Annotated in this window: 74 protein-coding genes (2 of these 74 running past the window's edge); 27 read left to right on the plus strand and 47 right to left on the minus strand. The window is 54.9% G+C overall.

Annotation, left to right across the window (positions count from 1 at the left end; translation table 11 throughout):
• The 9 genes from QA596_00735 to QA596_00775 all read left to right on the plus strand — a co-directional run.
• Positions 1-376 carry the 3' portion of a DUF3341 domain-containing protein gene (locus QA596_00735; protein ID MDG5765970.1) on the plus strand. It extends 167 nt beyond the left edge of the window, so only the last 376 of its 543 coding nucleotides appear in the window; the start codon falls outside the window, past its left edge; the stop codon is at positions 374-376.
• Between the two features lie 27 nt (positions 377-403).
• Positions 404-1027, plus strand: coding sequence for a cytochrome c (locus QA596_00740; GenBank protein MDG5765971.1), 624 nt, complete (start codon positions 404-406; stop codon positions 1025-1027).
• 118 nt (positions 1028-1145) lie between these two features.
• Entirely contained in the window at positions 1146-2342 is a 1197-nt protein-coding gene (locus QA596_00745) for a hypothetical protein (GenBank protein MDG5765972.1), read from the plus strand.
• A 114-nt stretch (positions 2343-2456) separates the two neighbouring features.
• Entirely contained in the window at positions 2457-2807 is a 351-nt protein-coding gene (locus QA596_00750; protein ID MDG5765973.1) for a hypothetical protein, read from the plus strand.
• Positions 2808-2826: 19 nt separating this feature from the next.
• Entirely contained in the window at positions 2827-3636 is an 810-nt protein-coding gene (locus tag QA596_00755) for an SCO family protein (protein MDG5765974.1), read from the plus strand.
• A gap of 48 nt (positions 3637-3684) precedes the next feature.
• Entirely contained in the window at positions 3685-4608 is a 924-nt protein-coding gene (coxB, locus tag QA596_00760; protein ID MDG5765975.1) for a cytochrome c oxidase subunit II, read from the plus strand.
• A gap of 7 nt (positions 4609-4615) precedes the next feature.
• Positions 4616-6325 carry a cytochrome c oxidase subunit I gene (ctaD, locus tag QA596_00765; GenBank protein ID MDG5765976.1) on the plus strand — a complete coding sequence of 570 codons (1710 nt, stop codon included), beginning with the start codon at positions 4616-4618 and terminating at the stop codon, positions 6323-6325.
• 31 nt (positions 6326-6356) lie between these two features.
• Positions 6357-7013 carry a cytochrome c oxidase subunit 3 family protein gene (locus tag QA596_00770; GenBank protein ID MDG5765977.1) on the plus strand — a complete coding sequence of 219 codons (657 nt, stop codon included), beginning with the start codon at positions 6357-6359 and terminating at the stop codon, positions 7011-7013.
• 96 nt (positions 7014-7109) lie between these two features.
• Entirely contained in the window at positions 7110-7412 is a 303-nt protein-coding gene (locus tag QA596_00775) for a cytochrome C oxidase subunit IV family protein (GenBank protein MDG5765978.1), read from the plus strand.
• Positions 7413-7639: 227 nt separating this feature from the next.
• On the opposite strand, the gene QA596_00780 is transcribed toward QA596_00775, so the two are convergent.
• Entirely contained in the window at positions 7640-8467 is an 828-nt protein-coding gene (locus tag QA596_00780) for a hypothetical protein (GenBank protein ID MDG5765979.1), read from the minus strand.
• Between the two features lie 404 nt (positions 8468-8871).
• On the opposite strand from QA596_00780, the gene QA596_00785 reads away from it, so the two are divergent.
• Positions 8872-9894 (plus strand): LacI family DNA-binding transcriptional regulator, encoded by a 1023-nt coding sequence (locus QA596_00785; protein ID MDG5765980.1) that lies wholly within the window; start codon positions 8872-8874, stop codon positions 9892-9894.
• A 172-nt stretch (positions 9895-10066) separates the two neighbouring features.
• Entirely contained in the window at positions 10067-11386 is a 1320-nt protein-coding gene (locus QA596_00790; protein ID MDG5765981.1) for a glycoside hydrolase family 2 TIM barrel-domain containing protein, read from the plus strand.
• Positions 11387-11566: 180 nt separating this feature from the next.
• Here the strand turns inward: QA596_00790 and QA596_00795 are convergent, their stop codons facing one another.
• Complete coding sequence (locus QA596_00795) at positions 11567-12424, minus strand: T9SS type A sorting domain-containing protein (protein MDG5765982.1); 858 nt, start codon at positions 12422-12424, stop codon at positions 11567-11569.
• 482 nt (positions 12425-12906) lie between these two features.
• Between QA596_00795 and QA596_00800 the strand changes: the two genes are divergently transcribed.
• Together QA596_00800 and QA596_00805 are read left to right on the plus strand one after the other, a co-directional pair.
• A complete protein-coding gene (locus QA596_00800) occupies positions 12907-14031 on the plus strand; it encodes a family 16 glycosylhydrolase (GenBank protein ID MDG5765983.1) in 1125 nt (374 codons plus the stop codon).
• A 156-nt stretch (positions 14032-14187) separates the two neighbouring features.
• Positions 14188-16743 (plus strand): CotH kinase family protein, encoded by a 2556-nt coding sequence (locus QA596_00805; GenBank protein ID MDG5765984.1) that lies wholly within the window; start codon positions 14188-14190, stop codon positions 16741-16743.
• Positions 16744-16915: 172 nt separating this feature from the next.
• Here the strand turns inward: QA596_00805 and QA596_00810 are convergent, their stop codons facing one another.
• The 4 genes from QA596_00810 to QA596_00825 form a co-directional block, all read right to left on the minus strand.
• Complete coding sequence (locus tag QA596_00810; protein MDG5765985.1) at positions 16916-19030, minus strand: family 16 glycosylhydrolase; 2115 nt, start codon at positions 19028-19030, stop codon at positions 16916-16918.
• 243 nt (positions 19031-19273) lie between these two features.
• Complete coding sequence (locus QA596_00815; protein MDG5765986.1) at positions 19274-21343, minus strand: T9SS type A sorting domain-containing protein; 2070 nt, start codon at positions 21341-21343, stop codon at positions 19274-19276.
• Positions 21344-21517: 174 nt separating this feature from the next.
• Complete coding sequence (locus tag QA596_00820; GenBank protein ID MDG5765987.1) at positions 21518-23065, minus strand: RagB/SusD family nutrient uptake outer membrane protein; 1548 nt, start codon at positions 23063-23065, stop codon at positions 21518-21520.
• A gap of 18 nt (positions 23066-23083) precedes the next feature.
• A complete protein-coding gene (locus QA596_00825; GenBank protein ID MDG5765988.1) occupies positions 23084-26137 on the minus strand; it encodes a TonB-dependent receptor in 3054 nt (1017 codons plus the stop codon).
• 724 nt (positions 26138-26861) lie between these two features.
• Between QA596_00825 and QA596_00830 the strand changes: the two genes are divergently transcribed.
• A complete protein-coding gene (locus tag QA596_00830) occupies positions 26862-28433 on the plus strand; it encodes a sugar porter family MFS transporter (GenBank protein ID MDG5765989.1) in 1572 nt (523 codons plus the stop codon).
• Positions 28434-28651: 218 nt separating this feature from the next.
• Here the strand turns inward: QA596_00830 and QA596_00835 are convergent, their stop codons facing one another.
• The 4 genes from QA596_00835 to QA596_00850 are packed head-to-tail and all read right to left on the minus strand — an operon-like array spanning position 28652 to position 36153.
• Positions 28652-30082, minus strand: a complete 1431-nt coding sequence (locus QA596_00835) for an MFS transporter (protein MDG5765990.1) — start codon at positions 30080-30082, stop codon at positions 28652-28654.
• An 18-nt stretch (positions 30083-30100) separates the two neighbouring features.
• Positions 30101-31402, minus strand: a complete 1302-nt coding sequence (locus QA596_00840; GenBank protein ID MDG5765991.1) for a glycosyl hydrolase family 17 protein — start codon at positions 31400-31402, stop codon at positions 30101-30103.
• Positions 31403-31410: 8 nt separating this feature from the next.
• The gene (locus QA596_00845) at positions 31411-34833 is read right to left on the minus strand and encodes a hypothetical protein (protein ID MDG5765992.1); all 3423 of its coding nucleotides are present in this window, start codon (positions 34831-34833) and stop codon (positions 31411-31413) included.
• A 27-nt stretch (positions 34834-34860) separates the two neighbouring features.
• A complete protein-coding gene (locus tag QA596_00850) occupies positions 34861-36153 on the minus strand; it encodes a glycoside hydrolase family 2 TIM barrel-domain containing protein (GenBank protein MDG5765993.1) in 1293 nt (430 codons plus the stop codon).
• A 639-nt stretch (positions 36154-36792) separates the two neighbouring features.
• Between QA596_00850 and QA596_00855 the strand changes: the two genes are divergently transcribed.
• Both QA596_00855 and QA596_00860 read left to right on the plus strand, forming a co-directional pair.
• Positions 36793-39078 (plus strand): glycoside hydrolase family 3 N-terminal domain-containing protein, encoded by a 2286-nt coding sequence (locus tag QA596_00855; protein MDG5765994.1) that lies wholly within the window; start codon positions 36793-36795, stop codon positions 39076-39078.
• Positions 39079-39102: 24 nt separating this feature from the next.
• Positions 39103-41451 carry a glycoside hydrolase family 3 N-terminal domain-containing protein gene (locus QA596_00860; GenBank protein ID MDG5765995.1) on the plus strand — a complete coding sequence of 783 codons (2349 nt, stop codon included), beginning with the start codon at positions 39103-39105 and terminating at the stop codon, positions 41449-41451.
• A 441-nt stretch (positions 41452-41892) separates the two neighbouring features.
• Here QA596_00860 and QA596_00865 read toward each other — a convergent pair whose 3' ends face one another.
• Together QA596_00865 and QA596_00870 are read right to left on the minus strand one after the other, a co-directional pair.
• Entirely contained in the window at positions 41893-43452 is a 1560-nt protein-coding gene (locus QA596_00865) for a tagaturonate epimerase family protein (protein ID MDG5765996.1), read from the minus strand.
• A 41-nt stretch (positions 43453-43493) separates the two neighbouring features.
• Complete coding sequence (locus QA596_00870) at positions 43494-44450, minus strand: COX15/CtaA family protein (protein ID MDG5765997.1); 957 nt, start codon at positions 44448-44450, stop codon at positions 43494-43496.
• Positions 44451-44661: 211 nt separating this feature from the next.
• Between QA596_00870 and cyoE the strand changes: the two genes are divergently transcribed.
• A complete protein-coding gene (gene cyoE, locus QA596_00875; GenBank protein MDG5765998.1) occupies positions 44662-45570 on the plus strand; it encodes a heme o synthase in 909 nt (302 codons plus the stop codon).
• Between the two features lie 318 nt (positions 45571-45888).
• Here the strand turns inward: cyoE and QA596_00880 are convergent, their stop codons facing one another.
• The 5 genes from QA596_00880 to QA596_00900 form a co-directional block, all read right to left on the minus strand.
• A complete protein-coding gene (locus tag QA596_00880; GenBank protein ID MDG5765999.1) occupies positions 45889-47286 on the minus strand; it encodes a class II fumarate hydratase in 1398 nt (465 codons plus the stop codon).
• Between the two features lie 72 nt (positions 47287-47358).
• Positions 47359-49431, minus strand: a complete 2073-nt coding sequence (locus tag QA596_00885) for a dehydrogenase E1 component subunit alpha/beta (GenBank protein ID MDG5766000.1) — start codon at positions 49429-49431, stop codon at positions 47359-47361.
• Between the two features lie 208 nt (positions 49432-49639).
• Positions 49640-50800, minus strand: coding sequence for a hypothetical protein (locus QA596_00890; protein MDG5766001.1), 1161 nt, complete (start codon positions 50798-50800; stop codon positions 49640-49642).
• A gap of 3 nt (positions 50801-50803) precedes the next feature.
• Complete coding sequence (locus QA596_00895) at positions 50804-52045, minus strand: pyridoxal phosphate-dependent aminotransferase family protein (protein ID MDG5766002.1); 1242 nt, start codon at positions 52043-52045, stop codon at positions 50804-50806.
• A gap of 301 nt (positions 52046-52346) precedes the next feature.
• Positions 52347-53474, minus strand: coding sequence for a glycosyltransferase family 1 protein (locus QA596_00900; protein ID MDG5766003.1), 1128 nt, complete (start codon positions 53472-53474; stop codon positions 52347-52349).
• A 175-nt stretch (positions 53475-53649) separates the two neighbouring features.
• Here QA596_00900 and QA596_00905 point away from each other — a divergent pair, with 175 nt between their 5' ends.
• From QA596_00905 to QA596_00920, 4 genes are all read left to right on the plus strand, one after another.
• A complete protein-coding gene (locus tag QA596_00905; GenBank protein ID MDG5766004.1) occupies positions 53650-54621 on the plus strand; it encodes an NAD-dependent epimerase/dehydratase family protein in 972 nt (323 codons plus the stop codon).
• Positions 54622-54752: 131 nt separating this feature from the next.
• Complete coding sequence (locus QA596_00910; protein ID MDG5766005.1) at positions 54753-56216, plus strand: putative Ig domain-containing protein; 1464 nt, start codon at positions 54753-54755, stop codon at positions 56214-56216.
• The gene (mutY, locus tag QA596_00915) at positions 56213-57295 is read left to right on the plus strand and encodes an A/G-specific adenine glycosylase (GenBank protein MDG5766006.1); all 1083 of its coding nucleotides are present in this window, start codon (positions 56213-56215) and stop codon (positions 57293-57295) included. The genes QA596_00910 and mutY overlap by 4 nt, the downstream gene beginning before the upstream one ends.
• Positions 57292-58140 (plus strand): TIGR02757 family protein, encoded by an 849-nt coding sequence (locus tag QA596_00920; protein ID MDG5766007.1) that lies wholly within the window; start codon positions 57292-57294, stop codon positions 58138-58140. The genes mutY and QA596_00920 overlap by 4 nt, the downstream gene beginning before the upstream one ends.
• Before the next feature lie 9 nt (positions 58141-58149).
• On the opposite strand, the gene QA596_00925 is transcribed toward QA596_00920, so the two are convergent.
• On the minus strand, positions 58150-60258 hold the full coding sequence (locus QA596_00925; protein MDG5766008.1) for an ABC-F family ATP-binding cassette domain-containing protein: 2109 nt from the start codon (positions 60256-60258) through the stop codon (positions 58150-58152).
• A gap of 108 nt (positions 60259-60366) precedes the next feature.
• On the opposite strand from QA596_00925, the gene rpsU reads away from it, so the two are divergent.
• Positions 60367-60564: a 30S ribosomal protein S21 gene (gene rpsU, locus QA596_00930; protein ID MDG5766009.1), complete on the plus strand. Its 198-nt coding sequence runs from the start codon at positions 60367-60369 to the stop codon at positions 60562-60564.
• Positions 60565-60678: 114 nt separating this feature from the next.
• On the opposite strand, the gene radA is transcribed toward rpsU, so the two are convergent.
• From radA to QA596_00945, 3 genes are all read right to left on the minus strand, one after another.
• Positions 60679-62052 carry a DNA repair protein RadA gene (gene radA / locus QA596_00935; protein MDG5766010.1) on the minus strand — a complete coding sequence of 458 codons (1374 nt, stop codon included), beginning with the start codon at positions 62050-62052 and terminating at the stop codon, positions 60679-60681.
• Between the two features lie 107 nt (positions 62053-62159).
• On the minus strand, positions 62160-63317 hold the full coding sequence (locus tag QA596_00940) for a lysylphosphatidylglycerol synthase transmembrane domain-containing protein (protein MDG5766011.1): 1158 nt from the start codon (positions 63315-63317) through the stop codon (positions 62160-62162).
• A 126-nt stretch (positions 63318-63443) separates the two neighbouring features.
• Positions 63444-64523 (minus strand): class I fructose-bisphosphate aldolase, encoded by a 1080-nt coding sequence (locus QA596_00945; protein ID MDG5766012.1) that lies wholly within the window; start codon positions 64521-64523, stop codon positions 63444-63446.
• Between the two features lie 394 nt (positions 64524-64917).
• Here QA596_00945 and dusB point away from each other — a divergent pair, with 394 nt between their 5' ends.
• Positions 64918-65958, plus strand: a complete 1041-nt coding sequence (gene dusB / locus QA596_00950; GenBank protein MDG5766013.1) for a tRNA dihydrouridine synthase DusB — start codon at positions 64918-64920, stop codon at positions 65956-65958.
• Positions 65959-66134: 176 nt separating this feature from the next.
• Here the strand turns inward: dusB and serS are convergent, their stop codons facing one another.
• On the minus strand, positions 66135-67436 hold the full coding sequence (gene serS / locus QA596_00955; protein ID MDG5766014.1) for a serine--tRNA ligase: 1302 nt from the start codon (positions 67434-67436) through the stop codon (positions 66135-66137).
• Positions 67437-67681: 245 nt separating this feature from the next.
• On the opposite strand from serS, the gene QA596_00960 reads away from it, so the two are divergent.
• Together QA596_00960 and QA596_00965 are read left to right on the plus strand one after the other, a co-directional pair.
• Positions 67682-68146, plus strand: coding sequence for an Lrp/AsnC family transcriptional regulator (locus QA596_00960; protein MDG5766015.1), 465 nt, complete (start codon positions 67682-67684; stop codon positions 68144-68146).
• Between the two features lie 22 nt (positions 68147-68168).
• Positions 68169-69683 carry a hypothetical protein gene (locus QA596_00965; protein ID MDG5766016.1) on the plus strand — a complete coding sequence of 505 codons (1515 nt, stop codon included), beginning with the start codon at positions 68169-68171 and terminating at the stop codon, positions 69681-69683.
• Positions 69684-69690: 7 nt separating this feature from the next.
• Here the strand turns inward: QA596_00965 and QA596_00970 are convergent, their stop codons facing one another.
• The 15 genes from QA596_00970 to QA596_01040 all read right to left on the minus strand — a co-directional run bounded on the left by QA596_00970 (position 69691) and on the right by QA596_01040 (position 97591).
• Positions 69691-71400, minus strand: coding sequence for an RNA polymerase sigma-54 factor (locus QA596_00970; GenBank protein MDG5766017.1), 1710 nt, complete (start codon positions 71398-71400; stop codon positions 69691-69693).
• Positions 71397-71984, minus strand: a complete 588-nt coding sequence (locus QA596_00975; protein MDG5766018.1) for a DUF3109 family protein — start codon at positions 71982-71984, stop codon at positions 71397-71399. Before QA596_00975 ends, QA596_00970 begins: the two co-directional genes overlap by 4 nt.
• A gap of 72 nt (positions 71985-72056) precedes the next feature.
• Positions 72057-73256: a DNA-processing protein DprA gene (gene dprA / locus QA596_00980; protein ID MDG5766019.1), complete on the minus strand. Its 1200-nt coding sequence runs from the start codon at positions 73254-73256 to the stop codon at positions 72057-72059.
• The gene (gene obgE / locus QA596_00985) at positions 73237-74220 is read right to left on the minus strand and encodes a GTPase ObgE (GenBank protein ID MDG5766020.1); all 984 of its coding nucleotides are present in this window, start codon (positions 74218-74220) and stop codon (positions 73237-73239) included. The genes dprA and obgE overlap by 20 nt, the downstream gene beginning before the upstream one ends.
• A 96-nt stretch (positions 74221-74316) precedes the next feature.
• Positions 74317-74880 (minus strand): hypothetical protein, encoded by a 564-nt coding sequence (locus QA596_00990; GenBank protein ID MDG5766021.1) that lies wholly within the window; start codon positions 74878-74880, stop codon positions 74317-74319.
• Positions 74877-76373, minus strand: a complete 1497-nt coding sequence (locus QA596_00995; protein ID MDG5766022.1) for a hypothetical protein — start codon at positions 76371-76373, stop codon at positions 74877-74879. Before QA596_00995 ends, QA596_00990 begins: the two co-directional genes overlap by 4 nt.
• A 154-nt stretch (positions 76374-76527) precedes the next feature.
• Positions 76528-79554 carry a hypothetical protein gene (locus tag QA596_01000; GenBank protein ID MDG5766023.1) on the minus strand — a complete coding sequence of 1009 codons (3027 nt, stop codon included), beginning with the start codon at positions 79552-79554 and terminating at the stop codon, positions 76528-76530.
• Between the two features lie 586 nt (positions 79555-80140).
• Positions 80141-80980: a hypothetical protein gene (locus tag QA596_01005; GenBank protein ID MDG5766024.1), complete on the minus strand. Its 840-nt coding sequence runs from the start codon at positions 80978-80980 to the stop codon at positions 80141-80143.
• A gap of 480 nt (positions 80981-81460) precedes the next feature.
• Positions 81461-81988: a DUF4402 domain-containing protein gene (locus tag QA596_01010; GenBank protein MDG5766025.1), complete on the minus strand. Its 528-nt coding sequence runs from the start codon at positions 81986-81988 to the stop codon at positions 81461-81463.
• Positions 81989-82432: 444 nt separating this feature from the next.
• Positions 82433-82990 (minus strand): hypothetical protein, encoded by a 558-nt coding sequence (locus QA596_01015; GenBank protein ID MDG5766026.1) that lies wholly within the window; start codon positions 82988-82990, stop codon positions 82433-82435.
• A complete protein-coding gene (locus QA596_01020; protein MDG5766027.1) occupies positions 82990-83604 on the minus strand; it encodes a hypothetical protein in 615 nt (204 codons plus the stop codon). The genes QA596_01015 and QA596_01020 overlap by 1 nt, the downstream gene beginning before the upstream one ends.
• Before the next feature lie 88 nt (positions 83605-83692).
• A complete protein-coding gene (locus tag QA596_01025; GenBank protein MDG5766028.1) occupies positions 83693-84313 on the minus strand; it encodes a hypothetical protein in 621 nt (206 codons plus the stop codon).
• A gap of 178 nt (positions 84314-84491) precedes the next feature.
• Positions 84492-90947 (minus strand): T9SS type A sorting domain-containing protein, encoded by a 6456-nt coding sequence (locus QA596_01030; protein ID MDG5766029.1) that lies wholly within the window; start codon positions 90945-90947, stop codon positions 84492-84494.
• Positions 90948-91187: 240 nt separating this feature from the next.
• Positions 91188-94676, minus strand: a complete 3489-nt coding sequence (locus QA596_01035) for a T9SS type A sorting domain-containing protein (protein MDG5766030.1) — start codon at positions 94674-94676, stop codon at positions 91188-91190.
• Positions 94677-95179: 503 nt separating this feature from the next.
• Positions 95180-97591: a T9SS type A sorting domain-containing protein gene (locus QA596_01040; GenBank protein MDG5766031.1), complete on the minus strand. Its 2412-nt coding sequence runs from the start codon at positions 97589-97591 to the stop codon at positions 95180-95182.
• A 182-nt stretch (positions 97592-97773) separates the two neighbouring features.
• Here QA596_01040 and QA596_01045 point away from each other — a divergent pair, with 182 nt between their 5' ends.
• Together QA596_01045 and QA596_01050 are read left to right on the plus strand one after the other, a co-directional pair.
• Positions 97774-99297 carry a DASH family cryptochrome gene (locus QA596_01045; protein MDG5766032.1) on the plus strand — a complete coding sequence of 508 codons (1524 nt, stop codon included), beginning with the start codon at positions 97774-97776 and terminating at the stop codon, positions 99295-99297.
• 220 nt (positions 99298-99517) lie between these two features.
• Complete coding sequence (locus QA596_01050) at positions 99518-100351, plus strand: class I SAM-dependent methyltransferase (GenBank protein ID MDG5766033.1); 834 nt, start codon at positions 99518-99520, stop codon at positions 100349-100351.
• 32 nt (positions 100352-100383) lie between these two features.
• Here QA596_01050 and QA596_01055 read toward each other — a convergent pair whose 3' ends face one another.
• From QA596_01055 to QA596_01100, 10 genes are all read right to left on the minus strand, one after another.
• The gene (locus tag QA596_01055; protein ID MDG5766034.1) at positions 100384-101379 is read right to left on the minus strand and encodes an NAD(P)-dependent oxidoreductase; all 996 of its coding nucleotides are present in this window, start codon (positions 101377-101379) and stop codon (positions 100384-100386) included.
• An 11-nt stretch (positions 101380-101390) separates the two neighbouring features.
• A complete protein-coding gene (locus QA596_01060) occupies positions 101391-103418 on the minus strand; it encodes a glycosyltransferase family 1 protein (protein MDG5766035.1) in 2028 nt (675 codons plus the stop codon).
• A 216-nt stretch (positions 103419-103634) separates the two neighbouring features.
• On the minus strand, positions 103635-104825 hold the full coding sequence (locus tag QA596_01065; protein MDG5766036.1) for a PmoA family protein: 1191 nt from the start codon (positions 104823-104825) through the stop codon (positions 103635-103637).
• A gap of 41 nt (positions 104826-104866) precedes the next feature.
• Positions 104867-106201, minus strand: a complete 1335-nt coding sequence (locus QA596_01070) for a Gfo/Idh/MocA family oxidoreductase (protein MDG5766037.1) — start codon at positions 106199-106201, stop codon at positions 104867-104869.
• A 73-nt stretch (positions 106202-106274) separates the two neighbouring features.
• Positions 106275-107681 (minus strand): sulfatase, encoded by a 1407-nt coding sequence (locus QA596_01075; GenBank protein MDG5766038.1) that lies wholly within the window; start codon positions 107679-107681, stop codon positions 106275-106277.
• 50 nt (positions 107682-107731) lie between these two features.
• Entirely contained in the window at positions 107732-109411 is a 1680-nt protein-coding gene (locus tag QA596_01080) for a sulfatase (GenBank protein ID MDG5766039.1), read from the minus strand.
• Positions 109412-109626: 215 nt separating this feature from the next.
• Positions 109627-111180 carry a sulfatase gene (locus QA596_01085; GenBank protein MDG5766040.1) on the minus strand — a complete coding sequence of 518 codons (1554 nt, stop codon included), beginning with the start codon at positions 111178-111180 and terminating at the stop codon, positions 109627-109629.
• A 351-nt stretch (positions 111181-111531) separates the two neighbouring features.
• Positions 111532-113241, minus strand: a complete 1710-nt coding sequence (locus QA596_01090; protein ID MDG5766041.1) for a sulfatase-like hydrolase/transferase — start codon at positions 113239-113241, stop codon at positions 111532-111534.
• 2 nt (positions 113242-113243) lie between these two features.
• On the minus strand, positions 113244-114410 hold the full coding sequence (locus QA596_01095; protein ID MDG5766042.1) for an anaerobic sulfatase maturase: 1167 nt from the start codon (positions 114408-114410) through the stop codon (positions 113244-113246).
• A gap of 133 nt (positions 114411-114543) precedes the next feature.
• Positions 114544-115343: the final stretch of a hypothetical protein gene (locus QA596_01100; protein ID MDG5766043.1), read on the minus strand. Its footprint extends 1111 nt past the window's final position; 800 of the gene's 1911 nt are visible here — the last part of the coding sequence; its start codon lies off the right edge, out of view; the stop codon is at positions 114544-114546.

Consider the following 115343-nt stretch of genomic DNA (forward strand, 5'->3'; position numbering starts at 1 on the left):
ACTCGGCTGGATCGTGCTGGCTCACGGCATCATCGGCCTGCTCGGAGGGATCGCGCTGCAGATCTGGTCGATGGATATCGCCTATCCCCTTATCATCAGCGGCAAGCCGACCCTCAACTTTCCCGCGTTCGTGCCGGTCACTTTTGCGCTGGTGATTCTGCTATCGGCATTCGGCACCTTCCTAGGAATGTTTACACTTAACAAACTGCCGAAATTTTACAACCCCCTGTTCAACTCGGAACGGTTTTCCAAAGCCTCCGACGACGGTTTCTTTCTCTGTGTGGAAGCGTCCGATCCCCTGTATTCGGAAACCAAAACCACCGAGCTTCTGAAACATTCCGGAGCCACCTACACCGAGATTATTCCCGACGCCTAATTACGGATGCTTACGACCCTGACAAAAATGAAGATATCTCTGCCACACCTGTTGTCCATACTACTGCTCGCCGTTCTTTTGGGTGCGTGCCGGGGCCAGCCGTCCGACAAGCCCCCCATCCACACCCAGTATAATATGTATTGGCAGGACCGGTTCAACGCACAACAGGAAAATCCGTTCTTCGCCGACGGTCGCTCCATGCGCAGTCCGGTGGAAGGCACGGTCGCCAGAGGATTGCTGGAGGATGATCCGGCCTACTTCCATGGCCTCAACGATGACGGAAGCTACGTGCAAACCATTCCGGTCGACATCACCCGTTCGTTCATTAAACGGGGCCAGGGCCAGTACAACGTCTTTTGCACCCCCTGCCATGGCGGAGCCGGGGACGGCAACGGACCGGTTTCGGATTTCGGTTACATCGCCGCTTCCCTCCACACCGACAACGCCCGGGAAATGCCCGACGGCGAGATTTACAGCGCCATCTATAACGGCGTGCGCACCATGAACTCCTACCGCCATCTGATCAAGGTCGAAGACCGGTGGGCGATCGTCGCCTATGTGAGGGCCCTGCAACTGAGCCAGGATGCCGGAGAGGAGGATCTGGAGCGGCTCAACCTGGATCCCGAAATATTCGCCGCCGGTGAGAACTGATGGAGCACAGGAATCAGGCCGGTGATTCCGAACATGTTCCTGCCGGCCGTTTATCTGAATCAACTGTACGCATTTTCCTACACATATCTGAAGTAACGATATTTTAAACTCGCAAAACATGAGCATGGATACCCATCACACCACGCTTTCCGACAGGCTGACCTTCCCCGAGGAGAACCGTATCTCCGTCGGCTTCCTTGCTGCCGGTATCATTGGAGTTATTCTGAGCCTCATCGGACTTGTTGTCAATACCGAGCAGTTCTTCTACTCCTACCTCACCAGCTTCGCTTTCATCGCCAGTCTGGTACTTGGAGCCCTCTTTTTCGTGATGGTGCAACATGTCACCCGCTCCAGCTGGAGTGTTGTCATACGGCGCATACCGGAAACCATCTCCTATCAGCTTGTGTGGCTGGGCATTCTCTTTATTCCGATTCTGTTCGGCATGGAAATTCTCTACGAATGGACACGACCGGAACGCATCGCCACCGACGCGCTCACCCAGCACAAGCTTCCCTATCTCAACCTTCCGTTCTTTATCATTCGGAACATCATCTACTTTGCCGTCTGGGCCTATCTGGGTTACAAGCTATACCGCAACTCCATTGCCATGGACCGAAACCCGGATCCGGCACTCGACCGGCAGCAACGCGTACTCAGCGCTCCCGGCCTGCTGATATTCGCGTTTACGGTAGCTTTCGCCTCATTCGACTGGCTGATGTCCATGGACTCCCACTGGTTCTCCACCATGTTCGGCGTCTACTACTTCGCTATGAGTTTCCAGACCATACTTGCCGTGGTCATCGCATTGGTGCTCTATCTGTTCCGCAAGGGGCTGCTCACGAATACCATCAACAAGGCGCATATTCACGACCTCGGAGCGTTTCTGTTCGGGTTCAGCGTATTCTACGCCTACATCGCCTTCAGCCAGTTCCTGCTCATCTACTACGCCAACATCCCTGAAGCGACCCTATGGTTTTACTACCGCTTCGAGGGGAACTGGATTGTGCTGGCCTGGCTGTTTCTGATCGGCCGGTTTGTCATTCCGTTTGTTTTGCTGCTGAAGAGAAAGGCCAAAACCAACTACAAACTGCTCATGGGCGTATCGCTCTGGATTATCGCCCTGCAATTCCTGGAGATGTTCTGGATCGTGATGCCGATCCTACACCAGGGCGCCTTCTCCATCCACTGGCTTGATATCGCCCTGCTTCTGGCCTTTTTCGGCATTTCGGCCGGCCTGTTTTTCCGCCAGTTCGGCAAACACAGCATGATCCCGAAAAACGATCCGCTGCTCACCGAATCCCTGAACAAACACTGACATCCAGGTACAGCCGCTATGCATCACTGCTGATTCGACAGGTAAGAGCCGTCCGAAAACAGGAACTGTAACTTACCTCCAATTGTATAATTAACAACTATCTGTTGTAGCATTATGGAAAAAGAACCAAAATCCGGTTACCAGGCCGACCTGGAACACTCTCTCGGTGATGGTGTCTCACCGGACAACATCAATCTGCGTACCGTCTCCTTCTGGATCATTCTCGGAATTGTGATTGTCGTCATCACCCTGTTCGGAGTATATAATATGTTTTCTTATAATCAGTTTCTATCTTCCCAGCAAGCTGCCATTGACGCCGACTATCACGAACTGAACGAACGCCGCGCGGCGGATCACCGGATGCTGAACTCCTTCGAGGTGGTGGATGAGGAGGCACGGCGCTACCGCATCCCGATCGACAGTGCGATGACACTGATGGTAGCCGGACGGGACAATGCACCCTGAAACAACCGCACAACCCTTTATGAAACTGCAACTCCTCTTAATGATGGCCTGCCTGCTTCCGCTGCTTTACGCGGCTCCTGCGGCCTCTCAGCACAACATCCCCCCCCGGGAGCTGGAAAATGTGGGGATTACCGAAAAGCTCGGGGAATACATCAGTGGCGATATCACGCTGTTCAACGAGCACGGCGAGGAGGTTACGCTGGACAGCTATCTGAACAACGGCCGGCCGATTATCCTCGCCATGGTTTACTACGAATGTCCGATGCTCTGCAACCTGATTCTTCAGGGGATGATGCGCGGTGTGCGTGACCTCTCCTGGCAGCCTGGTGAGGAGTATGACATTCTGGCCGTGAGTATCAGTCCCACCGAGACCCCCGAGCTGGCCAGGGAAAGCAAGCAGATCTATGTTGAGATGCTGAACAATCCCGAAGCCGCAGACGGTATCCATTTCATGACCGGCAGCGAAGCGGAGGTCCGGCGCCTGGGTGACGAAGTCGGCTTCTACTATCAGTGGAACGAGCAGACCCAGGAGTACATGCACGGCTCCGCGCTCATATTTCTCTCGGAGAACGGCCGGATTTCCCGTTACCTGAATGGGATCGACTATCCTGAGCTGATGCTTCGCAACGCCTTGTCCGACGCCGCTGACGGCCGCATCGGCACGGCCCTGGATCGTGTAGTGCTCTACTGTTTTCAATTTGACGCGTCATCGGGGTCCTATGTGCCGGTGGCCGTCAACATCATGAAACTCGGTGGTGCGGCCACACTGCTGCTGCTCGGCCTGTTTCTCGGCTTCTTTTACTACCGCGAACGGAAGACCCATAAATAACAGAACCGCTAGGACTTCTCCGAACTTATGAACAGAATCATCGAATACATGCTTCCTCCACAACGCTCGACTGTTGCCGGCGATGTGGACAGCCTTTTCACCTTCATCAATGTTGCGGGTTTCATACTCTTCGCAGGGATCATGATCACCATCCTGATTTTCGTGATCAAATACCGGAGAAAGTCGGAGGACGATGTCACCCCGGTCATCACACACAACAGCATCCTTGAGGTCACCTGGACCGTCATTCCCATCATCCTCATTTTGATTGTATTCAGCTGGGGATTTCGTGGATTTCTGACGCTGTCGAGTCCGCCGCCCAACGCCTACGAAATCAATGTTACGGCGGCGTCCTGGCTTTGGGAGTTCCGGTATCCCGGCGGAGGCACCACTGTCAACGAAGTGTTTGTGCCTGTAGATCGACCCGTCAAATTTATCATGCGGTCCGACGATGTGCTGCACTCCCTCTACGTGCCCGACTTCCGGATTAAGATGGACGTACTGCCGAATCGCTACACAACCACCTGGTTTCAGGCAACCGAAACCGGTCAGTCGATCCTCTACTGTACCGAGTATTGCGGTACCGCCCACTCCGACATGCTTGCTACGGTTCATGTGCTTTCGCAGGATGAGTTTGAAGAATGGCTGGAAACCGGCCTTGAGATCGATGAAGACATGCCGCTGGCCGAACTCGGTGAGGCCACCTACACCAGTGCCGGGTGCAACGCCTGTCACTCACTGGACGGGACCAGCCGTATCGGTCCCTCGTTCCTGAATCTGTTCGGTTCCGACCGGGAGCTGCAGGACGGATCGGTCGTGGTCGCTGACGAAGATTACATCCGGCGCTCCATCCTCGACCCCCAGGCCGAGGTAACGGCGGGCTATCCGAACAACATGCCCTCCTATGCCGGGCGGCTCAATGAACGGCAAATCGACGGACTGATCGCTTTTATCAAAGAACTGCAAGACTGATTATACCATGGCCGAACGCTCTGCAAATACGCTCCGGATTCGTGAGTTCCCCATCGACGAGAACCCGAAGCACACCTATCTGAATCACGAGAAAGGAATCCTGTCGTGGCTTTTCACTCTCGATCACAAGCGCATAGGGTTGCTTTACCTGGGTTCGATTACTTTTTTCTTCTTTGTTGGAGGCGTACTAGCCCTCCTGCTGCGCACCGAGCTCCTCACCCCCGCGCAAAGCATCATCGACGCCGATACGTATAATCAGATCTTCACCCTGCACGGGGCGATCATGATCTTCCTGTTCATCATCCCCTCGATCCCGGCAGCGCTGGGCAACTTCTTCCTACCGATGATGATCGGCGCCAAGGATGTCGCCTTTCCCCGGCTGAACCTGGCCAGCTGGTGGATCTACATCTTCGGCGCGCTGTTTGCGCTCTTTTCTATTGTCAACGGAGCGGTTGATACCGGATGGACCTTCTACACCCCGTACAGCGTCCAGACCGGCACAGCGGTGGTTTCCATGACTCTTGCGGTGTTCATTCTCGGCTTTTCATCCATTCTTACCGGTATCAACTTCATCGTCACCCTCCACAAACTGAGAAGTCCCGGTCTTTCGTGGAGCAAAATGCCGCTGTTTCTGTGGTCCCTGTATGCGACGGCCGTCATCCAGATTCTTGCGACACCGGTGCTGGCCATCACCGTGCTACTGCTGGCGATGGAGCGGATTCTCGGGATCGGGATATTCGACCCGGCTATGGGAGGCGACCCGGTGCTCTACCAGCACTTCTTCTGGTTCTACTCGCATCCGGCCGTCTATATCATGATCGTCCCTGCCTTTGGTATCATTTCGGAACTGATCTCCACTTTCTCCCGAAAAACCATCTTCGGCTACTGGGCCATCGCCCTTTCGAGCCTCGCCATCGCGTTTATCGGGTTTCTTGTCTGGGGCCATCACATGTTCGTCTCCGGACAGTCCGAACTCTCATCGGTGGTATTCTCGTTTCTGACATTCTTTGTGGGTGTGCCGACCGGCATCAAGATTTTCAACTGGGTGGCCACCATGTACCGGGGATCCATCGATCTCAAAACCCCGATGCTCTACGCCCTGGCGTTTCTTTTTCTGTTTACTATCGGCGGACTGACCGGCATCATGATCGGCGCGCTCTCCATCAACGTCCATTTGCACGATACCTATTATATCGTTGCCCATTTCCACTATGTAATGATGGGCGGGACGGTGATCGCGCTGCTCGGCGGCATCCACTACTGGTGGCCCAAGATGACGGGCAGAATGTATAACGAGATGTGGGGACGCATCACCTGCGGCATTATCTTCGTCTCCTTCAACATGACCTTCCTTCCCCAGTTCATCATGGGCAGCCAGGGAATGCCGAGGCGGTATTTCAACTACGTGGACCAGTTTCAGGGGCTGCACCAGTTTTCCACTATCGGCTCCTATCTGCTTGGGCTGGGTTTTGTGATCATGGCGGTTTACCTGGCCTGGTCGCTTTTCAAGGGGCCCAGGGCGACATCCAACCCCTGGAAGGCACGGTCACTGGACTGGATGACCTCCTCGCCTCCGACACATCACAACTTTGAATACACCCCGGTGATCCTCCACGGTCCGTATGACCATCACAAACCGATGAAGGAGTTCCGAATGGGCGTAGCTGAATCAGAAGAGGAGCGGGAATCCGCCAAACAGAAACCACTGAAATCCTAATCGCACGGCGTTAAACCAATTTCATAATCGTATGGGGAATCAGAGTGCAGCGGCAGGCAGAAAGTCGCATTTACAACATCACTTTGTCAACGAAGACCAGCAGTTCGAGTCTTCGAAAATGGGTATGTGGATTTTTCTTGTCACCGAGGTGCTGATGTTCGGGGGCCTTTTTGTGGCATACATTATATACCGGGCATGGCACCCGGACCTGTTCTACATGGCCGCCCAGGAACTGGATGTGGCCCTTGGGGCGACCAACACGGTCGTTCTCATCGCCAGCAGCCTGACCATCGCCCTTGCGATCCGCGCGGTCCAGCTCGACAAGATCAAGGCCGCTATCAACTACCTGTCGGCCACCCTGCTACTTGCGGGCACCTTTCTGGTGATCAAGTACTTCGAATATATGGACAAGTTCGGCAAGGGGATCTATCCCGGCCAGGCCTACTCGTACGAGGGGATCCATCATGAGATGGCCGTGAACTTTTTCAGTATTTACTACATGATGACCGGCCTGCACGGTATTCACGTGCTTGTCGGTATGGCCCTGATCGGCTGGATGATCATTAAGGCCAAAAAGGGTGCTGTGCACAGCGGCTACTATACGCCTGTGGAAAACACCGGCCTGTTCTGGCACCTGGTGGACATCATCTGGATTTTCCTGTTTCCGCTGCTCTACCTGATCGACTGATATGCCACCGGGCGCGACTCGCTGCCAACGAACTACCAACGAATTCCGGCTCACTCCGAAATAACAAGATCCCGACCAAGATCACAGACCAAGAACATGAGTACTCATCACATTTCAACCCTTCCCACGCTGCTTTCCGTAGCCGGCGCCCTGCTGGTACTCACTTTCCTCACCGTGGCCGTCACCTGGATAAACATTCCCGAACCGTTCAATGTAATTGTGGCCATTGCCATAGCCATTGTTAAAGCGGCCATAGTCGCCATGTTTTTCATGAATCTCTACTGGGACAGCAAATTCAATACGATCGTCTTTCTGCTGTCCATCCTATTCCTGACGATTTTTGTGAGTATCACACTGCTGGACACCCTGTTCCGTGACGCGGGGCTTCCGATTTACTGATAGCAGGAGATTCAGCTTCCCTTGCAGCATCCACGTTGGCTCTCCCTTCACTCCTTGTCGGGACGGGGAAAACGCGCGACATACGGTTTTTCAATCCGCAACGTGTACAGGAAAGGTTTGAAAGTCGTCTGGCTGGTTAGATAACCGCGCATCATTATTATTCAAACAGAAGCCTGGAAGCCTGTTCAGAAAGAGATTGCACTGATTGATTCCGTTGGCCGATGAGATTACCGATGAGAAGTTTCATCGGCAGTGACCGGGTCGGTCTGCAGATCGGCAATTTCCTTTGGGAGCATCGGGTTTTCGAGCCGGATGATCTTGCGCCGGCTCAGCCCGATTTTTTCCATGACGCCCTTGTTGTGATCCGCAAACAGCCGGTCCATTGTGCGGTCGGCGGAAATTATCCTCATCCCCCTTGCAATTCTGGCGGCCAGTTCCGGTTCATCCGGATTCACATAAAAAAGGAGTGGCAGCGGGTAATGGATCAGCAGGTGGCCCACGGTAGTCACATTTGCCAATTCATCCTCTCTTTCGGCAAACACACCATCCACTTCGTTGATGCCAAGGGTCGTAAATGCAAACTCTCCATTGCGGAGGTTGGCAAACAGCTCGTCAAACCCGCCCTTTTCGATAACAGTAAACCCGTTATGTCTCAGAAGATCAGCGTCGGTCCACAGTTCCGGTATACCCACCTTGAATCTTTTCAATGCATCCGAACTATCGATTTGGGCAAAGTGGTCTTGATCCTCTTCCCTGATGATGATCACCCGATATCCCAGCAGATTGTTAAGAATCGGATGGTAGATCACGGTTTTGTCTTCCTTCGACATTTTCCGGTTTCCTGCCGTGGTAACAAACAGGTCATGGCCGTACTTTCTGAATGCGCTGGACTCCATGTTTCCGGGGTAATCATCCATACGTTCAACAAGCTTCCAGGCACCATACTCTTGTCTGGTGGCATGCAATGCGGCCGTCAACACATCTCTCTCGTAATCCCTCCTGACGGAAGACCTGTTTCCGCTCCAAAAATCAATTACCTGTATTCGGTCTCTCATAGCCTGGAAACAGTGATCGCTGCAAAAGTCCTGTACCCAACAAACATTAATGCAAATATTTTCATCATCATGCATAAAACTACTCATTATTAATGCAAACATCAATTCCGGTTACATATAGAAATCGGCAGGATCCAGATGTGATGGCCGGCAAACAGATGCTATTTGATATAGGCCCAATAACTAGTCGTTTTTTTCATGAGAATTCCAGAATGCATCAACGCGTAAGTATTTGGCAGTACACCTGAACCACCCGGATAAACCCTGGTTCTCCAGTAACAGCCTACAGCGTTAATTTCGCGTTAAATAAATGTCCATGGGTTTGTTGTTTCCTCTGTTTTTATTATTATTACCACAGATATGCAAAATTTTTACTTTCCTTTCCCACCGGAGAACTCTCGCTGATGAAAGTAACACTGAAAGATATTGCAAAGGAAACCGGCTATTCGATTTCGACCATATCCCGCGTATTGAGCAATGTGGGAAAAATCAGCAGCAAGGCGCGTGAAGAAATTCTTCAGGCAGCCCAGAGGTTGAACTACCCCACTTCCCGAATTGCAGGGTACGAAGTCAGGAAAAAGAACCTCAACATCGCACTGATAACCGATTTCCACGAGGGTGAGTTTTACGCATCCTACTACTACGGGGTGGAGCGAGCGGCTTCGGAGGACCATGTTCGGTTGGCATTGCTGAATGTAACGGATCCGAGAAAAAACGTTAAAAAGTTTATGACCGAGCTCCTGTCGGACAAGTACTATGATTGTGCCATCATTTACATTCCGGAGCTTTTAAGAAAGGATTACGAGGAGTTGCTGGAGGTTATCCCGGACAGTTTTCCGGTTGTTTCAAACGCCCTGATTGAGAACTCCATTTTGTCTACCATCACCTTTGACGGCTACAGTGGCGGGCATCAGGCGGCACGGCTTTTCTATAAACGCGGTTACAGGAGGGTCGGCATTGTAAAAGGTCCCGCGAACAAAGCGGAGAGCAGATTCAGGTATAATGGTTTCAAAGATTACGTCGACGGAAAACCTGATATGGATCTGGTGTGGGAGTATCAGGGGGATTTCGAGTTCAACTCCGGAGTACAGAGTTTTTACGCCATGAGAGAGAGTGACTCCGAACCTGATGCCGTTTTCATCAGCAATGATTTCATGGCAACGGCCTTTGTCGATACCGCCGTAGCCAATAATGTGATGGTGCCGGATGATATCGCCGTACTTGGATATGACGACCTGCCGATGTGCCGGAACAACAATCCCACCATATCATCCGTGCGGACCGATTTTCGTCAGCTTGGCTTTACGACTATCCAGACTTTGAAAAACCGGCTTTCCGGAAACGGCCAGCAAAGCGGGATGCTCAGCCTCATCCCGGTCAGTATCAATGAAAGAGAGTCGATTGCGGTCAAGCCGGTCCGGGCTTAGATCCGACACAAAGCCTGTTCCTTGCCACCGTCGATGCGCGCGCTCATCCACAGAGCCTTCGGAATAGCGTATCGGATCGATATTTATCTGCCTGGCAATATGTTGCCGGTGCGGGAGCAGAGCACCTGATCCCATGGAATTACAGTAACCGTCACCAACCCATCACAAGCAGATGAAACCATCGAATGTTCGCACAACAGCTGTTTGGGCTCTATTTATCGTATTTATTCTGACCGGCTTTGCCTGTTCGGGGACAACGGAGCACTCCGGACAGAGTGTCCCGGTAACACTGGAGCAGGACGGGGACGGGAATTACACCATCTATCGTGACGGGGAACCCTATTTCATCAAGGGAGCAGGCGGAAGCTCCCGTCTTGACATGCTGGTGGAGACCGGAGGAAACTCCATCAGGACCTGGTCAACCGATGACGCCGGGCGCATTCTCGACGAGGCGCATGAACGCGGCCTTTCCGTCATGCTCGGAATCTGGCTGCAGCACGAGCGGCACGGGTTCAATTATGATGATGAGGAGGCCGTAGCGCGCCAAAAAAACGAAGCTCGGGAGAAGATTCTGCGCTACCGGGATCATCCCGCACTCCTGGCATGGGGACTCGGAAATGAAGTCAATCTTCAGTATAGTAACACCCGTGTATGGCACGCTGTCGAGGATATTGCGCAGATGGCAAGGGAGCTCGCTCCGAACCAACTCGTAACGACCGTCATTGCCGGTATCGATCAGGAAATCGCCCGTCTTGTCACAGAGAAAGTACCCTCCATTGACTTTCTGAGCATCAACACCTACGGTGGCCTTGACGATTTGCCGCAGAGAATCCGGGAGACCGCCTGGGACGGGCCTTATGCCGTTACAGAATGGGGGCCTACCGGACACTGGCAGGTGGATCGTACCGGCTGGGATGTTCCCATTGAGCCCACAAGTACCGAAAAAGCTGCGCAGTATCTTTCCCGGTATCAGAACAGCATTCTGGGGGATCCGGATCGATGCCTCGGATCATACACCTTTCTCTGGGGACAAAAGCAGGAGACAACTCCCACCTGGTACGGGGTGTTTCTTGAGACCGGGGAGATAACCGAAGTGGTCGATGTCATGCACTACAACTGGACCGGTGAATGGCCTGAACTGCGGGCTCCATCCATCCACAGCATCACTATAGACGGACTTTCAGCCCGCGACGACATCTACCTGAGCCCCGGCGGCACATACATGGCATCGGTTGAGGGTTCCCACCCGAACAACAGCTCCTTCGAAATCCGCTGGGAGTTTCTTCCCGAAAGCACAGACGTTCAGGTTGGCGGAGATCATGAAGAACGTCCCGAAACCATCTTCGGTCTTGAAGTTGAGAATAAGGGAGAAACACTGGTCTTTCGCGCTCCTGAACAGCCGGGCCCCTACCGCCTGTTTGTCTATCTGGTGACCGAAGACAACCGTGCCGCTACCGCGAACATTCCGTTCTTTGCAGGCGAGCAACAGTGACCTTTACCGCTTGTCCATGTCGGACCGACACGCTCGGCTTTGCCTGATACCACAGGATGATGCCCCTCCGCCGATAGCTTGCGACGCCATTTGCGAGCAAAAAAAGGGTTGTTCGCGGTACAAGCGCAAACAACCCTGAAAATATCCGGCTGACAAGTAAGTGTCAGCTGAAATCACACATTACTTGACAAGCGTCAGTGTGCGTGTGAGTACCTGGTTTCCTGCCTGGAGACGGTACAGATAGACACCGCTGGAAAACCCGGCTGCGTCAAAAGTAACCGAATGCTGTCCGGCTGAGAGGTGTCCTTCTTCCAGAACTGCGACTTGCTGACCCAGCATGTTATACACGCTCAGTGTCACCTGGGAAGATTCCGGAAGCGCAAAATCGATACTGGTTGTCGGGTTGAACGGATTCGGGTAGTTCTGGCTCAGTTGCAAGGTCCGGGGAACATCGGAGACTGCCGGCTCGCTGCTGGTCGGCTCTCCCGATACAAACTCGAAGTGATCCATGAACCAGGTGTCGTTAGCACCGCCTGATGCAGGATCTCCGCTCAGATCTGCGATAACAACAACCCTGTCCCAGGGAGCCTCACCGGCCAGCTCCTGAATATCCCACTCCAGTTCCACCCACTCTTCCTCGGCAGTCACTTCTGCAAACATTTCAGGGGATTCCGGCCCTACCTGCATCTCAAGCTTCATCATAACTTCGATTCCGCCACGTGGTGACCAGACTCTCATGCGGAAGCTCGTCTGCTCATTAATATCGATGGGTTCGGGGAGGTTGTAGAAGAAACCGGCCCAGCCCTGTGCTCCAGCCGATTTTTCATACCGTAATACATAGTCGGTCTCATTCAGCCCGGATTTATCCGGGTTTTCAATTCTTTCCAGAACTGCACCCTCAAACGGGAACATTACAGGGTCTTCTTCCCAGTTGATCTCCTCGTCATCAAAATTGAACGTCCAGGGAAGAGGTACGAGATCAGCGTCATCCTCTGAGGGGGGCGGATCCAGAACCTGTCCAGCGGCGGTGCTGAACATAAACATTGGCAAAAATAAGCCAAGAACCATGTATTTCATCGTTGCTGTAAGCTTGTTATTCATAGCATCCTCAATATTATTAATTCTTGTTACTCCAGCTTCGGCGCAACACGGGCTGATAGCGCTTTCCGTACGCACCGGTTTTGTCGATCTGACTTACCTTATGTTACTATAGTTACAATAAAAATGCAAATATTTCCCACAATCAATACAACTATATTGCGCTTTTTTCATTCCCCGCCAGATGCAAAATACCGGTGTATCGTGCTGAAAGCGGGCCTATGGGATTGCAAAAACAGGATTAGTCACTATCATATTACATACTTGGCGCGTGAATCAGCCACATGAACCCAACGGGAAACATATTGCAAAATATTTCATTTTTTGCAATATTGATATAAAACAAGAATATACCCAACAGGCTGCAGTCGTTTTTCCGGTACAGAAATCAGCCGGAAACTGTCGATAAAACCGGAGAACCCATGACACTTAACAGAATTACATCCATCTCTTTTTTGCTTTTTGCGATACATCTGCTTGTCTCACAGCCGGCTGTATCACAGGACTGGCAGCTGGTCTGGTCCGATGAATTTGGTACAGAAACCCTGGATACCACCAATTGGGAATACATGATCGGTACCGGTTCTCAGTATGGTGTTCCGGCAGGCTGGGGCAACAGTGAGCTTCAGTACTACACCGACCGCGAAGAAAACATCTTCGTCCAGGATGGCAAGCTGCATATTGTTGCCAGGGAAGAATCCTACAGAACCAGGAACTACACCTCGGCCCGCATCCGCTCTCTTGGCAAAGCCGATTTCCGGTACGGCAAATTTGAAGTACGCGCCAGGATGCCAAAAGGCCAGGGCCTGTGGCCTGCTATATGGATGCTCCCGACGGATAATGTCTATGGCGGATGGCCCCGAAGCGGGGAAATCGACATTCTTGAAATCGTGGGGCATGAGCCACATATCGCCCATGGAACCATTCACTATGGTGAGTCGGCAGGTGCCGGACATTCACTTACCGGGGGACGATACATCCTCAGAGATGGCAGTACCTTCAATGATGATTTCCACATTTTCTCAATAATATGGGAGCCTGAAAGAATCGAATGGTATGTGAACGGTAATTTATATCACTTTGCAACTCCGGGTCATACCAATCCCTACCCCTGGGTTTTTGATCAGAAATTCCATCTTTTGCTTAATGTTGCCGTGGGTGGCAACTGGCCGGGCAATCCCGACAACACCACCGAATTTCCACAGGAGATGGTCGTTGACTGGATCCGTGTATATCAGGATGCGACGCTCACCTCCGCGGGCGATGAAACAGAGGAAAGGCCCGGTTCTTTTACCCTCTCCCAAAACTACCCCAACCCGTTCAACCCAACCACCAATATTTCGTTTGAAATCGCAGAAGCCGGACACGTATCCATCAAGGTGTATGACATGCTAGGCCGTTTGGTCGCCCGGCCGGTCAACGGTGACTTCCACACCGGAAGCCACACCATCAGCTTCGATGCAAGCAACCTGAGCTCCGGCACATACATCTACCGTCTGGAGTCCGGTGGCTACGAACAGGCGCGAACCATGCAGCTGATGAAATAGGCATTAGCTCCTTATCAGGCGGGCCGGGCACGATCCGGCCTGCATTCTTTGGTTTTTTTTCCCGGATCAACAAATTCCATCTTCCGGCTATCCTCCTGAAGCCGGACAGATGGGGCAACTTTTTTATTTCCTTTCTCAACCGACTTCTCCGTAAAGATGTTTCGATTCTTTGGTACACCCTACCTGCTATTTTTAACCCTCTTTCCCCTGTCAGCACCTGGCAATAACGCAGTCTCCCCACCCGGCTTCTCCCTTCCGGCAGGAACCTACACCGAGCCATTCGGTTTAACTTTTACCGTACCTGAGGGATCAACAGTCCGATACACCACCAATGGCGAAAAGCCATCGGAATCCTCAAGGGCCTATGAGAATGGCGCATCCGTTGACATATCGGGATCGGTCATGGTGCGGGCACGTGCATTCCGTGACGGATACGAGCCCAGTGATTCAAAAACCAAAACGTTTATTCAGTTGCACCCCAATGTGGCCGACTTTGATTCAAATCTGCCGCTGGTCATTGTAAATCAGTTCGACAATGTCATGCATCCGGAGGGACATCACCGCAGCACCGTCCATTTTTCCGTTATCGACCTTGATAGCGACGGGCGCGCACATCTTCTCACCGATGATCTGCACCTTCACAGCCGGTCGGAGTCCAACTACCGGGGCTCCAGCTCACTTGCGTTTCCGAAAAAACAATTCGGGGTTCGATTGATCGACGAGGCAGGCGATAACCGGAATGAATCCATCCTGGGATTGCCCTCCGAAAATAACTGGATCATGCACGCGCCATGGGATGACCGAACGCTGATCCGGAACGCTGTCGCCTATCAGCTGAGCAGCGACATGGGTCGATATGCCCCGCGTACCCGGTTTGTGGAATTGTTCCTGCACGAGGGTGACGGCCCGGTTACCGCAGGTCATTATCACGGTGTCTATATGCTGGTCGAGCGAATCAAGTGGGATAACAATCGCGTGAACATTGAAAAAATCACTCCGGACGACAACTCAGAGCCGGAAATCACCGGCGGTTACATCATCAATTTCGACCGTGATGTCCATATTCGAAGCAGAAACCGCAACACCGGCTTTGCCCTTGTGCGTCCACAGGACCATGACATCACCCCGCAGCAGCGCAACTGGATTGAACATTTCCTTGGTGACCTGGAGGCTGCTTTATTCGGCCCGCAGTTTCATGACCCGGACGAAGGGTACGCGGCCTGGCTCGATCCCGAATCATTCATTGACCACCATCTCATAACAGAAACCCTGAAAGAGATGGACGGATACCGGCTCAGTACGTATCTGTACAAGGACCGCGGCGGACGGGTGATTATGGGTCCGGTATGGGACTACAACCTGAGCCTGGGCAACTATATCACTACCGAGGGCTGGAACGGTCATGATCCCACAGGATGGTACTACACCCATGTCCCTGAGGAGATGTATCTGAATGGTTGGTACACCCGACTATTCCAGGATCCGGATTTTGCGCAGCGCTATCAGGATCGCTGGTGGGAGTTGCGGCAAGGGCCTTTTTCAAGCGGCCATATTGTAAATATGATTCATGATTATGTGGACAAGCTCGGGGAGGCCATTGACCGTAATTTTGAACGCTGGGACATCCTGGGGGAAGATGTCTGGCACTGGAGCCGCGACGGTTTTGATACCTATGAGGAGGAAATCGACTATATGGTCAACTGGATTGAGACCAGGCTTGACTGGATCGATTCGCAGATGGGGGATCCGCCCGCTGATCTTCCCGAGTCCAACCTCCGCTATTATTGGTATTTCAGCGATAATATGCCCAACAACACCCCACTTGAAACCGTAGATGCGACATATGCGCTGATGCATGACGCCAAAATCCGTTATCACTCCGCTCTGGACGGCTACCCCTTCGATGAGGATCACGCTCATTGGCGCAAAGCGTCCATGGAGCGTCGTAATCGTCCAACCGATATTAACTACCTGCCGGATGGCAACGAGGGACGTCCGTTCGACCAGGGCAACATGCGCGGACTGCAGGTACGTCAGCCTTTCCGGGGAGATGCCGGAGAAAATACGCTGATATTCGAAATGCCCACCACTAACATGGAAAAAATCGTATTCCGTTTTGCCGCTATGGACGAAGGAGCAGCTGACGAGCTCGTCATCGACTATGCTACGGAACCGGATGCTCCGAATCATGATGCAAGCTGGACGGCAGACGGGATCGCTCAGTCACGTTTTCCGTTGTCGGTTGAGTACCGGGAAGTTACCATTGATTTCCGGAATATCGGGGATGTGCAAGACAACCCTGATTTCAGGGTTCGTATCCGTTTTGACGGGGACGATATGTCCAGGGATGAAGGTAACCGCGTAACATTCAATAATATCAGCTTGGAAGAGTACACAGGGGATGGGTCAAGCGTGGATTCACCGAGAGAGGCAGACCCGGAAGGCGCCGAACATTTCCAACTTGATCAGAATTATCCCAATCCGTTCAATCCTGCTACCGTGATCAGTTACCAAATCCCTCAAAGCGGCCATGTATCGCTGGAAGTCTATGACATCCTCGGGCAGCGCGTGGCAACGCTGGTTAACGAGCACGTTCCGGCGGGGCGCCATGATGCTGTATTTGACGCATCCGATCTCTCAAGCGGAGTATACATTTATCGGCTGGAAACCGGCCGGAAAAGCTTTTCACGCACCATGATGCTGGTGAGATAGCATCCCGGATAACCGCCATGCCCTCAAAGGGCACGGCGGCATGTTTCCGGAACGCCTCATCCAAGCAGCCCGTCACCTCCTGATGCAGAGACATGCTACAGGGCCGAACCTGTTCAAACTGTGTTGCACATCATGACCAGGAGAGGCATAATTCTCAGATGGCCTTATGCCATCATTTTACAAGCGTAAGACTTCTTGTTAGCTGCATGTCTCCGGCCTGAAGCCGGTAGATATAGGTTCCGCTCGAAAGTCCGGAGGCATCAAACGTTACCGAATACTGTCCCGATGCCAGGTGTTCGTCTTTCAGCAGAGCCACGCGCTGTCCAAGCAGATTGTACACGGCAAGGGACGCATGAGCCGATTCAGGCAGTGAGAATGATATGGTTGTGGCCGGGTTGAACGGGTTGGGATAGTTCTGGGCGAGTGTCAACTGGTCCGGTGTCTGTGTTAATGGATCTCCGACCGAGGTTGGCACTTCAACACCCGAGACATGCAGGTCATCAAAATACCAGGTAAAGTCGGCACTACCGTCTCCAATTTGCCCGTCCTGCAAGTCGAAAATCAGAGTGATCAGGTCCCATTCGATTGTGGCATCTGCTCCGCTCATATCCCAGGTTAATTCCTCCCACTCTTCACTGGTCGTGGTTGAAACCGCAACCTCGTATTCCTCGTCACCGTTTTGCTGCTCCACCTTAAACAGGACGGGAACATCCTCCCGCGGTGACCATACTTTCATGGTTACGGTGTGATTATCGCTGTCAAATGAAAACGCCTGATCAATATGCATGAAGGCGCCGGCCCAGAATGCTCCACCATCCTTGACCATCATACCGACCCAGTCGCTGTCGTTTACATTGTCGGGATGGGGATTCTCAACAACACCGGCGTTGCCACCGTCAAATCCGAAGAATGCCATATCCCAGTTGAAATCGCGGTCCTCAAAATCCAAAGGCAGTGTAACGGGATGCAGGTCACTTGGTGAGTCGGGTCCATCCGGCAGCGGGTCATCCTCCCGGGCTTGCGTGATCTCCAGATCATCGAAATACCAGGTAAAGGTATCACTTCCATCCCCCGTCTGACCTTCCTCAAGGTCGAAAATGAGCGTTATCATATCCCAGGTCTCATTGAAACCGGCTCCGCTCATATCCCATTCCATCACTTCCCACTCACCGCCGGCAGAAGTCGATACAACCACTTCATGCTCTTCGTCGCCATCAGACTGTTCCACTTTAACCGCAACAGGAACATCTTCCCGGGGGGACCACACCTTCATCGATATTCCATTGTTATCGGAATCAAAGCTAAACGGGCGGTCCACTTTAAACCATGCCCCACCCCAAAACTCTCCGCCATCCTTGACCATTTTTCCGACGCGATCGCTGCTGTTGACCTGATCCGGTGCGGGATTCTCGACAACGGATACCGAACCGCCATCGAAGTTGGTGAACGCCTCCTCCCAGTTGAAGAACTCATCCTCAAACGTCATCGGCAGTGCCACACGTGCTTCCGCATCGGTATCCTGATACACGCGTACATAGTCGACAATCATCTCCTGGGGAAACTCGGTGGTGTGATCCGGGTAGCCCGGCCAGTTTCCTCCCACGGCCACATTCAAAATCATATGGAATCGCTGATCGAACGGAGCCGGGAAGTCATGTCCCTGCGTGTACCAGTTGTTCTGGGTCTGATAAAGCTCTCCATCAACATACCACCGCATCTCGCCGTGCTCCCATTCCAGTGCAAAAGTGTAAAAGTCATCGGAAAACCGGCCTTCGTCGAGTTGGTAGTAATCACCGGTGTGGACATTATCCGGCCAGCCACCCCCATAGTGAAGGGTTCCGTGGACGATATCGGGCTCGTGTCCCAGGTATTCCATGATGTCGATTTCGCCGCTTGCCGCCCATCCGCCATACACATCATCGGTCGGCATCATCCAGATAGCCGGCCAGAGGCCCTGGCCGATCGGCATTTTTGCCCTGATTTCAAACCGGCCATACCGCCAGTCGCCATTATTGATGGAGCGGATTCTGGCGGAAGTGTAATTTTGACCGCCGTAGGATTCTTCCCTGGCAACGATGTGGAGATTGCCATCCCGTACAAAGATGTTTTCCTCCCGATCGGTGTAGTACTGTGACTCGTTATTGCCCCAGCCGACCAGCCCTTCCGATGCTCCGGTACCGTATTGGTAGGACCATTTTGACTCATCCAGCTCTTCTCCTTCAAACTCATCCGACCAGACCAGTTCCCAGTTCTGAGCGTGTGCATTGCCGATCAGAAAAGCGGCCATAAACACACACAGCATTGATTGAAGTACAGATTTTGTATAACTCATTGTGACATATTTTGACGGTTTGCTGCAGATTCCAGTCGATGTTTTGAATCCATCGCCCTGGGCGGTTAGTGTTGCTTCATCAGTCCATATAGATTTTCTGTCCGTAAGCAAGGTTAAAACGCACAAAGGGCGCCGGCATAAAACCTGCCGGCTACCCTCTGTGATGTGCTTTTAAGACAATTCTGGTGTCAGATGGTACTATTTCACCAGCATCATTTTTTTGGTTTGCGTGAACGAGCCGGCCTGCAGACGGTAGATATAAATACCGCTAGCCATCTCCGACGCGTCAAATTCGACCACATGCTGACCCGCCTGATACACTCCACCGGCAAGAACGGCGACACGCTGTCCCATGACGTTGAACACTTCAAGGGTTACGTCCGCCTGCTCCGGCAAGCTGAACTGGATGTTGGTCGTCGGGTTGAACGGGTTCGGATAGTTCTGGCTCAATTCATAAGCAGCCGGCATATTTCGGATGTCGTCATCGGTCGAAGTCGGCAGATCCGACTCATCAGCGTTGACTTCAAGGCGATCAAAGTACCAGGTAAAATCTTCGCTTGCGTCACCTTCTGCGCCCTCCTGGAAATCGAAGATCAGTACAACGACATCCCATTGCGTGTCCAGGTCGACTCCGCTCATATCCCACTGCATGACTTCCCATTCAACGCTGGTGCTGGTATTGCTGCTGATTTCATACTCGGCGCCACTATCCTGCTGTTCAACCTTCATCAGAACCGGCACATCGGCGCGCGGCGACCACACTTTCATGGAAACATGGGGGTCGTCGGGATCAAACGAAAAGGGCTCTTCAAGATGCATGAACGCGCCGGCCCAGAAGGGTCCGGAGCCTTTGACCATGCGTCCGACCCATTCGCTGTCGTTACCGTCACCCTGGTCGGGGTTTTCTACTCGTGAGGCATGGCCGCCATCAAATCCGAAGAAGGCGAAATCCCAGTTGAATTCCTCATCGTCAAAATCGAGGGGGAGAGAAACCGGGTGAAGGTCTGCGGGGGTAGCGGGACCTTCTGGACGGTCACTGTCCGGATCCGCGTGATTCACCTGGATATTATCGAAATACCAGGTCCAGTCGGGTCCACCGTCGCCATCCTGTCCCACATGAAAATCAAAGATCATGGTCAATTGATCCCAATCGATAAGAGGGCTGGCACCGCTATAGTCCCAGGTCATGGTCTCCCATTCACCCTCCGTAGAAGTAACGGCGAACGAATCATGTTCTCCCTCACCGTCAGACTGTTCAAGCTTGAGGTTGATGCCGACATTTCTTCGCGGGGACCAGACATCCATGGTGATGGTGTTGTTCTCTTCATCGAACCAGAACGTTTCTTCGGTCCAGAAGAACGCGCCGGCCCAGTAGATGGACGCGTCTTTAACCATGCGTCCGACCCAGTCGCTGTCATTATCATCATCCTTGTGCGGGTTTTCGATGACATCAACATGGGCGCCTTCAAATCCAAGGAACACATTGGCCCAGTCGATGGATTGGTCTTCGAAGTCAACCGGCAGGGGAACCCGGACCAGATCGGGTGCTTCATCGCCATTATCGCCATTATCGTCGGAATCACCGGGATCGCTCGGCTCGCCAGCATCAACTACCCCGGCCAGTTCAAAATCATCCATGTACCAGGTATCACGGGCACCTCCCTGTGGGGGATTATCAAAATCCATATCCATAATAACCACAACACGGTCCCAGGCTACATCCTGGTTGATGCCGCTCAAATCCCATTCCAGCGTATTCCACTCTTCTGCAAGAGTTACCTCCTTAAACAGGTCACCGGTTGAGTTTTGCTCATCGCGGGTCTCCAGTTTCATCTGGGCATCGATACCGTCCCGGGGCGACCAGATATTCAGGCGGAAGACCGCGTCATCCGTTCCAGAGACTGCTCTTTCGAGGTGATAAACAAAGCCCGCCCAGGGTTCAGCACTCTCCTGCTTGCTGTACTCCAGGACATGGTCGGAATCATTGCCGGCCGATTTGTCCGGGTTTTCTACGACCCGGAGAGCGGCTCCGTCGAATCCATAAAAGGTGTAGCCATCCCAGTCCACATCCACATCATCAATACTAAAGGCCGTCGGGAATCCCTGCATATCGGATCGATTCTCCGGGTTTTCGATCGTGACCGGGGCTGAGATGCCACCGTTTTCATCATTCCCGGCAACAACGGCAGTTACTTCGGAAGATTGAGCAAATAGCGAGGAAGCAGGCAGCAAAACCGCCATCAACATAATTACAGAATACTTGTACATATCAGAGCTTTTTGTGTGTTACTGTTTTTTTTTTGGGGGGGGATCAGGTGCAGTTCAGAGCCGTACGGATAGCACCCATGCTCTTTGATGAACCTGAAAGTGAAGGCAAAAAAAGCCCCGCAACCCGTACAGAGAGGAGAGGTTTACGGGTCGCAGGGCTAAATTGGTTAAGGATCAGTTATATCCGGGATTTTGCACCAGCGTGCGGTCCGAGAGGTTGATTTCGGATTGTGGGATGGGCAACAGACCCAGACGTTCCGTGCGGAAGTTAATCCGGATTTCCGCGGTGGCCTGGGCGTTGATTTTCTCGGCGGCTGTATCCAGGCCCATGCGAAGCAGGTCCCAGTAGCGAATGCCTTCACCGGCAAACTCCAGCCTGCGCTCTTCCATAATGTTTTCGCGTGTTGCTGGAATCTCTTCAAAATCGTCGCCGTATGCCCGCATCCTTACCCTGTTGAAATAGTCCTGGGCATTGGGAGAGTTCAGTTCGGCTGCCATAAGCAATACATCGGCAAAACGGATTACCGGGCGGTTGTAGGGCCAGTTGAACTCAGTATTGACCGATGGGTAGTCCGGGAAGCGGGGGTAGAATTTTTTGAAGGCGTACCCCTGCCACTGGTGCATTTCATCGGCCCTGTGATTGACCCCTTCATCCACCGGATCCAGAATACTGTAGAAATAGCGGGCGTCTGCATTCTGGTCAAATGACTCCACAAGATTTGTTGTCACCGGCTGGAACGACCATCCCGAAGCATACTCGGCATGAAATCCCACACCTCGCAGACCGGTCATCTGGGATGCCCAGTTGCCGATGGATCCGTTCAGAAAACCCCAGTCTCCGAAACTTGTCTCGATATGCTGGACCGAGAAAATCGCCTCGTTGTTGTTGTTTCCGTCAACGCCCCATTGAGCGCCGAAATCATCGAGCAGATCATGACCGCTGTTGCTGATCACATCTTCCAGGTGTGCGAGCACTTCGCTCTCGGTAACCGACAGGCTTCCAGCGCCGAAGACGGGCTGTACATAATCGCGGTGATAAAGGTAAACACGTCCGAGCAACGCCTGGGCGGCCCATGAGGTGGCTCTGCCGGCCTGATTTGCGGGCACTACATCGCGCAAATCGGGGATAATATCCACCAGCTCGGTCACCAGGAATTCATACACATCTCCCGGGTCGGCCTGGGACACCCTGATGTTTTCGGCAACCAGCGGCTCTTCGAACAGCGGTACGTTTCCGAACAGACGCACCAGGTCGAAGTAGAACAGTGCCCGGAGAAAACGGGCTTCCGCACCAATCACCACCCGGTCATGTTCGTTTTCAAATCTGATATTGTCAAGATTTTCAATGAGCAGGTTGGAACGGTAAATACCGGTAAACCGATCCGACCACAGGCCAAGAGCCTTGCTGTTATTCACCGAAATACTATGATCGTTAAACTCCAGGATTTCGGGCTGGTCACCGGGGCCTGACCCACCGCCATAGGCGTCGTCCGACAGCACATTGGAGACCAGGTCAAACGGATGGAAACCGGTATTATCACGTCCGTGTGAGAACGAGAGCACTTCATAAGTGGCGAACAGGGCCTGCTCGGCATCGGATTTAGACTGAAAGAAGTTGTCTTCGGTCCGTTGCACCGGCGGTTTGTGGTCCAGGAAATCATCCACACAGCCGGAGAGCATCAAAAGGCCAAGGAAGGAGATTACTATGGTTAATCGTTTCATAACAGATCAATTATGGAATTAAAAATCAAGATTGATACCCATGGTAAATGTGCGGGCTTGCGGATAGATATTTCGGTCGATGCCCACATTCAGCGCTCCGTAGGAGCCGATTTCAGGATCATGACCGGAGTATCCGGTGAACGTCAGCAGGTTCTGGGCAGAAACATAGAGTCTCAGGCGGGAGGCTCCGGCCAGGCTGGAGATGTTCGGTGGCAGCGTATATCCCAGGCTGATGTTTCTGAGTCTGACATAGCTTCCGTCTTCGACAAAGAAGTCGGACGGTCTGGTATAATTCCCGTTGGGGTCGTCGATGGTTACGCGAGGATGGCTTGTTGAGGGGTTCTCTTCGGTCCATCGGTCGAGTACATCATCCTTCCAGTTGGGCATGGGCAGATCGTGGCGCCGGGTGCCGCCTGTGAAAATATCCTGCCCGAATGCGCCGTACCAGAACATGTTCAGATCCCAGTTCTGGTAGCTGAGGTCGATATTGAACCCCATGGTAAAATCGGGATAGGGATTTCCGATTTTGACACGGTCTTCATCGGTGATCTGTCCGTCATCATTCTGATCGACAAAGATAAGGTCACCGGGACGTGCATTCGGCTGGATCAGTTCACCTTCGGAATTGACATGCGCCTGGATCTCGGCTTCGTTCTGGAAAATTCCTGCCGTCTCGTATCCCCAGAAGAAAGCGATGGGTTTGCCCACCATGGCCATGGCCACATGATCCATCGAAGTTGAAACGCCGGCGCCAAACAGGCGGCCCTCCTCGTTCTCGATTTTGGTCATTTCATTGCTGTTGTAGGTACCGGTCAGGTTGAGGTTGACGCGCCAGTCACCGAACGTTTGACGGAACCCGGACTCAACTTCAAATCCCCTGTTGCGTACCGTTCCTCCATTAACCGTAGGCGGTGCGTTGCCAATGAAAGCCGGGATCGGAGCTGCCAGCAGCAGGCCCTTGGTCTCCTTGTTGTAGACATCGAAATTAAAGTAGAGACGGTGGTCCAGGAATGCCGTTTCCAATCCGATGCTGATCTGCTCGGAAGTTTCCCATCGGAGGTTCGGGTTGGCAATCTGTGCGGGATAAGCCCCGGTTACCACGGAAGGATCCATGCCGAAACCGTACCCGGCGTGGGTGGTGATGAGCGGGGTGTAGCTAAACTGACCGATATTGTCGCTGCCATTCTGGCCCCAGCCCGCGCGCAGTTTCAGGTAGCTGATGTAGTCGTTGTCCCGCAGAAAATCCTCCCGTGAAATGACCCAGCCCACTGACACGGCCGGGAACATCCCCCAGCGGTCGTCGGGACCAAATTTGGAGGATCCGTCAAATCGAAGGACACCTTCCAGCATATACCGGTTGTTGTAGTCGTAATTAACGCGGCCGAAGTAAGATGCCAGCGACTCCAGCCCGAGGCCGCCCCAGTTTGCCTGGTTTTCCTCGTCCGTACCCACGGAAAGCCATGAATGGTCAAAGGACTCCATGGTCAGGTCGTATGCAACACCACCGAGGTACTCGTTGCGGTAGTCCAGCAGCTCAAATCCGGCCAGTACACTGAAGTTGTGATCCGATATCTGATCCTGGAATCTCAGCACGTGGCTGGTTTGCCAGGTGATCCACTTGTTCTGTTCCTGGGTGGCTGAGGTTGTTGAGTTGGAAACATTCCCGCCAAGGTTATAGATGGGATTGAATGAGCGGGTATTACCATAGGCAAGATCCAGATCCAGAGTGGATCTGAGGCTCAATCTGTCAGAGAAATTGAAGTTCCCGAAAAGCCCGCCGACAAATTTGTCCTCTTTCCATTCGGAGTTGATGATTTCGATAGCTGCCACCGGGTTCACCACCTCCTGGGAAGCGAAGGGAGAACCGGCGAAGTTGCCATCTTCATCATAGACCGGTGTGACCGGATCGATGTTGGCGACACGGGACATGATCCCGCCGAACTCCTCGTTGGGGTCAATTCCACGGGTTGTCTTGTTTGTATAGGTAAGGCGTGTTCCGTATTCAAGCCGTCCCCTCTTGTGGTTGGAGTTCACACGAAAAGACATCCGCTCAAATTTCGATTTTCCTTGCGCCACGATACCGTCCTGATGGCGGTATGACATGGAGGCCATGTAGGTTGAGGTCTCAGTACCGCCCGAAAGCCTGAGAGTGTGATCTGTGACCGGCGCATTGTAGTAGAACACCTCGTCCTGCCAGTTTGTGCCCGATCCGATTTCCGCCACGCGGTCGTCGATATCAGGAAAAGGAATGGCCCGTCCGTCGTTGGCATAACTTTCGTTCATGATCTTCATGTAGTCCGGGGCATCCAGCAGATTGGTTTCCCGCCACGGGTTCTGGAAACCGACATAACCCGTGTAGTTTACCTGCAGGGGTCCGGGAGAGCCCTGCTGCGTGGTGATCATGACCACCCCGTTGGCTCCACGCGCACCGTAAATGGCTGTGGCGGAAGCATCCTTTAGAACTTCAATAGATGCAATATCGGCGGGATTAAGGTAATCAATACCGCCGACCGGCATTCCGTCAACCACATAGAGCGGTTCGGCATCGCCCGTTGTTCCAATACCGCGGATCCTGACCGTGGCGCCGGATCCGGGCTGACCGGAGTTCTGCATCACCGTCACTCCCGCCGTGCGGCCCTGAAGCGCCTGTTCAACCCGCAACGGAGCCGCCTGCTCGATATCGCTCGCCTCAATGCGGGATATGGCTCCCGTCACAAGGCTCCGCTGTTGCAGGCCATATCCAACTACGATCAGCTCGTCACCGTAGATCACGTCAGGTTCCAGATCAATATCGATCCGCTCCCGTCCGTCTATACTGACCCGCTGTGTCACAAAGCCAACGTAACGGAACACCAGGGTTCCCTCAAGATCAGGGACATTGAGAGTAAAATCACCCTCCATACCGGTTGTCGTTCCAATATTGGTTCCGTGAAGCATTATGTTGACACCAATCAGGGATTCGCCCGTCTCGGCATCAACTACCGTTCCTCTGACGGTCTGTGCATCGGCATTAACCGCACCGAAAAACACTGCCGCCACTAAAAAAAGTAGTATCGATTTGTAATTGTTCATGCCTGGTTAGCTTTGGGTTTATGGAAACGCTTTTTTCCTGTTGTATACTATTTCACTAAAAAATGTGACTGTGCCCCTCACACCGGGGGCGTAAATGCTTTGAATTTTGTTGAAGTGCCAGGTTATCTGATGTCGCACTATCCTTGTTCACAGATCATGCATCATTTGATTACGCATCCCCGCCAGCAAATAATGATCGACACTGGTATATACAAAATATTTGCTCTTAGTGCAACTTTAGTAAAATTTATTTCACCGATTTCTTGGGGGATAAAAAAACTTCACCAGGGCTCGTATCTCACCTCTGAAGCTCCGGACCAGGCGGCTCCGCTGATGCTGCATCACCTGTCCATACCGCTGCTATTTATTACAATTCGACGATTTAACATGCCTTTGAGGCAGTCGAAGCGTTGCATCCGCAAAACCTCCTCCCAAAAACGAACACCGGAATGGCACGGTTTCCGGAGCTTGCGGATCCCTCTCAAACAGGGTGATATCGATGACAGCACCGGGGGTACCATCAGTGCAACTTTTTTTATTTAGGGAATATTTTGCATTATATTGCATCAACAGAAAGCCAAAGCGCGCTAATTCGCATCATATTCATGGCGTTTTTTTGCCTTCCTGCTTATGAGTGCGGCTTAACGCGGTTCTTTCGGACTTTTTTAATCCCCTTTGATCTATTACATTTGCAAAATATTTGCTTTTCACCAACCCCGATTCCATGAACAGCAAACAGTTCCTGATTGTACGTATCACTGCCATTGTTGCCCTGGGCGGCTTTCTGATGGGCTTCGACGCTTCTGTCATTTCGGGTGTCGTAAGATTTATTGAGCCCGAGTTTGGCCTCTCCAAGCTGCAACTGGGTTGGGCGGTCGGTTCATTGACGCTTACATCCACTCTGGCTATGCTGCTGGCAGGCCCGCTGAGTGACCGTTTCGGGAGACTTGCCATTCTCAAGGCAGCAGCTGTTCTCTTCGGCGTCTCCGCCATTGCATCGGCCCTCGCGCCCACTTTTACCATTCTCGTGATCGCCCGGATGATCGGCGGATTGGGAGTCGGGGCATCATTGATCGTCGCCCCCATGTTTATTGCCGAGATATCCCCTCCCAAAATGAGGGGAAAAATGGTGAGTGTGAATCAGCTCAATATCGTGATCGGTATTTCCGCCGCCTTTTTCACCAATTATCTGATCCTGCGCTGGGGACAGTCCGAAGCCTTTTTGGCTCAGACGCTGATGTTCGCGGAGTACAACTGGAGATGGATGCTCGGACTGGAAACCCTGCCTGCCATCATTTACTTCATAGGCCTGTTTTTTGTACCGCAAAGTCCCCGCTGGCAGATCAGAGCAGGTAAAATCGACGAAGCCAGGCAAACCATGAACCGTCTGTACGGGGAGGAAGATGCGGACAAGCAAATCACCGATGTTATCAACAGCCTGGAAGCGGACAAACACAAGGAGAACGTTTCCGTCACCGAACTTCTCCAGCCGGCGTTGCGCTTTGTCCTGATCATAGGCATTTCCCTCGCCATTTTGCAGCAAATTACCGGAATCAACGCGGTTTTCTTCTATGCCCCCATGATCTTCGAGCAATCCGGAATCGGCACGGATGCTTCCTTCATGCAGGCTGTTCTGGTTGGACTGACCAATCTCGTATTTACCATCCTGGCCATCATGTTCATTGACAGGTTCGGGAGAAAACCGCTGCTTTTGTTCGGCATGACCGGAATTGCCCTCATGATGATTCTGCTCTCCTACGGGTTCCACTCTGCCTCCTATGAACTCACACCAGAAAGCATCGAAACCCTCGATGAGACCATCGACAGGACCGCTTTGGTGCAAAACATGAGCGGAACCACATTTCCGAACGATGTCGTTTTCAAACAGGCCCTGGCTGAAACCATCGGCCAGGAGGCGGCGATCGAACATGAATCCGCAATCATCACCGCGGCGATCGATATCAATCCGACACTGATCCTGTTGGGGATACTGGGCTTTGTGGCCTCATTTGCCATCTCTATCGGACCGGTGATGTGGGTCATGTTCTCGGAGCTGTTCCCGCTGCGGGTACGGGGGCTGGCGATCTCCCTTGCCGGATTTATAAACTCCGGAGTGAGTTTTCTGGTGCAGCTTGTATTTCCATGGGAGCTGGCTACCCTTGGTAACAGCATGACATTCCTTATCTACGGACTTTTTGCCATTGTCGGCCTGCTGCTAGTTTGGAAAGTCGTTCCTGAAACCAAAAACAAGTCGCTCGAAGAACTCGAGGAGCAGTTGGTCAGAGTGCGGGAATAAATTGCAAACGAAACTCCGGTTCCCGAACGTGAATCTGGATCCGGGCCTGTTTTCATCTCCGGGCCCGGGTCCATATCCTGCTGGGGTCTCTGTGTCCGGCCCGGGTCCATATCCGGCCGGAGATCATATCAGAACCTTGATCCATCTGCGGGTCTGTCCCCTCCCCGGGTCCAAACCTGACCCGAAGAATATCACATCACCCAACAGGTACTACATCTCTACAGCTCCCCTCTGCGTCGCACCAGCTCTTCTTTAATTTCGTTGGCCTTTTTCTCTGACAGGTCGTACCCCCACATGACCCAGATGGCCAGTGCGGCGGTGAAGGCGGGTATCAGAATATCGGCAATTCTCAGGTGGGTCATTGTTTCCGCGGTCTGAACGGCTGCGTTCTGGTCAAACCCTACCAGCTTCAGCACAAGGCCACTCAGTACAAGCGATACGCCATGACCCAGCTTCACCATCCACCAGTAAATAGCACCAAATGTTCCCTCCTTGCGTGGCATTCCGTTATAATACTCATCCAGATCACACACATCCGCCGTCATACTCATCATCAATGTGAACAGGCCACCAATTCCAAACGACATCAGCGGGATCGGCATGAACATCAGCCACGGGTTATCCGGCGAAAAGCCCCACCACTTCAGCATGTACCCGGCAATTGATATCAATGTCGAAATCACAAAGGCATTGCGCTTTCCGACTTTGTTCGCGATCCACGTGATGATCGGAATCACAAGAAATGCCGTAGTAGCGGCACTGACGGTTGAAAACCAGGCAGGCCAGGATCCGGCGTCGCCGTAATCCCCATTGAAAATGTAGAACAGAATGATGAAATAGCTGAACGATGCCACCATCTGGAAGCCGTTGAACACCAGAAACGTTGCGCCGCAAAGGCGTACAAAGGGCCTGTTTTTTGCAACCTCGACAATCTTCGACAACAGGTCTTTAAAATTCTTCGCGATCGATTTTACATTGAGCTCAGCCCTGTTTGTGATCCGGGACTGATCGACCTCCTTGCAGAACAGACCGGGCAGTATCCCGATCAGCATACAACCGGCACCCACAATGACAGCCAGCTGATGCACGCCTTCTGCCTGGGTGTCAAACAGATCCGGATTGGCGATAATAACCCAGAACCAGGGCACAATCATCCAGGCGAACTGCCCAATCGTTTGCGCAAAACCCATGAGCCGGGTCCGCTCTTTATAGTCAGGGGTCATCTCATACCCGAGACCGATCAATGGGGTGGAAAAAATAGTATTTGCTGTAATGAAGAGAATCGAAAAGAACAGAAAATACCAGAAATTATACGCCTGTGTCCCATCGGGATCGAGCTGCCAAAGCAAAATAAACATAATACCGGCCAGGATAGCGCCCACGAAAATATACGGCTTCCTTCGTCCGAACCGGGATTGCGTGTTATCGGTGATATATCCCATGATCGGATCCGTGATGGCATCCCACAGCCTGGGCAAGCCGCCAAGCAAACCGGCCAGAAACGGGTCAATACCAAACGCCGTAAGCAGAAAGAATTGAAAAACACCAAGAGCCCCCGGCAACAAGTTATTGACGAGATGGCCTGCACCAAATGCAGCCTTTTCGAGGATAGGTATTTTATACTTTTGGGGAGTCGTTTGGTCTGACATAATTCTCTGTTTTAATAATTATTCGGAATCACCTGCTTCCATAATTTCGGCCATGGTTGGTGGTACCAGCACATCCTGCATCAACGAGTCCAGATCGCCACCATACGTTTTTGTGATGGGCATACCGTCACGGGTCAATCCGTCAAAAACACCCTGATCCACCAGATCCCAAATCGGGTATTTGGCCTCTGCATCCAGATTGATCAGCCCGAAATGATTTTCGGAGCCGAGCGGGTTTCCGGCATCTTTCCATGGCTCATCGAATGCTTCGAAATAGAATACCGAGATCCCTTCGCGATTGGACCAGTCTCTGATATGGTGATAATAGAGCCCGGACTTGTACTCATCCGCAGCGCGGGACCCATCCACTCCGTATCCGTCTGTTGAAACCGTTGCCCATCCGGTCTCACCGACATGCACCGGCTTGTCCACACCAAGCCCTTCCATATAGTCGACAACACTCTCATATTGCGAGATGGCATATTCCCGGGATCGCTCCATTGCCGCGTGAATCTTTTCCAAATCGCCCAGGTGCTCTTCCTCTTCGGGAACCCCCCAGAACTCCGGGTTATAATGTGTATCGTGCATCGGGTAGGTGTGCATGGAGATGAAATCCACAGCACGAATCAGCTCGTTCAGGTCCTCGTTGTGATATTCCTCACCCCCGCCGCCCCAGGAGGCGAAATTATCGGAGCTGGTGATCCAGAGTGTTTCGGGTAACTCCCCCTGCCGCTTCAAATCCTGCAGATAATTAACCCATCGCAGGATGATCGCCGGTTCTACATAATACTCCCATGCCCAGTGCACCATGGCCTCATTTCCTACGGCAATGATCTTGACGATTTCCGGATATTGCTGCGCCAGCTCAACGGCACGGGCGATTTCTTCAGCGTTTCGCTCACTCTCTTCATCCCGGATGCGGTCGGGCTCATCCGTCCAGGCATTTTTGCAGTCGATCCAGGCGCCCAGCATCAGGTACATTTCAAACTCCGGATCCTCATCCATCAACTCACGAATCACTTTCAGCAGATTCTCCGCTTCATCATAATGCACATTGTACGTTCGGAGCAGCCGTACGCCCATGGCATGCAGCAGCTTCACATCCTCCCTCAACTGAGGAAGCGTAGGCTGGACGTCCCGCGTGGTGTCGCGGTAGGCGCCGAAGGATATGGCCTGATACTCAGGGTCGCCGAGGATATCCTCAGCCGTAACCTGGATAGAAGAGAAGTCGTGAACATCCTGCCGGGTACAGGAGAACACAAGCACGGCTGCCAGAAAAGGGATCAGCAGCAAATATGGTTTCTTGTTGATGGGAGTCATAGCGTATATCAATCCTGGTTAATAAAAATCGAATCCGGCAGCGAGACTCTGATTTCGCTGATTTCACCCGATCTTCGGAAAACGTGCCTGCTCGTCTCATCGTCAAGCTGACTTCCGCTGACCTTCCCGGGTTCCTTGTCAAAGTACCGCACCTCTACCGCTTCCTCTTCACCGATATGATATATCACCGGAACCTGGCAGTATGAGAAGCAGAGTGCATTTTCCGGCAGATCAATTTGCTGCGTTTCCTGTTTGACATTCACGAATTCCAGGCTGCCGCCATCGGTTAGAAACTCGCTCTTTTTCAGCAGTCCGGGGCGGAAGGCAAGTCTGCCGTGGTTGATGGAAACGCCAAGCTCACCGATACTTACCAGAATATCCTCCTTCACCTGTCCGGTCATACCCGGTTGCTGCGCTCCCCGGTGGCTGGGTGTGTGGGAGTAGGGATCCGTCGGGAACGCCCCGTACTCATCCGGAGATTTGTGAATTCCGATACCTTCGCCGATCTCATGGAAATGGGAAATCAGGCCACTAATAACAGGCTCCTGTTCATTTTCCTGGTAGGCCTTCTCAAAAATCTCCTGAACGGCAAGATGGAGTTTTGATACCATGTGCCAGTAGATGGATCCGAGGCCTTCATAGGCGAAAAATGTGCCGGACCGTCCCGTGAAGGCTTTGTGGTTGAACACTTCCTCGAAAATGGAAAGCACCAGCTCCGTTTCCTGCTCTACCAGCTGTCCAAAGCCCTTCTCCTTCAACTGCATCAGTGCTGTCCGCACATCACCGGAATTCCGGAAATTCCCGTTGAAATGGTATCCTCCGGTTACATCCCGGTTGATCAGACTGGTATCTCCTTTTTCCAGGAGCAATTGCAGCAGCCGGGACTTGTTTACCGAGCTCTCCGAAATATTGTTTTTCTCAAGAAAGCGCGGCAGCTCTTTTTCGGGATAGAGTATGTAGCTGTTTTGATCTTCCCGGTACAGAGCGCTGTTCCTCAGTGCATCCAGTATTTGCACCGCTTCCTCGGGCCCGGGATAACCCGAGCTCAGTACCGCAACCTGGCCCTCCAGCATCTCACTTAAGTATTCGATGGATATGCCGTCTTTGTTCATACTCATGATGTTATAAGCATGATACAGGTGATCCGGCCGGCGGTTGACTTCAATGGTGTGTTCAAGGTGTTTCAGAGCCGAGTCGATGAAACCGGCCAGTTGGTCCATCTTCAGACTTGCCTTGTCACCACTGAATCCGTGATCATAAATTTTGGTGCGATACGCGCCACCGGCCTGACCAAGCGCATCGGTTATCCGTTTCCGGTCCGGATCGTCGATACGGCCGCCAAGTACATCCTCATACCTTTCAAATACACCGGCCAATTGGTCAAAAAGCTCTACAAGCTCTATCGATGCCTGAATTTCATCAACCTTTGTATTCCGGATCAGATCTTTGAAGAATGTGAGTAAACGCCTGAGATAGTACAGGGTGACCATCGAGACACCATTGCCCACCAGCGCGTTGTTAGCATCATTCCATTCCGGCCGCTGGGTATTCATCCATATTCCGCCTTCCGGAATATAATTGGATAGCTTGGAAAGCATCGTTGCAAGGATTTTTTCCATGAAGTTGACATGGTGAATATCACTTGCCTGGCTGCCGATCAATGAGGCGTCAGCGCCTTTTGCGGCAACATTCTCGCGGATCGCCTTGTCCAGTGCGGCGTCAAAATCAATCGTGTTTTTCGGATCCCTGGCGATATCTTCATAGGGCTTGATGCGATAGGGCACGTTTGCGTACACGAAGTATTCGCTGTCAAACAGCTTTTCAAGTGCCTCCGGTTGATACCTGTTGTAAAACTCCAGAAACTTGAGCAGATAAATAATCTGATGATCCCCCCAGTAGCCGATGTAGGACCAGGGATTGTCCGGCTCGATGGTCTCCCAGTCGAAGCCCCCTTTTGTGACACGGTAGGGATTGTATCCATCGAATGTAGTGGCATTCAAAAACTTGAAAATCATCCCTTCGATGAAATCCGGGTAGGATTGGACGAGTGCTTCCCAGTTCTGGAACAGGTCCCGCCAGTTGCCCTGATAATCCAGTATCTTCGAGCCATCCAGTTCACTGTGGGTGTTGATGGAGAACTGATTCCAGGGACGGCTGGGATCTCCATGCCGCCGGCTGAACTTTAATGGCAGGTACTCTTTGCAAAGCCGGTACAGATCAGCATCATCGGATCCGGCCAGACGGCTATAGAGCTCCTGTGCATCAAATATCTCCGGTAAATCATCCAGGAAACTCCGGCTTCTTTCGACAACCTCCCGGCTTGCATTGGAGAGATAAGAAACCAGATCCTGTTTTTCGATCCGGTAGTTCCGGTCCGGGGTACCACCGCGCATGATATTGAACAGCACATTTGAGTAGTGGCGGGCGTCTTTTGCCGGATCTGCGGTCAGTCGTGCAGCATCGGCGCCGGATGTAAGCTCGGTCAGTTTTACGGTACCTCTTTCGATATCCTGCTCGACTAGCCGGTCGAGATCATCGTTCTCTTTGATGGCCTGGATCAGCTCAACGACGCCGGCATGGTTCTGGTTCACATTGGCAATGATTTTCCAGCTCTGTGACTCGTTGTTGCCCAATTTAATATCCGTGTGTACGAAATAGGCTCCCTTTTCACCTTTGATATCGTTTTCATTGTGCACTGACTCCCCTTTCCGAAAGCTGTCCAGCTGCAGCGACGAGACCAAACGACCGGGGCGGTCAAAACCGAGTGACCAGGCGACATTGGCTTTCAACGCTTCGCTGGGCTCCGCCTTGTCAACTATGATCGCGCTAAGCGCATAAATACCCAGTCCGGCTTCCTCAATCAATTCATTTCTTTTATAGGCGTCGACCAGGTTGCTGTAGGCATTTTGCATGTCCGGTCCGATCCCGTACGGTAAAAGGTTCTGAATACCATCCAGCAAAGTAATGTCGTACTCTTTTCCGGAAACATTCTCAAGTTCCGCTTTGCGGACAAAACCATACATGTTACTCGAATTCCACTGGTAACGGAACACCAGCCCCAGGTCCCGGTTGACCTCTTCAAACAGGACCTTGTTCCCATGGAAGTTCTTGTAAAGGTTCCGCTGGATGTCATATGCGTCCCTGTTTCGATCGGAAAAAGGTTCCCAGACATGAACCTGATCGTCTGAGCGAACCTGAAAAACCGTCTTGCTGCCTGTTATATCCGCAGATTCCGTGATTTTGTCATCCGTATAATACGGAAAGAGGGCATACTCACTGTTTTTCCGTCCGGCGGATAGTCCGCCATTGCTTGAGATGAACATCCAGTGGTTGGATTCGCTGACCACGTTCATGAAAAACGGACGCATCGCGTCACTGTTGGTGATCTTGAACCAGGTCTCTTTATCGAGGTTAATCGTTTTGATATCCAAGTCGACTCGGGATTAATGTATTATGATTTAATTTCTTGTCTGTTTGGCTCTTCGCCAGGCGTCCTTCAGGGAGATGTTATCAAAATGCTCTTCGAGCATTTCCGGTGTTGCATCCGGCGCATAGGGGTCGAATAAGTGGGCCTCTTTGAGCACATAATAGGCGGCTCTGGGGTAAAGTGGATAGTGCCCCAGGGAGTCTGTCGGGCCTTTGGCCATGACTCCGAACCACTCTTCGTTCATATTGTTCTCGCCTTCCACATAGTCACATTCATAGGCGGCGTTGGCCCATGTCGCTTCGGTGTTGTGCACGTCCAGATCGTAGGTCTGGCCATGCTTCCACCAGCCGTCACTGAACTGAAAGGTGAACCCACCGACAGAGTTGCCGGTTTTCCCCATTCCAGCGGCATATTCATAGACCTCCTGCCAGTTACCGTGTACATAGTAGGCCTGGCAAAGTTGGTCTTCCTCCTCTGTTTTCGCGTTGTACGCATCGGCGCCGAATTCCGTAAGCAGCACCGGTTTATCATATTTTTCTTTCACACGGTCGTACAAATAGGTAAAGGAGACTCCGCGGTAAACATTGGCCCCGAAGATATCCATGTCCGGGACTTCCTCCGCGATGATATCCAGAAACAGCAGATCCCCGTTTGCCATGGCGACCGGCCGGTTTGGATCGATCTCCTTCATGGCAACGGCTGCCTTGTTAAACAGGCGGTACATATGCCGGGCCCTCTCCCGCGCCACGGGATCTTCCTCCGGAATATCCTCCGTTTCGGCACCACTCCAGAAGAGTCCATAGTTATTCTCGTTGCCAAGCAGGTACAGCAGCAGGCCGCGTGTTCCCCTGAACTCCTCAGCCAGATCGGCCACTTCCTGCATCAGCATGTCTATAACTCGTTGATCCGAGTAGTCCGTGTCTGCAACCCACTCGTCTTCAATGGTTAACCCGTACCGGCCAAAGGAGTGGTTCAGCATGGTGTAGATACCGAAGTTGTCGTATATATAGGTAATCCATCGGGGCGGGATACCCTTGTAAACACGAATGGCGTTCACACCAATGTCTTGCAGCAATCCCATCTCATGATCGAGGGCTTTTTTGATGAAGTCATCGGACTCGTCCCACACCACATACTCATAGTTGGTGCCAATCGGGAAGTAGTCCCAGTTCATGCCGTTTACCATCAGGGGCTTGTTGTCCACCAGCAAAACCCATCCATCCGGACCTTCGGAAACCTCCACGACCTGCCCGGCAAATCCCGGGGAAGCCGGAAGCACACACATGAAACAGAATATCAAAACTTTGGCTACTCTTTTCATCATATCTGTATTTCACTCATATTCGCGGGATTACACCACCCGGAAGCAGATCCGGGCAGATCGCGACAACGGGTACTCCCCGGATCCATAGTGCCTGGGTATTCGATGAATCATGAAATGCCTCATCACCAGCCAATAATTGTGTACCGCCCCCACCCTGCTGCCGGCTGAAAATATGAGATATGGAGGCATATGAAAGGTATATCCCGCCCGCAAACAATGCAAATAATTTTTACTAATAATGAAAATTTATTGTTGATTTTTCTCTCCGCGCTCCCTAAGGCGTATGGCTGAATGATCATGCCGGCGTGCCGCTCCCCTCTCTCTGCAGGAACCCCCGGAGTTCTTCATTCGGTACAACTTAGCCGTTATAAACCGAAAAAAGCACTGTACTCAATTCACACAGGCCTCCACACCGTTTCTCTTTCATCCTTCAGACCACACAATAGAGGAAGCAATACCTCGGCCGGAAAAGCGTACAAATTCAGTGGAATAAAAGCAAAATATTTTCCATTTTTGCAGAAGCGAAAAACATGAAGCCGGAATAATACGAAAACAAACCTGTTGCCTGCATGTCCTGCTCTCCCCGATCCGGCGGAGGAAGGATGCCCGGGGCTTCACATTATTATATCAACAGCAGACATGAGACATTCGGAGTCAAAAACGGATCCCGGAACGAAGCGGGACGGGGAGCATCACAAAACCGTACCCTACAGAAATGCGTCTCTGCCGGTCAGTGAGCGGGTTGAAGACCTCCTGTCACGAATGACGCTGTACGAGAAGATCGGTCAGATGACTCAGCTTGACATCACCCTGATCAACACCACCGGGGAACAGAGGGATGTGGAGCTTGATCCTGAGAAAGCTCGGGACTTTATCCTGAACCATCACATCGGCTCGTTCTTAAATGGGGAAGCGGTTTCGGCCGGGGCCTGGTATGAGTTCATGAAGGAGCTTGCCCGTATCGCTGTGGAGGAAAGCCGCCTGGGCATACCCATTATTTACGGCATTGACCATATACATGGGGCAAGTTATCTGGAAGGAGCCACATATTTTCCTCAGAGCCTTAATCTTGCAGCAACATTCAACCCCGAGCATGCCCAGAACACCGGCAAGATCACCGCGCTGGAATCAGCCGATCTGGGACATCACTGGATATTCGCACCTGTGCTTGACCTTGGTGTAAATCCGCTCTGGCCGCGTCTGTGGGAAACGTTTGGAGAAGATCCGTATTTGGCCGGTGTGATGGGCGCCGCATATGTCACCGGACTGCAAGACAACGACGACACCGCTCCCTTCAAACAGGCTGCCACCGGCAAGCATTTTCTCGGTTATTCCGACCCGCGGTCGGGATGGGATCGCACTCCTGCTCATCTGCCCATGCAGCAGATACATGAATTTCACCGCCCGGCCTTCCAGAAAGCTGTTGATGCCGGACTAAAAACCATAATGACCAACAGCGGCGAGGTGAATGGTATCCCGGTTCCGGCATCGCACGAGCTGCTGACCGTGCTTCTTCGCGAAAAAATGGGTTTTGACGGCGTAATCGTAACAGACTGGGACGATATCGGCAAGCTGACAGACTTCCATTACACGGCCGATAGTTTCAAGGAAGCAACCCGCCAGTCGGTCATGGCAGGCATCGACATGAGTATGACCCCGCTTCACCTCGATTTCAACACATCCCTGCTGGAACTTGTGGAGGAAGGGCAAATTCCGGAAGAGCGGATCGACGAATCCGTGCGAAGAATCCTCAGGCTGAAGTTTGAACTGGGCCTTTTTGAGCACCCCTTACCGCGCAACGACCGTTTCGACCGAATCGGTCATGCGGATAACCGGCAAAAAGCGCTTGATGCCGCCCGGGAGTCCATCATCCTGCTGAAAAACGATAATGAACTGCTGCCGTTGTGCCGCCCGGCAAAAATCGGTGTCATGGGACCATCCGCCGACAGCAAAAGAAACCTGTCCGGTGGCTGGACCATAGCCTGGCAGGGAGGCCATGAATCACAGTATCCGGAAGAGATGCGCACCGTGTACAGCGCTTTGAAAGATTCGTACCCGGATGCCGAAATCGTGCTGTTTGGGCGGGATGACATCCCTGATGCCGGGAATGCATCGGATTCGGACCGCAAGTCTTTCCTCGACAAAGTGGACGGGCTGGACGCGGTAATCTACGCAGGTGGCGAAAAACCGTACTGTGAGTTCGCAGGCAATATCAACGACATCAATCTCCCACAGAAACAGATTGATGAGCTGGGGATGCTGGCACAGTCTGAGACACCGGTCATCCTGGTACTGATCCAGGGCCGGCCGCGCCGAATCAGTGACATTCTGGAGAGTACAGACGCCATCCTCTACGCCGGGTTACCCGGATTTGAGGGAGCCCGTGCCATCGCCGATGTCATCAGCGGGAAGGTCAACCCGAGTGGCAAAATGCCGGTCACCTATCCAATGGAACCGAATCACTTTCTGCCATACAATCATAAAAAAAGCAATCTCTACTTTTTTGATCCGGCCCGGGCAAATCAGATCATCCAGGGAGAACTTACGACTTCCACGTTCCCGTTCGGATTCGGCCTTAGCTATACCACGTTCGAATATTCCGACCTGAAACTCAGTGCGGATTCCATGGACGAAAACGGCAGTATAGAGGCCACCGTAACCGTCACCAATACCGGACGGGCGGAAGGCAAAGAGACGGTTCTCTGGTTCATTTCTACCCATACGGGGCGTATTACCCGCCCTGTAAAAGAGTTGAAACACTTCGAGCGGACTACTCTGAAGCCGGGCGCATCGGCTGCACTCACATTTGTCATTACCCCGGATCAGTTATCCTATCCAGATGAAAACGGAGAGATGATACTCGAAAAAGGTTCGTACAGTGTCCGGGTCGCCGAACTGAAGAAAGATTTCAAAATCATAGCCTAAACCAACCTGTCTACCACCAATATCATGAAAAATCATCCCCTCGAAATATCCCTGAAAAACGTCCTCGCGATCTTTGTTTTGATACCACTGATTGCCCTCGCTTCCGCCTGCTCATCGGCAGTCGAGGATGAACCCGACTACCTGAATCCGGATGTACCCGTTGAACAAAGAGTGGAGGATCTGCTCTCCCGAATGACCCTCGAGGAGAAAATCGGGCAGATGACCCAGATTAATATCTCGGAAATTAACACGGATGAACAGCACAAAGTGGAGCTTGATCCGGACAGAGCAAGGCATGTGGCATCCACCTATCAAATCGGTTCATTTCTCAACGGTTTCGCCTATCCGGCGGAGGACTGGCACGCTTTCATCCACGAGTTGCAGACCATCATCATCGAAGAATCCCGTCTGGGGATACCGATGATCTACGGCATCGACCACATGCACGGGGCAAGTTACCTGCTCGGTAGCACCATCTTTCCGCACAACATCAATATGGCCAACAGTTTTAATGTGGATATGGCCAGAGCCATGGGCGAAATTACAACCATTGAATCGGCACCTCTGGGCCATCACTGGAATTTCGCGCCGGTCATGGACATCGGCAGGGACCCGCGCTGGGCCCGGTTCTACGAAACGTTCGGAGAGGACCCCTACCTGGCATCCGTGCTCGGCCGCGCCTATACGGAAGGGCTGGAAGGTGAAACATCAGTTATGCCTTACAAAATGGCGGGAACGGCCAAACACTTTATCGGATACTCGACGCCCCATTCGGGCTGGGACCGGTCCCCCGCCGAAATCTCGCAGCAAGCGCTTCAGGAGATTCACCGTCCGCCGTTCCAGGCTGTCGTTGACGCGGGAATCAAAACGGTCATGATCAACAGCGGTGAAGTCAACGGTGTTCCGGTGCACGCCTCCAAGCCCCTGCTCACCGACCTGTTGCGTGGACAAATGGGCTTCGAAGGCGTTATTCTGACCGACTGGGCCGACATCATCAAACTGACCACCTACGATGTGATCGGATACCAGCAGCAGCACTATCACCATATCGCCGAGACCGAGAAGGAGGCCACCAGGATGGCCATCTCCGCCGGTATCGACATGAGCATGACTCCACAGTCGTTCGATTTTGTGTACTATATGAAAGAACTGGTTGAGGAAGGACTTCTGACCGAAAGCCGCATCGACGAGTCGGTTCGACGGATACTTCGGCTCAAGTTTGATCTGGGCCTGTTTGAACACCCCTACCCCACAACCGAGTTTATCGATTTGATCGGTGCCGAGGAGCACAAGGAAAAAGCATTGCAGGCCGCCAGGGAGTCGCTGGTTCTGCTTGAAAACCGGGATAACCTGCTTCCGCTCGATCCCGCCGAGACCGGAAACATTCTGGTAGTCGGACCTAGAGCCGATTCAAAACGGGATTTGAGTGGCGGATGGACTCTGGAGTGGCAGGGCGGTCCCGAGGAGATGTATCCGGATGATATCCACACCATCTTTTCCGGCCTTCAGGAGCAGTTCAACAGCTCTGAGGTCACGTTGATGGAGCAAATCGGCAGGCCGGGTGAATCGCAGCATGACCGGTTCCTGGCTTCCGCCGAGAGAGCGGATGTGATTGTGATGGCACTCGGCGAAGAGCCCTATACCGAGTATGTTGGTGATCTGGAAGACCTTACCCTCTACCGTGACCAGCTCGAGATGGCGGAGCTTGTGGCTGAAACCGGCACGCCTGTTGTCCTTGTGATTGTTGGCGGAAGGCCGCGTGTCCTTTCAGATACCGCACGTGACAGCGAAACGGTTATATTTGCGGGTCTGCCAGGATTCAAAGGAGGAGAAGCGTTTGCCGATGTCATTTCAGGCAACTTCAACCCAAGCGGAAGGCTTTCATTTACCTATCCGGCCGAGCCGAGTCATTTTGCCACCTATGATCACAAGCCGACCAACCGCACAACCGCCGCATGGGAGTTCGGCCACGGGTTAAGCTATTCAGAATTCTCCGTAGATAATCTGCGGATCGACTCCGACAAGATCAACGAGAACGAGACTATCACGGCAACGATTGATGTCACCAACCAGGGACCGGTTGCCGGACAAAAGAACTTACTCTGGTTTCTCAGAAATGAAGTCAGCCTGATAACGCGTCCGGTTAAACAGCTGAAACATTTCGAAAAAGTGGAATTGGAGCCCGGAGAAACCGTAACGCTCTCCTTCCGCATCTACCCCGAAAAGCATCTTTTTTATCCGGATCACACCGGAGAGATGGTTGCGGAAAGCGGATACTACACGATTATGGCGGGAGAACACTCGGATCGCTTCTATCTAACTGTCTCCGAAAACCGTCATAGAAGTCCGGCTGCGGGGCCATCTTTCAGATAATTTCTGGCAATACCGCCGCCCTTCAAGTTTTTTAGATAAAACAGCTATTGTCACGCAATTCGTTAGGCCGTTGCGTCATATGTAAAAAATAAAGAAACAAGCACATTTTCAGTAACCGTTGCAAACGACATCCGTATGTACTCTGGAAGGGCATTTTGCCCAACCGGTTCAAAACGGCAATGCAATGGCTGAACTGCAACGGTTATTGCTACACAGCGTTTGGATGAAGTCCGGGAGTTTTCACAGTCTGTACCGGTTGTACCCGCCGGCACATTTTTCTCACGGAGCCATCCATTGATCCGATTGGATCCCAATTATACATGTCCCTGTAACATAGCAAGCCTGAATCTCTTTGACCGGAGTTCAGGCTTTTTTTTTAAAAAAAGCCTGGTTCAATATATGAATATCACCGAAAAGAAAAACTCTCCCGCGGTCTGCGAACTATTCCTCCTCCCGGCCTTCTCCGGTCCAGAGCCGATAGGTCTCAAGCAATGCTTCGGTATACAGCATCTCATGAGCCTGCAGAAAGGCCATCAGCTTCTGTCTGAGGTACCGGTTTCCGGTCTCATCGCGGTCCGTCATAACCACCAGAAGGGAGACTTTCAAAAAGTCATCGGTGTTTGGAGTCTCCAGAATTTCCGCCAGGTTATGGTCCGAATAATCCTTAACCGAAGGGATGTGGTGAATTTTCAGTGAGGTAAGCGATTCACCTCCGACATCCTGAAACCTGTTTCGCGAGGTCTCCCAGATCTTCCGAAACAAGTCCGGTTTTTTTTGCACAATACAATGCAGAGCTGTCCGGTAACTGATATCCGGGTAGATGCCATGCATGGTAAGTGGAAACTCCTCATGTATGGTATCAAGGACCTGGCCGGCTTCTCCGGTCAGTCCATACCCTTTGTTGAGCCAGGCTACCAGCTGATGTTCGAGCGTTATCTCGCCGGGAGCAAAATAGTCGGGGTGCACATCCCGGCGGAACAGTTCATTGATCACAAAAAAGTGCTCAAAGGGAGTCAGATTGCCGCCGGCTCGTGAAAAGGATACCTCCAGGGTTACTTTGCTGCGGCATTTGCGGCGCACCAGAACCTGCTCCATGGCCGTAACCTGACATATGGTCTCTGCATAAATCCCCATTGCCGCCAGTACTTCCTTTTCGGATGGGATGATAACCAGCGGATCCCGTTCCGTTTCATCCCCCGGCCAGGCGGCCTTTTCCGGCTCAGGCAAATCGATTCGCCTGTTGATATAGCGGTTGAACATGAGCTCAAATTTGTCGCGCAGCTCAATCCAGGGTAGCTGAAACATCCGCTCAAGCAAATTGCGCTTGGACTCTTCTCTCAGCGAAAAAAGGCACGGATTTGCGGGTTCGACCGAGAACCGGGTGAAGCCGGCATCCAGCATCTTCTCAAGATCTTCCGGGGTGGTAACCTGACACGCCTCGGCGGCATATCCGCCATCGTATCCCTCCTGAAAAACCGACCAGGTGACCGCATCAAGCGCGTCTTCCGGGTCGAGTTCCAGCCGGGACAGCTGATGCACGCACTGCCTGGAAAAGATCAGATCGGCGGTTCCTGAAAAAGCGAGCATCTGCGCCTTTCCGGCCATACCAAGCACATCCCCAAACGCGATGCTGAGATTGCCATTTTGCCTGCCTGTGGGAGCGCAGTGTGGAAAATCCTCACGGAGCTGCCGCATAATGTTCCTGGTAAGCCTGCATTTTTTTATGATGGCATCCGGAATTCTGGCAATCTTTCGGCCGGCATAACGCTCCATCACCTTGAGACCGGCATCGCCCACGATAAAGAGGGCATTCCTGCGGTTGTAGTTGCCCGCGACAAATAGCCCTCCCCTGGCCGATTTCCTGATGGATTTTGGGTAAACCTCCCACTCACCCTGCCCGTCAGGCAGTATTACAGTCAACGGCTTGTTGGCCTTGCCCTTTGCCGCCTTCTCCAGACGGTTGAAGAGATCGCGCCGATTGCTGAATTCTGATATCGTCATAGTGTCAAATTATTGTGCAGCGGCCGGCCGGGTGCCCTTGCTTAAACGGTTTTGCGTTTGGAAGCATCTGCAACCAGTAAAAGTGCAACAAACAGCACAACGGTTGAAAACGCGGCTATCCACAGGTGCAGTACCTGAAATGCCGGTGGGATGGCAAGATAAACAAGACCTGCGCCGACAGCAATCTGAAGTACAACCGATGCGGTTGTGAGCAGTGCAAGCAGCCGAAGATACGGTTCGGCGTTAAATCTGCGAACCAGCAGCTGGAACAGGAATGCCAATATCAGGACGACCCACGAAAAGCTGCGGTGCACATCATCCACCCATCCGACCCGGTCGATCCAGCTGCCCCTTTCCAGTCCGGGATAGGCCGCTTTGACGGCCTCCAGTCCCTCTCTGACCTGTGTTCCCAATACAATCTGAATGAACATGACCAGAAGAAACAGTACCAGCACCACGGTCAGTTTTCTGCGTACCGGCGCTTCAAGTGTAAACGTAATCCTGTCGCGGACAGAGCGGTAGTAGGTCCATACCAGCACATTTAAAATCACCAGCGCGGTCACCATGTGCAAAGTAATCATGTAGCCTTCGAGTCCGCTGAGCACGACCCTGCCGCCAAGCCATCCCTGGAACAGAACCAGCACGAACGCGAGCAGTGCGCCGAGGAAAACCGGGGTACTGCGGGATAGGTACCGAAATGAAAACAGAAACGTGAGCAGTATCAGAAAACCGACCACCACCCCAACAAGGCGATTGACATACTCCATCCAGGTTTTAAACACATTGAACTCGGCCGGGTCGTAGGGAGCCGGGAGGTCGGCGGCCGAAAGCGGAGGAATCCACAGGCCGAAGCATTTGGGCCAGTCGGGACAACCCAGGCCCGCCCCCGTGGCACGCACCAGTCCACCGATAAAAATCAGCAGAAACGTTACGGCTATGGTTATCAGTGCGGTTTTTTGAAATACATTCAGCCTGCTGAACAGTGTGCTCCAGGTCATGTTATCATGTGTTTAAGTTTTTTTTTCATAATGTCACATGCAGCATCCATGGATATGATCATTCGCCTGTGTGTCCTGATTCCAGCCCGGTCATGATCATTTCATGTATTATCATGGTTAATTGAGACCAAAAAATAGCGCATTTTTTTGTATAATATGAACCAGTTTTGATTGCTGCACGTAGAACCCTGTCCATACCCTCTATAACACGTTGGCTACCATCTCCCCGCTCGATCTGCAGAACATCCGAAGCACCTTTTCCGATTATCTTACCCTTACCAAGCCCGGTATCACATTGCTGGTACTGGTGAGCATGAGTGTCGGTTTTTTTCTCGCATCGGGAAGCGAACCCTCTCTCGTGTTGTTTCTCCATGCGTTTTTCGGCACCATGCTGATAGCCGGGGGCACCGCCGCGCATAACCAGTACATCGAGCGGGACCTCGACAAACAGATGGTGCGAACGGTGAAACGCCCCCTTCCGGCCCGCAAGATCCCGCCGGGAAATGCACTCGTGTTCTCTCTATCTCTGATGGGGATAGGCTTTCTGTACCTGCTCTTGCTGGTCAATCCGCTCACCGGACTCATCTCGGCGCTCACTTCGGTACTTTACCTCGCTTTTTACACCCCCCTGAAACGGCTCAGCTTCGTAAATGTGATGGTCGGAGCCGTTCCCGGCGCCCTGCCCCCGGTCGGTGGCTGGGTGGCCGCTTCCGGAGCACTTGCCGATCCTGTCCCGTGGATTCTCTTTGCCATCGTTTTCCTGTGGCAGGTTCCCCACGTGGTCGCCATCGCCTGGCTTTGCAACGACGACTATGTGGCGGCCGGTTTCTACATGCTCCCCAAAAGCGACAGCTCCGGGTTGATTTCGGCCCTGACCATCACCCTGTGCCTGATCCTTATCCTGCCCGTGAGCTTTATGCTTTACACCTTTGACATGACCGGCATCACCTATCTTGCAGGAGCTCTCGCATCCGGACTCTTTTTCCTCTATACCGGCCTGCGCTTTCAGTGGAGCCGATCGATCGGCAACGCCCGAAAAGTGCTGTACGGGTCCCTTATTTACCTGCCGGTCGTCTGGGTGTTCATTTTTGCAGACCTGCTGATCGTCCGCTTTTTCTGAGCCTGCAGCAGGGCACCCTTCACGCACACATCCTGCCCTGCCTGCGAACTCTTCTTGTGCATCTTTCGCATGGATCCTACCAATGCATCCTGCCAGTACTTTCTTCGCACGCATCCTTCCCGTGCAACAACGGCACGCTTGCTCGTGCAACGTGGCGATTACCCTGGTGCTTTTTTCAACCTGAGACCCTCTCCGAGCGGCAGCAGCGCGCCTGCGCCATCCCGCATTCCGAAATAAAAAAGCCTCTCCCCAGCCGAACGGCCGGGTAAGAGGCTTTCTGTTGATATCCGTTTATCCGCGTACTGCGGCGGTATCGGTTTATTCGGTAAACCCGCCTTTGGTCATCTTCATCGGGTCAAGTGCCTTGTCGAGTTCCTCTTCGCTGAGGTCGGTCATCTCGAGGGCCACCTCTTTCAGCGGACGATCGTCTGCGAAGGCGGTTTTGGCGATTTTGGCGGCCAGGTCGTACCCGATAATCGGGTTGAGCGCCGTCACCAGAATCGGATTCTTTCCGATTTTATCTGCGATCGCCTCTTTCTTGACAATAATGCCGGATACCGACTGATCTGCGAAGTTGCGGGCCGCATTGGCCAGCAGCACGATGCTTTGATTCAGGTTGTATCCGACCACCGGCAGCATCACATTCAATTCGAAGTTACCCGACTGCCCGCCGATGGTGATGGTTGTGTCGTTGCCGATAACCTGTGCGCAGACCATGGCCACCGACTCTTCAATCACCGGGTTCACCTTGCCGGGCATGATGGAGGATCCGGGCTGAAGCGCCTTCAGCTGCACCTCGCCGAGGCCGCTGTTCGGGCCGGAATTCATCCACCGCAGGTCATTGGCGATCTTGATCATGCTCACGGCAATGGTCTTCAGCTGGCCGCTGGTCTCCACAGGAGCATCGATCATGGCCTGTGCCTCAAAATGGTCCACGGCCTCCACAAAAGAGGCGCCGGTGAGTTCCGAGATCTTTTCGGCGAAACGCTTGCCGAACTCCTCATGCGTATTGATGCCGGTTCCGATGGCCGTGCCTCCCTGGGGAAGCTCCGCAAGCCGCGCGAGTGCGGATTCCAGTCGCTTCACACCCAGCTCAAGCTGCCTCTCGTAACCGCCGAACTGCTGGGCGATGGTCAGAGGCATCGCGTCCATCAGGTGGGTACGACCGGTTTTAACCACATCGGCATACTCCTGTCCTTTCTCGTGAAACGCCTTGCGGAGGTAATCCAGTGCCGGAATAAGCTGATTCTGAGCGGCGAGCAGCGCAGAAACACGGATGGCGGTCGGAAACACGTCGTTGGAGCTCTGACCAAAATTGACATGGTCGTTGGGATGGATCTTCACCTCAACACCGTCCTGGGCGGCCAGCCAGTTGGCCCGGTTGGCGATAACCTCGTTGGCATTCATGTTGGTGGAGGTACCGGAACCGGTCTGGAATACATCGACGACAAAGTGCTCGTCCAGTCCACCGTCCACTACCATCTGAGAGGCCTTGACGACATATTTTGCTACATTTTCGGGAAGCAGCCCGAGGTCCTGGTTGACCAGTGCGCAGGCCTGCTTGACATAGCCGACCGCCTGGATAAAGGCGCGATCGAAGCGCATTTCACTGATGGGGAAGTTCTCTTTGGCTCGCTGTGTCTGGGCGGCGTAGAAGGCGCTTTCCGGCACCTTCACCTCGCCCATGGAATCCTTTTCAATACGGAATTTTGTCATGGTAGAAATACGTAATTGTATTGGGGTTACTAACTTTTTTTACTACGCCTGAATATGGCAAAAATTGATGAATTAATAATGAATCAGCTCATCAAGAGCCTGCCGTATATCACTGTCGTTGGGCAGGACGACATCCTCCAGCTGAGAGGCGTAGGGAATGGGTGAGAATTTGGCGGCCACCCTTCGTATAGGTGCGTCAAGCGCTTCAAACACATCCGAAGAGATGCGGGCGGCAATTTCGGCTCCCAGTCCCATGAACTCATAATCTTCGTGCAAAATAAGCACGCGTCCGGTTTTGGCAGCCGAGGCCAGTATGGTTTCGGTATCCAGCGGCTGAATGGTTCGGATATCCAGCACCTCCAGTTCGACCCCTTTGGCCGCATACTCCTTGGCGGCATTCAACGCTTTCTGCACCATGGCACCGTAGGTGACGATGGTCGCGTCGCGCCCTTCCCGCACCACCGCCGCCTTTCCGATGGGCAGCAGGTAATCGGGACCGGGCTCGGGGCGCCGGGCGAATCCCTGGCGATAGAGAGCCTTGTGCTCCAGAAACAGAATCGGATCATCGCTCCGGATCGCGGACTTCAGCAGGCCTTTGGCATCGGCGGCATTGGACGGCATTACCACCTTCAGGCCGGGGAAATGGGCAAAGGTCGATTCGATATTCTGGCTGTGGCAAAGTCCGCCGTTGATGTAGCCCCCTACCGGCACCCGGATCACCATGGGCGCGCTGAACTCGTTGTTCGAACGGTAGCGGAGTGAGTCAATCTGGTTCTTGACCATCTCCATGGCAGGCCAGATATAATCACCGAACTGGATCTCGGGCACGGGCTTCATCCCACGGATAGCAAGGCCACAGGCGGTTCCCAGGATAGAGGCCTCGGAAAGCGGACTGTTATAGCATCGCTCCTGACCAAACTTTTCGGTAAGCCCCCGGGTCGCGGTAAACACCCCGCCTTTGTTTCCGGCGACATCCTGCCCAAATACCAGCACCTTGTCGTTGCGCTCCATCTCCTCGCTAAGCGCATGGTTGATGGCATCCACCATCACCGTGAGTTCCCCGTCCGGCTTGCCATTTTCATAATTCAGCTCGGCGGGCTTATCGGAGACCACATGCAGCAACGCTTCCTCCGGTTTGGGGGAATCCTGCCTGTTGCACCATTCCGTGTCCTTTTCAACATGGTTGAAGACATCTTCTTTCAGTGATTCCAGCTCTTCCTCTTCTGCTATTCCGGCTTCAAGCAGACGCTGTTTGAGCTTGAGCAAGGGGTCATGCATCCATTCCCGCTCCATTTCTCCGCTGTCACGATATTTTGTCGGGTCATCAGACGAGGAGTGCGGAACCAGCCGAACCACATGCGCATGAACCAGTACAGGCCCCTCTCCGCTGCGTGCCCTATCAACCGCCTTCTTCATTGCGGCGAGTGAATTAAAATAGTCGGTTCCATCGGCCTCATAGATGGCCAGGTTTTCAAACCCCCTGACGGTTTTTGATATACTCTGGTTGCTGGTTTGTTCGGCCAAAGGCACACTGATGGCGTATTTGTTGTCCTGCACCACCAGGACCACCGGGGCCTTGCACAGGGAAGCCCAGTTCAGCAGTTCGTAAAACACTCCCTGCGAGGTTCCGCCTTCGCCGGTAGAGATATACACGACATCATCCTTGCCCTCCTTTACGGCCGCTTGCGCCACGCCGAGGCCGGGAAGGAACTGGGCGCCGATAGAGCTGGAAACGGAGACAATGTGGTGCTTTCTGCTGTTAAAATGGGACGGCATCTGCCGCCCGCCCGAGGGGTCGGTCACCTTGCTGAGGTGGGCCGAGAGGATATCACGTGACGTCAGGCCGAATCCGACCGAAAAAGCCAGGTCGCGGTAATAGGGCATCGCCCAGTCCTGCTTCTTTCTCAGCGCGTGCGCGGAAGCCAGCTGAATCGCCTCGTGTCCGGAGCATCCGACATGAAAATGGCCCCTTCCCTGCTTAAGCAGGATCAGCATCTTTTCGTCGAGCCTTCTGACCAGAAGCATCTCCCTGTAAACAGCCAGCAGCTCCTCTTTCGACAGTGATGAAATCGGTGTTGAGCGAACCTTGAACTCGGAATCCTGCTCTACCAGGGAAGATAGCTTTGAGGGGGTTTTAACAGTCATAATGCTCTGATTTATCGGTGTGACGCCGTTCCTCCGTCATTCCATCGAACGTCTAAATAAGGCAAAACAGCACTCTTTTACAAGTGACACGGTGGTATTTCTGCGAGTCTCCGGCTCTGCCTGCGGTATCGGCACGCAGAGAATCCTGCAGAGGCACTCCACTACACGAACGGAAATATAGGGCATTTTTTTGAAATCAACGCAAGAATCAGCCAAGCGGCTGGCTGTACATGCGATAGGCCTTTTCGCGAACCGCGCCGACCTTTTCTACGACTCGCAGGATGCCGGTGTTGTTCTCGAGCAGCCACCCCACTTCGGACGACCGTATCCCCCGGCGGAGTCCGTTAATTATGGATTCGCGAATTAAGACGGCATCAATCCCGCGTCCCTGGAACTCGGGGGCGACGCCGGTCAGCGCCGTGCGTATGGCATTGATTTTTCTACGCTTCCAGAGAAGCTTGAATATACCGGTTGGAAACAGGGTTCCGTCCATATCCTTGAACACCTGGTTGTAATCGGGCAGGGCGATTGAAAAACCTGCCGGTTTGCCGCCTACCTCGGCCACATGGGCTAAATCGGTATCGACGATCATGCGCAGGCCTTTGGCCATATGCTCGATCACTTCGCGGTTGATCTCATAGAACCCCCAGTTATCCTTCCAGGTCTCATTGAAAAGCCGGTGGATGATATCCACTTCGCTTTTGAACTTTCGCAGATTTACAGGGCGGATGGTCAGATCGGGTGTCCGTTTTCTGACGATGTCTACGGCCCGGTTCATGCGATTAAGAGCCAGGTTTTCGTCGGTCACCCTGTAGGCCAGCAGGTCCATCTCCTTGACGAGGCCCGCTTTGCGGATCATCGGGTCGTACCACGGTTTGGAGTGCGGCATCATGATGGAGGGGCGATGATCAAAACCTTCGATCTGGATCCCGATTTCATCCAGCAAACCCGGGCTCATGGGTCCGAGCAGCCGGGTGCATCCGCGGTCACGGAGCCAGTCGCGCACCACGCGAAACAGCAGGTCAACCACCATCTGGTTGTCCACCGATTCAAAAAAACCGAAAAAGCCGGCTGTATCGTTATTGTGCCGGTTATAGGCATGGTTGTGGATGGCGGCGATGCGGCCGGCGACCTCCCCATTGCGGTAGGCCAGGAACAACGCTATCTCTGCATCGTTATAAAACGGATTTTTGCGTGTATCGATGAGCTCCTTTTGCAGCATCCTGAGCGGGGGCACCCAGTTCGGATCATCTGCGTAATGCCGGTAGGGAAGTTCCAGAAACTGTCTGCGCTCATCATCGGTGGTCACCAGGGTAACGCCCAGAAGGTCTTTACCACGAACCTGTTCACTGCCCGCCACCTTTTCCACCGGCTAAACCTCGATCAGGGAATGGCCGTTGGTGTCGATAATGCCGCGTTTTATCCCCACCTTTCTGAAGGCGGCCAGGATGGCGTCCAGCTGTTCATCGGTGTGTGTGGCCATGTAGCTGGTGCGTATCAGGGATTGTCCTTTCGGGACGGCCGGCGGCACCACCGCATTGGCATAAACCCCTGTTTCAAACAAATCTCTCCAGAAGCCGAGACAGTCCATGATCTCGCCGATGACTACCGGGATAATCGGTGACTGGCTTGTCCAGATGTTGAAGCCCAGCTCTTTGAGCCCCCTGCGCATGTAATTGGAGATCTCCTCGAGGCGCTGCAGCCGCCACTGCTCCTCCTGAAGCACTTCCAGCGCCTTGAGTACGGTGGCCACGTTGGCGGGCGGCATGGATGCGCTGAAGATGTGGGCCGGGGAGTGATGTCGGATATATTCGATGACAGCGCGATCACCCACCAGAAACCCGCCGAGGGAGGCGAATGACTTGGAAAACGTGCCGCTGATCAGGTCTACATCATCCAGAAGCCCGAACGAGGAAGCCGATCCCCTTCCGCCCTCGCCGAGCACGCCGATCGCGTGGGCGTCATCCAGATAAATACGGGCGTTAAATTCCTTGCCGAGTGCCACCAGTTCAGGCACCTTTGCCAGCGTCCCGGACATGGAGAAAACGCCGTCACTTACGATTATTTTTCCGGTGGATTCGTCCTCGCGCTCCAGAAGCTTTCGAAGATGACCCATATCATTGTGATGATAACGGACGGTACGGGCGTTGGAGATGATGGTTCCGATGACGATACACGCGTGGTTGTCCTTGTCGGAGAAGATCACGTCGTTACGACCGGCGATGGTCTGGATGGATCCCTCGTTGGTCTGATAGCCGGTGCTGAAAAGGACACAGTTTTCCTTATTCATAAATGCGGCGAGCTTGTCCTCAAGCTCAAGGTGCAGATCAAGCGTACCATTCAGATACCGCGAACCCGTACAGCCGGTGCCATACTTTGAGATAGCCCCCTGTGCCGCTTCCATCAGCCGCCGGTCGTTGGTAAGTCCCAGGTAGTTGTTGGAGCCGGCCATAATAACCTCATGCCCCTCGATAACAACCACATTTCCGTCGGTGTCGGTAAGCGGTTTGAAATAGGGATACAGGCCCTGGGCCTTGACCTCATCAGCAGCAGTAAACTGATGGACTTTGTCAAAGATGTCGGCTTTTTGAATACTTTGGTCGCTGTTCGCCATTTAGCAAGGTGTCCTTTGGGCTCAATAAAACTTTAAAAATAATCAAAAAAACAGTTCACCTGCAATTAAAACTCATTTCTTACCCGGAGAGTCGTCAACAGGCCCCGTTTCATTAATTTGCCGGAATGAGTGGTTCACAGAATTGATAGCTGGTTCACGGAATCCGGGTTCCATAGCCATTATCGGTGGAATTTACCTTCCGGCTTAAAATGACCTTCCCGCTCCTCCAGAGTACAATAACACAAAAAATGTGGTTAAACAACAGGTAAAGCTCAGAAGATTTCCCCTTCCCGGCAGAAGACTAAATCACCTCGTTATAACAGGCGACAAGAGAGTCCATGATCCGTTCCCAGTCGTATTGTAACGATTTTTTCCGGGAAGCTACCGCCATATGATTTCGAATATCCTCATTTTCCGAAATATGAAGGATATGTTCGAGGAAAGCTTTCTTGTCCATCGACCCCGCCCGAAATCCATTTTCATTGTTTTCTACCAGCGACCTGCTTCCAGAGGCTTCCGCCACTACCGCAGGCAGACCTGAAGCCATCGCTTCAAGGGTCACATTCCCAAAGGACTCGGTATCGGAGGGGAAGAAAAACAGATCGCTGCAGGCGTAGGACCTTGCAAGTTCCTCGCCTTCCAGATGGCCGGTAAAAACCGTATCGGGCAGTATTTCCGACAACTCCTGACGGGCAGGACCATCCCCCACTATCATGGTGCGGATCGCAGGGTTTCGCCTGCGCAGCTCCTGAAATATTTCCGCGACCACCATCAGGTTTTTCTCCCAGACCAGCCGTGAAACAAATGTCACCACAAAATGCCCCTCCTTAAACCCTTTTTCTGCCCGCCAAGCTTCGTTTTTCTTGTCCGGATTGAACAACTCCGTATCCACCCCCCTGCTCCAAAGCTTCAGCTCGGTTTCCACACCCAGCTTCTTGAGATCTTCCAGCATGGAGGGAGAAGGGATGTACAGATGCTCGCAATGCCTGTAGAACCAGAGGAGATAAGTCGTAAGCAGGGGCGCGATGAACCCCATCCGGTAATACTTCAGATAGCTTGAGAAATGGGTATGATAGGATGCTACCGCCGGTATGCCGTTCTTCATCGCGAACCGCAATGCCATGAAACCGAGAATATCGGGGGTTGCGATGTGAATCAGGTCGGGTTTGAACTCCCGGAGCAGCTCCTTTTCGGTCTCCGGCAAACCCATGCTGATCCGGTACTCCGGGCGGCCGGGCGCCGGTACCGCGTAGACCGGGATGTAGGTGCCGTTATGCTCGATAACCGGGTCGGGTGACCATGGCCCGAATACGCGTACCTCGAATTCCTTTGCCTCCAGATGGCCTACAAGTCTGTTCAGAGTATTTGAGACCCCATCGCGAATGTGGTTGTAATTCCCGGTAAAAATAGCGATACGTCGCTTACGCATGGTCGGTTGTTCTCGGTATTATCGGCATTATATCGCTTTATTCCCTTGCGGGATCGCGATATATTCCAGCTGTATCTTAACGTCTGTTTTCGCACATTCCCATCCGGTTATGTGCAACGATGAGATCATCATCCAAAATAATTGGAAAAACATACCCCAAGTATACAAATTTTTCATGAAAGCATTTGTTACCGGTGGAACCGGATTTATCGGAAGTCATCTTGTCGACGAACTCCTGAAAAAACCGAATGACCAGATCCGTTGCCTGGTGCGGTCAAAGGACAAATGGCTGCACGACAAGGATATCATCCGAATAAAAGGGAATCTGCAGGATCTTGACGCCCTCGAGGAAGGCATTGCAGGCGCGGATGTCGTTTATCATATAGCCGGACTGGTGATGGCATCCAGCCAGGATCAGTTCGACAAGGCCAATGTGGAGGCGACCGAAAATGTACTCCGGCTTGCCATGAAGCACAGGGTTCCCAAAATGGTTGTGCTGTCCTCGCTGGCGGCAGCCGGACCCAGTTTTAAACGCCCGGTCAACGAAGAGGATGAGATGATGCCCGTGACCCGCTACGGCGAATCCAAAAAACGGATGGAGGAGATGATCCGGAATGTTGCCGACGAACGCATTTCCGTGACCATCATTCGCCCACCGGCCGTATATGGCCCCCGGGAAGACCAGATTTTCAGCGTCTTTCAAATGGCCTCCTGGCGCCTCTTTCCGATTATCGGTGACGGACAAAGCGCCCGCATCTCCCTGATTCATGTCGATGACCTGGTCGCCGGCATTCTGCTGGCCGCCGATGAAAAAGAGGCGGGGACCGAGACCTACTTTATCTCCAGCGAAACGGACTACACCTGGGATGAAATCCGTCATGCCACCCAGGCCGCCTTCGGCCACAAACTTTTCACCCTGAACATCAAACCGCGAATTGTCGAACATATCGGTGCCGCAGCAGAATTTGCCGCATCATTAATCGGCCGCTACCCCGTTATTAACCGCGACAAGGCGAAGGAACTGGGCATGCAGTGGACCTGCTCGGTCGGGAAGGCTTCCGGCCGGCTCGGCTTCCGGCAGAAAGTCTCGCTGAGCGACGGCATCGCAGACACCATCGCCTGGTACAAACGTCACCACTGGCTCTGAACCGACTCGACCCCATCACCATGCATTTCCAGCTACCACGCATCTTTTTCTTTTTTGCTCTCACGCTTTTGGCGGCCGCACCCGTATGGGCCGACAATGGCGCGCCTCGGCTCATCAAAAGTCCGGATTCCATGATGGAAATCCCCGGAATCCGGTATGTTACCGCCAGCGAATCCCACATGTATGTGCTGTCCGACCGGGAAGGACTGGTGGTCTTTCGCACGTCGGCCGACTCGCTCCAGTGGCTCTACTCCTCCTCGGGGCTTTCCGGACGCGGCGACCGCATGGTGGCCGACATCCGGTTCTCCTACCTGTTTGGAACCGACGGCAGGCTTACGGTAATCGAGCCCACCTCGGTGCTCGGCGTTTATTCATCCACCCGCCTCTCTTTCGATCCGAACGATCTGGTGCGCCTCGGCGACGACCTGTTCCTGGCCGACAGCAGCCTGGGCATCCAGAAGCTCTCCCTGGCCACTTCCGAATCGGTCGACAGAGAACCCGAATCCGCCCATGAGCACAACCGGCCGGTAGTTTCGCTGGCCCGCATATCCAACCGGCTTCTGGCCCTCGACAGCGATAACCGACTTCTGGTGTTTGAGAACCGGGACGGCACACTCGCACTGTCCGATGAGTTCGAACTGTCCGGCAGCGGGGGCAGGCTGCACACCATCGGCAGCCGCCTGTACCTGACCACCGAAGGCGGAGCCGTCTACCGGGTGCGCCTGGACGGTCGCGCCGACCTGCTGTTTGAAACCGGGGAACCGATCACCCACCTCAAACTCTGGAACGGCAACTACCTGATCCGCGGTGAAAGCAGCCGTATCCGGATCGCCCGCCAGGGACTGCGCCCGACTCTGTTTCGCGACGACCCCTCCGCAGGCAACCACATCGCCACCTTCAAGCAGCAACTCTGGATCAGCGAATACCGGGAACTCAGCCGCTGGCTGGATTCGGGCGATTTCGCCGAGCTCGACACCGCCGGAACCGGAGCACCGGATGGGCAGCCGTCCGGCTCGGCAACAGCCGGAGAGCCGCCGCGCCTGGCGGAAATCGGCGACCTTGTCATCCCTTACCCCCGCCCTCTTCTGATGACCCTCGAGCTCGAAAGTGATCACTCCCCCGAAGAGGTCCGTTTCCAGCAGCGCTCCAACATCGACCGCATCCGGATTCGCGGCAACGGACTCTACTGGCAGCCCTCGTCATCGGATGTCGGCACGCACATCATATCACTGATCGCAAGCACGCAGGACGGCCTTACCGACAGTACGTCGTTTCAGGTGACCATCCGGCCGTTTAACAGTCCGCCGAGATTCTCACCGCTCCGAACCCTGTCCATCGCGGTGGATGAGGAGTTCACTATCCCCATAAGGGCCAGCGACCCCGACGGCAGCGACCCCGACCTGATCCGCTACATCGGCGTGGACCTTCCCGATGGTGCCTCGCTGGATGAGCGCAGCGGCGATTTCACCTGGACACCCACGCGCCGCCAGACCGGCGAGCACGAGTTTCAGGTCATCGCCACCGACCAGTACGGCGCGGCGTCATCAACCGACGTCCGGATCACTGTTGTGGATCTGGCCCGCGGTGAATCATGACGGTTTCAAGCGACATCAGTGCTCTGATTTCGTGGTATCACACTAACAGGCGCGACCTTCCCTGGAGAGCGTCCGGCGACCCTTACCGGATCTGGCTTTCCGAGGTGATGCTGCAGCAGACCCGTGTCGACCAGGCCCTGCCCTACTACCGGCGGTTTACCAGGCGTTTTCCCGATGTTACCGCGCTGGCGGATGCCGATATTGACGAAGTCCTGCGCCTCTGGGAAGGGCTCGGCTACTACTCCAGGGCGCGCAACCTGCACCGGGCGGCCCGGCAGATCGTCGAGCGCCACAACGGCCGTTTTCCGGACACGTACAAGGATGCCCTGGCCCTGAGCGGCATCGGGCCCTATACCGCCTCGGCCGTGCTGAGCATCGCTTTCGGCAAGCCGCATGCCGTCGTCGACGGCAACGTGATCCGTGTCGTGAGCCGGCTGTTCGCGATCGGCGGGGATGTCCGCGGCACCGGGGTTCAGAAAGAGATTCAGCGCCGTGCGGATGGCCTCATGGACCGCGAGCGGCCCGGCGATTTCAACCAGGCAATGATGGAGTTGGGAGCCACGGTCTGCACTCCCGCCGCGCCCGACTGCGGTTCGTGCCCCCTGCAGCTCTCCTGCAAGGCGTTTCAGCTTGGGCGAACGGGCGATTTCCCGTGGAAGTCGCCGGCCAAAAAGCGGCCGCATTATCAAATTGCCGTGGGTGTGGTCAGCGACGGCTCGGGTCGCCTGCTGATTGCCCGACGTCCGGAGAAGGCCATGCTTGGCGGACTCTGGGAGTTTCCCGGGGGCAAGCAGGAGCCGGGGGAGACACTCCCCGAAACCGTCCGGCGCGAGCTGCGCGAAGAGCTGGGGATCGACGTTGCCGTAGAGCCCGAGCCATTTGAGGTGATCCGGCATGCCTACAGCCATTTCGCCATCACCCTGCACGCGTTTTTCGCAAACCTCCGGGAGGAATCCGACCCGCCGGAATCGAAGAGCGGCGAACCGGTGCTCTGGGTCGACCGTACCCGCCTCACCGAGTACGCTTTCCCGAAAGCTAACCGGAAAATCACCGAAGCACTTGAAACCTACCGGGCATGACACCACCGGCACCCCTTCCCCCGCTCAATCCTGCTCCGGAAGACGCAGCCATGCGGCTAAAGGCGTTTCTGGATCCGGTAGTGGAACAGGTGGAAGTCCCGGAATACATCGCCGCCGATCCCGTAGCATTCATGCACCGATATGATGACGCGGAGAACCGGAATCTCGCCGGCTTTCTGTCGGCCCTGCTCGCCTGGGGAAGGCGTGATATCGTGATCGCGAAGATCGCCGATCTGCTGGCGCGTTTCGGCAGCAGCCCGTCCGATTTCATCGGGAATCTCTCCCCGGCCGATGAGGTCCGGCTCGAGGGGTTCAAACACCGCACCTTCACCGCCGAAGATATCCGCTGGATCGTTCGCGGCCTCTCCCTGATTTTGCGGGAGCACGGCTCCTTCGAATCCTTCTGGCGCCGGTGCTACCGGGATTCCGGTCCCGGCCGGCCCCTGCTCTCCCTGTTCCATGAACGTTTTTTCGGGATGATTCCGGACGCCCCGGTCCGCGTTCGCAAGCACATCTCCTCACCGGATAAAAACAGCTCCTGCAAACGGTTGTGGCTCTTTTTGCGGTGGACCGTCCGCCAGGGCAGTTGTGTTGATCCCGGTACCATGCCGTTCATGCCGCCCTCGGAGCTGATGGTTCCGCTGGATGTCCATGTAGCCCGCTACTCGCGCATGTTCGGACTCCTGACCCGCCGCGCCAACGACGGCAAGGCGGTGGCGGAAATTACCGGCCATCTCCGCAGAATGGATCCGGACGATCCTGCCAGGTACGATTACGCGCTATTCGGACTCGGTGTGAACGCCATTCCCATCCCGCAGGAGTTTGTGGTCAACACACCGGTGTAGCCGCCGGCGCTATCGCCCGCTCAGGACCTCCTCGAGCGCTTCGGAAAAACGCTGCTCCAACGCTTCCAAGTCCGCCGACGCTTCGGCCCAGCTATCCCAGCTGCGCTCCAGGCGCCGCTCCAGGTCGCTGTGCCGTTTCAGCACCTCACCGGCATCGCCCGACTCATAAAACTGCGGATCCGCCAGCTTCTCCTCGATTTCGGTTTTCTCCTGCTCCATGCCCTCAATGTCGGCCTCCAGTTTGGAGAGCCTGGTTTTCAACGGTTTCATTTCACTTCTGAAACGGTTGCGCAGCTCCGCCTCGGCCCGTTTGACCTCCTTGGATTTGGGTCCGCTGCCGCTGTTGCTGCCGCCCGCACTTCCGCTCCCACTTCCACGGCTGCCATCCCCGCCATTGGCACGTCCCGGCGCACCGTCACCGCCCGCGCCCGCTCCATTGCCGGATCCCCCGGACCTGACTGCTTTCGCGCTGTACCCGGACAGGCCGGATCCCGCCGAACCGGATCCGGTGCCGGAACCGCTCTCTCCCCCTGCCTCGCCGCCCGCCTGCTGCTGTCGGGATTTCCACTCGTAGTAGCTGAAATCGCCGGGGTACTCGAAGACCCGGCCGCCGCCGACCCGCCACACCTTGTTGGCAAACCCGTCCAGGAAATAGCGATCGTGGCTCACCGCCACCACCGTGCCCTGGTACTGATCCAGCGCCCGCAGCAGCACCTGCTTGGAGCGCATGTCGAGGTGGTTGGTCGGCTCATCAAGAATCAGCAGGTTGGCCGGTTCCAGCAGGCTCTTCGCCAGCGCCAGGCGGCTCCGCTCCCCGCCGCTGAGCACACCAACGCGCTTGAACACATCATCCCCCGAAAACAGAAACGCCCCGAGAATCCCCCGGATACGGGTCCGGGCCTCCTGCGAACGCGCCGAGGCCTCCATCTCCTCCAGAACGGTACGCTCCGAGGCAAGCACATCGGCCAGGTGCTGCGCGAAGAAGGTCATGATCACGTTGTGGCCCGGCACGCGCTCGCCGCCGAACGGTTCGTTGCCGTTGATGATGCGTGCGAGCGTCGACTTCCCCGCGCCGTTCGCACCGATCAGCGCGATTTTATCGCCCCGCTCGATTTCGATATCCTGCCGTTCCGTGAACACCGGCACCGGCTTCTGCCCTTCGGGATCGTAGGTTTTATCCAGGTTCCGAATCGCCATCACGGTGATGCCGCACCGGGGCGGGTCGGGGAACCGGAAATCGATGGTGGCCGTCTCCTCTTCGGGCGCCTCGACGCGCTCCATTTTGTCGAGCTGCTTGATCTTGCTCTGCACCTGGCGCGCCTTTGTGGCCTTGGCCCGGAAGCGGTTGATGTACCGCTCGGCCTGTTCCAGCTCCTTCTGCTGGTTTTCATACGCCTGCTGCTGAAGCAGCTTCTGCTGCTCGTACTGTCGCTCGTAATCGTCGTAGTTGCCCTTGTAGAGCGCTATTTTGCGGAGTTGAAGGGCGGCGATATGGGTGACCATGCGGTTGAGGAACATGCGGTCGTGACTGACAATCCAGATGGCGCCGGGATAGCCCGGAAGGTACCGCTCCAGCCAGTCGATGCTGTCGATGTCGAGGTGGTTGGTGGGCTCGTCAAGCAGCAGGATGTCGGGTGCTTCCAGCAGCAGCTTTGCCAGCAGTGCACGCATCTGCCAGCCACCGCTGAAGGTATGCAGGGGATCATCCAGCTCCGCCGGAGCGAAGCCCAGGCCGGTGAGCGCCTCCTCCACTTTCGCCTCGCGCTTGCCACCGTCGGTTATGCGGTACTGATCCTGGAGCGACTCCAGCCGCGTCAGCAGGCGCGTGTACTCCTCCCCCTCGAACGAATCAAGTTCGGCGATTCGGGCCGACAACTCCTCGATCTCCTTCTCCAGCCGGTTCGACTCGGCAAACGCCTCCATCACCATCTGCCTGACCGTCTGCTCCCGCGACACCTCCAGCGACTCCTGCTGCAAATATCCGATGCGCGTGGAGGACGGCCATTCGCACATCCCCTCCTCCGGTTCCAGTTTCCCGGTCATAATGCGCAGCAGCGTCGTTTTTCCCGCTCCGTTCGGCCCCACAAGGCCGATCCGGTCCCCCTTCTGAAACGTCAAAGAAACCTTGTCAAAAAGTGGGCGATTTGAAATATAAAATGTTATATTATGAAGTCTGTACATATACGTTTTTCAACCACAAAAACCATCTGAAATTCTTATTACAACATGCTCGGAGTAAAAGTCAAAGATAACGAAAGCATTGATCGTGCCATAAACCGTTTCAAGAAAATGATGACCCGTTCCCGTGTTCTGATGGAATACAAGGAGCGCCAGCAGTTTATCAAGCCTTCGGAAGAGCGTCGTGAAGCGCACAAGAAGAGTGTCCGGGAAGAGCGCAAGCGTCGCCGCGACGAGTGGCGGTAGATTTCGGGTGCTGTTGCCGCACAGCAGGCTTCATAGCCTGCTGATGCTGTCGCCATCGCGATGGTGGCGGTGAGGCAAATGGCCAATCAGGGGCAGCGGATGTCGTAAGTTGCCTCAATCCAGTCCGCATTCCCGAAGCGCCTGTTCTACATTTTTTACGGGACTCGTCCGCACTCTTTTTTCGCGCGTGTGATTCGATCCGGCGGGAACGACCGCGCGCGAGAACCCCATATTCCCCGCCTCTTCCAGCCTTCGGGTGAGCCGGGTCACCCTTCTCACTTCCGCCCCGAGCCCCACTTCACCGATGATTACAATCGGTTCTCCGGTAGCCTTTCCGGAGATGGACGAAACCAGCGCGCAGGCCACGCCGAGATCACAGGCCGTCTCCGAGAGTTTCATCCCGCCCGCCACATTCAGAAACACATCATGCTGGTGAAATGCCATGCCGCACCGTTTTTCAAGCACGGCCAGCAGCAGGGAGAGCCGGCGCTGGTCAAACCCCGAAGCGGTGCGCTGGGGCATGGCGTAGGATGCCGGGGCCACGAGTGCCTGCACTTCAATCAGTAGCGGCCGGGTGCCCTCCATGGAACAGACCACGGCGTTGCCGCTCACAGCGGGATCCAGCTCCGACAGAAACAGCTCCGAGGGGTTGGCCACTTCCCGCAGGCCGTCGTCGTTCATCTCAAATATGCCCACTTCGTGCGCCGGACCAAACCGGTTTTTGAGGGTGCGGAGAATACGATGATGCGACTGTTTGTCGCCTTCGAACTGCAACACGGTGTCCACCATATGCTCCAGGATGCGCGGGCCCGCCAGGTCGCCCTCCTTCGTGACGTGGCCGATGGCGATGACGGTCGTATTCTCCTGTTTGGCAAACTGCATGAGCAGCGCGGCACATTCGCGGATCTGCGCGGTGGTGCCCGGCATGCTCTGCAGGCCCGAATGATAGACGGTCTGGATGGAGTCGATCACCAGGATGCCCGGCTTCTCACTCCGCGCCGTTTCGATAACCCGCATGATTTCGGTTTCGGTATAAATCAGGAGCGAGTCGGAGTGCAGTCCCAGGCGGCCCGACCGCTGACGAATTTGCGCCAGCGACTCCTCGCCTGAGACGTAAAGCGTTTTCTGGTCATCCAGCATGACCGAACACTGCAGGGCCAGGGTGCTTTTTCCGATGCCGGGATCGCCGCCAAGCAGAATGAACGAGCCCGGTATCACCCCGCCGCCGAGAACCCGGTCCAGTTCCCCGATGCCGGTTTGGTGGCGGCTCGCCTCGGAAGCAGGTATCTCACTGAGGGCAAGCGGCCTTGCAGGCGCATCATCAGGCCGGGCCAGCCGGGCCTTGTGCGGCTTGTCCGCCACCGGATCCCGGTCGGGAACCTCCTCCATCGTATTCCACTGTGAGCAGGAGTCGCAGTTTCCCATCCAGCGGGAAGATTCCCAGCCGCAATTGGTGCATACAAAACGGGTACGGTTCTTTTTTGCCATGGTTTTGATTGGGTCTGTTATGCCGGACGGAGTCGGTCAGCTTGACGGGGATATCCGAATCCGGGCCGTTCGGCCGGTGTCCCGGATTTCGGGTATCAGAAAAGCGTTTATCCGGGGCGATGCCTGTCCGTATCCGCTTGACCGGTATTTGCGGAAGGGTTACCGGCACCTGACCGCTTTTCGTTCCGGTTGTTCTTTGTCTCTACAATTTTCACATTCAGGTACCAGCTCATGGCCATCATTCCGGCGCCCACCAGGGTATAGAAGCTGATGATGCGCCACATGAATACCGCGATGCCCAGAAATTCCCGCCGCTCCATAAGGGGACCGATAAACAGGGCGTACAGTCCCTCCACGCCGCCGCTGCCGCCGGGTGTCGGCATGAACATCCCCGCCAGGGTCATGGCCATGCTGCGAAGAAACGAGAGCACCACATCGGCGGGAACAAAACTCAGTATCACAATCGCCGGCAGGGACATCTTGGCGAGCCAGGCGAGTGTGGACAGGCCGAACGCCTTATACAAAAAGGATTTCGGTTTCTTGCGCAGTTCGTGGGAATACTCCTCCAGCTTTTCCGCCTCCCGCGCGATCTTGTAGCGGTACTTCCGCAGCAGCGGCATGCTGAAAACGAAGTTAACCGTGCGTTTGAGCAGGGCGGGATCCCGGAACACCCCGTAGGTCAGGAACAGCGCGTAGCCAAGCAGGGCCATGTAGATGAGGAACATGGCGCCGTGGCCGGCCCATCCCGCGTTTTCCGGGATGACGGCAAAAAAAACGCCGAGAAGAACCAGCAGGGGGATGATAAACACCAGCAGCAGCTGGTCGAGCATGATGCCGTAAATCACAATGGCACTTGACTGGCCCAGTGAGAGCTTTTCGCGGGTCATCACATAGGTGGCCATGGGTCCGCCGCCAATGGTGGACGGGGTTATCGACGAGGTGAACTCCCAGCACAACACCACCCGAAGGGACGCAACCCAGCTGAGGCGCTGCTCGGAGAGATACCGGATTTTCATGCTCAGAAACCATATGCGCAGGCACACTACAAAAAGCGCGATAAACAGGCCTGGGGTCCGGTTCCAGTACAGCCGGTCGAACAATCCGGGGGAATAGGTGAGGTAGATGAGCACCCCCATACTGGTCAGGCTCAGCAGAATCGAAAGCACCAGGTACTTGCCGGAAATGACCGATGTGACGCCTGAATCCGGCCCTGGGCCGTTGTCTCGAGGTGTTTCGGGAACAGTATGGGTGTGATGGGCAGCCAAAAACGGAAATATTTAAAAATCACCGGAAACAAAAAAAGGCCCTGTACCAGCCGGCCGGTTAATCGGCTTCGGGCACAGGGCCTAAAATACTACCTAATTGCAACTGCTACAAGAAGCAGTCTGGCATCAGGCGATGGTGATGTCTTTGTCGAGATAGACATCCTGGATGGCGTTGAGCAGGCCAACACCTTCTTTCATCGGACGCTGGAACGCTTTCCGGCCGCTGATGAGTCCCATTCCGCCGGCACGCTTGTTGATGATGGCGGTCTTGACGGCATCTGCCAGATCGCTCTCGCCGGAGGAAGCGCCGCCGGAGTTGATCAGACCGGCGCGGCCCATGTAGCAATTGGCTACCTGGTAGCGGGTCATGTCGATCGGGTTGTCGCTGGAAAGTTCGGTGTACATTTTTTCATCAAGCTTTCCGTAGGAGGAGTCGCCGGCGTTAAGCGCCTTGAAACCGCCGTTCAGTTCGGGAAGCTTTTGTTTGATGATGTCGGCCTCGATGGTTACGCCGAGGTGGTTGGCCTGACCGGTGAGGTCGGCAGCCACGTGGTAGTCCTTGCCGTCTACCTTGAAGGCGTTGTTCCGGGTGTAGCACCACAGGATGGTTGCCATGCCCAGCTCGTGCGCGTAGGAAAACGCCTCGGCTACTTCCACAATCTGTCGGGCTGACTCATCGGATCCGAAGTAGATGGTTGCGCCGATGGCGGCGGCACCCATATTGTACGCTTCGTCGATGGTGCCGAACATGATCTGGTCGAAGGTGTTCGGATAGGTCATCAGCTCGTTGTGGTTGATTTTTACCACGAAAGGAATTTTGTGGGCGTATTTGCGGGAAACCGCGCCAAGCACACCATAGGTGGAGGCTACGGCGTTGCATCCGCCTTCGTAAGCGAGTTTTACAATGTTCTCGGGATCGAAGTAGGCCGGGTTCTTGGCGAAAGATGCGCCGCCGGAGTGCTCGATACCCTGATCGACCGGAAGAATGGAAACATAGCCGGTTCCGCCGAGGCGGCCGTTGTCAAACAGGCGCTGAAGGTTGGCCAGTACACGGTTGTTGCGGTCCGAGTGGGTCCAAATCGTATCGACAAAATCTCCCGAGGGAAGGTGCAGCTGGTCTTTGGAAATGGTTTTACACTCGTGGTTCAGCAGGCTGTCGGCTTCGGCGCCAAGCAGTTCCTGCACTTTTTTTACTCCAATTGACATATGAGGTTCCTCCTTTGGTAAGGTGTGGTTAATAGTATTTCAAAAAGGCGCGTAGCATGGCCTGCCTACGTCATAATCGATAAGAAATCCCTGATTTTTTCTCCAGTTTCCTATATCTCTGTAAGATAACGATTTTTGTATGAAATCTCTATTAAGAATCGGCAGTAGACGGTCACCTGTTTCGTGTTTTTTTCGTATTTTAGGGATTCGGTGGTGGACATTTCGGTCCGACTTTTATGGTGCTGTACGAATACGGCGCCCGGCTTATTGCCTGCATCCGGCGTGCCGGGCGATATCCGCCCGTGTTCCCGGAAACTCCAAACCCGAACCCTCATACCACGCCGGCGGTACCGCCACGCGCGATCCGTTGCCGGCCCATTCAAGCAGTAAAACCGTGAAACCAGGAACCCCGTCAGATAACCGCATCCCTGCGACCCGCCCCGCGGTGGAGGCGCCCGTCCTGAAACCGGGCAGCCGGTGCGTTGTGCTGGCCCCGATGGAGGATGTCAGCGACTCCCCGTTCCGCCTGATGTGCCGGCAGCAGGGCGCCGACATGGTGTACACCGAGTTCATCAGCTCGGAAGCGATCATCCGCGAGAACGAAGCCTCCAGACACAAAATGGGTTTTGAGGAGGCGGAACGTCCCATCGGCATCCAGATTTTCGGTGGACGGGAAGAGGCCATGCACGGAGCGGCGAAGGTGGCCGAGGCCGGCAACCCGGATGTGGTGGATATCAACTTCGGATGCCCGGTCTACAAGGTGGTGAAGAAAAACGCCGGTTCGGCCTGTTTGCGTGACCTTGGCATGATGGAACGGATGGCCGGCACCGTGGTAGACGCGACCCGCCTGCCGGTGACCGTCAAAACCCGCCTGGGTTGGGACGAAAAGACCATCCGCATCTCCGAAGTGGCCCTGATGCTTCAATCGGTGGGCGTGAAGGCGCTTACGGTCCATGCCCGCACCCGAAGCCAGGGCTACAAGGGCGAAGCGCAATGGGACTATTTCCGGATGCTCAAAGAGACCCCCGGCCTGCACATTCCCGTCATCGCCAACGGCGACATCACCGAGCCCGAACATGCCCGGTACCTATTTGAGGAGACCGGCGTCGACGGCATCATGGTCGGCCGGGCAGCCATCGGCAACCCCTGGATTTTCCGCGACATCAAACATTATCTGGAAACCGGCAAGCAGCTCCCCGCCCCCACCATTGAAGAGCGGCTGCGGATGTGCGCCGAACAGCTTCGCGCCTCAGTAGACCATCACGGCGAGCGCTACGGCGTCATCATGATGAAAAAGCATTACGGCAACTACATCAAGGGTATCCGCAACGGCAAACACCTGCGCATGGAGATCATGGAGAAGGACCGTATGGAGGATATTCTTGAGCTGCTCCTCAACTTCAGGGAACCCGCCGGCACTGCGGTCGCCGTGTGACATCCCGTGTGACATCAAGGCCAACGGGTATCTAACCGGGCGTAATGAAATAACGGCTCTAGCCGCACTCGCCGTCTGAACCGGCCGACCAGCGGCCGGGAGCCCCTGCACCGCTGTATCCGCTCCCATAAGCACAGCCTCTTATTCTCCGGCCGACACCCGATTTTCCAGAACTGTCACAACGCCAGCTTGTCAGCACGCAGCCAGGGCTGCAGCGCTTCGGGAATGGCCAGCGAACCATCCTGCTGCTGATGAGTTTCCAGAAAGGCGGCCATCACCCTGGGCAGCGCGAGTCCGCTCCCGTTCAGGGTATGCAGGATTTCGATATTGCCCGATTCGTTTTTATGGCGGATTTTCATGCGGCGCGCCTGATAGTCCTCGAAATTGGAACACGAGCTCACTTCCAGCCAGCGCTGCTGTCCGGGACTCCAGACCTCCAGGTCGTATTTCTTGCTCTGGGTGAATCCCATGTCGGCGGTTCCCATCAGCAGAGTGCGGTAGGGAAGCTCCAGCGCCTCCAGAAGCTCTTCGGCATCGCGGCGCAGCGACTCAAGTTCGTTGTAGGACGATTCGGGCGTTACCAGCTTGACCAGTTCCACCTTGTCGAACTGGTGGAGCCGGTTCAGTCCGCGCACATCGCTGCCGTACGACCCCGCCTCCCGGCGCCAGCACGGTGTGTAGCAGACGTACTTCAGCGGCAGGGATGCCGCATTCAGCACCTCGCCACGGTGGTAGTTGGTAACCGGTACCTCGGCGGTCGGGATGATGAAATAGCCGTCGCGGGGCACCACATACATCATATCTTCCTTGTCGGGGATCTGTCCGGTTCCGCGGGCGGAATCCTCATTCACGAAATAGGGCGCCATCAGCTCCAGATACCCCTTGTCGACGGCCTTGTCGATAAAAAACTGAATGAGTCCGCGCTGCAGACGGGCCACCGGACCCGAATAGAACGGAAAACCGGCGGCGGTAACCTTGGAGCCCCGTTCAAAATCAATCCACCCGCCGGCAGCCACCAGCTCCCAGTGCGGTTTAAAGCCATCGGGCGCGGCGGCACTGCCATCCTCGCCCATTCCTGCCGGTGTGCCCCAGGTGTGCACGGTCTGGTTGCCCGACTCGTCGGTGGTCACCGGCACCGACTCATGTGCGGCATTCGGTATCTTCAGCAGCATTTCATCACGCAGTGCAAGCTGCTCCCGCTCCCGGGTCTCCAGCTCCTTGATCTTCTGCTTCATCTCACCGGTCTGACGAATCACTTCCTGCGCTTCCTCCTTTTTACCCTGACCCATAAGCGTGCCGATCTCTTTGGCCCTGGCGTTGCTCTCCTTGCGGAGCAGGTCCAGTTCATGAACCGTGACGCGCCACTTCTCGTCGGCCTCAATGACAAGGTCCACTACTTCGGTTTCGGTTTCGCCTTTGGCCTTCATGGCCTGTTTCACCTCATCAGGGTGCTTTCGGATACGTTGGATATCAAGCATAGGTCAGTGTTTCGGGTCTCAAATCGGGTCGAAAATTCAGTAACAAACCGCCATGTAACCTGCAGAAATCGGTTCCGGCGGCGTAATCGGTACAAGAACCCGGCCTACCGGTGCGGTGCGAAGCCAAAGATACAACAATAACCCGTGAAGCGGAATCCCCCGCAAATCCTTGCTACCCTAAATTATTTAGGCTATATTAGTTTGATATAATAATTTCTTCAGAAACCCTTTTCTCTGGACACACGATGCATCATCTCGACGCCACAGATATCGCCATTTTAAAGCACCTGCAGCAGAACGGCCGCGCCCAGCGCAACCGGCTGGCAAAAATCGTCAACCTCTCGGTTCCATCCGTATCCGAACGGATGCGCAAACTGGAGGAGAAAAAACTGATTGACGGATACCACGCCGTATTGAATCCACAGAAATTCAATTTCGACATCGTCGCTTTTATTTTTGTGGAGGTGGACAATTCCAGCTATCACACGCCGTTTGTCGACAAGGTGATCGAGGAGCCCGAAGTACAAGAGTGCCATTCGATTACAGGTGACGGATCTCACATCCTGAAGATCGCCACGCGCAATACCGTTTCGCTTGAAAAGCTGCTCTCGCGGATACAATCGTGGGAAGGAGTCAAGAAAACCCGTTCCAACATCGTGCTTTCCTCGTTCAAGCAGACGCGTGAAATCCCGATCGATAACGAATACTGATTCGCGGCACCCGGTATTGTTCATGAAGCTTGCCCTCCGGATCCTCCCCCTGTTACTGCTGCTGGAGATTCTGGCGCTGTCGCCTGACACAGCTTTCGCGCGCCAGCAGTTCGGCATGTTCTACCAAGACTCAGCGGCCGAAAATATTACGGCGGATGAGCTTGAATGGCTCGAAGACGCCGGCTTTACCTGGCTGATGGTCAGGGAACCGCTGACCCCCGAACAGCGCCGTCTGATCCATGAAACCGGGTTTTCGGTCTACGTATTGATTCCGGAAGAGTTTGCCATACCTGCCCGTCTTGCAAAGGCCTCCCGCCGGTACTTTGAACGCGCCGATTCGCTGATGCGCTATTTCCGGCACGACCCGTTCGTCAAGGGATACGGCATGTTATCTTTCAGCGACTGGCAAGAAGCTCCCCTTCCCGACCGCCTGGAGTCGCTGGCCGCACCCTATCGTGAAAACCGCTGTCTGTTCGTCCTCGACACCCGCCCATTCAACGGCCCCTCCCTGGATCCGTTCGACCGTGTCATGCTCTACTCACGCAGTGCAGCGCGGCTGGAGCACCAGCTGCGGCACGATCCTCCGCTGAGCGGCGTCCTCTACCGCCCCGAATCGCAGCAGGCGGACATCCGCGATATCCAGAACGCCATCGCGCTGCTGTCCGGCGACAACCGTCCGCCCCTGTTTTTTGAACGCGAATGGTTCCTGCGAAATGCCCAGGGCGACACCATCGCCAACGGCACCGGCCTTGACCGCCTCACCGCCTTCCATGCCCGCGTACCCGATGCCCGGCTTGCCAACCCGGCCCCTCCCGACAACGCCGACCTGCTGGACTACTCCATTCTGATGCTGTTTCTCATCTGGGCCGCCTACACCGCCTTCTACCGGCTCAACCCCATCTACCGGAAATCGCTGAGCCGCTACTTCCTGAACTACGACTTTTTCGTCAACGATGTACTGATGCGGCGCATTCGCCTTCCCGGCGACGCGACTGTGCTGTTCATCCTGTGGGGTGTCGTCGGCGGCTTAATGGCGTTCACCACCGCGCATATCTATCTGGACCGTCTTTCGATGGGGGCGCTGCTCACCTACATGCCCATCATACCCTCCGGATGGGTGCATCCACTCCATTTCTTCGGCTTTTTCTTTCTGATCACCCTGCTGGTGAACACGATTCAGATCGGATGGATCCGGATTGCCAACTACAAACACAGCCATCTTTCCCAGATTGCGACGTTCGTTCTCTGGGCCCAGCATCTCAACCTCCTGATCGTCTCGGCGGGCGTCATCCTGCTCCGAATTGTTCCCTCTGAAATCGTGGTGGTTTCCATGTTCCTGCTGTTCTGGGTGAACATCTTCGCGAGCTTCTTCCTCACCGCCTACAACATGCGCCGCATCACCCCGACCTCCCCCATGTACATGGCCGGCACCTACGCCCTCTTTGTGCTGGTCGTCAGTACCCTGGTGTTCTGGTTTGTCTTCGCGATGGACATCATGCCGGCTTGGAAGCTTGCCTCCGGCCTGGCAGCCTACTGATTACTTTTCATCCGAGGTCTTTGCGGAGGCGTGCCACCGGAATATTGAGCTGCTCCCGGTACTTGCTGATGGTCCGTCGGGCCACGGGATACCCCTTCCGCTCAAGAGCCTCGGCCAGCGCCTGATCGCTCAGGGGCCGCGATTTTTCCTCTTTGGTGACCAGTTCCAGCAATATGTTCTTGATCTCCCGGTTGGACACGGACTCCCCGGTATCGGTCTCCAGCCCCTCGGTGAAGAAGTATTTCAACTCATACACCCCGAACGGCGTCTGCACATACTTTCCGTTGACCACCCTTGATACGGTCGAGATATCCATCTGAATCCGTTCGGCGACATCTTTCAGAATCATCGGACGGATGCCCTTGCCGGTCCGGAAGAACTCCTCCTGCAGAGCGACGATGGTGCGCATCACCGACATCAACGTGTTCCGCCGCTGCTGGATGGAATCGATAAACCACCGGGCCGACTCCATCTTGTCACGTATGAACTGCCGCGCCTCCTTGGCCTCACGCGCCTCCTTGCTCTCCCTCGACTCGTATTCGCCGTTTGTCTCCCTTCCACCGGCGTCCCGTGGTGTTCCGGCTGCCGGGTGTCCGCTTTTCTGTGGATGATCTCTTCGATCCTGCTCACCGCTTCCCGGAACTTCGCCCGCACGGGTGCCCCGTCCGCCATTGCCGGGCTCGCCACCCCGCCTGCGCGGACCGCCCATGGCGTCCCACATCTCTTTGTAATGACGCGAAATGCGGATATTGGGCATGTTCCGGTTGTTCAGACGGATGACAAACTCACCGGCCTCGGTATCGGATCCATCCAGGGCCTCTTCGAAGTAAACCTCAAAATCGGGTACGATAAACTGATCGGGATTGAGGTATTCGTCCGATTCGCCCGGCTTGGGATCGAGCAGCAGAATCACCTGGTTGGCTTCCCGCAACTGCGTTTCTGTCAGGTTCAGCTTGCGCCGGATTTTGTCATAGTGCTTTTTCTCAAACAGTGGCCAGGCTTTTTCCAGGATCTCCATGGCCCATTTCCGGCTGGGGTGGGAAGTCTCCATAACCTGCAGCTGAATCATCAGGCACTCCTGGAGGCTTCTCGCGGCCACTCCGGGAGGATCGAGCCGCTGAATCTGATGAAGCACCTGTTCGGCTTCGGCACCGGTAACCAGCTCCCCGTCGTTAAACGCCACCGCGTCGATGATCGCGTCGAGGTCACGGCGCAGGTATCCGTCCGAGTCGATGGATCCGATGATCTGATCGGCAACTTTCTGCTGCCGCTCGTCCAGGTTGAGCAGTTCCACCTGCCGTTCCAGCTGCTCGGTAAAACTGGTGCGGTAGGGTTTGGGGAGATCCCGCCAGTCCTCCTGCTCCCTGTTGTAAGCGGGCACGTATTCCTGGTCGTCATCGGCGAAAAAAGAATCCCAGTCGATCTCATCGTTTTCATCAACCGCCGCGACGTCCTCGTCGCCGGTATCCCCGGAGCTCTCCTCTTCGCTGGTGTCCGCACCTTCGGCCTGCTCAGAATGATCGGTCTGCTCCTCGCCGGTCTGCTCGTCAAATTCGTCCTCCATTTCGAGGACCGGGTTGGTCTCCAGCTCCTGCTTGACCCGCTGCTCGAGCATCAGCGTGGGCAGCTGCAGCAGCTTGATATACTGAATCTGCTGCGGCGACAGGCGCTGCTGCAACGATTGCGTTTGTCGTATGGATTGTGAAGGGCGTATCATACGGCTACTCCGATTCGTTGACGCACCTCTTCGCACGCGACCCGAAATTCTTCGTACCAGGCTTCACCGTAAGCGCGGACAAGGGCGTCCTTCAAAAAATCCGCCAGGTAAATGCCTTTCGCGGCGCCGCGATCGCAGGCGGGACTGCAGATGGAGGGGACATACTCCATATTCAAATATTCGCGGTTGCCGACTTTCATGACGCGCACCGGGAACAGATGACAGCTGAGCGGTTTCATCCAGTTGAAACGCCCTTCCTGCCAGGCCTTCTGAATGCCGCATACGGCGACATCGTTGGAGTCATAGGTCACAAATACGCACTCCGCCCCGTCGGTGCAGTTGAGCTCGGGATCGCGGTTACGGTTGCGTATGAGGCCATGGACATCGACCACTTGCCGGGCCCTGGGCCGCATTTCGTCGCGGAGGGTCCGCCAGGCCTTGTTCAGTACCGGAATTTCATTTTGCGTAACCGGGGCGCCGGCATCGCCCACAACACAGCATGCCCCCTTGCAACGCAGCAGATCGCATGCGAAGCGGAATGTGGCGACATCATCGGAAATAATGGTATGCTGCACCTGGAACATGAAGAACCGGTCTGGTTATCGGATTCCTTGAAACTGCTTAAAAATAAGCAAAAAATGGGTAGTTACCCACTTTCAGGCGGCTGTAAATTTTTTACCCGGCTTCTGGGCCACGAGTCCCGCCAGCTCCAGTTCCAGCAAAACCGACAACAGTGCCGGTGCCGGCCTGTTCAGCGCAGCCGCCAGTTCGTCTATCTGCCGTTCCCGGCCGTCCAGTTCCCGGCAGAGGCGCTCTCCCATCCCCCCGGCCGCCCGATGCCATGCCTCCGGTCCCGTGATACGGGTACGCATGATGGATTTTGAACCAAATGCAGGGTGGTTCCCGCCGGATCCCGCGGCATCATCCGGCAAAGGCCCGGCCGTGTGCCCGGTGTATCCCGGCAGCTCCTCAAGGATGTCCGCGGCACAGGTTACCAGCTTTCCCCATCCCCGCTGAATGAACACATTGCAGCCGTACCCCGACGGCCGTCGTATGTCATGCGGCACAATGAACACCTCCCGGCCCTGGTCGAGCGCCTTGTCGATGGTGATGCGGCTTCCGCCCCGCGGACCGGTTTCGGTGACCAGCACTCCAAGGGCCATCCCGCTGACGATCCGGTTACGAACCGGAAAGTGATGGGCGTCGGGCTTGCTTCCCGGCGGATATTCACTCACAACCGCCCCGCCTCCTTCAATGATTTTGTGCGCCAGGCGGGTGTTATCGGCCGGATAGATACGGTTCACTCCGGATCCCAAAACCGCTACGGTGCATCCCTGTTGTTCCAGGGCGGTACGGTGCGCGAGGGTGTCGACACCGCGTGCCAGTCCGCTGATGATGGCCAGATCGCCCGCTTCAAGCAGTTCGCGGGTAAACCGGACGGTTGCTTCGCGTCCGGAGGTGGACGGATTTCTTGTGCCGACAACCGCCAGGCCCGGCCTGTTCAGCGCTTCCAGGGCTCCCCTCACCCAGAGCATCAGCGGCGGATCGGGGATCTCGCGGAGCAGCGCGGGGAAGTCGGGATCCTGCGGGACAAGCAGCTCAATGCCCTGTTGTTCCGCCTGTTCCAGCACCGCGTCCACGCGGCCCCACTGCCGGAACGCCCGGATGGCCCCGGCGATTGATCCGCCGATACCGGGCACCGAGGTAAGCGCCTTGCGATCCATGGAGAACACCGATGAGAGGGGCGAAAAAGCACGGGCCAGCCGGCCGATCTTGGCCGCGCCCAGGGAGGGAATCATCGACAGGGCCAGCAGTGCCCGAATGTGTGGCAGACGGTCAGGGCGTTCGGTTTCCATGAAGCAGCTCCCAGATCTGTTCCTTCAGCCGGTCCATTTGGTGGCCCGTCACGGCCGAGACCGGGATCAAAGGCACATCCAGTGACACCTCCTGTTCCAGCTCATGACCGGGAAAGAGGTCCATGTGGGTGACCGCGACCATACGCGGCTTGTCGAGCAGGTCCTTGCGGTAGGCACCAAGTTCGTCACAAAGAATACGGTATTCGGCAGCGATATCGTTCGCGCCGCTGATCACGAACAGCAGCACGTTGTTGCGCTCGATGTGCCTCAGGAAGGTGAGTCCGAGGCCCTTGCCCTCATGCGCCTTTTCGATGATACCGGGAATGTCGGCCATCACAAAGCTGCGGTGGTCCGGCATTTGGACCACGCCCAGGTTCGGTTCCAGCGTTGTAAACGGATAGTCGGCGATTTTGGGCCGGGCCGCCGAAACCGCGGAGAGCAGCGTGCTTTTTCCCGCGTTGGGAAAACCGACCAGGCCGACTTCGGCGATCAGTTTCAGCTCGATCTCCACGACGATCTCCTCACCGGGTTCACCGGGCTGGGCGTATTGCGGAGTCTGGTTGGTGGCGGTCTTGAAATTGGCATTGCCGAGGCCGCCCTTGCCGCCTTTGGCGATCACCAGCCGGTCGCCGTGGTTTATCACCTCACCGAGAAACCGGCGCGTTTCATGCTCGTAGGCTACCGTACCCAGCGGCACGGGCAGCACGACATCCTCCCCCCTTTTTCCCGTTTTCAGGGAAGAGCCGCCCGGCTGCCCCTTTTTGGCTTTCAGGAATTTGCGGTAGCGGAGGTCGAGCAGGGTGTTCATGTGGGAATTGCCCTCCAGGACGATGTTGCCGCCGTCGCCGCCGTCGCCGCCGTCGGGCCCTCCTTTGGGCACATACTTCTCCCTCCGGAAATGAGCCATTCCGGGTCCGCCGCTTCCTGCGGTGAGGTACAGTTTCGCGTAGTCGGCAAATCTCATAAAAAAACAAATATCGGGTGGGCCACTATAAACGCCAGGTCAAAGTTACGCAATACGGTGTTTCCAAACCGGGCTATTTGGTGCAGATTTGTAGCCTCACCGGTTACGCTCCTCATACCAGGAGCGCAATCCGGGGTACATATCGCAAACGACCTCTCCGTCAGCGTCGACGGCCCGGCGCCAGTAGCGCCCGGCTTGCTCACCCTGACCCATACTATAGTATATCGACCCTTTCAGGGCATACAGGTCGGGCGAGTCGTTGACGGCGATCCCCTCTCGAACCAGCTCCAGGGCGGTATCGAAATCCCCGGAAAAATAGGCGGTCTGCGCCTTCACGTAGAGTGAAAGCGACTTGTTGGTCCGTTCAAAATAGTTTTCTTCGAGCTCCTGCTCCCGCCGGCGTATCTCTTCGGCCGCGCGTTCACGTGCAAGGCGCAGCTCCTCCAGGCGCGCCTCTTCCTGCTCGCGCTCCTCCTCCGTCAGCGGTGTATCGGCATCCCGATCATCGGCCCCGTTCGCCATACGCGTGGTATCGGCCACGTCCCGTTCCTGCGCGTTCCGGATGGAAAGCGGCACCTGGCTGGTCGATGTGCACGAAACCACGCCGCCGGCCATCACCACCATCATCACGGCAACAGCCGTTCTTTTTAACCCAATCATTCGCTCCCCACGGTTTTGCCTTCTCCTAATTCCGGTCGGCGGTCTTCATATGACCGAAGGGCCTCGCGCACTTTTTCGCCCAGTTCCGTGACCAGCGACTCCAGCTGCCGGATATACGTTTCCCGCTCCATCTCAGGCATTCTTCCGATAATCGCCGCCATTTGTTCCACATCCCGGTCGGTGATCTGTGTCTCTCCTCCAACTGACTGAAATCCCCTGTTTGAGAGACGCGCCGCGATTTTCTCGTATTCGTAGAAAGTGAGGTTACGCACCTGCGACAACGAAAACAGAATGCGGCCGGCTTCTTCCATACCATACTTTTTAAGCACGCCGCTTTTGCGGTCATCGGGCAGGTGACTGAGCACCAGCGCCTTAACCCGTTCTTTTTCGGATGAGAGAAGCTCCATAAGCTGTTCGTCGCTCAGGTAGTGCACAAAATTAAAGGTGTGGAGGATGGAGAAGCCGGTTGAAGCGGCACTCGCGGTGGAGGCCAGTGCCATTTGCTGCTCGTGTTCAATGCTGTCATGAACGTTTCCCCCCGCTACCGCGTGTCGGCCTTCTTTTTTTTTTTTTCGCGAAAGCATGACCATCAGGTACCAGACCAGCAGTGCCAAAAGCAGCGCAAGCAATACGGCGGCAGCCAGCATCAGGTAGAAGAGGCGGTTGGAATCGGCGAAAAGACCTTCGGGGGCGGGCGCTTCGGCCACTGCAGGCTCTTCGGTGCGCAGATTCCGCCTGACCAACTCGAACGTGTCGCCGCGCTCCGGATCTATGTCGATGCGGGAGGTGACCGTCTCGCGCATCAGCTCGAGATCCTGCTCGGTCAGCATCGAATCAACGCGCACAAGGATGTGCATCCGCTCCAGTTCGGGTACGCGGGTCTCCACCACCTCGACACCTTCCTGCTGTACCCGCGATGTTGTTTCGCGCTCACGAATCAGGTCACGCGGGACAAACGGCAGGCCCGGAAGTCGTCCTTCGGGTTCTGCGGTCTCTTCAGGGGCCGCGGCAACGGGCACTTCCCGGCGCAGGGTGCGCACCGACATTTCCACTCCGATTCTAAGCATATAGTCCTCCGGCCTGAAAAACCGGTTGATCGCCTCGGTAAGCACCTCGTAGAGCTGCTGCTCCAGCTGCATGGTCTCCAGGGCGGTGAGCTCTCCGTCGGAGAGGTCGCTTCGGCGGACTGCGGTCCGGTCGCCTTCATCGGCGGCGGCAAGCAGCGCCTGATTGGCGGCGGTCACCGGAATACGAAGGGTACTGCCTGCAGCGAGGCCCTCCCCGCACTGCGGATTGATGGCGCGCACGCGATCCGGCGATACCCGATAGGCCCGGGCAATGCCGAAGCAGTTCTGCCCCGGCCGCACCGTATGGATGAAAAAGTCGGCGCCGTCATGCCGCTCCAGGGTTTCGGTGATCGACACACGAGCCTGGCCCGCGGCGCTCTGTACAGCCGGCGTCAGGGTTACGGATGCCAGCAAGATCGCAATCACGCCTGTAAACCGTCGTTTTTGGACTAATGGTTTCGGTATCATTGGTTGGACAATGGTTTCGATGGCTGAATATTATTATCTGCCGGAATTACTTCCAGGGAATTGTTGCTCTCCGGCAGCCCGAAAATGCTGCTGCATAGACAAATACATACGATCAGTCTCGTATTTCAGAAAAATCAAAATCTCCGTTTTCACCTGCTTGAATGATTCTTTCCAGTTCCTCCACATCGGGGATCTCCAGTTCGGGGCTGCGTTCGGCGGCACGATCCCAGTACTGCTGCGCCGCCTCACGCCGTCCGTGAACAAACAGTAACGAGCCCTTGAGCGCCAGTCCGTAGTCGGTTTCGTAACGCTCCAGCGAGGCGTCGATCAGCTCCAGTGACGCGCCGAATTGACCGCGGTAGAACGCCTCCTGCGCACTCACATAGAGGCGGATGGCTTCCATGGATTGCCCCGCCAGGGCCCGTGCCAGCTGCTCCTCATCCCACTCGGGCTCCGGATCTGGCTCGGGTTCGGGTTCCGGCGCCTCCCGCGGCAGCAGCATGATATTCAGGCCCTCCAGAAAATCGCCGTGCGCGAGTGCCTGCACTTCAAATTGGAGTACCGGCGGCTCTGAGCGGGCATTCAGAAAATTCTGCTGTGTGGTGTCGACCCACGCCTCATAGCGCCCGGGGGGGATCTCCATGGCGTAATAGGAACCGTCGGAGAAGGTCCGCATCGTCTCGCGGAAGTCACCGTCCACCTGCCGGAGCATCACCCGCACCCCGCCGAGGCCGCGCTCGGTCTCCCCTTCCCGCCGCTGCACCATGCCCTCGATCACCCCGCTCATGTAAAACGGAATGTCCATGGGCTTGAACCGGTTGGGGTCGGATACGAACGAGAATTCGCGGATCACCGGAACCAGCATGGGATTGGGGATGGCCCCTACATTGACCATCAGGTTGTTCCGGTAATACTGCTGAAGCTGGGTGACGCGGATGACGCCGTCGTTGTGGAGCCGGCTCTGGCCGGAGCGGTCGAGCCGTACTGCGTTGGCGCGGATCAGCTCGTCGCCTTCGTCGAAGGTGCCGCTGTTGTTGTTGTCGGTGAACAGGCGGATGGACGCGGCCGAGCGCCCGACCTGCTGGCGGTTTTCGAGGACCAGCCGGTTGTGGTAGTCGTCGTAGCCGATCGACCCGCGGAAGTTCTGGCGGAAGGAGCTGCCCTGGCGGCTGGTGCGCGCAGTCGAGGTGGAGCGCGTGCGGTTCAGGTCGAACGAGAGGCCGCCCTCGATGGTGTTGAAGCCGGTCACCAGGTTGCGGGAGAAGGTGAAGCGGAGCCGCCCGCCGCCGAAAATATTTCGGGAGATTTGGAGATCAAGCCGTTCAAACTGGTCGCGCCGCATGCTGTAGTCGAGCTGCCCGCGCAGGTAGGTGCCCCGGATGATGGCGGGTATGGAGCGCGCGCGCGGCGCCGAGTAGGAGGCGGTGGTACGGATGCTGCCGTCGGTGGACTGCAGGTCGCTGCCCAGCATCCGGTAGGTGTTGCGGAACCCGCCGCGCAGGTTGACACGCCCCAAACGCATGCCGAGGTCGGCGCGCAGCCGGTTGGTGCTGCCCGTGCCGAAATCCTGGCGGTCGCCGCCTACCCGGAAGTTGAACGGCACCGGACCAATCTCAATCGGGATGAACAGGTTGGCGCGCGCCTCGTAGTCATAGCGGCCGATGTTGTAGAGGCCATCATCGGCGGCGTAGTAGGTGTAGCTGGCATCCCAGCTCATGGAGTTGGGGTAGACCACACTAGCCGACAGGCGGTAGTACGCCTCGGGGGCGATGTCGATGTTGGCGAGATACCTTCCCATAATACGGCTGGAGATGCCGGCGTAGAGATGCGGACGCACGTCATGCACTTCGGTGAGGTATTCGCTGCCCAGACGCACGGTCATCCAGTTGGTCGCACCGTAGGCGAGCTCGGCCGAGGCCACCCCCGAGTCATCTTCGGCGCCGAACACCGGCTGATCCATCTGCCCGCCGCTCAGATGATAGGTGAACTCGCCTGGTGGCAGAAACGTGAACGGTACCTGGATGCGTTGGTCCTCTTCCCGAATCCTGCCGTCGGGCTCATAAATCATGATGCGCACATTGCTGCTTCCGTAGGTCAGCGGCACGGAAAACCGGTAATTGCCCAGCTCGTCCACCTCCACAAAATCGATCAGGCGGTTGTTGATGAACAGTTCCACTTCGGATTGCGGCGGGGCGGTGCCGCGAAAGACGAATTCGTCGAGCGTGCGCCTCGGCTCAATAGGCTGGTTGGTGAGGTGGACCCCGCGGAACTGGCGGGATTGCGGACCTTCGGTGCGGTGCTGCCCGAGCCGGATCTGGGTAATGGCGGGCTGGTCGTGTATTGCGTAGCGCCAGCGGAGGCCGCTGGTGGTAAAACTGCTGGACATCTCCGACCAGGATCCGAACAGGTTGCCCTGCACGTCGCCGCCCAGGAATTCGGCCCCGATGCTGGCGGTGTAGCTGTAGCTGTTGTATTGATCGGTGATATTGCCGGTAAGCGAATAGTCGAGGAAGCCGCCGCCGAGAAGCTGACGGTCGCGTTCAAACTCCTGCGGGAAGAGCCGGCGCTCGCGGACCCCCAGCTCGGCCCGGGCCCGGCGCCTTTCACGTTCAATCCGCCGAACGACCGGCATGATGTCGGTGGTGTTCAGGCGTACTACCAGGCCGCTCATATCCACGGTGAATTCGAGTCCGAATACCTCGTCAAACACTTCGGGCAGCAGGTAGAAATCCAGCTCGTCGATCAGCATGTCATCCGCGGTAAAGGCGGTCTGTTCGCCGTCGAGGGTGGCGGTACGGTTCTGGAAGTGGATTTCGTAGGGGCGGTCGGTTTCCAGATAATGGCCGTGGAGGCGAAGGTTCTGCGAATCCAACTGATAGTAGATTTCGAGCAGGTCAAACAGCTCGGTGGTGGGCAGGTAAATGCGATCTGTGTCGTAGGAGTACATACCGATGATGACCACATCTCCCACTCCGCGAAACCGGAAGGAGAGAAACACCTCTTCGCGGTCGGGCTCCGCGGGTGTCTGCGCTATCGATACCACCGCGCCTGTGCCGCCTGTCACCACTCCGGCAGCGGGTGCCAAGAGCAGCAGCATGAAGCCGATCAGGAGTGACAGTAACAGGGGTGGATAATGCATTGTAAACGGGTTCGGCCCAAACGTGCCGGATGGCAACAGTACCGGGATACCGGGTGGATGGAAAAATGACTGGATTTTCGGCACTGATTCAATACATACAAACAGACAGACGGCGCCTTTGGCAGCCTGTTCCAGTGCTTTTGCCCAATAAACAGCAATATCGGAAAAAATGTGCCGAATCTCACCGGAATGGCGGTTAGATTGTTCTAACGACAACGGTTGGAAAACGGGCTGGAGCAGATGAAGATCCGGTGTTTTGAGGCGCCGCGCCTATGCGTTTTTACATAAACGGCCCCGAATATTAACCATTCTTAAAGTTGTGCGCTTTTCAGGCGCATTCCCCCTGATTTCGGGGATAAAACGTCCGTTTTTCGCTTATCGGGCGTCCCAGGAATTAAGAAAATATAATGGGGGAGGAATACACCGGGGGTGTGTTCTCGAAGAAGAGATAAGTGTAAGGCAGTGAGACCATAGCAGGGAACCGGGCCTGTGCATGGATATGCAGCCAGTGTGGCTAATGATTTATGAATAGCCAGTGGCAGGGTACCGGGCCTGTGCATGGCCCGGTGGCCGGGGCGTCTGGTACTTACGGGATGGTAAAAGTGACCGATTCGGAGACCGGGGGGCCTTGCACAATGTCACCTGAGGAAACATCGGGGCGCCGGGTTTCGAAGCGCACATCGGCGGTATAGCTGCCGGAGGGGAGGTCGGAGGCGTCAAACGAGACGCGACGTACCGCGTCCATGTATACGGTCGTCGAGCTGCGGCGTTCGTGGACGACGTTGCCGTTGGCATCGGTGACGGTCAGGAACAGTGAGCCCAGGAACGGGGAGTTGCCGGTGCGCTCCACATCAGCGCGCACCACAACGTCATCCTGCTCCAGAGAGGCGGTCAGGTTCCGGAACTGCACGCCGGTGGTGACACTGCCTTTCTTGTAGAAGCCGGCGGTCACCTGTTCAAAGCGGAAGGTGATCTGGGCCTGCACGCCTTCAGCCACTTCGTCGTCGATATCGGGCACGGCGGGATTGGAAGCGGTCTTGATACGGGTCCAGTAGGTGCCGTCGGGGATATCGCCGGGCGGACGCACGGTGAGCCGCACGGTCTGGCGTTCACCGGGCTGGAGGGTGAAATTGCGCGGAAATCCGCGAACCCACTCGGCGATGGAGTAGCGCTCCTTCGCCTCCTCGTCCTCATAATTCATGAAGCTGTTGCCGTCGGCATCGGTATCGGGGTAGCCGAACTCAAACGACAGGGCCACCTCCTGGGTCTGATCCGAGCCGTTGATGACGAGGAACGTACCAAAGCGGGTCTGGTCATCGATAAACAGGGCGGTCGGGGCGATGGTGACCTGCGCCACCGCCGATTTAAGCAGTAGTCCGGCAAGCAAAAAGAAAAACGTGCCAGCGCGCTTGAATAGAGGGATCATGGATGGGCCAATTTTGTGCCAATAATAAGAGCTCCCGTTGCGGGTAACCCGTTGTATTACAATATCGCTAACGTAATCAAAGCTTACAAATGTTGCAACTAAAAAAGTGGCATAATTGTAAAGCATATAACCCGAGACTCAAAGAGGATCAATACTAGAAATACGGCCCGTTTACGGACCTGAATTGTTGCAACCAACGGGATGGATTTAATTCTGTTTTTGAGAAAAGGCGTTATAGTAAGACTGTGAAACGACTATCACGTTAGAATAAAAGTACTCACGCTAAGAAAAAAAGTACTCTCAGAAGGTATCGATGTTGTCGGTGCTTACTGATGCATATAATAGCTCTAATGACATGTATGACCTATGCTTCTGAATTCACTACAAAGGAAAACGCACACAACGTTTATCGTTACACAAAAAAAGGCTCGAGTTATCTTCTCAAACCCGAGCCTTTCGAAAGTTGACCAACAGATGAAACTATAATTCGTAATCGATAGTCAGGGTAAATTCACCGCTGAAGAAATCCGGATCAATATCCTCATCTTCCATCTCCAATGTTCCACCAACCCAGAATGTAGCATCACCGCCTGCATCTAAGTCAGCTGTCTCAGTGGTCAAAATTGCACCACCACCGTTTTGTACAATCATCGGCACAAAATTAATTGTCTGATTAGTTGCATTTCCTTCAAGCGTAACATCTCCAAATGTCAATACAACTGTTGCCTCATCAACCCCGGAAAGGTCAAACTGACCTGTTTCAGCACCTGTTCCAGTATTAATTTCAGAATCAATACCACCTGAATTGTCAGGTGTAAGAACTGCATCTGAATCACCATCAGTAATGTCACTACCAAAATCCAAAGCTCTCTCCCCAGTAAGTGTCAGCGCAGCATTAATACCTGCTCTTACCACAATATCATCAGAGACTTCTGTTGACTGAGCAGCTACCGTACTTGCTGAAATTACGAGGAAAAACACCAAAGTTATTATGCTTGTATATTTCATTTTTCTTCTCCGTTTAGTTCGTGATCGTTAAAAGATCGTGTGTGTGATAAAAAACTTTTGATTCAGTTTGTGTAGATTTCAACCTAAAATTACTGTGCAAAATTCCTGCATCCTAATTATTATTCATTAATGAAAACCGCGCAAATCAAGCGCAATAGCCACTTTATTATTAGTGTTCTCTAATATTTCTGCTGTTTTTAATGCCCACTCCGTCACCGAAAACCCAAGTGTTAATTGTTATTAATATTACAGGGCTTTGTAGCATTATTTATTGGTTTTTTTAATGATAAGCCTAAAATATTATCTGGAAAAAACATCCAGGTTTTTTTATTTTCTGCAACCACTTGATTTTGCATATCCTAATCAATCGAGTTCTGCCAGAACTCGGCAAAATTGCCTGCTTTTTTTTCAGCCTCACATCCATCCGGCCGTCACACCGGCCCGTCAATGGTACTCCACGGCCATGAACACCTCGGCATCATACACACCGGCCGGAATGTCGCCGACATCGATTTCCCCGTACACATAAATATACGCCGTGGCAACCGGCACAGGAGTATCCGGCGAAGCCTGCTGCGGCGCGTCCTCCCTTATCGGGAACAGGGCCGCAGCGCCGGTAATCGGCTGCAGATGGTCAATGTTGTTCTGGTTGCGGTTGGCGAAGCCGACATCCAGCGTAAGCGGCACCCGGAATTCCGGCGCCTCCGCCGACTCCAGGTATTCCGGAATTTCGAGTACAACGTCCACCATCAGGTTCTGCGGACCCGTAATCGCGTATGTGCCCATGTTCGGGTCGCCCAGCTCAATCCGGATAATGCCGGAGTTGGGAACCACCGCGCCGAAGTTGAGCGGCGTCATCTCCTCGGCCGTCAGCTCCGAATCAATCTCGAACGACAGCCGCAAAAATTGCGCTTCCGCGATAGCAGGCATCACCGCCACCAAAGCGGCAAAGAGCAACGCTTTGCACCGGCAGCCGCGGGCACTATGGATGGTAACAGCCATCAGATATCGTAGGAGACTTCGATAATGATTTCCGCCGAATAGAACCCGGCGTCCTGGCTCTCACCCACCTCAATGGAGCCGCCAAGAAACAGGTAGGCGCTTTCTCGGGGTGGCACATAGCCCGAGTGCGGCGGGGTAGGCGGCGGACCCGGAGGCCCTCCCGTCCTGCGAAAGATGGGAAAACGGGCCGAAGTGCCGGTAAACAGCTGTCGGAACGCCGGGGTGGTATTGCCGCTGCCCTGGTTGGCATACGCCCCCTGCAGGGTAAACTCCATCCGCTCATTCTCTTCGGTCGTCGGCAGCCCGCCGAGTGTCAGATACGGGGGCGCGTCCAGGGTCACAAACACATCCAGGTACCTGACCCCCTCGATCTCGACAATCACCACATCCTCGCTGTTAATATCAATTTCAACCAGCCCGTCACCCGAAATCAAAAAACCAAAGTCAAGTTCATCGTTGCCGCTCAGGGGGGTGAGCACCAGCGAATAGTGGCCCATGGGATCATCTTCGGGGATGTAGTCGCCGAAATTGATCTGCGCGGCGGCCGGCACCGCAGCCGTCAGCCAGAGCAAGCCTGCCAGTGTCACTGCGGTATGTCGGTGCGTTGAAGCCATGGCAATTCAGGTTGCAGCAGATGGTGTGAGGAGGTCAATATACAGCGCTTCCGGCTCTCCGCCAACGAGAACCTGAGGCCGCGGGTACTTACAGATACTCGATTTCTACCGTAAACTCGCCGTCGTAGGCGCCCTGGGTCGCCCCGCGGATGTCCACGCGGCCGCCGATCCAGAAGTAATACTCGCCATCTTCGTTCAGCTGGAAATCGCGGTTCTCCAGTTCCAGCAGTTCGGACGAAGGCTGATCGTCGATGTCGTTGCCGGCCACTTCATAGAAAAATGTGAGGGTTTCGCCGCCCCCGATGCGGGTCAGTTCCCGCTCCTGCAGAAAGCTGATGCGGACCTCCGCGTTGGGTTCGCCCTCGGCGCGCATTTGTCCGGCATTGATGCTGGTCATCGGATCTACCACGATCTCCTCCTCCCTGGTCACCTGCCGGTCGAGGACGATATCGCGCAGGGTGATCATCGCCACCTCCATGTCGGTCGTGGCCGTCACCGACGCCGAAACCGAAATCGTCGCCGTCACATCATCGTTATTGCCGTTGAACCCGTTCTGGGCCAGGGCCGGGACCGACGGCAGAAAAAGCAGCACGGCGAGGACCATTACGGCGGGTGGTAACAGCCGCGCCAGGCCACCACTAAGGGAGCCGTTCAAGCAGCCGGACCGCTTGCGCCGGATAATCAGAAAAAAGGGCAAAAAAAGATTCAAAGCTTCTCCGTGTTGCACCTGCGGACAGGTGTATGGATTTGTAGGTTGTTTTCGAGTGAAATATAAGGAATAACCCCCGAAACGGCAGTTAGAATGGATTAATTCCCAGAGGTGTTTTATTAGATGGATTTAACATCGCAAGCGTTTTTGCCGGGGCTGATCCCGCGAGCCCGGGCCGTCATTTTACCAGGGTCATTTTACGTGTGGAAATCCCGTCTTCGGTAACCAGCCGATAGATATAGACACCTGAAGCGTGGTGTTCCGCACTCCAGCTTACCGTATGGCTGCCGGCGGAAAGCTCGCCGTCGATCAGAGTAGCCAGGCGCCGGCCCAACAAGTCAAAGACCTCGAGCCGCACCTGTCCGCTGCGGGGCAGTGTAAACGGGATGGATGTGGAGGGATTGAACGGATTCGGGTAGTTCTGAAGCAGCGCGGGTTCGTCCGGCAGATACGCCATCTCGCCGCGGGTGCTTATCACAATGCTGAAACGCGGCTGACTCTGACCTGCTACCGCTTTTGCAGTCCGCGTGTCATGACCTGCCTTTTCATCTTCGGCGGCACCCTGACCGGCTTTTGTCGCCGGCTGTTCCGCACCGTCATGACCAGGAGTGCGGGCAATGCGGGAAGGCAGTCCGAACACCACGCCGGGCGAGGTATTCCGGTCAGGTCCCGCCGTATCCGCCGGACCTTCCGCAGTCTCCTTATGATCGTCACTGTCTTTCCGCTTTCCGGCGACCTGATCCGACATAAGCGAGCCAGTGGTGGCGTGCCTGACGACATACCGCTGCTCCTCCATCATGTTGACCGCGTGTCTTTCCTCATGATCCATCAGGATTAGCGTGTAGTCTTCGTTCCAGTTGGCCGACCGCTCCCAACTGATTTCGAATATCCCGGAATATGCCTGACCGTTTTCGGCGGCTCCGGCATAAAACGGCAAATTCAGCGTACCCGTCAGATTATTCGGCAGACTGTTGATGGCCTTACCGGCTTCTCCGGGCTTCATGGATGTCGCAGCGGTGATCCAGGTGTCGTTGAGCGGTTCCAGCAGATAGGCGTCGTAGCGGTCGTGCCCGGTGCGCCCTTCTTCGGACAACATGATCCACGAGCGGGCGTTCATTCCCGCTACGACAACTTTGAGGGCAAGAAGCTGCGGAGCGTCATCCCCCGTCGGCCGATGTTCCGAGGCAGTAACCAGATTCTGGCCTGCCTTGCCATAAAAGGTGCGGTCGGAACCCGTCTTCGCCTCGTTGGTAAACCCAAGCTGGGGACTGGCACCACTGGCCTTTACCCAGAAAGCCTGAAACGGTGCTATGAGTCCGCCTGCAATTTCCGGATCGCCTGCCACTCCATTCCAGACACGGTAATAGCCCGATCCGCCGTTTGCCGCAGGGTCCCAGATGTAAATGGTGTTGTCGATGCCGCTGCGCACCCATCCGGGGTCAGCGTCCCATGAAAGGGCCGAAGCGGTCGGGTTGCCCACCAGGTTCCAGCCCTCATCGACTCCCACCGAATCGACAAAAACGCCGTTGTCCACCTGAAACTCCCTCTCGGTAGCACTCAGGCCGGTGAAATCAAAGCGGTTGCCGCCATCGGCGTTGAAAGGATGTTCCTGGCCGGAGACAGTCATGTGCACCGGCAGCTGGTCGGGATACACCGACCCCGAGGAGCTGCCATCCCGGTTCAGCCGCCCCGCCCCATCGAACAGATAGTGAAAGTAGCCGCGTCCGGCCGTAACCTGCTCATTGATGCTGCCCGGGGCACGCCAGCCCTGCTGGGTGGTTCCGGCTTCGGATTCGTCCCACCACATCAGGTTGGGCTGCAGGTTGTCGAAATCGGATCCGCTGAAGCCCTGGGTGACCAGGTTGCCGGAGAACATGTCGGAGAAGTCGGTGGCGAGCGGAGAGGTGACGGAGCGCCAGCCTTTTTGCCCATCGAACCGGCGGCGCATTTCCAGCAGCGGGTTCTGGTCACTCAAATTAAGATACCGGACATCCGATTCCAGAAGAATTCTGGCGTTGCCTTCAAGTGAGATTTCGGCGCCATCCCGGATGGCGAACAGCGGACCGGCTGCAACGGTAAGAAGCGCGTTGTTTTTGATTGAGAGGATGCCACCGTCGTCGATTTCCACTTCCAGGGCGGGAGAACCGGAAATCACCGGATCGTTGGCCGTTCCATCGGGAATGGTGATGATGGATGTGGTGCCGGGAAGGGTTCCGGTGCTCCAGTTCGACACATTGAACCAGTCATCATCCACACTGCCTTCCCAGACAAACGCATCGGGAGCGATGTACCGCAGCACCACCACACCGGTACCGCCGGCACCTCCTGCACCGCCGGCTCCGCTGCCTCCGCCGCCACCGCCGCCCGTATTGACGGTTCCGGTGACACCAACCGGGCTCGCTCCACCCTGACCACCACCGCCGGTACCACCGCCTCCCTGTCCACCGGCAGCCTGAGCTCCGTTACTTCTTGACCCTCCACCGCCGCCGCCGGCAAAGAAGCCGTTAACACCCACGGTGCTTCCGAAAAAGGCCGAATAATCCAGGCCCGTCCCACCGGAACCCCCGTCCCGGTTGTTTGCAGCGCTGCCTGCACTGCCCGCACCCCCGCCACCGCCGCCGGTCGGTACGTTCCCCTGTTCTGAGCCCGCGCCGCCATCGGTTCCCTGGCCCGGTTCACCGGCACCGCCGACGTTGCCGTTGTCACTACCGCCGCCACCCGAACCGCCTGACAAGCCGGCCGACTGCGACCCGCCTCCACCGCCACCGGTCGCGGTCAGTACCGATCCGTTCTCAAACCCGGAGTTGCCGCCGGAGCCCCCGCCGTTTGTACCGGTGCCTGCGGCACCACCGGCACCTACTGTGACCGTGATTTGCCCTGCGGCGGGCACGTCCTGCTCAAAAACCACTCCACCGGCGCCACCGCCGCCGCCGCCGGTTCCCCCGCCGCCGCCGCCACCGGCGACCACCAGTACATCCACGCTCTCCACACCCAGCGGCAGGGTTGCCGTGCGGTTTGTGCCGCTTTCAAAAACCTGGACACAGTACACCGTGCCGTTATCCTCAAACTCGATGGCGCGGTCGCCGATCTGCTCACACTGGCCGGTTTCATCCACAGTAAAAGCCTGAGTGGCGTTGGTTAGGGACGGGTTGGCCGCTTCCAGCAAATAGGTATCGCTCAGGGACGCTGTAGCCCGGAAATTGGCTGCGGACTCCCCGTCGCCAACGGTTACCTGCGTAATATCCTGAGTGTCTGCGAAATCGCGGAAGGTGACTCCCGCGGGTGCGGAACTCAGCGTAATATCCGTTTGGCCGCTGCTCAGCGCCTGGTTGCCGAACGCATCCCGAAGCGCTACGGTAATACGGGCGGAGGTCTGCCCGGGGGAAATAGCCCGTTCGGGAGTAGTAAAAACGATGTTGTCCGGATCGGCGGGGATGACCTCAAAGGAGGCGCTCACCGCATCAGTCGTGACCCCCGCAGCGTCAAACACAAGGGTGTAGCTGCCGGTCTGATTGATCACCAGATCATCGAAAACACCAATGCCGTTGGCGTTGGTGTTCACAGTCAGTGTTCCGGCATCAAAAGAGTATCCGCCCTGTTCACTTACGGTGACCGAAATCCCTTCAACCGGATTGCCCGACGCGTCGGTCACGATCACTGCCGGCGGACCCTGAACAGTCTGACCGGCGACCGATTCGGCAGGTTGCGTATTCACAGCCACTTCCTCGGCCTCCACTTGTGTGATTTCAAAAGTCTCACTTTGATCGGAATCCAGTCCGGAGGCGGTGGCGGTCAGCGTATAGGTACCGGGCTCATCCACGCTAAGGTCATCAAACGTAGCCACTCCGTTCACCGCGTTCACGGTAAGCGTACCGAAAAGAGTGGCTCCAGCGGGATTTGTGAGCGCGACCGTGACCGGGTGGGTTGCGCTCGGCACCAGCTGATCGGCGTTATCGCGAATTTCAACTGTCACCGGCGGGGTGATGGTTTGGTTGACGGTCGTCTCTGTGGGCTGGTCGGCGAAAGCCAGCCGGGTGGCGCCCACGACGTCAATCGCCGTTGTAAGCGACACCACTTCATCGCCATTGGAGTCAAGCGCGGCGCCGCGGATGCGGATCACGCTGCCGTGCGTATCGTCGGCGTTATAGGTGACATCCACCGTGCCATCCTGTCCGGTGACGGCCTGCGTTGCCGGGGTGATGGATCCGCCGCCTTCGACAAGAGTAAGCGCGACGGTCACATCTTCCGCCGGATCAAAACTTTCGTCAAGAACAAGAAAGGTGACGGTAGTCTGGCCGTCCGGTGCCACCGGGTCTTCGGAGATCGCGTCAATAAACAGGAAGTACACCTCCGTCGGGATTACCAGCACCTCGTTGGAAATATCGCTTTCGGCTTCGCCGGTATTTTGCGCGGTTGCGGTGATGATGACGCCCGGCTCCACCAGATCCCCGATGGTAAGTCCGCCTCCGTCAATGGCCGGCTGTGAAAAGGAGGCTGAGGCGGAGGATGTTTCCAGCACCAGGTTGCCATCAATAAAGAACCGGTTGATATCGCCCGGATTTGCGGTGATGTCGATGGCATCGTTAAAATCGTTGACAAGCTGCTCGGCGGCTCCGTTTTCGATCACTGGAGGCGGGGCGGTTTGCTGGCTCTGGATGATGGCGGGATCCGAAGGGTCGCTTACCAGTTTGCCTCCGGCCTGGGCCGTTGCGGTAATCTGGTCACCGGTACTGTACACGGACAGGTCCACGCCCTCAAAGGTCCAGTTTCCGAACGCGTCGGATGTGGTAGTACCGATCTGGTCTCCATTGATAAAGACTGTGATAAAAGCTCCCCCATCGTTGTCAAAACCGGTGATATCGGTGTTGGTCTGGCTGGTCAGATAGGTGCCGGTAATAACCGGCGGATCGGTTTTCTCCAGATTGGCCTCCCCGACGATCACCTCGTTGGATTTCAGGGAAACCATCTCATCTTCTGCGGAATCAAACGCTCTGGCGTAGATGATGTCGCCATCTGTCAGGGACACTCCCGCGTCAATCGTGACGGTGCGTGCGATGCTGTTGTCGTTGTTTTCGCCTATTTGGTTATCATCCGAATTGAGGTAGAGAAAAACCGTTGCGCTCTCTGTGGGAGCATCCACATCCACGCTGGTATCATTGGATGAAACTGACGGTGAGGTGATGACGGGCGGATCGGTCTGCGTGCCTCCATCCGACCTGAAAACAAAATCCGACTCACACTGATCTCCCCATTGTGCGGTTACCAGGAAATCCTCGTTGTTATAGGGATTTCCTCCGAAAGGTTGGTTATCCAGTGTAAAGTCAACATCTCCGGTCGCACCATCCTGAGTAAACACGGCATAATTGGTGACGCCATCGGGATTTTCATCCGCCAGGGTGGACGCGAACAGTACCGGCTGGCCATTTTCATCCGTCTGGTACAGGCGTATCACTAGATCTGCTTCCTGGGTATCGTCAGGCAAACCAGGAACAACACCGACAAAATTATTTCCCTGGTTATCGAGATTGATCGGCGGCACGGTACACACCGGTGCCTGGCCGAGCACGGTAACGGGATCACTGAAAGCGGACTGGCTCTTTCCCGTTGCGTCCGCCCGGGCTCGTACCTGCTCACTCTCCGTCAACCCTGGCGAGAGCGAAACGGTCCATGTGTTATCGGCCACGGTGGTATTATAGGTGGCGGTTCCACCATTGGTGACCTCTACGATTATGCTTGTGCCATCGGCTTCAATGCTGGTTCCGGATATTTCGGTGTCGCCGTCCAGAAGAGGCGTAGTTATGGAAGGAACCGATGTGACGATATCATCAAACCCCCCGTTTTCATCGAGGTTGTCGCCGCTGCTCAGGGGCATGGAACCCAGCACTGTTTGCACCGCGAGGTCCTCACTGCCGAAATCACCATCGGAAACACCGCCAATATCGCCGATGCGGCTTCCGGTCAGATACGCACCGCTGGCGCTGGTAATGGTGGTAGCGGCCACTCGGAAATTCTGGCTGGAATTGAAGGGCATAATACTCCATGGCACATAATAGTCGTAAAACGCATATTGGCCGGAGCCGAAGTTGCCGGCAAAGGCTTTCTGGAAGTGGCTGTCAAGGGGCAGCCTGGTGGAGAGCAGGGTATTTCCGTTGCTGTCGTAGATCTGAATTCCCTGCTGCCCGCCGCCGGTTCGCAGTATGACCTCGTAATCGGGAGTTCCGTTGAGCTGTGTGTCAAACAGAAAACTGTATCCCTTGGAAGCGTTGGAGTAATCCACCAGCCTGAGGCGGAACAGCAAGTTGGTGCCATCGCTGAACATGAACGCCCCGGGGTCTTCGTAGCTACCAGCCTGGACACCGACCAGGTCGGTGTGCGCGCCCCCGGTAGCAGCATCCCCGGCTTCCTCCTGGAAAAGTACCGGCAGTGGATGGTAGTTGATTTCACTGGCCGCACCGTAATCGATATTGGCAGGGCTGAAGCCGGTGGCATCGGCGGATACGAAACCATCACCATTGGGATCCAGAATGGCATTTCCGCTTCCTGTTGCCGGCTTGAAAATCTGTCCGGGAGTCTGTGCCAGGGTTTCTCCGGGAAGATGGATGCCAATCAGAACCGCAATCAATACCACCCACATATATGGGCGGCCGGCACTGCATGTATTATTTCCCCGTAAAAAGATCAGCGTGAGCATCTATTGGCTTCCAGATAGACCTTATTTGCTAATGACTCGATTCGATATTGACGCTATTTAATCCAGAGCCTGACTGTGAATAATATAGTAAATAAACACAAGCCCGGGTATTATAATGCATTAATGAGCAACACGAAATTCCCCCCTATTGATGTGCTATCCAGTCGGCCGGTGACTCGGTTTTTACTTCACCAGTGACATCTTTCTGGTGCGCACCACTCCGCCGGCTTCGAGCCGGTAGATATAGGTGCCGCTGCTCATGGATCCGGCGTCCCAGACGACCTCATGAAGGCCTCTTGTGTAGATGCCGTCGGCCAGCAGGGCCACTTTGCGGCCCAGGATATCGTACACGGCCAGCCTCACCCGGCCCTCTTCCGGCAGTGAAAACCGGATGTTGGTGGACGGGTTGAACGGGTTGGGGTAGTTGGACCGCAAAATCACTTCCTCGGGAACCGCCTGACCGTAATCAAGCGAGGGTATTCTGCGGTCGATGCGGATTTCAAACCGGGTATCGGACGATGCCGCCATTTGGTGGAGCACCATGGGTCCGCCGAGCTGGTTGACACTGACAACGGGGGGACCGTCTTTGGCAGCGGACTTCCGGCTATCGGTTCCGGCATCGGCCGCCATTTTGAAAAACGGGCTGCTGCCGGATGCCAGGTCAAAGGTGTAGGAACTGTGCCTGCGCATATCCACCTGATCGCCGGTCCGTTTGTCCACCAGGATAATCGAAATATCCTCCGGAAAGTCGTGCAGGCTGTTCCACTCCAGCTCGGACTGCCCTTGCAGCGCCATGCCGTGGATCACACCGTAGGTTTCCAGGGGGATGGACATTTTGCGCTCGACCCGATCCGGCAGACTGTTAATCGAAAGTTGTGAGCGATCGTCGCGAATGGTGAAGACCGACAGGTAGGAGTTGGAGAGCGAGGCGAGCCGGTAGGCGTCGTAGCGGTCGCCGGAAACATCACCGGCTTCGGAGAACATCAGGCGCGTTTCCGCTTCCAGGTCGTTGTTATGATGGCGGAGCTGCAAGACGATTTCATCGAAGGAGTCCACGGCACCGCTTCCGGCGGCATGGCCTGCCATCTTGCCCCGGAAACCGGGTCCGCCGAGCGTGCGCGCGTCCGGCGAAACCGTAAGGGAGGCGCCCGGTTCTTCGGCCTTCACCCAGAATGCCTGGAAGGGGGCGATTTCGCTTCCGCCCAGCGAACCGGTTGCGCCGTTCCACTCCAGATAGGCGCCGTCGCCGCCGTTCGCGTTCGGATCCCACACATAGATGGTTTCATGGATATCGGTTTTATTCCAGTTGGCCTCATCGTCCCAGTCCAGCGACGCCCCGTACGGGTTACCGACCAGATTCCAGCCCTCATCTTCGGTGTAGATTTGGCGTGCGGTGTAAGTGACACCAAAGTCAAACGGGTCGGCGGTATTCTCGGTACCGCTCACTGATATGGTGAACGGGAGCTGGTCCCCTCTGGCGGGTACGCTGCCGGGACCATCGGCGCCGTCGAATGCGTAGGCGAAATAGCCGCTGCCGGGGCTGACAGAGCCGGAAAGCGAGCTGATAGAGCGCCAGGCCATGTTGGTGGTCACGGTATCGCCGGGGGTATTTTCAGCGAAATGGAGGATATTGGGCTGCTGGTCGGGCAGGTCGGCGCCGGAAAAACCCTGGGTGGTGAAGCCTCCTCCGGGTCCGCTGAGAAAGTCACCGAATGTGGTTCCGACCGGCGAGGAGATCAATCGCCACCCTTTGTTGCCGGTGATATTACGCAGATAACGCACCGTGCCGGAGCCTGTGCGGGTATCGGCGATCAGGCTGTTGCCCGAAAGGATGGTAAACTGTCCGCTGGAGAGGTTCAGGGTGCCGGCGACAAACAGGTCGGAGGTTGCGTCGACCCCGCCACTATTGTTGATACTCAGGTTGTTGACCTGTTGCGGCAGGCCGGTGCCGGTCACCTGCGCCGATGTGCCGCCGTAGATATAGTTGGCAGCGGTGCTGAACGAGCGGGAAGCGGTGCGGATGTTGCCGGTATTGCCCGAGGCGGCGATGCCGTCGGGGGAGCCGATCTGCAGGGTTCCGCCGGAAGCAAGCTCAATGGCGCCGTCGCCGGTCACGGCCTTGTTGAGTGTGGTAAGGGTTCCGGAGGAGCCAACGGTGAGCGTGCCGGTGCTGTTGACGGTCAGCGAAGCGAGCGGATCGAGCGAAACGCTGCTGTTTATGGTGATGGTGTGGCTGTTGCCGATGACGACCTGATCGCCCGCCTGGCCGGGTGCGCGGGAAGCAGCCGGGCCGGTATGCGACTGGATGGACCAGCTCGAGGTCTGGTTCCAGGCGCCGGTGGTGATGCTGTAAAAAACGGGCGGGGAGTCGTCGATGAACCGCTTGCGGTGGTCGTCGTTGACCGGTTCCCCGTTCACATTGGCAACATTATTCACAAACAGATAATATTGCACATCGCTTTCGATGCCCGTTGCCGGGGCTTCAAAGGCCAGCTCCAGCGTAACCACATTATTGTTGGCACCGGATAAAACGGCTGAAGTGGCATCCGCCACTTTGCCTGTCTTGTCTACATTCAAAAACACTTCGTAGTTAGCTGCTGTCTCCGCGCTCGATTGCTCCAGCGGGTTATTATTGTCGAAGTTCACCCGGATGGTGGTGGGGCCGAGAATATCTATGCTTACGATATACGGGCGCTCGGTAATAATTTCGGGATCACCCGTTACCGTACCGACCACATTGAGCGTAGTGTTATTTACGTTTTGGTAGTCGGCGTCATCATCAACTGTCATGTTATTGTTGACAAAAACATTAGCCTCAGATACAACATTAGCCCCTTCCTCAATCTCCAGATCGTAAAAGTTTATTGTATTACCATCGATATTGCTACCAACTGTAATTATTGAGTTACTGGTAATGGTAACCGTACTTGTCTCCGGATTAAAGTCGGCATTCCCATCCAAACTGATATTTCCATCGAAAACAATATTTCCGCTGCCCGCGTTAAAAGCGCCACTATTATTGAAAGCAGAATTACCGTAAATATTGAGCGAGCCATTATTCAGGTTGAAAGTAGCATCGTTTCCAATCACTAAGTCAGCATTGATGACCGGAGGCCCAGGATGACCGATATTTACCGTACCCGTTTGTACTGTAACAAGACTGCTGGAAACCAGAGAGAAATCATCAAGAAATGTTATTGACCCGTCATCGACAAAAATTGCTCCTGAAATCGACGTGGGGTTATTGACAGTCACATGTCCGTCGCCAACATCAAAGGCAATTTGCCCGGGGGTTTCGGTAGCAGCAACCGCAAGATTATCCATCTCAACTTCCACACCGGGAGCCACATTAACACGTACTTCGCGACCAAAGTTATTGATTGTCAATCCACTGAAACTGGTATTGGAAGTAATTAGCGGATCGGGGTTGGCTGGAGGGAACCATTGAATGTTAGCTGAAGTATTTGCATCCGGCACCCCATTGCTCCAGTTAGCGGGATCAGACCACTCATTGCTCACCGAGCCGTTCCATGTCGTCGTCTGTGCCAGGGCGGCCGGGCCCAGCGCCGGAAGAGAAATCAGAACCAGAAGCAGCATCGCCAGCAGGCCCGGAATCACTTTGCCTGACCCGGCGTTTATTCTACTGACTTCTATGTGGCTGATTTTGTGCAATGGCTTGTTTCTGATGGTGCCTGACGGAAATTTTTGCTGAAAAAAAGCTTCCAATTTAATAACTGCCCGAAGCTTTCCGGCGACCCCGATTCGCTTGTCGGCCGCCTTCATCAATAATCAACACAAAAATAGCTAAAAAACGTCTCATTACGCAGTTAGAATGGGTTAATCAATATCGGGTTATATGAGGCTTTTTGCATTAAAACAACCTCATTTTGGCCTTGTTTATTAGCCGGTTTTAATGTTACGGCCTTCCATGGAGCCGGGCGGACCCAAAAGCCGAATCCGCCCCCCGGACGCGGGAGTCAGGCAGTATTTATATTAAAATAATCTAATAATCATAATACACAAGCTGCCGCCGGCTTAATTTCAAGCATAACCTGTTTTCCGGCAAAACCTTTCTGCCGGAACCATCTCTCCACCGGCAGGTGCTGACGAACTCCCGGCCAAGCCATTCTGCCGAAGAGATCATGCTGCCTGCAAGGCCCTATAGCTACACTGCCTTACTTCATCAGCAACATTGTACGGCACTCACTATAGACATCGGCGGTGACCGATACGGCCTGAATCCGGACAATGTACAATCCGCTGGCAAGTCCACCGGCATCAAATTGGACGATATGCGCGCCAGCCGGCCGATACCCGCTTGCCAGGGTGGCCACAAGCCTGCCGGTGACATCGAACACCTGCAGTTGCACATCAGCAGTCTCGGGAAGCGTGAACGGGATCTGGGTGACCGGATTGAAGGGATTCGGATAGTTTTGTGACAGGGCGAATTCCACCGGATGTTCCGGATTCCCGATGTCGTCTGCAAGATCATCCTCCCCGGCACTGGTACTTATAAGCTGCATGGTATTCCTGAGATAGGGGTAGCCGTTATTTACCGCAAAGTCAGGATCAGCGCTCCAGACCTCATCAAAATCCCAGGCCCCATAGACCTCCCCTTGATGCGGATACGTCATTTCCAGAGTGGTGAGGCCGACAGTGCCGTCTCCTCCTTCGCTTTCAGTTATTCCGGACGTTTCGATGTCCCAGTAGCTGTCGTGTGCTGCGGCAGCCGTAGTTCCGGTGGAACCTATAAGTCCGCCAACCCGGCTATCATTAGCGCTGACCCGCCCGGTGCTGTAGCTGCGATAGACCTGTCCGGAGAGCCCTCCAACGAGGCCGCCGACCCGGTCATGAGAATGCACTTCTGCATGACTATAGCTGTCCGTAAGCATGAGTCCCCAGGAGTTGCCTATGAGTCCGCCGGCACTTCTAGCGGTTTGGAGGCTTGCTCCCTGAATGATTCCATCCGACCAGCAATGCCGAACTTCCGAGTTTCTGGCACTTCCGAAGACCCCTCCGATATTGGATGATCCAAAAAGGTGAACTTCGGCATCAAGACGATGAGCAAAGCTTTCATCCAGATAGCCGATCACTCCTCCTACATCATCTTCGTTGGAAACGATTTGGCCGCTGACCGAAATGGCTTCAACAGTTCCGTTGTCCAGGCGTCCGGCCAGGCCGCCACTGTAACGGTTGCCGAAAAGGTGGACCGATTCCATGCTGACCTGCTCAATGTGTGCGCCATCGGCAAAGCCAAAAAGTCCCTGATATTCTACTGCGGGATTGTTGATGGCAAGGCCGGTGATGGTGTGTCCGTTTCCGTTGAAAGATCCCGAAAAAGCGGCCTCGTCATCCGGCGAACCCACCGGGGTCCATCCTGCCCCATAGTTCCATGCGGATGAGGGGCTCAGGTCGATATCATCCGCAAGAACAAAATGGGCATCCAATCCTTCATTCATGGCTTTGAGTCCGGCGGCATTGGTAATCACATAGGGATCTTCCTCGGTGCCTGTCCCCGGAAGCGAAGAAAGCGGAGCTGCTTCCGGCCGGCTTCCGATTTCCAGCGGTTGAAAGGAGGGGTAGCCGTTGTCAGGGTCCATCTGCCAGACGGAGTAAAAATTGTACTCGGCATAGGTTTCCTGCTGTTGCATCTGGGCGGTGCTCAGGCCTTTGAGCAAATCGCCTCCGTCACTTTCAGGCTGGCCGGACCGATCTGTGTCCCAGAAGCTGCGATAGGCAAACGAAGCGGTTGTACCGCTAGCGCCGATCAATCCTCCGACAAGGTCTTCCTCGCCGCTCACCGGACCGGTACTGAAACAGCGGTGGACTCTGCCCGCCAAAGCACCCACCAGTCCGCCTACACGGTTTTCCGCCGTTGCAGATGCATGGCTGTAGCTGTCGGACATCAAAAATCCCCAGGAGCCGCCAACCAGTCCGCCCACCTGTTGCCTTCCCTCCATGTGTCCATTCGACATGGCGTGCCGCACTTCGGAGTATCTTGCCCTTCCTATGATGCCGCCTACCGCGTCATTTCCTAGCGCATTGACTGATGAGGAGACATAATGGACGATGCTTCGATCGATAGCTCCGATGATACCACCGGCATAATTATCAAATGAGCGTATTTCACCAGAAACGGAGATGTTCTCCACGTAACTGTCTTCCGCGAAGCCGGCTAGTGCACCCACAAAGCGGCTTCCCTGAACATCGCTGTCTACAAGTGTGACATTGTGGATTACGGCCCCATCCAGATAGCCGAACAAGCCCTGATAATTTGTATTAGGGTCGTAGACGGTCATCTCTTCGATGAGGTATCCGCCACCGTCAAATGAGCCGGTAAAAGGTTCATCCGAATCACCGACAGGAATCCAGGTTTGATCCAGGGGGCCGATCGCCAGGCTAATATCATCAATTTGGATAAAATGTCCGTCGCGATACGATCGCATTTCGGCCAGTTCGGCGGCACTGGAAATCTGCCAGGGTTGCTCCATGGAGCCGTCGCCCCCGGAAAACTGTGCCGGTGCGGTTGGAGCGGCAAAAACAATACAAACAGATACAAGAAGTGGAAAGCAAGAATACTTTTTCATAGTTCGACCCGATTACGTCCCCGATTGTGATGGTTAAATACTTTACTTTTAAAAAAGGGAAAAAATACGCAAAATGCTCCCTTTACGAGTAAAAAATCACTGAAGAGCTGTTCTTATAGCACAAAGTGAATCCATAAAAAATCCGGCAACTCAAGGCTGTTTCCGGGCAGACAGGTAATAGCATGGCCGTAAGTCTCCATTTTTTCCGTAATGATCTTCGCCTCAACGACAATCCGGCATTGTCCCATGCGGCCCGAGGCGGTAGCCGTTTGATTCCCCTTTTTGTGTTCGATGACAGGGCGACAGCCAAAAGCAGCTTTGGCTTTTCGAGAACCGGCCCGCACCGCCAGCGATTTATTCTCGAATCGGTAACCCGCTTACACAACAATCTGAAAGCGAGAGGATCGGGACTGATTACCGCAAGTGGCAGGCCTCATGAAATCATCGCTTCTTTATGCGATGCCATGGATATTACACTGGTCGCATTTCAGGAGGAAATCGCGCCTGAGGAGAAAGAGACGGAGCAAGCCATAAGGGAGGTTCTGTCGACCCGAGGAATTCCCCTGCGGACCTTCCGCTCATTCACCCTGATTCATCCGGATGATCTGCCCATGCCGGTCACCGGGACCCCGGACGTATTTACGCACTTTCGCAAGAAGGTTGAAAAGCACTCTGAAATCAGGTCACCGCTGCCTGTACCGGAACTTCCGCCGCTTCCATCCGGTATGGAACCTCCTGAAAACGGATTTCGACTGATCGGACCTGCACCTGCAGATCATGGACAGTCTGCTTCCGGCACATCACCTGCCGAACGGGGTTTGGCCACTATTGGCGCCGGTATTCCACCGTTGGATACTCTTTTTCCTCATGAAAATGCCGAGTCGGACCCGCGGGCTGCCATAGTTTTTCGCGGCGGAGAGGACCAGGCACTGGCGCGACTGGATCATTATTTCTGGAAAACCGACGAGCTGCAAAAATACAAATTCAAGCGCAACGGACTGCTCGGTCCCGATTACAGCTCCAAGTTTTCTGCCTGGCTGGCCAATGGCTGCCTGTCTCCGCGAACCATTTACGACCAGGTCAAACAATATGAATCCAGCCGAAAAAAAAACGTATCCACCTACTGGCTTATATTCGAGCTGATCTGGCGTGATTATTTTCATTTCATCATGGAGAAGTACTGCGCACGGCTTTTTCATCGTGATGGATTGTCGCCGGAGCCCGTCAGCTGGCAAACCGATTGGGAACGGTTTCAAAAATGGCGGGACGGAGAAACGGGCATTCCGTTTATTGATGCCAATATGAAGGAGCTCTCAGCTACGGGCTACATGTCCAACCGGGGGCGACAAAATGTGGCTTCCTTTCTGAGCAAATATCTGGAGCTTGACTGGCGGATGGGCGCGGAATGGTTTGAATCGATGCTTATAGACTATGATGTTCACTCCAACTGGGGCAACTGGGCTTACGTGAGCGGAGTGGGCAACGACCCGCGTGACCGCTTTTTTAACATCCTCAATCAGGCCCGGAAGTATGACCCAAAAGGCGCCTATGTCCGTCACTGGCTGCCCGAACTGGCCGGCCTGCCGGATGAGCACATTCACCAGCCGTGGAAATCAGCACATGCCCCGGCAGAATATCCCGGACAGCTTGTTGATTTCGAGAGGTGCCTGGAGAAGCTTTCCGGAAACGGCAACGGATCCGGTTGAAGTCCGGTGTCCATACCATATGGCGGTATCCATTTCGAATGAAAAGTTCACGACTGCACTTTTGATTCATGTCAGCCGAGCATGAGTCCGGCGGTCCCTTACTTCATGCTTCCAGGTAAATGGCTGGCGGGAATGATCCGAGGTAACTGCCGGTTCAGTTTACTTTGGACGATGCATTGCGTCCGGCACCGATCGCAGCGAAACCTTCAGCACATCCGACATGGAAAACCTGAAACAGGAAACCTATTACGCCGAAGTAGCTTCCTATTATGATGAGGATGCCCGTGACTTTGAACAGCGGTATGAGGAAAATCCGGTTCTTCAGAAAATCCGAACCTCTTTCCGTAAGCAGACCGAGCGGTACCCGTTCAGCCATGCACTGGAGATTGGATGCGGTCCAGGGTTTGATGTCTGCCATTTTGCCGCCCGCTATCCCGATCGTATGGTTTATGCCATAGACGTGTCTCCGGAAATGGTTCGCCTTACCCGGGAAAATGCCAGTTCCATGGGACTGGAGAACGTGAGGGTTGAAACCGGTTCCGTGGAGGATGTCCACCTCCTGTTTCCCGGCCTGAGATTTGACCTGGTTTATGTCTATTTCGGCGGATTGAATACCGTTTTTGATCTTGAAGCCGCTGCCGGGGAGATCGCCTCGTTCTGCTCGGAAGACGCCAATTTGGTGCTGACATTCGTTAACCGCTTCTACGTGACCGAGATTCCGCTGTGGCTGGCCCGGGGAAGGTTCCACAAAGCCTTCGAGCGGATCCTGGAAAAGTGGCGTGGCTATTCGGATGTACGAAAAATTCCTAGTCGGGTATTGTCACAAGGGGACATCAAAAGGGCTTTCGGATCCCATTTTACTATCACTTCGCGACGCGGATACAGCATTTTCTACCCTGCCTGGTACCGATCCCACCTTCTTCCCGGATTGGGCAGTATGGCCGAAAAACTCTGGAAGCTTGACCGGCTGATATCCCGGACACCGCTCTGGAACACCGGCGAATACAGCCTCTATGCAATGCAGCCTTCGGGCCCTTCACAAAAGCCCGGTTGACCCACCTGTGCGGATGCGATATACCCGCTGCATCAGTCTTCCAGATTCCGGACCACATCCCGAAGCGCCGCACCGACCGTTGGAAATCCGGGTTCCCACTTTGATACCGTATCACGTTCGGATATAAGCGATAGCGAAAAAGTTAGCGCCTCTGTAACCGTTTGCCCATACCGGGTCCGAAGCTGCCGCTCCGTATAGTACCTTACCGGAACACCGGTGAGTGCGGACAGCGTCTGGCAGAAGTCACTCTGGGTCACTGCCGGAATCGTCGTTATGTTGAAAATTTCCGGAGAAGCGGCGCGGTCTCCCGGGCCCTGAGATGTGGCCGGCTGTCCCGCCTTGACGGCGGCCAAACCGGATATCCGGGCAATCAAGCCGGCGCAGTCGCGCAAATGCACCACAGACATCAGATTTTCACCCTCCCCGAAGCAGGGGATTTCGTGTTGTTTGCGCACTGCCCTCCAGTAAAATTGCCGAAACCATGAAGCCGGTCCGAGCACCCAGGGTACCCGGGCAATAGAGACGGGAACTCTTGAATCTGCGGCTGATTCCAGAATGGGCCTCTCGGCACGAATATAATACTTCTGAAACCCGGCAGGATTTAATGGAGCGGATTCACTCACCCCGGCGCCTCCTTGTGAACCGTACACGAGTGAGCCCGATACATATACCAATGACGGAGGATTGGTTAACCTGCTGAGCCACTTCATCAGCCGGGCATTGGCGCGCCGCCCCTGCATTCCGGCCAGAATGCGCCCCGGCCATGTGCGTCCCGAAATCCGACCACTGTGGATGATCACATCGGGAAGATCATGCTCCAGCCGGCTCCAGTCAAAGGTTCGCAAATCGCCCTCAATACTCCGGACTCCATTCACCCTGACCCTGCTGCGATGCTGCAAGGCCGTGATCCTGCAGCCGCTTGCTGCAAGAACTTTTACTACCTCCGAACCGATAAAGCCGCTCCCTCCAATCACCATGACCTTCGGCGGCTGGCGTGTATTGCCGAATAATTCGATGGAAGAGGCCATATAAGGAGTGTTTACCAGTTGCGGGATACCTTTCGAAGCTTCACGGTGCCGAGAGGTACCATACTGTCGAGCGTGTTCTGCAAGATATCTTCATACCTTCGATAGACCCATGGCCGATGGTCGTTCGTATGCAGTTTGATACGAAATGCATCCCACATGAGTCCACCGGCCCGATTCTTTTTTCCAACCCTTTCCCAGCGAGAGGTTAGCAGGCGCATGACGACAAGGTTCGCTGCAAAAAGAAACCCTTTGGCGGCAGGGACCGGTCCGGCATTTCCAGCATTATTTTTCCCGGCTTCGCCTGTATGGCGAGAAGCTCCCGGAGAGTTTGGAAAAAGTTGCAACATCCAGGGGTTGCACTGCCGGATATGCATTGTTCCCGGCTTTCGGAAGACCTGTTTCAAAAATAAAAGCTGAAAAGCACTGTAGTGATCCCGCTGCCAGAAAATCTCCTGAGCCTGCTCGTCAACCAGGTAATTGCTGCAGCAACTCTCTTTTCGGAGCATAATGATACTCAGCAGGCGAACAAACAGATAGGAAATCCAGACCGTATTTTTTCTGGTGACTATAAACAGGTCGAGATCGGGCTTGTCATAAAGGCTGTTCTGATGAGAGGTGCCGCCGGAATAGTAGACTGCCCTGATCAGTGGCAGGGTCCCGAGCAGACGCAGAAGCAAGCGGTGCCGCTGGCGGATCCGGGCATGATCTGCCCTATTATCCCGTTTTGTTTCTTTCAGGGGGGCATACCGTAAAATATGAAACCGGTCCCGGTGCATCGAGAACTGGTCGGGGAACTGCTTCGTCAGTCGATCCGCTTTTCGGCGTACCTGCTCCACCCCGGAAACAGGCACTGGAAAAGCCTGGTACATTTTGACAGCGGATAATGCCTCCCCGAACACTGCGGCATAGGAAGCCGCGGCAAGAACCCCTTTGGTACTGCCGGGTTTTGCGGCTCCCAACACGGGGAAGATGGTGTTATTTCCGGCTTCCAGACGGTCTGCAATTTCTCTCAGGCTTTCCATGTACCTTTTCCTGGAGTAACGTTTCCACATTTCCTCGGCATGCCGGCGCGATTTGTCAAAACCGAATGTGGCAAGTTCGCGCATGTCACGTGAGATCCGAGCCGGATCATGGGGATCCGTGACCAGCGATCGGCCTCCGCCGACCTCCTGCATGGCCGCGTCATCGGATATAAGACAGGGTGTACCGGCAGAAAGGGCCTCTGCCTGGGGCAGGCCGAATCCTTCCACAAAACTCAGGTTTACCAGTCCGGAAGCTTCAGAAATGCGACGCTTGACCTTATCATCTGAAAGATAGCCCATCCACCTCACCCTCTCAGAATTATCCGTCAACTTGTGAAATCTGCGAAGCCAGGACCTGCCAGCGTGCAGTTTGCCCACCAGCTCAAGCCGGTAGTTATCCAGGCCGCTGTTGTTGAATGCCTCGATGAGGGTCAGTACATTTTTCCTGGGCTCCATATTGCCAAGATAGAGCAGCGTTTGGGTCCGCTTTTCAGGCGGCAAAATCTCCCTTGGCTCCAGCCAGCACGGCGGATGAACCAGGATACGTGAGCGCGAAACATTTAAATGCCGGTTTATCTGCCGGGCGGATGCCTCGCTCACCGTGAGGATATACCTGGCCCTGGCAATAGAGTGCCGAATCCGCCGCCGATACCACTGCCGCATTTTGATCGAGTAATATTGCGGATGAGTAAGAAACGAGACATCGTGCACCGTGACAGCTGAAGGTATTTCCCAGAAAAAAGGCATGAAGTAGTTGGGAAACAGCGCGATGTCGGCAGGGATGCGTTCGCGGTTTCCAATCAACCGGTGATTCAAAACCCGGTGCGGAGACGGGTGTGTGGACGACAGTGTTGTTTTTGGGAGAATAGGCAGGATGTGGGCGATATCCCTGCTCACGGCCGCATGGACATGCTCGGTACCGGACAGGCGAGGCAGCGCATGCAGCAGATTACGTGCATAGGTACCGGTACCGCTGTGCCCGCTGGATATGGTGGTGGCATCAAGAAATATTCGCATCGCGAAATAGGTTGATTAAAAACCCGAACGCAGTCGATCAGTAAATCATTCAGCAAAACGGATTCGAAATCAATCGCACAGCCGCTTCACGGCGTTCACCAGGCGGGATCACGGCATTCGGAGTATTATCTCACCAAAAGCGTTCAAACCGTCAGCTCCGGCTGAATGCCTCCCGCGATGCATCAATCCAACGATCACAATGACGGTACAAAAAAGTCAATCCTTCACTTCAGGCGGATTGGCATAATTGTCATAACGGCGCTCTATCTCGGAGCGGTCAGGGGCCTCTCCCCCTCTGATCCAGAACCGGTAATTCATTACCAGGGTTTCTCCGCCGGCCAGTTCCTGCTCGAAAAATTCACCGAACCGGCCGTAGAGCCGTTCCGACATTTCGGCACCCCGGGGATTGGTCGGATGACTCATGTACGCCACCGTATAGGTCCGCCCCTCCACTTCAAACACCATCGCGTTCCAGGGGAAGTCGAGAATATCCCCGCTCTCCAGCTCCTCATCCGGGGGCACATCGCTCCAGGCATCAGGACGGATGAAGCGGGTCGCCTCGCTGTTGTCGGCCACCTCCTGCGCGGCGCGGAACTGGAGTCCGGCATGGTGGCGGTCACCGCCAAGGAACACGCTGCTTTCCAGCGCTGTCAGTTCGGAGCGAACATCCACCAGCAGGTGTCCGTCAGGCTGCCGAAACGTCCTGATCTCACGGACTTCATCCAGAAACGTCTCACCGCTGTGGTCCTTCCAGTCGATCGACACAACGTGGCCGCCAAGCACGGGCCCTTCCATCCGGCGGATTACCCGGTTATGCTCGCTTCGTTCGCCGTCTCTGGCGTGCCAGATGTCGATGCGTTCATCGCTGCCGTCAACATAGGCATAATAGCCCAGGAAAATCCCCCTGTGGTGGGAAAAGAGTCCGCCGGGCCCTTTGGTGATGAACCGCACGCCGCTCGGACTAAATACGTGATGAAACGGCTTCTTTGTGTGCTCCACGTCGTCGGCATCGTAGACGGGGTGCTCGTACTGCAGTACCGGCTTTTCTCCCAGCAGCAGGCGATCCGACTGCGGACCGGCTTCCCGCCATGCGAAGGGGGTAGCGCCGCACTGCGCGTCACGGTCGACGGTGTATTGTATGGCCGATCCCTTCGGCTGCGACACCATCCACCAGACCCTGCTGGTCCGGTCATCCACCCGTTCAATCTGTGCCGTTTGCAGGCCATGCTCCGAGGAGAGGCAGATCACCTCCTCCTGGAACATCTCTGAAGGCACATCGGCATGCACAGGTTCATGAAACAGCTCCCTGTCGTGGCTTTGCACCATCCAGGAGGTTTGGTTCACGGCCAGGCAGGCACCGGCCGCATGTGTCAGTATCACTGCTGCGAGAATGGAAATTTTCAGCATGGGTAGGAATTTTCGTTTAAAAAATTTTGAAGGTTACCGGGTCAGATGGTCGGTTCCCAGCCGGGTTCATATCTTCGGGTCCAGTAGCTCATGGCTTCCGAGTCGCCGATAATCCGTCCGGTTTTCGGATCGAGATTAAGCGATCGCCCAACAAACTGGGAAATATTGCCGATATGCAGCGGCATCACCGACTTTTGCGCATCCTCGATGGGGGCGTTCAGGGATTCTCCCTGGCGGATGGCCATGGCAAAATTATTGATATGGATATTGGTCATGTCTCCGCCGCCGACGGTATCCAGATGATCCCTGTCCTCGTCATCGTCCATGACACGCTTGACCTCTTCATTATCCAGGTCATACAAGATATAGCCGCTCCGGTCGATCTTGATCGTGCCTTTGGTACCGTGGATGGTGGTGCCCCTTCCGCGGTTATAGAACGCGAATCCGTTGGCGCTTCGGCCTTCCCAGTTGATCGCCTTGCCCCCGGGAAACTCAAAATTGACATTCTGCACATCAAAGAACTCCCAGTCGTCGTCGTAGTGAAACCTTCCTCCCGAAGAGCTTACGCGGTTGGGAAGGTCCACTCCCAGCGCCCAGCGTGCGATATCGTATTCATGGGTTCCGTTATTCAGAAGCTCGCCGGTTCCCCATTTCCGGAACCAATGCCAGTTATAGTGGATGACATTGCTGCGGAAGGGTGTTCGCGGGGCGGGACCCTGCCAGAGCTCATAATCCAGCCACTCGGGCACCGGGGCGATGCTGCCGTGGCCGATGGAGCTGCGGGCGTTGGCGTAGAAGGCTTTGGCGTAATACGGTTCACCGATCATGCCGTCGGCAATATCCTGCATTGCCTGGAGTGTCTCAATCGCCGATCTTTGCTGGTTGCCCATTTGAACCAGTTTGCCATAGCGCCGGCTTGCCCTGACTACCAGCTCCGCCTCTGCAGGGTTATAGCTGGCCGGCTTCTCGACATATACATGCTTCCCGGCCTGAAGGGCCATGATGGTCGCGGACGCGTGCCAGTGGTCGGGGGCGCCGATGACCAGCGCATCGATATCGGGATCGTCCAGTGCCCTCCGGAAGTCGGTGCCCGTCTCGGGCCGGGTCCCCTGCCGTTCGGAAATATCATCGGCCAGCTCTGCCAGCGGACGATAATCCACATCAAAAATCGATTTGACATGGGTGCTGTCGAGGTCTGCAAAAATCCTTGCAAGAGCGCCGGCGCGGCTGCGGCCGCCCATGATCGCTACGTTGACCCGCTCGTTCGGGCTTTTGGCAGCGCGAGCCAGGCTGTAGGGCCCTGCAAGTCCGATCGCGGCTCCCGCCAGTGCCGTGGTTTTAATGAAGTCACGTCGCTTGATTTCCGTCTTTTTCATAGTACAATATGCTGTTGGTTTTATATTGAGGGATAGAGCGGCCGAAGACATCTTACCGCAGATGTGGTCTCATTCAATCCTCAATAATATAAAAATCCCCTCCGTACTCTTCACGCAGATACTCAAGATGTGACTCATCAGGACTGACCGTCGTAGTTATCGAAGGGGGAAGCGGCCCCAGCGACTGGTATGCGCTGTCCATTTTTTCCAACATCCACTCCACCCGCTCCGGATACTCTTCCGCAAGATTTATTCTCTCGGAGGGATCCGTATCGAGATCGATCAGCAGCAGCGGATGCGGCGCCACATTGTGGCGGTACCAGGCTCCGGGAAACCCCTCATATTCCAGTTTGATTTTCCAGTTTTCGTAGCGATAGCCCTGGAGCTCCCCGTACTCCATAAACAGAAAATCGTTACCCGTCCTTTCGCCCTGATCAAACAGAACGGGTGAAATATCTTCTCCATCGAGGACGATACTATCCGGCACTTCGGCACCCGCCAAATGGGCAAAAGTCGGGAACCAGTCCATCATATTGGCCATTCCTTCATAGACCGTATTTTCAGGGATGGTCCCCGGCCACATGGCGACGGTCGGCACCCTCATCCCCCCTTCGAAGGTGTAGAACTTGCCTTCGCGCAAGGACCCGGCGGAACCACCGTGATCTCTCATCACAAGCCAGGGTCCATTGTCACTGGTAAAAACCACAAGGGTGTTTTCGTGCAGGTTTTCGGCTTCCAGCTTATCCAGTATCTCTCCAACGCTCCAGTCCAGCTCCTGTACAACATCACCATACAGGCCGCGTTCGGATGTTCCCAGAAAATCCTCTGAGGCATACAGGGGCACATGCGGCATCGTGTGGGATAGCAGAAGGTAAAACGGCTGCTCCCGGTTGCGTTCGATGAAATCCAGTGCTTCTTCGGTAAACCTTCTTGTGGAGTACCTCTGATCCACTTCGTGCTTTTCCACATCATTGCCTCTCATGTAGACCGCACTGGCCATATCGTTGCTGTAGGGCATGCCGAAATACTCATCGAAGCCACGCTGCAAAGGCAAATAACGATGCATATGTCCAAGGTGCCACTTCCCGATTATGGCCGTAGCATAATCCTGTTTGGCGAGCAGTTCCGCTTTAGTCAGTTCGTCCACTGGCATGCCGGTCAGGCTCTCCGGAAAAAAAACGGCATTCACCCCCATTCGCTGGGCATAGCGGCCTGTCAGCAGGGATGCCCTCGAAGGACTGCAAACCGGAGACGTTGCGTAGAAATCGGTAAAAAGAATGCCTTCCTCAGCCATTCTGTCGATGTTCGGAGTGTGGATATCCTGAGCCCCATACACGCCGATATCCCCATAGCCGAGGTCATCGGTGAGGATGAAAACAAAATTGGGCGGTGCGTCCTGACACGAATTCTTTGAAAGGCCCTCGGCCGGGAGGGTCAGCAGAGAGGCCATTCCTGTGGTTACCAGGATGTGTTTTTTCATGGCAGACAGTTTTTATAATGTATGATTGCAGACGGCGGCAGCAACACACCTCAATTTCTTTCCGGGTTGATGAAATCCAGGAGCTTGATTCTGAATTCGCGGAGCAGCTCCTCGTGCCCTTCAACACGGGCAAGATTGGTCCATTCAAAAGGATCATTTTCATGGTCATAGAGTTCCTGTTCACCATTGGGCATAAGTGAATAGCGGTATCGTTCAGTTCGTATGGAGTGAAACTGCCTGGCGGGTATTCCGGGCTCATTAAGTTCAAGGAACTCACCGCTTGGTATCGACATCAGGGCAAAGTCAGGCCCATCCCAGGCATCAAAATCCGGGTTCTCAATGAAAGGAAGCAGACTGTGTCCTTCAAGCGGCAGTCCGTTACCTGAAGCATTCGGCTCCTTGGGAAGTCCGGCGATATCAATGATGGTAGGATACAGGTCGATCAGGGATACCGGATGGTTGATACGTGCTCCCGGATGATCAAGATCCGAGGACCAGACAATAAACGGAATGTGCGAGGATTCCTCCCAGACGGTCATTTTACTTCTGAGGTACTCCTTTTCTCCCAGATGCAGACCGTGGTCGCTCGTAATAATCACCACCGTGTTATCGGCATAGCGGCTCTCCATGATTGACTCCATGATGTCACCTACGACATCATCCACAAAAGTGACACTGGCAAGGTAGGCCTGCACCGTTTTGAGCCACATATCGGGTTTGGGATGATTGATAATTCTCTCGAACGCATTGTACCCGTTGCAGTGTGCCGTCTGACAGGGATTCCAGAGCATATCGGGCACATCATCAAGAACATTCTCTTTTACATTGGGCAGCTTCAGATCTTCCAACGGATACATGTCAAAGTATTTTTTCGGGGCGTGAAAGGGAGTATGAGGCCTGTTCAGTCCGACAAAAAGGAAAAACGGATCATCATGATCCTGCTCCAGGACGGTCGCCGCATATTTCGCATTCAGCTCATCCGGCATCAGGTCCCGATTGTCATCATCCTCGTAATGCCATGGTTCCCCGTACAAAATCCAGCCGTCAAAACCGGGGGCTCCGGTTTCCGGGTTGGGGGGATAGGATGGGATATCAGAAAGAGGACCGAAGCTCTGACCCCAATGCCCCCGGTATTCCGGATGTTCATTAATATCGACCTCAAGGACATCGGGATGGGGCAGCCCAAGCGCATGATCCCAGTCACCTCTGTCATAGCTGCCATCCCATGCAAACGGGCCGAAGCTGGATTCGTACCCGAAATGTCCTATCGGATCGTCACCACGCCAGACACTCCAATCCTCATGTCCGTTATGGAACACTTTTCCTGTTCCATAGACACTATATCCGTTATCATAAAAATGCTCCATCATGGTGACGGCATCGCTTAGCTTGTCAAATTCCCGCCAATGGTTATTCTGCTGGTTGTACCCGAAGAGTCCGGTTGTATGGGCATACAGACCGGTGAGCATACTGGCGCGACTGGGCCCGGATAACGGGCTGTTTGCATGAGCATTGGTGAAGTTAACCCCCGCTTCCATCAGCCGGTTGAAATTCGGGGTGATGGTTTGTGGATGCCTGTCAAATTCTTCCAGCCAGTTGTTCAAATCATCTGCGTGGATGATGACAATATTGGGCCGGTCCGATGCTCCGGCGTCATGGCCAAAGGCGGTCAGTGCCACAGTACTTGTTATCGCAAGTGATTTTGCGAATGTCACTTTTCCAGGATTCATAATGGTTCGTTTTGGTGGGTTCAGAATAACCGGACAATACCGGTCCGGTTCGGTTTTAGCGGCAATTTGCCCGGTGAGGCAAGCCGTATTCCGTTTTTAAAAATTGTAATGAGAGCTTTTCGCCAGCCGCGGAATAAAAGAGAAGGGGCACATTAAGACCGTGCACCCTCCCCGGTGTTTTCCAGGGTGTTTATTCATTGCTGAAGGCGGCCTGGCTACGGTGCTGCTTGTTTATACATCAGATTACGCATCTTCTCCACCACATCGGCATAATCGGGATCATCTACGAAGTTGCGGGTCTCGTCATAATCCAGCTCGTAGTCATACAGCTCCCGGGCCACTACTTCGTTGCCCGGTGCCGGATGCGCATAGTTGGTGCCGTCCCATTCCGGATTCACGACCCACTCCGTATAGCGGTATCGCTCGGTACGTATGGAATAGCCCATGCCGTTAGGATCTCCCTGGATGTTGCGGGGGTACTGACTGAGCGCGTACGGCTTCCACTCAGTTTCCGGGTTTTCCATGATGGGAACAAAACTCTGCCCCTGCATCATCTCGGGCATATCCATTCCGGTGAAGTCCACAAGCGTGGGGAAAATGTCGAGCAGTTCAACCGGCTGACTGACTACCGTACCGGAAAACAGCTCCGGATGCCTGAAGATCAGAGCGCTGTGATTGGCCTGTTCAAAGTTGGTGTGCTTGCACCACATGCCGTGATCCCCCAGGTGATAGCCGTGATCGCCGAACAGTACTATGGCCGTATTGTCAGCAAGTCCCGTTTCTTCCAACGCATCCAGGATGTAACCAATCTGCGCATCCACAAAACTCACGGAAGCGTAATAGCCATGCAACAGTTCCAGTTGCTTTTCCATGGGGATGGGCTCGCCTCTTTCCGGTATGTCGGGGTAGTTGCGCAGCTCCCAGGAGTCCTGAAAAGCAAAATCCGGGGCGCCCTCCGGCATTTCCATAAACCCGGGAAGCGAGAGTTCGTCCCGGTCGTACAGTTCCCAGTATTCTCTTGGGGCGGAAAATGGCAGATGTGGACGAATATAGCCTATAGCGTAGAAAAACGGGTCGCCGGTCTCCGATTTCTCCTTTAGCGCATCAATGAGCTCCATGGTCATATGCCCGTCGGAGTAGGAGGTGTCCGGCACATCGGCAACCTCAACGGATGGCCCCCGGGTGAATATGTAGCGTTCCAGACCTTTCAGGCCGATTTCTTCCGCCCACCTCTCACGCATGGCCATGTAATCGATATTATCCTGATTGGCGTAGTCTTTGTGTCCGCCTTTGGCCCATCCCTCCGTCCAGGCATACGATTCACCGCTACCGTCCGTACGCAGGTCATGTTCCCTGCCCCGACCAGGATAGTGCTGCAGTTTTCCCCATCCCCTGGTAGCATAACCGTGATCCTTGAAATACTGCGGGATGGTCACCACATCGGGAACCGTTTCCCTGACATCGGTATTCAGGTCATAGACACGAGTCGAGTCCGGTCGCAATCCGGTAAGCAAACTGGCACGCGATGGAGCCGAGATGGCTTGCTGGCAGTAGGCGTGTGTGAACAGAATGCCCGTGTTGGCCAGGCGATCCATATGGGGAGAGTGGATGAAGTCATGGCCATACACATTGAGTTTTGGCTTCAGGTCATCCACAGAGATAAAGAGAATATTCATCTGTTCTTTGACCGTGCTGCCAACGAACATGAACCAGGCCATCAGAGCAAAAACAATACGTGACAGAAAACCTGTAATACTTAATTTATACATGCATTTAAAAATTTAGGTTTAGTAGACACATGCAAATCCATGACCGGTTTTAATCTTGTTCCCGTATATCCGGGTTTTGGCCCGGTCATGAGCATTTCATAAATATTTTTTAATAGTTACAACTCAGCAGACTGACACCTGCCTCGACAGTGGCCCCTGCATTTTCAAATTGCTCAGATCAGAATAATAATTGCTCTCTTGGGCTGCTAAAGCGATGCCATTACAAATGATTATGGAAGCGCTTTTTATATCTCTAAAGCTACCTAACCCCAACCAGAAGGTCAAAAAAAAACTCAAAACTGGTGTATCCCCTGTAGTGCAGGAAGATAGCTGGCAGCAAGATCGAGCCGCTCAGGGTGCCGAGAAGCGCACGCGCTCTGCAGGACGGTATCCGATTCGTACCGCCTTGGCCTGAATGGTTTCCCCGGCGGAGAGCGATACCGGCTTGTGATACAGTTCCCAGTGGTCACCGTCAATGCGGTCGCCAAGCTGATAGGCGATGCGCGCACCTTCGGTGGGTGAACGAAGCGTAACTTTGTCGCCACTATGGGAAAATTGGACCGGTTTCGTTTCCGGCTGAATCAGGCCCGGCCACATCATTTTGACGAGGTCGCGTTCCGGTATGAACCCCATATCACCTGCTTCGAGCTGCCAGTCAGCCAGCGCACCGCGCAGCTCTTCCAGCTTTTCAGCATATTCCGGTTTTTCGGCCACGTTGTTGACTTCATACGGATCGTACTTCAGATCATACAGTTCCTCCAGGGGTTTGGTGGGCATAAAAATATAAGCGGCATCGCCTTCAAGTTTGCCCAAACGGTTCATTTCTATGAGCACGCGGGTCATTTCGATCTGTTCCCGATAGGCGATGCGATAAATCAGCGGGAGTTCGGGACGGAAATTTCGGATATAGACAAAACGGCCGTCCAGGACCGAGCGGCTCATGTCATTGGCGGTATCAAACCGGTCAGCCGCCCCAAATATGTAAGGATGCGGAGTTTCGGTTACATACGGCCCCAGGAATGCTCTGCCGTGCAGATGGTCGGGTGCGGGTATGCCTGCAAGGGACATCACCGTCGGGCCCAGGTCCATCAGCGACACCAGATCATCCACCTCGGTTCCGGCTTTTTCGCCATGCGGAAGTTTGACGATGAGCGGCACGTGCAATCCGGTGTTGCCGACCGCTCTCTTCTCGCGCAGCAACGGTCCGCCATGATCGCTCCAGAAAAAGATCACCGTTTCGTCATATATCCCTTCCTCCTTAAGCTGATCGATGATCTCACCAACCTGCTCGTCCAGTTCCATGATATTGGAAAAGTTTCTGGCCTGTGCTTCTCTCACCACAGAGATGTCGGGGAAATAGTCCGGAATTGGAACCGTGTCGGGATGGGTCAGCAGTGGATCATCCTTCTTCATCCACATCCGCGATTCATGGGTCACATGATGGTTGATTATTGAAAAGAACGGCCTGCCCTCCGGCGCGTTGCTGTAGTGGGCCTCCGGGCTGGATTCATCCCAGGCCGTAACCGGTCCGCTGAACTGATAGTCCATTTTATCGGCGTTGGTTGTATAGTAACCTACCTCCCTGAGATATTCCGTAAAGGGCCGCACATACGGGGGTATGACCGCCGAATACTCGGGCACATTTCGGCCGGTCACATCATACACACCCTGATAGGTTTCGTAGGTCTCCTCCTCGGCGGAACGGTAAAGGTAGTGGGAGCCGGTACGCATGTTGTGCGTGCCGATGCTTACCTGGTGCATAGCCGTAATGATCGAGCTCCGGCTTGGCGCACAGACACCGGAGGTGGTGTAGGCGTGGTTATAGCGGATACCGTCTTCCGCAAGCCTGTCGATATTGGGTGTGTGGATGCCCGGAGTGCCGTAGACACTGAGCAGCGGACCGATATCCTCCGTTGTGATCCACAGGATGTTGGGAAGGTCGGACCTGTCGTGCGCATCCGAAGCTTCAACAGAATTTGCTGATCCCATGGTTGCGGTTCCGGCCAGAGCCATGCAAGCAAATCCAATCATGTTCTTGTGGGATGAAGCGCTGTTTTTCATAGTCATACCTTTTTGTAGTCACTGGGCGGATACCCAAGCTCCAGGCATCGTACCATTTTTTTAAAAACCGGATAGGAGTGCGCATAAAATCGTTTATACCCCTCACAAAGGTAATTCAGGCCGGGCTCACCATCGGGTGTATTGATGATTCGGTCTTTGGGGCATCCGCCGTTGCACACCTCCAGATAGTCACACTGCCTGCAGAAAGCCGGGAGCTTCTCTTTTTTATCCAGGCCAAACTGCTGCTGCCGGGCACTTTCATGCATGGCTTTGGCCTTCTGATCCATGATATTTCCCAGCTTGTACTCCGGGAAAACAAAATGGTCACAGCTGTAGAGGTCACCGTTGTGCTCGATAGCCATGGCATGGCCGCAGGTTTCCGCATGAATACAAATCGGTGACGGATAGCCGGCAAGAATACTAAGTGCGACATCAAAATCCTGGACAAATATCCTGCCCACATCTTTTCGCTTGAGCCATTCGTTGAATACGCCGGAGAGAAACGAGCCGTATTTCTTTGCGCGTACGCTGCGATAGCTGACTCCTCCACCGGGCTCCGGCTCAACTATGGGAATAAACTGCATATGCGTTGAGCCAATTTCTTTCAGAAATCGATATATCTTTACCGGATAGGATGAGTTGGATGACTGAATGCAGGTCAAGGTATTAAAAAGCACCCCGTGCTTTTTGAGCAGCTCCAGTCCATCCATTACCTCGTGGAACGAGCCGTAGCCTCTCTTGTCCGGACGAAATTCGTCGTGAAGATCCTCCGGACCGTCAATGCTGATACCCACCAGGAACTCATTGTCCCGGAAAAACTGCGCCCAGTCTTCATTGAGTGTGGTACCGTTGGTCTGAAAGGAGTTGGTAATCCGCATGCCGGCACGCGCGTATTTTTTTTGCAGGGCCAGCGCCTTCCTGAAAAACGGCAATCCCATCAAGGTGGGCTCACCGCCCTGCCAGGTGAAGTTTACTTCCTGCGCATCGGCGGGTTGTGCATAGATATACTGTCGAGTGTACGAATCCAGCACCTCTTCGGTCATTTTAAATGACCGGGTTCCCGGATACAGATCCTCCTTCTCCAAATAGTAGCAATATTCGCAATCGAGATTGCAGATAGCGCCAATCGGCTTTGAAATGATATGAAAAGGGTCGTCATGAGACCGCATAATGACTGCTGATTTTATTGTGTCCCTCCATCCGAAGATGGAAAAACGTCTGTTTTCAAGCCGGTTTACCACTTCCCGCCGCAACGGCAGGTGGGAATACCGAAACACTCCTCGGCGCTGTTTCCCGGGCGTGTCACAAATCCACGATGCGAATCCGGTATGATACCGAATCGACATCATCCGGGACTACGTGTAAAAAGCCAAGATCTAAAACCGGCACAGGATTGACCCGGGCGTACTCGCCGCCATCGTGCGAGGCATACACATCATAGGCTACGACATCATCGGTGGCCTGTTCCCACCTCACGAACTCCTTGCGCTCTCCGTGAAATCCCTCATAAGCGGCAACAGAGGCAATCTCAGGTTCTTTGCGCGGTATCGCCGCGTCTTCGGCGCCTTCGGAAATAATAATCATGCTGACCGACGCCGGACTCATTACAAGCTCCAGCCGGTTATCATCAAGAGGCCGCCTGGAGTGCATGATGACAGGTTCCATGTACCCTGTGAGAAACTCATACTGTTCAAGATCAAGTTGCTCCGGCCTGCCTATTTCAATCCACGTCTGGTATGGATTGGCGTGGACATCATCGATTCGGATGTGGGATACGACCGGGTTTTGGATTCCGGTATTCGCCACCGTCAGATTGACCAAAGCCGCGGCTGCGTCGTGCATCCGTTTCTGTTCCGGCGTAATCACCTGGTCGGAATCGGCTCCGGAACGTACCGGTCCGAATTCGGGCATATTGGAGACAAGCATCACAATCTGGCCATTGTCCTTTCTGACGGGAATGACGGTGGTGAGTTCATGGTCCGTCTCATAGCCCTGGACCTGGTAGCGCCTTCCGGGCATATGTGCCAGCAGTGACATGGCATTATGCACCGGTTTTTTAATCAGCCAGAATCGCTCTTCGTTCTCCTCGTTGGCAAAGCGTG

This window comes from Balneolales bacterium ANBcel1, assembly GCA_029688905.1.
In the GTDB taxonomy this organism is placed as follows: domain Bacteria; phylum Bacteroidota; class Rhodothermia; order Balneolales; family Natronogracilivirgulaceae; genus SLLW01.

Coding starts and splice junctions, on each gene's coding strand:
- QA596_00755 (MDG5765974.1), top strand. CDS start 2,827: ATGAAACTGCAACTCCTCTTAATGATGGCCTGCCTGCTTCCGCTGCTT.
- QA596_00745 (MDG5765972.1), top strand. CDS start 1,146: ATGAGCATGGATACCCATCACACCACGCTTTCCGACAGGCTGACCTTC.
- QA596_00740 (MDG5765971.1), top strand. CDS start 404: ATGAAGATATCTCTGCCACACCTGTTGTCCATACTACTGCTCGCCGTT.
- QA596_00905 (MDG5766004.1), top strand. CDS start 53,650: ATGAAAGCATTTGTTACCGGTGGAACCGGATTTATCGGAAGTCATCTT.
- QA596_01060 (MDG5766035.1), bottom strand. CDS start 103,418: ATGCGAATATTTCTTGATGCCACCACCATATCCAGCGGGCACAGCGGT.
- QA596_00810 (MDG5765985.1), bottom strand. CDS start 19,030: ATGGCCGCTTTTCTGATCGGCAATGCACACGCTCAGAACTGGGAACTG.
- QA596_00850 (MDG5765993.1), bottom strand. CDS start 36,153: ATGATGAAAAGAGTAGCCAAAGTTTTGATATTCTGTTTCATGTGTGTG.
- QA596_00795 (MDG5765982.1), bottom strand. CDS start 12,424: ATGTTCAGCACCGCCGCTGGACAGGTTCTGGATCCGCCCCCCTCAGAG.
- QA596_01045 (MDG5766032.1), top strand. CDS start 97,774: ATGGCCGTAAGTCTCCATTTTTTCCGTAATGATCTTCGCCTCAACGAC.
- QA596_00860 (MDG5765995.1), top strand. CDS start 39,103: ATGAAAAATCATCCCCTCGAAATATCCCTGAAAAACGTCCTCGCGATC.
- QA596_01090 (MDG5766041.1), bottom strand. CDS start 113,241: ATGAAAAACAGCGCTTCATCCCACAAGAACATGATTGGATTTGCTTGC.
- QA596_00785 (MDG5765980.1), top strand. CDS start 8,872: ATGAAAGTAACACTGAAAGATATTGCAAAGGAAACCGGCTATTCGATT.
- QA596_00900 (MDG5766003.1), bottom strand. CDS start 53,474: ATGCGTAAGCGACGTATCGCTATTTTTACCGGGAATTACAACCACATT.
- QA596_00920 (MDG5766007.1), top strand. CDS start 57,292: ATGACACCACCGGCACCCCTTCCCCCGCTCAATCCTGCTCCGGAAGAC.
- QA596_00830 (MDG5765989.1), top strand. CDS start 26,862: ATGAACAGCAAACAGTTCCTGATTGTACGTATCACTGCCATTGTTGCC.
- QA596_00775 (MDG5765978.1), top strand. CDS start 7,110: ATGAGTACTCATCACATTTCAACCCTTCCCACGCTGCTTTCCGTAGCC.
- QA596_00865 (MDG5765996.1), bottom strand. CDS start 43,452: ATGACGATATCAGAATTCAGCAATCGGCGCGATCTCTTCAACCGTCTG.
- QA596_00820 (MDG5765987.1), bottom strand. CDS start 23,065: ATGAAACGATTAACCATAGTAATCTCCTTCCTTGGCCTTTTGATGCTC.
- QA596_01015 (MDG5766026.1), bottom strand. CDS start 82,990: ATGGCTGTTACCATCCATAGTGCCCGCGGCTGCCGGTGCAAAGCGTTG.
- QA596_01070 (MDG5766037.1), bottom strand. CDS start 106,201: ATGAAAAAGACGGAAATCAAGCGACGTGACTTCATTAAAACCACGGCA.
- QA596_00975 (MDG5766018.1), bottom strand. CDS start 71,984: ATGTTCCAGGTGCAGCATACCATTATTTCCGATGATGTCGCCACATTC.
- QA596_00780 (MDG5765979.1), bottom strand. CDS start 8,467: ATGAGAGACCGAATACAGGTAATTGATTTTTGGAGCGGAAACAGGTCT.
- QA596_01080 (MDG5766039.1), bottom strand. CDS start 109,411: ATGAATCCTGGAAAAGTGACATTCGCAAAATCACTTGCGATAACAAGT.
- QA596_01040 (MDG5766031.1), bottom strand. CDS start 97,591: ATGAAAAAGTATTCTTGCTTTCCACTTCTTGTATCTGTTTGTATTGTT.
- QA596_00990 (MDG5766021.1), bottom strand. CDS start 74,880: ATGATTGGGTTAAAAAGAACGGCTGTTGCCGTGATGATGGTGGTGATG.
- QA596_00805 (MDG5765984.1), top strand. CDS start 14,188: ATGTTTCGATTCTTTGGTACACCCTACCTGCTATTTTTAACCCTCTTT.
- obgE (MDG5766020.1), bottom strand. CDS start 74,220: ATGAGATTTGCCGACTACGCGAAACTGTACCTCACCGCAGGAAGCGGC.
- QA596_00825 (MDG5765988.1), bottom strand. CDS start 26,137: ATGAACAATTACAAATCGATACTACTTTTTTTAGTGGCGGCAGTGTTT.
- QA596_01085 (MDG5766040.1), bottom strand. CDS start 111,180: ATGTATAAATTAAGTATTACAGGTTTTCTGTCACGTATTGTTTTTGCT.
- QA596_01010 (MDG5766025.1), bottom strand. CDS start 81,988: ATGAAATATACAAGCATAATAACTTTGGTGTTTTTCCTCGTAATTTCA.
- radA (MDG5766010.1), bottom strand. CDS start 62,052: ATGGCAAAAAAGAACCGTACCCGTTTTGTATGCACCAATTGCGGCTGG.
- QA596_00790 (MDG5765981.1), top strand. CDS start 10,067: ATGAAACCATCGAATGTTCGCACAACAGCTGTTTGGGCTCTATTTATC.
- QA596_00880 (MDG5765999.1), bottom strand. CDS start 47,286: ATGACAAAATTCCGTATTGAAAAGGATTCCATGGGCGAGGTGAAGGTG.
- rpsU (MDG5766009.1), top strand. CDS start 60,367: ATGCTCGGAGTAAAAGTCAAAGATAACGAAAGCATTGATCGTGCCATA.
- QA596_00970 (MDG5766017.1), bottom strand. CDS start 71,400: ATGATACGCCCTTCACAATCCATACGACAAACGCAATCGTTGCAGCAG.
- QA596_00855 (MDG5765994.1), top strand. CDS start 36,793: ATGAGACATTCGGAGTCAAAAACGGATCCCGGAACGAAGCGGGACGGG.
- QA596_01050 (MDG5766033.1), top strand. CDS start 99,518: ATGGAAAACCTGAAACAGGAAACCTATTACGCCGAAGTAGCTTCCTAT.
- QA596_00945 (MDG5766012.1), bottom strand. CDS start 64,523: ATGTCAATTGGAGTAAAAAAAGTGCAGGAACTGCTTGGCGCCGAAGCC.
- QA596_00965 (MDG5766016.1), top strand. CDS start 68,169: ATGAAGCTTGCCCTCCGGATCCTCCCCCTGTTACTGCTGCTGGAGATT.
- QA596_01055 (MDG5766034.1), bottom strand. CDS start 101,379: ATGGCCTCTTCCATCGAATTATTCGGCAATACACGCCAGCCGCCGAAG.
- serS (MDG5766014.1), bottom strand. CDS start 67,436: ATGCTTGATATCCAACGTATCCGAAAGCACCCTGATGAGGTGAAACAG.
- QA596_00960 (MDG5766015.1), top strand. CDS start 67,682: ATGCATCATCTCGACGCCACAGATATCGCCATTTTAAAGCACCTGCAG.
- QA596_01005 (MDG5766024.1), bottom strand. CDS start 80,980: ATGATCCCTCTATTCAAGCGCGCTGGCACGTTTTTCTTTTTGCTTGCC.
- ctaD (MDG5765976.1), top strand. CDS start 4,616: ATGGCCGAACGCTCTGCAAATACGCTCCGGATTCGTGAGTTCCCCATC.
- QA596_00885 (MDG5766000.1), bottom strand. CDS start 49,431: ATGACTGTTAAAACCCCCTCAAAGCTATCTTCCCTGGTAGAGCAGGAT.
- QA596_00870 (MDG5765997.1), bottom strand. CDS start 44,450: ATGACCTGGAGCACACTGTTCAGCAGGCTGAATGTATTTCAAAAAACC.
- coxB (MDG5765975.1), top strand. CDS start 3,685: ATGCTTCCTCCACAACGCTCGACTGTTGCCGGCGATGTGGACAGCCTT.
- QA596_01065 (MDG5766036.1), bottom strand. CDS start 104,825: ATGCTGAAAATTTCCATTCTCGCAGCAGTGATACTGACACATGCGGCC.
- QA596_01095 (MDG5766042.1), bottom strand. CDS start 114,410: ATGCGGTCTCATGACGACCCTTTTCATATCATTTCAAAGCCGATTGGC.
- QA596_00895 (MDG5766002.1), bottom strand. CDS start 52,045: ATGGCGAACAGCGACCAAAGTATTCAAAAAGCCGACATCTTTGACAAA.
- QA596_00800 (MDG5765983.1), top strand. CDS start 12,907: ATGACACTTAACAGAATTACATCCATCTCTTTTTTGCTTTTTGCGATA.
- QA596_01075 (MDG5766038.1), bottom strand. CDS start 107,681: ATGAAAAAACACATCCTGGTAACCACAGGAATGGCCTCTCTGCTGACC.
- dprA (MDG5766019.1), bottom strand. CDS start 73,256: ATGGAAACCGAACGCCCTGACCGTCTGCCACACATTCGGGCACTGCTG.
- mutY (MDG5766006.1), top strand. CDS start 56,213: ATGACGGTTTCAAGCGACATCAGTGCTCTGATTTCGTGGTATCACACT.
- QA596_00910 (MDG5766005.1), top strand. CDS start 54,753: ATGATGGAAATCCCCGGAATCCGGTATGTTACCGCCAGCGAATCCCAC.
- QA596_00835 (MDG5765990.1), bottom strand. CDS start 30,082: ATGTCAGACCAAACGACTCCCCAAAAGTATAAAATACCTATCCTCGAA.
- QA596_01000 (MDG5766023.1), bottom strand. CDS start 79,554: ATGCATTATCCACCCCTGTTACTGTCACTCCTGATCGGCTTCATGCTG.
- QA596_00770 (MDG5765977.1), top strand. CDS start 6,357: ATGGGGAATCAGAGTGCAGCGGCAGGCAGAAAGTCGCATTTACAACAT.
- QA596_00840 (MDG5765991.1), bottom strand. CDS start 31,402: ATGACTCCCATCAACAAGAAACCATATTTGCTGCTGATCCCTTTTCTG.
- QA596_00750 (MDG5765973.1), top strand. CDS start 2,457: ATGGAAAAAGAACCAAAATCCGGTTACCAGGCCGACCTGGAACACTCT.
- QA596_01030 (MDG5766029.1), bottom strand. CDS start 90,947: ATGTGGGTGGTATTGATTGCGGTTCTGATTGGCATCCATCTTCCCGGA.
- QA596_01020 (MDG5766027.1), bottom strand. CDS start 83,604: ATGGCTTCAACGCACCGACATACCGCAGTGACACTGGCAGGCTTGCTC.
- QA596_00815 (MDG5765986.1), bottom strand. CDS start 21,343: ATGTACAAGTATTCTGTAATTATGTTGATGGCGGTTTTGCTGCCTGCT.